General features: G+C 49.1%; 86 protein-coding genes and 1 tRNA gene (1 of these 87 cut by a window edge). 35 read left to right on the forward strand and 52 right to left on the reverse strand.

Going from position 1 to position 88704, the window contains the following annotated elements:
• The 4 genes in view from bioB to bioA are tightly spaced (at most 1 nt apart) and all read left to right on the forward strand, a layout consistent with a single transcriptional unit that may run on beyond the window.
• A protein-coding gene (gene bioB, locus H8730_RS06320) for a biotin synthase BioB (protein ID WP_177720363.1) crosses the window boundary here: on the forward strand, nucleotides 1-739 show its 3' portion. 227 nt of this gene lie to the left of the window's left edge; the window shows 739 of its 966 coding nt (coding positions 228-966); its start codon lies beyond the left edge, outside the window; its stop codon occupies nucleotides 737-739.
• A complete protein-coding gene (bioD, locus tag H8730_RS06325) occupies nucleotides 732-1412 on the forward strand; it encodes a dethiobiotin synthase (protein ID WP_177720365.1) in 681 nt (226 codons plus the stop codon). Before bioB ends, bioD begins: the two co-directional genes overlap by 8 nt.
• Nucleotides 1405-1935: a hypothetical protein gene (locus H8730_RS06330; protein ID WP_177720367.1), complete on the forward strand. Its 531-nt coding sequence runs from the start codon at nucleotides 1405-1407 to the stop codon at nucleotides 1933-1935. Before bioD ends, H8730_RS06330 begins: the two co-directional genes overlap by 8 nt.
• 1 nt (nucleotide 1936) lies before the next feature.
• Complete coding sequence (gene bioA / locus H8730_RS06335) at nucleotides 1937-3295, forward strand: adenosylmethionine--8-amino-7-oxononanoate transaminase (RefSeq protein ID WP_249289578.1); 1359 nt, start codon at nucleotides 1937-1939, stop codon at nucleotides 3293-3295.
• Here the strand turns inward: bioA and H8730_RS06340 are convergent.
• Complete coding sequence (locus H8730_RS06340; RefSeq protein ID WP_177720371.1) at nucleotides 3290-4093, reverse strand: histidinol-phosphatase HisJ family protein; 804 nt, start codon at nucleotides 4091-4093, stop codon at nucleotides 3290-3292. The two genes, bioA and H8730_RS06340, sit on opposite strands and share 6 nt — an antisense overlap.
• A gap of 212 nt (nucleotides 4094-4305) precedes the next feature.
• On the opposite strand from H8730_RS06340, the gene H8730_RS06345 reads away from it, so the two are divergent.
• From H8730_RS06345 to H8730_RS06425, 17 genes are all read left to right on the forward strand, one after another.
• Complete coding sequence (locus tag H8730_RS06345; RefSeq protein WP_177720373.1) at nucleotides 4306-5967, forward strand: Na/Pi cotransporter family protein; 1662 nt, start codon at nucleotides 4306-4308, stop codon at nucleotides 5965-5967.
• A 93-nt stretch (nucleotides 5968-6060) separates the two neighbouring features.
• Nucleotides 6061-6981, forward strand: coding sequence for a sugar phosphate isomerase family (locus tag H8730_RS06350; RefSeq protein ID WP_177720375.1), 921 nt, complete (start codon nucleotides 6061-6063; stop codon nucleotides 6979-6981).
• Between the two features lie 56 nt (nucleotides 6982-7037).
• Nucleotides 7038-8030, forward strand: coding sequence for a type I glyceraldehyde-3-phosphate dehydrogenase (gap, locus tag H8730_RS06355; protein ID WP_177720377.1), 993 nt, complete (start codon nucleotides 7038-7040; stop codon nucleotides 8028-8030).
• 85 nt (nucleotides 8031-8115) lie between these two features.
• Complete coding sequence (locus tag H8730_RS06360; protein ID WP_346726560.1) at nucleotides 8116-9309, forward strand: phosphoglycerate kinase; 1194 nt, start codon at nucleotides 8116-8118, stop codon at nucleotides 9307-9309.
• A gap of 15 nt (nucleotides 9310-9324) precedes the next feature.
• Complete coding sequence (gene tpiA / locus H8730_RS06365) at nucleotides 9325-10071, forward strand: triose-phosphate isomerase (protein WP_249289579.1); 747 nt, start codon at nucleotides 9325-9327, stop codon at nucleotides 10069-10071.
• 11 nt (nucleotides 10072-10082) lie between these two features.
• Nucleotides 10083-11621, forward strand: coding sequence for a 2,3-bisphosphoglycerate-independent phosphoglycerate mutase (gene gpmI / locus H8730_RS06370; protein ID WP_249289580.1), 1539 nt, complete (start codon nucleotides 10083-10085; stop codon nucleotides 11619-11621).
• Between the two features lie 135 nt (nucleotides 11622-11756).
• The gene (eno, locus tag H8730_RS06375) at nucleotides 11757-13070 is read left to right on the forward strand and encodes a phosphopyruvate hydratase (RefSeq protein ID WP_177720385.1); all 1314 of its coding nucleotides are present in this window, start codon (nucleotides 11757-11759) and stop codon (nucleotides 13068-13070) included.
• A gap of 173 nt (nucleotides 13071-13243) precedes the next feature.
• Nucleotides 13244-14602, forward strand: coding sequence for a sensor histidine kinase (locus H8730_RS06380; protein ID WP_177718869.1), 1359 nt, complete (start codon nucleotides 13244-13246; stop codon nucleotides 14600-14602).
• Complete coding sequence (locus H8730_RS06385) at nucleotides 14603-15313, forward strand: LytR/AlgR family response regulator transcription factor (protein ID WP_177718871.1); 711 nt, start codon at nucleotides 14603-14605, stop codon at nucleotides 15311-15313.
• 20 nt (nucleotides 15314-15333) lie between these two features.
• Nucleotides 15334-16404 carry a pyridoxal phosphate-dependent aminotransferase gene (locus H8730_RS06390; protein WP_177718873.1) on the forward strand — a complete coding sequence of 357 codons (1071 nt, stop codon included), beginning with the start codon at nucleotides 15334-15336 and terminating at the stop codon, nucleotides 16402-16404.
• Between the two features lie 20 nt (nucleotides 16405-16424).
• Nucleotides 16425-18431: an FAD-binding protein gene (locus H8730_RS06395; RefSeq protein WP_177718875.1), complete on the forward strand. Its 2007-nt coding sequence runs from the start codon at nucleotides 16425-16427 to the stop codon at nucleotides 18429-18431.
• A 96-nt stretch (nucleotides 18432-18527) separates the two neighbouring features.
• The gene (locus H8730_RS06400; protein WP_177718877.1) at nucleotides 18528-19091 is read left to right on the forward strand and encodes an RNA polymerase sigma factor; all 564 of its coding nucleotides are present in this window, start codon (nucleotides 18528-18530) and stop codon (nucleotides 19089-19091) included.
• Between the two features lies 1 nt (nucleotide 19092).
• Nucleotides 19093-20064 (forward strand): hypothetical protein, encoded by a 972-nt coding sequence (locus H8730_RS06405; protein WP_249289581.1) that lies wholly within the window; start codon nucleotides 19093-19095, stop codon nucleotides 20062-20064.
• A gap of 142 nt (nucleotides 20065-20206) precedes the next feature.
• Nucleotides 20207-20644 carry a MarR family winged helix-turn-helix transcriptional regulator gene (locus H8730_RS06410; protein ID WP_177720179.1) on the forward strand — a complete coding sequence of 146 codons (438 nt, stop codon included), beginning with the start codon at nucleotides 20207-20209 and terminating at the stop codon, nucleotides 20642-20644.
• 11 nt (nucleotides 20645-20655) lie between these two features.
• Nucleotides 20656-21984, forward strand: a complete 1329-nt coding sequence (locus H8730_RS06415; protein ID WP_177720181.1) for an MATE family efflux transporter — start codon at nucleotides 20656-20658, stop codon at nucleotides 21982-21984.
• Nucleotides 21985-22137: 153 nt separating this feature from the next.
• A complete protein-coding gene (locus tag H8730_RS06420; RefSeq protein WP_177720178.1) occupies nucleotides 22138-23877 on the forward strand; it encodes an ABC transporter ATP-binding protein in 1740 nt (579 codons plus the stop codon).
• Complete coding sequence (locus H8730_RS06425; protein ID WP_177720177.1) at nucleotides 23870-25675, forward strand: ABC transporter ATP-binding protein; 1806 nt, start codon at nucleotides 23870-23872, stop codon at nucleotides 25673-25675. The genes H8730_RS06420 and H8730_RS06425 overlap by 8 nt, the downstream gene beginning before the upstream one ends.
• A 23-nt stretch (nucleotides 25676-25698) precedes the next feature.
• Here H8730_RS06425 and H8730_RS06430 read toward each other — a convergent pair whose 3' ends face one another.
• Nucleotides 25699-26637, reverse strand: coding sequence for a YhfC family glutamic-type intramembrane protease (locus H8730_RS06430; protein ID WP_177720176.1), 939 nt, complete (start codon nucleotides 26635-26637; stop codon nucleotides 25699-25701).
• An 87-nt stretch (nucleotides 26638-26724) separates the two neighbouring features.
• Nucleotides 26725-28167 (reverse strand): spore germination protein, encoded by a 1443-nt coding sequence (locus H8730_RS06435; RefSeq protein WP_177720175.1) that lies wholly within the window; start codon nucleotides 28165-28167, stop codon nucleotides 26725-26727.
• A gap of 225 nt (nucleotides 28168-28392) precedes the next feature.
• Between H8730_RS06435 and H8730_RS06440 the strand changes: the two genes are divergently transcribed.
• Nucleotides 28393-29586 carry a ribose-phosphate pyrophosphokinase gene (locus H8730_RS06440; protein ID WP_177720174.1) on the forward strand — a complete coding sequence of 398 codons (1194 nt, stop codon included), beginning with the start codon at nucleotides 28393-28395 and terminating at the stop codon, nucleotides 29584-29586.
• Nucleotides 29587-29672: 86 nt separating this feature from the next.
• On the opposite strand, the gene lexA is transcribed toward H8730_RS06440, so the two are convergent.
• Nucleotides 29673-30338: a transcriptional repressor LexA gene (gene lexA, locus H8730_RS06445; protein WP_177720173.1), complete on the reverse strand. Its 666-nt coding sequence runs from the start codon at nucleotides 30336-30338 to the stop codon at nucleotides 29673-29675.
• 310 nt (nucleotides 30339-30648) lie between these two features.
• Here lexA and helD point away from each other — a divergent pair, with 310 nt between their 5' ends.
• Nucleotides 30649-32928, forward strand: a complete 2280-nt coding sequence (gene helD / locus H8730_RS06450) for an RNA polymerase recycling motor HelD (protein ID WP_177720172.1) — start codon at nucleotides 30649-30651, stop codon at nucleotides 32926-32928.
• A 97-nt stretch (nucleotides 32929-33025) separates the two neighbouring features.
• On the opposite strand, the gene H8730_RS06455 is transcribed toward helD, so the two are convergent.
• Nucleotides 33026-33388, reverse strand: a complete 363-nt coding sequence (locus H8730_RS06455) for a DUF4234 domain-containing protein (protein WP_177720171.1) — start codon at nucleotides 33386-33388, stop codon at nucleotides 33026-33028.
• Nucleotides 33389-33650: 262 nt separating this feature from the next.
• Here H8730_RS06455 and yneA point away from each other — a divergent pair, with 262 nt between their 5' ends.
• From yneA to fucO, 3 genes are all read left to right on the forward strand, one after another.
• The gene (yneA, locus tag H8730_RS06460) at nucleotides 33651-34010 is read left to right on the forward strand and encodes a cell division suppressor protein YneA (protein ID WP_177720170.1); all 360 of its coding nucleotides are present in this window, start codon (nucleotides 33651-33653) and stop codon (nucleotides 34008-34010) included.
• A gap of 165 nt (nucleotides 34011-34175) precedes the next feature.
• A complete protein-coding gene (putP, locus tag H8730_RS06465) occupies nucleotides 34176-35708 on the forward strand; it encodes a sodium/proline symporter PutP (RefSeq protein WP_177713486.1) in 1533 nt (510 codons plus the stop codon).
• Nucleotides 35709-35793: 85 nt separating this feature from the next.
• Nucleotides 35794-36945, forward strand: coding sequence for a lactaldehyde reductase (gene fucO, locus H8730_RS06470; protein WP_177713487.1), 1152 nt, complete (start codon nucleotides 35794-35796; stop codon nucleotides 36943-36945).
• 108 nt (nucleotides 36946-37053) lie between these two features.
• On the opposite strand, the gene H8730_RS06475 is transcribed toward fucO, so the two are convergent.
• Genes H8730_RS06475 through proS form a run of 3 tightly spaced genes read right to left on the reverse strand, consistent with a single transcriptional unit; the run spans nucleotide 37054 to nucleotide 40272 of the window.
• Nucleotides 37054-38112, reverse strand: a complete 1059-nt coding sequence (locus tag H8730_RS06475) for a tyrosine-type recombinase/integrase (RefSeq protein WP_177713488.1) — start codon at nucleotides 38110-38112, stop codon at nucleotides 37054-37056.
• Nucleotides 38099-38830 (reverse strand): tRNA 2-thiocytidine biosynthesis TtcA family protein, encoded by a 732-nt coding sequence (locus H8730_RS06480; RefSeq protein WP_177713489.1) that lies wholly within the window; start codon nucleotides 38828-38830, stop codon nucleotides 38099-38101. The genes H8730_RS06475 and H8730_RS06480 overlap by 14 nt, the downstream gene beginning before the upstream one ends.
• Nucleotides 38830-40272, reverse strand: coding sequence for a proline--tRNA ligase (proS, locus tag H8730_RS06485; RefSeq protein WP_177713490.1), 1443 nt, complete (start codon nucleotides 40270-40272; stop codon nucleotides 38830-38832). Before proS ends, H8730_RS06480 begins: the two co-directional genes overlap by 1 nt.
• 241 nt (nucleotides 40273-40513) lie before the next feature.
• Here proS and H8730_RS06490 point away from each other — a divergent pair, with 241 nt between their 5' ends.
• On the forward strand, nucleotides 40514-41404 hold the full coding sequence (locus H8730_RS06490; RefSeq protein WP_177713491.1) for a prohibitin family protein: 891 nt from the start codon (nucleotides 40514-40516) through the stop codon (nucleotides 41402-41404).
• A gap of 92 nt (nucleotides 41405-41496) precedes the next feature.
• Entirely contained in the window at nucleotides 41497-42102 is a 606-nt protein-coding gene (gene rbr / locus H8730_RS06495; protein WP_177713492.1) for a rubrerythrin, read from the forward strand.
• A gap of 128 nt (nucleotides 42103-42230) precedes the next feature.
• Here rbr and H8730_RS06500 read toward each other — a convergent pair whose 3' ends face one another.
• The 29 genes from H8730_RS06500 to H8730_RS06640 form a co-directional block, all read right to left on the reverse strand.
• Nucleotides 42231-42896: a hypothetical protein gene (locus H8730_RS06500; protein WP_177713493.1), complete on the reverse strand. Its 666-nt coding sequence runs from the start codon at nucleotides 42894-42896 to the stop codon at nucleotides 42231-42233.
• A gap of 145 nt (nucleotides 42897-43041) precedes the next feature.
• Nucleotides 43042-43431, reverse strand: coding sequence for a ribosome silencing factor (rsfS, locus tag H8730_RS06505; RefSeq protein ID WP_249289582.1), 390 nt, complete (start codon nucleotides 43429-43431; stop codon nucleotides 43042-43044).
• 40 nt (nucleotides 43432-43471) lie between these two features.
• Nucleotides 43472-44089, reverse strand: coding sequence for a bis(5'-nucleosyl)-tetraphosphatase (symmetrical) YqeK (gene yqeK / locus H8730_RS06510; RefSeq protein ID WP_177713494.1), 618 nt, complete (start codon nucleotides 44087-44089; stop codon nucleotides 43472-43474).
• Nucleotides 44090-44100: 11 nt separating this feature from the next.
• Complete coding sequence (nadD, locus tag H8730_RS06515) at nucleotides 44101-44775, reverse strand: nicotinate-nucleotide adenylyltransferase (RefSeq protein ID WP_177713495.1); 675 nt, start codon at nucleotides 44773-44775, stop codon at nucleotides 44101-44103.
• A gap of 47 nt (nucleotides 44776-44822) precedes the next feature.
• Entirely contained in the window at nucleotides 44823-45116 is a 294-nt protein-coding gene (yhbY, locus tag H8730_RS06520) for a ribosome assembly RNA-binding protein YhbY (RefSeq protein ID WP_346726561.1), read from the reverse strand.
• A gap of 30 nt (nucleotides 45117-45146) precedes the next feature.
• The gene (obgE, locus tag H8730_RS06525) at nucleotides 45147-46433 is read right to left on the reverse strand and encodes a GTPase ObgE (RefSeq protein ID WP_177713502.1); all 1287 of its coding nucleotides are present in this window, start codon (nucleotides 46431-46433) and stop codon (nucleotides 45147-45149) included.
• Nucleotides 46434-46599: 166 nt separating this feature from the next.
• The gene (gene rpmA / locus H8730_RS06530) at nucleotides 46600-46890 is read right to left on the reverse strand and encodes a 50S ribosomal protein L27 (protein ID WP_177713496.1); all 291 of its coding nucleotides are present in this window, start codon (nucleotides 46888-46890) and stop codon (nucleotides 46600-46602) included.
• A gap of 14 nt (nucleotides 46891-46904) precedes the next feature.
• Nucleotides 46905-47240: a ribosomal-processing cysteine protease Prp gene (locus H8730_RS06535; RefSeq protein ID WP_177713497.1), complete on the reverse strand. Its 336-nt coding sequence runs from the start codon at nucleotides 47238-47240 to the stop codon at nucleotides 46905-46907.
• Nucleotides 47241-47267: 27 nt separating this feature from the next.
• Nucleotides 47268-47579, reverse strand: coding sequence for a 50S ribosomal protein L21 (gene rplU / locus H8730_RS06540; RefSeq protein WP_177713498.1), 312 nt, complete (start codon nucleotides 47577-47579; stop codon nucleotides 47268-47270).
• Between the two features lie 162 nt (nucleotides 47580-47741).
• Entirely contained in the window at nucleotides 47742-48518 is a 777-nt protein-coding gene (locus tag H8730_RS06545) for an AAA family ATPase (protein WP_249289584.1), read from the reverse strand.
• Nucleotides 48508-49245: a ThuA domain-containing protein gene (locus H8730_RS06550; RefSeq protein ID WP_249289585.1), complete on the reverse strand. Its 738-nt coding sequence runs from the start codon at nucleotides 49243-49245 to the stop codon at nucleotides 48508-48510. Before H8730_RS06550 ends, H8730_RS06545 begins: the two co-directional genes overlap by 11 nt.
• Nucleotides 49246-49320: 75 nt before the next feature.
• The gene (locus H8730_RS06555; RefSeq protein WP_249289586.1) at nucleotides 49321-50547 is read right to left on the reverse strand and encodes a ribonuclease E/G; all 1227 of its coding nucleotides are present in this window, start codon (nucleotides 50545-50547) and stop codon (nucleotides 49321-49323) included.
• Nucleotides 50544-51233, reverse strand: a complete 690-nt coding sequence (locus H8730_RS06560) for a TIGR03936 family radical SAM-associated protein (RefSeq protein WP_249289587.1) — start codon at nucleotides 51231-51233, stop codon at nucleotides 50544-50546. Before H8730_RS06560 ends, H8730_RS06555 begins: the two co-directional genes overlap by 4 nt.
• Before the next feature lies 1 nt (nucleotide 51234).
• Nucleotides 51235-53115, reverse strand: a complete 1881-nt coding sequence (locus H8730_RS06565) for a TIGR03960 family B12-binding radical SAM protein (protein ID WP_177719773.1) — start codon at nucleotides 53113-53115, stop codon at nucleotides 51235-51237.
• A gap of 160 nt (nucleotides 53116-53275) precedes the next feature.
• Nucleotides 53276-53833: a hypothetical protein gene (locus tag H8730_RS06570; protein WP_249289588.1), complete on the reverse strand. Its 558-nt coding sequence runs from the start codon at nucleotides 53831-53833 to the stop codon at nucleotides 53276-53278.
• A gap of 177 nt (nucleotides 53834-54010) precedes the next feature.
• Nucleotides 54011-54406 (reverse strand): methylglyoxal synthase, encoded by a 396-nt coding sequence (gene mgsA, locus H8730_RS06575; RefSeq protein WP_177720030.1) that lies wholly within the window; start codon nucleotides 54404-54406, stop codon nucleotides 54011-54013.
• 5 nt (nucleotides 54407-54411) lie between these two features.
• Nucleotides 54412-55578, reverse strand: a complete 1167-nt coding sequence (locus tag H8730_RS06580) for an FtsW/RodA/SpoVE family cell cycle protein (RefSeq protein WP_177720029.1) — start codon at nucleotides 55576-55578, stop codon at nucleotides 54412-54414.
• Between the two features lie 173 nt (nucleotides 55579-55751).
• Entirely contained in the window at nucleotides 55752-58529 is a 2778-nt protein-coding gene (locus H8730_RS06585) for a penicillin-binding transpeptidase domain-containing protein (RefSeq protein WP_177720028.1), read from the reverse strand.
• A 37-nt stretch (nucleotides 58530-58566) separates the two neighbouring features.
• Complete coding sequence (gene mreD / locus H8730_RS06590) at nucleotides 58567-59088, reverse strand: rod shape-determining protein MreD (RefSeq protein ID WP_177720027.1); 522 nt, start codon at nucleotides 59086-59088, stop codon at nucleotides 58567-58569.
• Nucleotides 59085-60020 carry a rod shape-determining protein MreC gene (gene mreC / locus H8730_RS06595; protein WP_177720026.1) on the reverse strand — a complete coding sequence of 312 codons (936 nt, stop codon included), beginning with the start codon at nucleotides 60018-60020 and terminating at the stop codon, nucleotides 59085-59087. The genes mreD and mreC overlap by 4 nt, the downstream gene beginning before the upstream one ends.
• A 56-nt stretch (nucleotides 60021-60076) precedes the next feature.
• Nucleotides 60077-61108, reverse strand: coding sequence for a rod shape-determining protein (gene mreB / locus H8730_RS06600; RefSeq protein WP_177720025.1), 1032 nt, complete (start codon nucleotides 61106-61108; stop codon nucleotides 60077-60079).
• 24 nt (nucleotides 61109-61132) lie between these two features.
• The gene (gene radC, locus H8730_RS06605) at nucleotides 61133-61849 is read right to left on the reverse strand and encodes a RadC family protein (protein ID WP_177720024.1); all 717 of its coding nucleotides are present in this window, start codon (nucleotides 61847-61849) and stop codon (nucleotides 61133-61135) included.
• 90 nt (nucleotides 61850-61939) lie between these two features.
• The gene (locus H8730_RS06610; protein ID WP_177720023.1) at nucleotides 61940-62533 is read right to left on the reverse strand and encodes a Maf family nucleotide pyrophosphatase; all 594 of its coding nucleotides are present in this window, start codon (nucleotides 62531-62533) and stop codon (nucleotides 61940-61942) included.
• 9 nt (nucleotides 62534-62542) lie between these two features.
• On the reverse strand, nucleotides 62543-62797 hold the full coding sequence (locus H8730_RS06615; RefSeq protein WP_283243881.1) for a DUF4321 domain-containing protein: 255 nt from the start codon (nucleotides 62795-62797) through the stop codon (nucleotides 62543-62545).
• A gap of 171 nt (nucleotides 62798-62968) precedes the next feature.
• On the reverse strand, nucleotides 62969-63913 hold the full coding sequence (locus H8730_RS06620; RefSeq protein ID WP_249289589.1) for a DUF1848 domain-containing protein: 945 nt from the start codon (nucleotides 63911-63913) through the stop codon (nucleotides 62969-62971).
• A 16-nt stretch (nucleotides 63914-63929) separates the two neighbouring features.
• On the reverse strand, nucleotides 63930-64412 hold the full coding sequence (locus H8730_RS06625; RefSeq protein WP_249289590.1) for a deoxycytidylate deaminase: 483 nt from the start codon (nucleotides 64410-64412) through the stop codon (nucleotides 63930-63932).
• A gap of 148 nt (nucleotides 64413-64560) precedes the next feature.
• Complete coding sequence (locus H8730_RS06630; protein WP_177720020.1) at nucleotides 64561-65685, reverse strand: DUF3810 domain-containing protein; 1125 nt, start codon at nucleotides 65683-65685, stop codon at nucleotides 64561-64563.
• A gap of 385 nt (nucleotides 65686-66070) precedes the next feature.
• Nucleotides 66071-66853, reverse strand: coding sequence for a recombinase zinc ribbon domain-containing protein (locus H8730_RS06635; RefSeq protein ID WP_346726562.1), 783 nt, complete (start codon nucleotides 66851-66853; stop codon nucleotides 66071-66073).
• The gene (locus tag H8730_RS06640; RefSeq protein ID WP_177720018.1) at nucleotides 66784-67773 is read right to left on the reverse strand and encodes a recombinase family protein; all 990 of its coding nucleotides are present in this window, start codon (nucleotides 67771-67773) and stop codon (nucleotides 66784-66786) included. Before H8730_RS06640 ends, H8730_RS06635 begins: the two co-directional genes overlap by 70 nt.
• Before the next feature lie 291 nt (nucleotides 67774-68064).
• Between H8730_RS06640 and H8730_RS06645 the strand changes: the two genes are divergently transcribed.
• From H8730_RS06645 to H8730_RS06655, 3 genes are all read left to right on the forward strand, one after another.
• Nucleotides 68065-69279 (forward strand): DNA primase family protein, encoded by a 1215-nt coding sequence (locus H8730_RS06645; protein ID WP_177720017.1) that lies wholly within the window; start codon nucleotides 68065-68067, stop codon nucleotides 69277-69279.
• A gap of 114 nt (nucleotides 69280-69393) precedes the next feature.
• Nucleotides 69394-69657 (forward strand): hypothetical protein, encoded by a 264-nt coding sequence (locus H8730_RS06650; protein ID WP_177720016.1) that lies wholly within the window; start codon nucleotides 69394-69396, stop codon nucleotides 69655-69657.
• A gap of 58 nt (nucleotides 69658-69715) precedes the next feature.
• The gene (locus H8730_RS06655; protein WP_177720015.1) at nucleotides 69716-69892 is read left to right on the forward strand and encodes a hypothetical protein; all 177 of its coding nucleotides are present in this window, start codon (nucleotides 69716-69718) and stop codon (nucleotides 69890-69892) included.
• A gap of 47 nt (nucleotides 69893-69939) precedes the next feature.
• Here H8730_RS06655 and H8730_RS06660 read toward each other — a convergent pair whose 3' ends face one another.
• The 4 genes from H8730_RS06660 to H8730_RS06670 form a co-directional block, all read right to left on the reverse strand.
• Nucleotides 69940-71262: a reverse transcriptase domain-containing protein gene (locus H8730_RS06660; RefSeq protein ID WP_177720014.1), complete on the reverse strand. Its 1323-nt coding sequence runs from the start codon at nucleotides 71260-71262 to the stop codon at nucleotides 69940-69942.
• A 351-nt stretch (nucleotides 71263-71613) separates the two neighbouring features.
• Nucleotides 71614-71757 (reverse strand): helix-turn-helix domain-containing protein, encoded by a 144-nt coding sequence (locus tag H8730_RS18030; protein WP_430385373.1) that lies wholly within the window; start codon nucleotides 71755-71757, stop codon nucleotides 71614-71616.
• 42 nt (nucleotides 71758-71799) lie between these two features.
• The gene (locus H8730_RS06665) at nucleotides 71800-73173 is read right to left on the reverse strand and encodes an MATE family efflux transporter (protein WP_346726563.1); all 1374 of its coding nucleotides are present in this window, start codon (nucleotides 73171-73173) and stop codon (nucleotides 71800-71802) included.
• Nucleotides 73174-73337: 164 nt separating this feature from the next.
• Entirely contained in the window at nucleotides 73338-74414 is a 1077-nt protein-coding gene (locus H8730_RS06670; protein ID WP_249289592.1) for a glycoside hydrolase family 172 protein, read from the reverse strand.
• Between the two features lie 114 nt (nucleotides 74415-74528).
• On the opposite strand from H8730_RS06670, the gene H8730_RS06675 reads away from it, so the two are divergent.
• A complete protein-coding gene (locus H8730_RS06675; RefSeq protein ID WP_177713678.1) occupies nucleotides 74529-75416 on the forward strand; it encodes an AraC family transcriptional regulator in 888 nt (295 codons plus the stop codon).
• Between the two features lie 83 nt (nucleotides 75417-75499).
• Here the strand turns inward: H8730_RS06675 and rnfB are convergent, their stop codons facing one another.
• The 7 genes from rnfB to mnmL all read right to left on the reverse strand — a co-directional run bounded on the left by rnfB (nucleotide 75500) and on the right by mnmL (nucleotide 81492).
• Nucleotides 75500-76294 (reverse strand): RnfABCDGE type electron transport complex subunit B, encoded by a 795-nt coding sequence (gene rnfB, locus H8730_RS06680; protein ID WP_177713677.1) that lies wholly within the window; start codon nucleotides 76292-76294, stop codon nucleotides 75500-75502.
• A gap of 15 nt (nucleotides 76295-76309) precedes the next feature.
• Nucleotides 76310-76885 carry an electron transport complex subunit RsxA gene (gene rsxA / locus H8730_RS06685; protein ID WP_177713676.1) on the reverse strand — a complete coding sequence of 192 codons (576 nt, stop codon included), beginning with the start codon at nucleotides 76883-76885 and terminating at the stop codon, nucleotides 76310-76312.
• A gap of 3 nt (nucleotides 76886-76888) precedes the next feature.
• A complete protein-coding gene (rsxE, locus tag H8730_RS06690) occupies nucleotides 76889-77524 on the reverse strand; it encodes an electron transport complex subunit RsxE (RefSeq protein WP_177713675.1) in 636 nt (211 codons plus the stop codon).
• Nucleotides 77525-78130, reverse strand: a complete 606-nt coding sequence (locus H8730_RS06695) for an RnfABCDGE type electron transport complex subunit G (RefSeq protein ID WP_249289593.1) — start codon at nucleotides 78128-78130, stop codon at nucleotides 77525-77527.
• Entirely contained in the window at nucleotides 78120-79052 is a 933-nt protein-coding gene (locus tag H8730_RS06700; RefSeq protein ID WP_177713674.1) for an RnfABCDGE type electron transport complex subunit D, read from the reverse strand. Before H8730_RS06700 ends, H8730_RS06695 begins: the two co-directional genes overlap by 11 nt.
• Nucleotides 79053-79065: 13 nt before the next feature.
• Complete coding sequence (rsxC, locus tag H8730_RS06705) at nucleotides 79066-80409, reverse strand: electron transport complex subunit RsxC (RefSeq protein ID WP_177713673.1); 1344 nt, start codon at nucleotides 80407-80409, stop codon at nucleotides 79066-79068.
• Nucleotides 80410-80571: 162 nt separating this feature from the next.
• Nucleotides 80572-81492, reverse strand: coding sequence for a tRNA modification radical SAM protein MnmL/YtqA (gene mnmL, locus H8730_RS06710; RefSeq protein ID WP_177714852.1), 921 nt, complete (start codon nucleotides 81490-81492; stop codon nucleotides 80572-80574).
• 109 nt (nucleotides 81493-81601) lie between these two features.
• Between mnmL and H8730_RS06715 the strand changes: the two genes are divergently transcribed.
• From H8730_RS06715 to tyrS, 3 genes are all read left to right on the forward strand, one after another.
• Entirely contained in the window at nucleotides 81602-81817 is a 216-nt protein-coding gene (locus H8730_RS06715) for a DUF378 domain-containing protein (RefSeq protein ID WP_177714854.1), read from the forward strand.
• Nucleotides 81818-82063: 246 nt separating this feature from the next.
• Entirely contained in the window at nucleotides 82064-82477 is a 414-nt protein-coding gene (locus tag H8730_RS06720; RefSeq protein WP_177714856.1) for a twitching motility protein PilT, read from the forward strand.
• 197 nt (nucleotides 82478-82674) lie between these two features.
• Nucleotides 82675-83904: a tyrosine--tRNA ligase gene (gene tyrS / locus H8730_RS06725; protein WP_177714858.1), complete on the forward strand. Its 1230-nt coding sequence runs from the start codon at nucleotides 82675-82677 to the stop codon at nucleotides 83902-83904.
• 63 nt (nucleotides 83905-83967) lie between these two features.
• On the opposite strand, the gene H8730_RS06730 is transcribed toward tyrS, so the two are convergent.
• The 4 genes from H8730_RS06730 to H8730_RS06745 form a co-directional block, all read right to left on the reverse strand.
• Entirely contained in the window at nucleotides 83968-85461 is a 1494-nt protein-coding gene (locus H8730_RS06730; protein ID WP_177714860.1) for an aminoacyl-histidine dipeptidase, read from the reverse strand.
• Nucleotides 85462-85482: 21 nt separating this feature from the next.
• A complete protein-coding gene (locus H8730_RS06735) occupies nucleotides 85483-86487 on the reverse strand; it encodes a pseudouridine synthase (protein ID WP_177714862.1) in 1005 nt (334 codons plus the stop codon).
• Between the two features lie 243 nt (nucleotides 86488-86730).
• On the reverse strand, nucleotides 86731-88128 hold the full coding sequence (gene uxaC / locus H8730_RS06740) for a glucuronate isomerase (protein ID WP_177714863.1): 1398 nt from the start codon (nucleotides 88126-88128) through the stop codon (nucleotides 86731-86733).
• A gap of 306 nt (nucleotides 88129-88434) precedes the next feature.
• Nucleotides 88435-88507: transfer RNA gene (locus H8730_RS06745), tRNA-Thr, on the reverse strand.
• Nucleotides 88508-88704 lie beyond the last annotated feature (197 nt).

Below are 88704 nucleotides of genomic sequence, written 5' to 3' on the forward strand. Positions count from 1 at the left end.
TATTGAAGAGTATCCACTCAAAAGCCAGGAGGAGATTTTGTCCCTTGCAAAGTACAATGAGGCGAGAGGAGTACTCCGATATTCCATAGTAACGTCAGGTCGGTGCTTGAATGACCACGAGATTGATCAGGTGTGCGATGCTATACGAGTCATCAAGAGGGAGACCCGTTTGGAAGTGTGTGTCTCGTTAGGACTCCTCAGCAAAGATCAGTATCGAGAGCTAAAAAATGCCGGTGTTACGAGAGTTCACAATAATCTGGAGACCTCGCGAAAAAATTTCCCTACGATTTGCACCACCCACACCTATGATGATAAAATCGCGGCTATAAAAGCCGCCATGGAGGCGGGACTGGATGTGTGCAGCGGCGGTATTATGGGACTGGGGGAAACCATGGAGGATCGAATTGACATGGTCCTTGCCATACGGGAGCTTGGGATTGCGTCCATTCCAGTCAATCTGCTCAATGCCATTCCGGGAACCCCCTGCGAAAATAGCAGAAGGATCACACAGGATGAAATGAGACGGATTGTTGCGATTTTCAGGTTTGCCGTGCCCCATGCATCCATCCGGCTTGCAGGGGGAAGAGGGCTGCTTGCGGACCGGGGAGAAAAATGCTTCAAGTCAGGTGCCAATGCAGCTATTTCCGGCGATATGCTCACAACTTCTGGCATCTCCATCGAGAACGACATGAAAATCCTCGCAAAACTTGGATATAAGGTGGAAGTAAAGAATGGGTAAGGGATTATTCATAACAGGCACCAATACCGATGTAGGAAAAACCTATGTCACAGCATTGATTGTAAAAAAACTGCGGGAGAACAATCGGAACGCAGGATATTTTAAAGCCGCGGTCAGCGGGAATATACGGACAGAGAAAGGGCTCATCCCCGGTGATGCTGAATATGTGGACCGCGTCGCACAGATTGGTGGAGATGTAGGGGAGATGGTTCCCTATATATATGAAAATGCTTATTCCCCGCACCTGGCCGCACAGATTGAGGGGAATCCGGTGGAAATGTCCGTTATCCGCCAAAGGTATAATGCCATAGCGCAAAAGTATGACTACGTCACCATGGAGGGAAGCGGAGGGATCATCTGCCCTATCCGATATGACGGCAAAAAGATTATGCTAGACCATATGGTAAAAGAGCTTGGGCTGGGAACACTTGTCATTGCAGAGGCAGGGCTGGGAACGATCAATGCGGTATATCTGACCGTGCATTACATGAAAAGTCAGCAGATCAAAGTCCAGGGGATCATCGTAAACCATTTTCATGATGGCGATATCATCGAACAGGACAACAGGAAAATGATTGAGATCCTGACAGGGGTCCCAGTGGTAGCAGTGGTCCATGATGGGGACAAAGACCTGGATATAGACGTGGAAAGGTTGGAAGAATTCTATGGCTGATGGCAAACCCTATACGGTTAAAGCAATTGCAACGGATGGTATCATGTCTGTCCTACTACTTGTCACGGGAATACTGAGGCTCCCATCCCTTATACCAGGCGCCGAATTTCAGCTTTCTGCGCCCTTTGCCGTCTCCATAGCAAAAAATCATGGATTTAAACGATATCTTATCATTGGCATTGTCGCAAGCACATGTGGTTTTTTGCTTGGGTTACAAAATATATTCAACATTACCATCGCCATGATCTATAGAATCGTAGCCGGTTCCATCGTCTCGATCTGGAAGAACAGTAAAATTGCGCTGGTGGTCAGTGGCCCCTGTGGGACCTTTGTATCAAGGATTGTCCTTGCATTTTTGCTCCACACCGATATGTGGCTTTTGATACTATATGCCCTGCCCGGTATGATATTTACCGCCATCGCGGCGCCGCTTGTCACAGAATTTGAAAAGAGGATCCTAGGTTGCATCGGCCTATATCCGCTGCAATCCTCCGCGAAAAAACGCTCCGGAATGGAGGACTGAAATGAATACTCAACAAGACTTAGTACAAAGAGATTTAAAGTATATTTGGCATCCATGTTCCCAGATGAAAGATTATGAGGAGCTACAGCCCATTGTCATTGCGAGCGGCAAAGGTGTGTATCTTTATGATAAGAACGGCAAAGAATACCTGGATATTGTAAGCTCCTGGTGGTGCAATCTGCTTGGACATTGCAATCCGATCATCAGTGAAAGTATTAAACATCAGCTTGATAGGCTGGAACACGTCATCTTTGCAAATTTTACACACGAGCCCGCTATAACCCTCTGTGAACAGCTTATGGGGATAATCCCCAAGGGACTTGCGAAATTTAATTTCTCCGATAACGGTTCAGCCTCCGTGGAATGCGCTCTAAAGATGGCGTTTCAGTACCAATACCAGACGGGACATCCTAAAAAGACCAAATTCATGTGTCTCTCCGATGGATACCACGGCGAAACCATCGGAGCCTTGTCTGTGGGCTGTCTTGACTTGTATGCCAAGATCTATCAGCCAATGTTGATGAGTACCATCCATGTGCAGGCACCGGACTGCTATCGGTGTCCATATGGCAAATGCAGAGAGTGCTGCCAGGCGGAGTGTATTGAATTTGCCAAAACAGCCTTCGAACAGAATGCGGAGGAGACCTGCGCCATGATAGTGGAGCCTTTGCTCCAGGGCAGCGCCGGAATGCGAATCTATCCTCCTATCTATTTAAAAAAGCTGAGAGCTCTGTGTGATCAATATACTGTACTGTTGATTGCCGATGAAATTGCGACGGGCTTTGGCAGGACAGGCAAGATGTTTGCCTTTGAACATGCCGGAGTCAGCCCTGATATTATGTGTATATCAAAAGGGCTGACCGGCGGGTATATGCCAATGGCAATTACCATTACGACAGATGAGGTTTATGATGCGTTTTACGCTGACTACAGCGAAGGCAAAGCATTTATGCACAGCCATACATACAGCGGGAATCCGCTGGGATGCTCCGCTGCACTTGCGGTACAAAAGATTTTCAGAGAAGAGCCAATCCTCGAAAACGCGGCAAAGAGAGCCATCTATCTGAATCAAAAGCTGCAGGAGGCGCTTATCGAACACAAAAATGTCGGGGAGATACGACACATTGGACTTATCAATGCAATCGAACTCACCCCCGACAGAAGGGCAAAGTCTGAATATCCCTCGGAGCTTAGAATTGGATATCAAATTTATAAGAAGGCTCTTGCGAGGGGGCTGCTACTCAGACCATTGGGAAATGTCCTTTATTTTAATCCTCCGCTTATCATAAATGAACTGGAAATCGACAAAGCGATACGGATCTGTAAAGAGAGTATACTGGAGGTTTTAGGGGATTTATAATGGAACCGCCATCGCCTTTCTTTCATGAAAGGTGGAGATGGATGTGAATCCCATGGAGCGCAGGGTTTGATAGCAGGTTTCCATGGAAAGGCCCACATCTTCAGGAGAATGTGCATCTGAGCCGGTGGTCAAAATGGTTCCGCCCAGCTCCCGATACCGCTGCACTATATTCCAGGGAGGAAGAGGCCTCCCTAGACCAACTCGATATCCAGAGGTATTGAGTTCAATGCCTGCGCCATTGGCAATAATCTGTGTCAGAATTTGGTCGAGCAAGGGGGCAAATTCCTCGTAGGAATATTTTTCTTCACCGGGGTCATAGCGCACTAGATAGTCCAGATGCCCATAGACGCTGGCATAGGGAAAGAGCTGCACCATGGATGCTACAGCCTCAAAATATTCCTCATAGCATTGATGGCGTCGGTTCGATTGAAACAGATTGACTTCGTAGGGATCGACCCCTCCAATCGCGTGGCGGGAGGCGATGATGAAATCTAACTCCCGCTTATATTGCTCATAAAACCGCAGACAGCGATCAAGGCAGCTTTCCTGAATGCCGAGCTCAATTCCCCTTCGAATTACAATCTGTCCGCGGTATTTTTGTTGCATTTGTGCCAGCGTTTCCAGATAGTCATCCATATCAACTACCCAAAGATTGCCGCCGGGGTTGGGGAATTCATAATCGATATGATCGGTCACAGCGATTTCCTTGATGCCCTTGTCAATGGCGGCCTGAATCATGCTCTCCACGGCCGCATCACTATCCATGGAATATCGAGTGTGTAAATGGTAATCATACATAATAAGGATTCCTTCTTTCTTTGCGTGCTCCACCGTATTGTATCATAATTTTCGTCAAGAAAAAACATTTTTTATGAAAACAGGCAAAGTCTGACGAAATCCCTAAAATGCACTTGCCCTCATGGGTGAAATACGGTAAAATATAGAAAGTGTGTAAAGTTTTTGCCGGATACACAGCAAAAACGCAAAAATTTGAAGCGAGGACGCATGTGATGAAAGACATGTCAACGTTAGTGCTGACGATTATCGGTTTGTTAGGCGGATTAGGGTTATTTTTGTATGGAATGAATATCATGGCGGACGGTTTGCAGAAATCGGCCGGCAGCAAAATGAAAAAGCTTCTCAGTATTCTGACGACCAATCGTTTCTTAGGCGTCGCCGTGGGCGCTTTAGTGACGGCCATCATTCAAAGCAGTTCCGCCACCACCGTCATGGTGGTAGGCTTTGTCAATGCGGGTTTACTCAATCTACTTCAAGCAACAGGCGTGATTATGGGAGCGAATATTGGAACGACCATCACTTCCTGGATCGTATCCCTTGGCGAGTGGGCAAGCTTCTTAAAACCCAGCACGCTGGCGCCGTTGGCTGCCGGGATTGGCGCCATGATGTTTGTCTTTGGAAATGACCGCAAGAGGCAGGCTGGTGAAATAATAATTGGGTTTGGCCTTCTGTTCATGGGGTTAGAGCTCATGTCCAACACCATGAAGCCATTTCAGGGGTCCCAGGTTTTCCGGGATGCGTTCCAGACCATGGGCGCCAATCCGATTCTCGGAATCCTGGTTGGCTTGATCGTCACCGCCGTTATCCAGAGCAGTTCTGCGTCCGTGGGAATTTTGCAGTCCGTCGCCAGCCTGGGGCTAGTTCCCTGGAATGCAGCGGTGTACATTATTCTTGGGCAGAATATTGGAACATGCGTGACCGCCCTTCTATCAGCCGCTGGGGCCAACCGCACTGCGAAACGGGCGGCCCTGATCCACCTCCTTTTTAACATCACAGGAACGATTCTCTTTGCCGTGGGATCGGTTCTCTTTTTCCGCTTTAATACGGGATTTGGCGCGATTCCTGTCACTCTGACGGGTATTTCCATATTCCACACCATTTTTAATGTTGCGAACACGGTTGTGCTGTTTCCTTTCAGCAAGCAGCTGGTCCATCTGGCAGAGAAGCTTCTTCCAGAGCATAAAACAGCCGCTGGAGATGAGATTGCGGAGGAAAAGTTATTAAAGCGCCTCGATGAGCGCATTTTAAACAATCCTGGCTTTGCCATTGCCACCACAGTTGAAGAGGTGCTGAAAATGGCGGATCTGACCTCAAGTAACCTGCGCCTTTGCCAGCAGGCTTTGATGGAGCGGGATGATGCCCTGGTGCAGCGCGTCTTTGAGCAGGAAGACATTGTCGATCGAAGTGAAAAGGAAATTACGGAATATCTGATCAAAATCAATGAGGAGTCCATCAGCGAGAGGCAGAGCCATACGGTGACGGCGCTGCTACACACGATCAACGATATCGAGCGGATCAGTGATCACTCGGAAAATATGGCGGAATTGATTCAGAATTATATCCGTCAAGATCTTCACTTTAGCGAGGTTGCCTCCGACGAAATCCGAACGATGATGAACATGGTCCGGGATAATTTTGAGGAGGCGGTCAATGTTCGAAGGCAATATGATTTTCGGAAAGCAGAGTCTGTTAAACGCCAGGAGGATGCGGTGGACTCTATGGAAGAGGATCTGCGTTTCGAGCATATCAACCGGCTGGCGCAAAATGCCTGCGATACCAGGGCTGGCGTTATCTTTCTGGATTTGATCAGTAATCTAGAGCGGGTATCCGATCACTGCGTCAATATTGTGGAGGCGGCAGAGTCCGAGCTGTAAAAGGACATGCGCTTCTTTTGTCAAAATTTACTTGCAATTTATTGTGAAATGTTTTACAATGAACACGAATGCCACAGTAGGAGTTGGGAAGATATGGAGACGATTCTGCGGCGCTTGCTTCCAGATGGCATGGACGATCTGATACGGCGGTGGCGCCTTCTAGTGGCAATTCGTACATGCGGAGTCGCCGGACGCCGAGAACTGGCCTCACGCTTGAGCTTATCTGAGCGGGTGCTCCGCCAGGATATTGTTATCTTGCAGACATACGGCCTGATCGCCGTCACGGCAGGTGGGATCTCTGTCACACCGGACGGGATTCAGACAATCCGGTCCTTAGAAGAAGCCTGGCCGCGCACCGCAGAGATGTGGCGCGCAGTGGAAGAACTTAAGCCCGCGCTCAATGGAGTGAGAATCGCGGGGTATCCTGCCGGGCCCTATGCAGCGGCGGAGATGGCTCGACATATGGAGGCACGGCTTCACAGCCATATGTCCGTCTGTGTCGGTGGCGGCCCTCTCATAGCCCGGGCGGTAGCGCGTTCCCGGTCTCTCAGGAGATTGTCCGGCCTCACGGTATACCCTGCACAGCAAGCGTCTGCGGAGATTGCGTCCTCTCTTGCGCGAAAATTAGGAGGATTCCAGCCGGATGGAACCGATATTCCAGCCATTTTAAGGCCGCCCGATCTCCTGCTGCTGGAGATTCAAGAGGGAAGGATGGCGGCCAGGGCATATGGACTGTCAGATGACTACCAGCGGCTTTTGGATCGCAAGGAGGCTCGCGCAGAAATTCTAGGGTATTTCCTGAATGCTGAGGGACAACCCGTTCTGCGGATTAAGGACTCCGCAGCGGATTTGCAGGTGATCCGACAGGCATCGGAGGTTCTTTGGATCGGAGAGGGAGAGCTGGGCGCCAATGCCTTTTGGGCTGTCCGGCGCTATCTATCGCCAAGGGGAATTCTGCTGGCGGACGATATCTTTATCGGCACGCTGTATCAGCTATGTTTTCACAGGTCATAGAATGGTGAATAGGAAAGCGGTTCCTATCTCATATTACGGTGTAAGGAGGAACAGATTTGGCACGGATTGCAATTAACGGATTTGGACGGATTGGTCGGAATTCGTTCAAGATTGGAATGGAGAAGGGGTTGGATATTGTCGCCATCAATGATCTGACGGATGCGGCGACCCTGGCACATCTGCTCAAATATGATAGTGTATTTGGCAAATTCGCGGGGACAGTGGAGTCGAGAGACGGTTTGCTTATCGTCAACGGTCGCCCTATCAAGGTGGTGGCTGAGCGGGACCCGAGCCGCCTGCCCTGGAAAGAACTTGGCGTCGACATCGTGATCGAATCCACGGGACTGTTTGCCAGCATGGAAAAAGCCAGCGCTCATCTCCAAGCGGGAGCGAGAAAGGTTATCATTTCGTGTCCTGCAAAGGGCACAAAATCCATCGTGATGGGTGTGAATCAGGAAGCCTATGATCCGGCAGTGGACCATGTGATTGACAATGCCTCCTGCACGACCAATTGCCTGGCGCCTGTGGTCAAAGTCCTCCATGATCAGTTCGGGATCGTGAAGGGGATGATGACGACCGTTCACTCCTACACAAACGATCAAAAAATTTTGGATCTGCCTCACAAAGATCTGCGGAGGGCCCGCTCGGCGACGCAGTCCATTATCCCTACGACGACGGGAGCTGCCGAGGCGGTGACGAAGGTAATCCCCTCCCTAGAGGGACGGTTGACCGGCATGGCCATGCGGGTGCCCACCCCCACAGTGTCCATCGTCGATTTCGTCGCAGAGCTTAAGACGGAGGTGACCAGGGAGAAGGTCAACGCTGTCCTGAAGGCCAACGCAGACGATATCATTCTAGGGTATACCGATGAGCCGCTGGTATCCATAGATTTTCGCCAGGACTCCCGCTCATCCATCGTGGACGGCCTGTCGACGAAAGTGCTGGACGGCAACATGGTGAAAGTCGTCGCCTGGTATGACAATGAGTGGATGTATTCCAACCGTATCGTTGACCTGACCCGTTTCGTGGCCGAGGGGCTAGCGCCCTGAATTATGCTTTTTTAAGCCTCTGCTTCCAGCGGAAGCCGGCTTTAAAATTATAACTATCACATTACACCCTGAAAGGAGTATGGTTATGTTAAACAAGAAATCTGTCGATGATATGAATGCGAAGGGAAAGCGAGTGCTGATTCGCTGTGATTTCAACGTTCCGCTAAAGGATGGGGTTATTACCGACGAAAACCGCCTTGTGCAGGCACTGCCGACAATCCAGAAAGTGATGAACGATGGGGGAAAAGTCATTTTGTGTTCCCATCTCGGCAAGCCAAAGGGAGAGCCGAAACCGGAATTGTCCCTGGCGCCTGTGGCAAAGCGCCTCTCTGAACTGCTGAACAAGGAGGTTGTTTTCGCCAAGGATGACACCGTTGTCGGAGAAAACGCGAAGGCAGCCGTTGCCGCCATGAAAGACGGGGATGTGGTCCTTCTGGAAAATACCCGGTATCGCAAAGAGGAGACCAAAAATGAGGACGCCTTCAGCAAGGAATTGGCCTCCCTCGCCGACATTTTTGTCGACGATGCCTTTGGAACGGCTCATCGCGCTCACTGCTCCAACGTTGGTGTAACCAAATATGTGGAGACCTCCGTTGTGGGATATCTCATGGAAAAAGAGATCAATTTCCTTGGAAACGCTGTAGACAATCCTGTACGCCCCTTTGTAGCCATCCTGGGCGGTGCGAAAGTATCCGATAAGATCAACGTCATCAATAATCTCCTGGAAAAGGTAGACACTCTGATCATCGGCGGCGGAATGGCCTACACCTTCCTGAAGGCGCAGGGGAAAGAGATTGGAACCTCCCTGCTGGAAGCTGACAAAATCGAGTATGCTCTTGAGATGATTGAAAAGGCGAAGGAGAAGGGCGTATCCCTGCTGTTGCCCGTTGACAATCTGGTGGCAAAGGAATTCAACAACGATGCGGAGTACCGCGTTTCTGAAAATGGAATGAATCCCGATGAGATGGGGTTGGATATCGGGCCGAAAACGAGAGCGCTCTTTGCCGATGCTTTGAAAAATGCCAAGACTGTGGTTTGGAATGGTCCCATGGGCGTCTTTGAGATGCCGAATTTTGCAGGTGGTACCATTGCAGTGGCTAAGGCTCTGGCCGAGATCGATGCCACGACGATTATCGGCGGCGGTGATTCCGCGGCGGCTGTCAATCAGCTGGGCTTCGGCGATAAGATGACGCACATTTCCACCGGCGGTGGAGCGTCCCTCGAATTCCTGGAGGGAAAAGAACTTCCTGGCGTTGCGGCCATCGCGGATAAAGAATAAGGAGGCGCTTCACTCATGCGGAAAGTTATCGTTGCAGGAAACTGGAAAATGAACAAAACGCCCCGCGAGGCCATAGAGCTGATTGAAACGCTGAAGCCCTTAGTTTCTGAGCGGGAGGATGTGGAGGTCGTCTTCTGCCCACCCTTTATTTCCCTTATGGTGGCGGTGGAGGCCGTAAAAGGCACCAACATCAAAATTGGTGCGCAGAATATGTACTTTGAAGAGAACGGCGCTTACACTGGCGAAGTTGCACCTGATATGATCGCAGAGTGCGGCGTTGAGTATGTGATCCTGGGACATTCGGAGAGACGCCAGTATTTTGGAGAGACAGACGAATCCATCAACAAAAAGGTGAAAAAGGCCTTTGAGCATGGATTGAAACCCATCATCTGCGTGGGAGAGACGCTGGAGCAGAGGGAGCAGGGGATTACAGAGGATTTGGTCCGGCTTCAGACTAAGATTGCGCTGAAAGATATTTCGAAGGAAGATGCGAAAAAAGCTGTCTTCGCCTACGAACCTGTATGGGCCATCGGAACCGGAAAGACGGCGACTAGCGTTCAGGCTGAGGAAGTCTGCGCGGCGATTCGAAGGGTTCTGAGCGAAATCTACGATGAAGAGACTGCCGGAGAGATTCGCATTCAGTATGGCGGCAGCGTCAACGCTGGAAATGCGGCGGAACTGTTCGCCATGCCCAATATCGATGGCGGCCTAGTCGGCGGCGCCAGCCTGAAGGCTGATTTCGCCAAAATCGTAAATTATTAAGGAGCGTCTACATGAGCAAAAAACCAACTGTTTTAATGATCCTGGATGGTTTTGGCCTCAATGACCGCGTGGAAGGAAACGCGGTCAAACTCGCCAAAACTCCGAATTTTGATAAGCTGCTCACGGATTGGCCTTGGGTCAAGGGGGGAGCCAGCGGCCTGGATGTGGGGTTACCGGATGGACAGATGGGCAATTCCGAAGTCGGGCATTTAAATATCGGGGCTGGCCGTATCGTCTATCAGGAGCTGACTCGAATTTCCAAAGCCATTGAGGACGGAGATTTCTTCGAGAATCCTGCTCTGGTCAAGGCCATGGACAATTGTAAGCAGCACGACAGTGCCCTGCACCTATTGGGGCTGCTGTCGGATGGAGGCGTTCACAGCCACAACACCCATCTGTATGCCCTCCTCAGGATGGCAAAGGAGCGGGGGCTGACAAAGGTCTATGTTCATTGCTTTTTGGATGGACGCGACACCCCTCCAACCTCTGGGCTTGACTATGTGAAAGAGTTGGAGGCAGAGATTCAGAAGATTGGCATCGGCAAGATCGCCACTATTTCAGGCCGTTATTACGCTATGGACCGCGATAACCGCTGGGAGCGGGTGGAGAAAGCCTACAACGCCCTTGTCTATGGAAGGGGAGAGACTGCCGATTGTCCCGTCTGCGCTGTGGAAGCCTCCTACAAGGCGGAAATCAATGATGAGTTTGTTCTTCCGACAGTGATTATAGAACAAAATAAGCCTACGGCGACGATTCAGGCGCAGGATTCCGTGATCTTCTTCAATTTCCGTCCTGACCGCGCCAGACAGCTTACAAGGGCTCTGTGTGACGAGGCCTTTGCGGGATTCCAACGGGAATGGTTTCCGCTGGAGTATGTTTGCTTTACTGAATACGATGTGACCATCCCGAACAAGGATGTTGCCTTCGAAAAGGAATCCCTTCATTGCATTTTCGGGGAGTATGTCTCGTCGAAGGGGTTGAAGCAATTGCGGCTGGCAGAAACGGAAAAGTACGCTCACGTTACGTTTTTCTTCAATGGCGGCGTCGAAGAGCCGTATCCCGGAGAAGATCGGATTCTGGTCCCCTCACCGAAGGTTGCGACCTACGATCTTCAGCCTTCCATGAGCGCCGTCGGCGTCTGCGACAAGCTGGTTGAGGCGATTCGGTCGGGGAAATATGATGTGATTATCATCAATTTTGCAAACCCGGATATGGTGGGACACACTGGCATTCTGGAGGCGGCGATTGAAGCCGTGGAGACAGTGGATGCATGCTTGGGTAGGGCAATGGAGGCGTTGCTCGCTGTGAATGGCCAGATGTTTCTGTGTGCGGATCACGGCAATTCCGAGCAGCTGGTCGATTATGAGACTGGCGAGCCCTTCACGGCGCATACGACAAATCCCGTCCCCTTTGTACTGGTCAATTATGAGCCAGGCGTGACGCTGCGGGAAGGCGGCAAGCTTGCGGATATCGCGCCCACCCTTCTGGATATGATGGGAATGGAACAGCCAAAAGAGATGACGGGCCAGTCCTTGCTGATTCGTCCTTAAAACTAGAGAAACGGTTTCTCAGCTCACTTGAACTGAGAAACCGTATATTTTTCGCACAATTTTCCATACTAATTTCATGGTGCCGGAGGATACGGCATACAATAGGAGTCAACAGGCGAGAAGGAGTTTGATCGAATGAGACAAAATATCGCAATACAAGAGATCCATGCCAGAGAGATTCTGGATTCTAGAGCAAATCCAACCATTGAAGTCGATGTGATAACGGAGGATGGTACCCTTGGCCGCGCCGCTGTGCCGTCGGGCGCTTCCACAGGGGAGCATGAGGCGGTGGAGCTTCGGGACGAGGAACGGCGTTATGGCGGAAAAGGCGTACAGAAAGCGGTGTCAAACGTTAACACTGAAATCCGCGGTGCGATTCGAGGAATGAATATACTGGATCAGCCGGCAATCGATGCGGCTTTGATCGCGTTGGACGGTACGCCGAACAAAAGCCGTCTGGGCGCCAATGCCATTCTAGGCGTTTCCCTGGCCGCTGCCCGCGCCGCGGCGGAGGTGCTGGGAATGAGCCTGTATCAGTATATTGGTGGCTGCAACGCCAAAGTTTTGCCGGTACCCATGATGAATATTTTAAATGGGGGCGTCCACGCGGACAATACCGTGGACTTGCAAGAGTTTATGATCATGCCCGTCGGCGCGGCCAGCTTTCAAGAAGGGCTTCGGATGTGCGCGGAAGTCTATCAGCAGTTGAAGAAAGTCCTGCATGGGAAAGGGTTATCTTCGGCTATCGGGGACGAGGGAGGATTTGCTCCCAATCTCGCTTCTTCCGAAGAGGCTCTGGAGCTCCTGCTGGAGGCGGTGGAAAAAGCGGCCTACGAGCCGGGACGGGATATTCGCTTCGCCATAGACGCTGCGTCCTCCGAAATGTATCAGCCGGACAGAAAAGCCTATTATTTCGCCGGTGAAAGTCAAATGCGGGGGGAAGAAATCTACCGAACAGCGGATGAGATGGTTCAGTACTATCAGAATCTGTGTGACAAATTTCCAATCATTTCTCTGGAAGATGGGTTGGATGAAAATGACTGGGAGGGATGGAAACTGCTCACCAGCCGCCTTGGAGACCGGATCCAACTTGTTGGCGACGATCTATTTGTGACCAATACACAGCGGTTGGAAAAAGGAATTACAGAGAAGGTCGGCAATTCCATCTTAATCAAAGTCAATCAGATTGGAACCTTGACAGAGACACTCAACGCCATTGAGATGGCAAACCGAGCTGGGTATACAGCTGTAGTATCCCACCGGAGCGGAGAGACGGAAGATACCACCATCGCAGATATTGTGGTGGGCGTCAATGCAGGGCAGATTAAGACCGGCGCGCCGTGCCGGTCTGACCGCACCGCAAAGTATAATCAACTGCTGCGCATAGAGGAAGAACTGGGAAAAAGTGCAGAGTACTGGGGACTGAAGGCGTGGTTCAATTTGCGCTAAGGAGTCACATGGCTAACAGAAGCGCTGCAAGGGGGACCGCTTCCCCCTTGCAGCGCTTCTGTTTTCTTGAGGAAGAAAATCGCAGTCTAACAACTATAAAAAGAAAAAGGACTTGCCTGCCATGACAATTTACGGTATACTAAATCTATCCTACGGTAAACAGGAGAAGAACAATGGGGTGGACCTTTGCGGACTTTTGGATATCATTATTTGAATCCCTATTATATATGGAGTTTGTAACTCGTTACAATGGGCTAAAGTGGAATCGCAGGATCAGCACCACAGCATTTATCATCGTCACAATCCTGATCTATACTTTAGTCGCGGTGGCGGGCTATCAGCAGTTTGCACCGGAGGCTAAACTATTTATCCGGACTGGCATGGTATTTTTATACGCTTTGTACTTTCTAGGAGGTTCCATGGCAGGGAAGATCATGTCCTGTCTCTTTTTTCCGCTATCCCTCGTGACATCCCAAGTTTTGGTTGCCATTTTCGCTGGCAATATTCTGGACGTCAATCTCAGCCTTCTCCTGGAAGGGCAGGGCCTCTATCACTCCATTGTCACTGTTTTAGCGGAAATCTTTTTATATTATGCGACTAGAGTATTTTTGCGATTCAAATACGTCGCCCAGTACCCGTATAATAAGCTGCATGTCGTCATCGTCTCCTTAATTCCCGTCATTACCATCCTTTTTATGGTTGTGATCATGGACGCGGCTATAGACAATCAGATACGGGATTTAAATTCTCTATATCTGATTATCTCCGTTCTCGGTGTCCTCGTAATCAATATGACGATGTTCTATTTATTTAGCAAGCTGGGCAAGGAGGGACAGCTTGCACTGGAAAACCGGCTGCTCCGCCAACAGAACAAATATGAGCGCAAAAACATGGAGGATCTGAAACGATTCTATGATCAGACCCGAAATATGAAACATGAGATGAAAAATCACCTTTTATACATTGCCCATGCGCTGGAGGAGGGACATGTCCCGGAGACCCTTGCATACATTGAGGAATTGAGAGGGAAGATCAATCAAATTCAAAACTATGTCCACACCGAAAATGATTTTCTAAATTTCGTACTCAACACACGGCTGTCTTTAGCGGCTGAGCAGGAGATTCCGGTGAAAATTCAGATCGAGGACACGGATTTCGCTTTTATGGAACCGATGGATTTCCACTCGCTCCTGGGCAATATCCTGGATAATGCCATGGAGGCCAGTGCAAAGCTGCCTGTATCCTGGAGGGATGTCGGGCTGGAGCTGTCAACGAAGAGGGGGTATCACCGTATACTTGTGCGAAATCACATCCAGGACAGTGTGCTAGCTGAAAATCCTCATATGTCCACGTCAAAGGAGGATGTGATGAATCACGGCATTGGGGTGACGGTGATACGGAAGATTGTGGAGCGGTATAAAGGTCATGTTGACTTCTATGAAAAAGATGGCTATTTTTGTGTCCAGGTTTTGCTTCCCAACTGTAGGGAATCCGAGGCACCGAATCAAAATGAAACGGAGGCAGATCGATAGATGAACTTTACCATTGCCATCTGCGATGACGATGCAGCGATGACACACTATCTCGGGGAGAACATACAGATTGAATTTTCCAAGCAGAATCGAATCTGCACTCCCCATCTCTTTACCGACCCGCACAAGCTCATGGAGCAGTTGGCGGTTATGGCGTATCATATGGTCTTCCTGGACATGGATATGCCGGATATTACAGGCTTCGATATCGCCAAAGAAGTGGTGGCACACCATCCGCAATCTCTGATTGTGTTTGTGACGAGCCACGAGGAATTGGTCTATCCATCGCTGCAATACCATCCCTTTCGCTTCATTCGAAAGCGCTTCTTTTCCAGCGAAATCCAGGAGGTGGTATCCTCCGGAATCACGTCGCTGGAGGAATCCGGTCAGCTTCTGGAGATCAGGACCAATGGAGGGCCGATCTATCTATATAAAAACGAAATCATATATTTCGAGAGTGAGCGCAACTATCTTATGACGGTGACGGAAACCGAGACATATCGAAGCCGGGAGAGCATCGGGCATAAAGAGAAGGAATTGAAAGATTCTGGATTCATTCGAATACACAGCGGCTATTTGGTAAATCAGCGCTACATATACGCCTTTGAATCCGATCAGGTCAAATTGCGCAGTCAAACCGTCCCATTTCTGCCCCTGAGCCGGCACAGGCGGGATAGGGCGATTGAAGAATTTCAAAAATATTTGCGGTAAAACGGAGGATGTAGTGCCCTATGAATATTCACGGAGGAAATATATGGGATTTCGAGGGGCCGCCGCTTCTCGACTATAGCTCGAACATTAACCCTTTTGGTGTCCCGGATAGTTTCCAGAGAGCCCTGTTGCAGCATATGGAGGAATTCACGAGATATCCGGATCTCCAGTATCGAGAGGTGAAGCGGAGCGTAAGGCAGTATTTGTACGCTGGGGGGGCGGAGCCGGATGTCTCGGTCATTCTTGGAAATGGGTCTGCGGAAATCTTTTATAAGGCCATGACATGGTCCTCCATAATGGATGTTGTGATTAGCGTTCCCACCTTTAACGAGTATGCTAGGGCCGCTTCCTTTGCCGGAAAGCCCTGTACGGCCGTACCATTGAAGGAGGAGGAGGAGTTTCGCCCCAATCTTTCAGCGCTGCTCCCGTACATAAAGAATGGCACTCTCTGTCTGCTCTGCAATCCCAACAATCCAACTGGACAACTGCTTCTAGGCTCGGAGCTTCGTCCTTTTTTGGACGAGCTTCAGAGGAAAGGCGCCTATCTCATGGTGGATGAATGCTTCATTGAATTCTCCCGCCAGAGCTTAGCCCAATCCATGGTCGAGGCGGTGCCATCCCATCCCAATCTCATGGTTGTCCGCGCGGCGACAAAGTTTTTCGGTATGCCAGGACTGCGATTGGGATATGGCATTACATCCAATACGGCTTGGGCTCAAGAGTTGGAGGCGCAGATGGAGCCGTGGCACATCAACGCGGCAGCAGTTGTGGCATCGCGCTGTATTTTTCAAGACCTGTCATATATGGAGAAAACGAGGCGATGGTTTGAGACGGAACGGCCTACTTTTTTGTCCGGTCTTCTTCAGTGGGACAGCGTCCATGTGTATCCCGGACATGCCTGCTTCTTCTTGCTTCGCGCAGTGGACACGGCTAGGGCAGAGGACATCTACACAGAACTTTTGCAGGAGGGAATTTTGATCCGAAGGGCGGAAGGATTTGAGAATCTGTCGGCAAGACATTTTCGGGTGGCGCTCAAGGATGCCAGATCCAACGCGCATTTTATTCGAACGATACAAAAACGGGGACTATAATAGAATCAGAGGTGAGGACAGTGACAAGTGATACGATTATTTTGCACGGGATTCCGACTAAAGTATATTCCGTTAACACTGTGATTGTGGGGACGGGCGCCGCGGGATACAACGCGGCCAAGCAGCTGTGGGACATGGGACAGAAGGATATCGCAATCCTGACCGAAAAAGCGGATGCCGGAACTTCGCGGAACGTCAGCGCTGATAAACAGGCGTACTACAAGATCTCCATCTGTGGATGGGAGATGGACAGCCCTGGGAAAATGGCCAAAAATCTCAGCGCAGGTGGCTCTATGGACGGAGATGTGGCGCTGGTGGAGGCGGCCATGTCCGGACAGGCCTTTTACAATCTGACGGAGAGTGGAGTTCCTTTCCCGAGAAATCAATATGGGGAGTATATCGGATACCGCAGCGACTATGATTCGGCAAAACGGGGAACCTCCGCCGGCCCGGTTACTTCCAGGCTGATCACGGAGCGCCTGGAAGAGGAAGTGTGGAAGCGAAAGATCCCCATCCTGGATGGCCATCAGGTGATTCAATTGCTGACAGATTCTGACGGCAAAGCCGTCATAGGACTGCTGGCCCTCAATCTAAATCAGGTTCGGGAATATCACCAGCGATTCGTCTTATTTAGCTGTACCAACATCGTCTATGCAACGGGAGGTCCGGGAGGGCTATATCGCAGTGCCGCGTATCCTGCCTCTCAGTTAAGCTCCCTCGGGATTGCACTGGAAGCCGGCGCTCTGGGGGCTGGGCTGACAGAGTTTCAATACGGAATTTGCGCGGCAGACTTCCCCCATATGATTACAGGGGCATATCATCAGGCCATTCCCCGGTACATATCGACCAACGAGGATGGCTATGAGGAGCGGGAATTTCTGAGCGATTATCTCGAGGACCCTCGACTGTTGGTCAACACCATCTTCGCGAAGGGGACCCAATGGCCCTTCGATGCCAAGAAGACCCGAAAGGGTGGCACCTCCATCCTGGATTTGCTCCTATACCATGAGATTGTGGTGAAAGGGCGCAGGGTTTTTCTGGATTATACCCGCAATCCATCCGGGGCGGGGGTTCATCTGGATTTCTCATTGCTGGATAAGGAAGCATACCTGTTTCTCCAACGCTCCGACGCACTGCTGGAATTGCCGTACCAGAGATTGTCCAAGTTAAATCAGCCCGTCATGGAATTGTTGTTGGATCAGGAAATCAATTTGCGGCAAGACCCCATGGAAATCACCTTAGCCGTCGCCCATCATAATGGGGGTTTGGCCGTTAATACTTGGTGGGAAAGCAATCTGCGCCATCTGTTTCCTATCGGAGAGGTGGCTGGAACCCATGGAATCTATGTCCCAGTCGGAGCTTCCTTAAATGCCGGCCAGGTGGGGGGATACCGCGCCGCAGCCTATATCACGGCGAATTACACGGCGCCGCCCATGCGTGCGGATCTGTTTGTTCAGCAGGTGAGTGGTGCTGTCTCAGGGCGCATCCAGATGGCGGAGACCTTTGTGGAAAAACTTCAGAAAAGGCGTTGGACACACGAGAAGGGGAATATTCGCAGCCGTGTCCAAGCGATCGGGGAGCGGATGGATTTCGCCGGCGGTCTGCTGCGGCGCCAGGATAGAATCCAGCAAGCATTGCAGGAAGCGCGGGATGAGCTTCGGAATGTGACCGATACGCTGATCCCGATGAGCATGCGGGAAATGGGGCTTTGCTATAAGGTCTACGATTTGTTGATCTGCCAGATTGCCGTATTGTCCGCGATGGAAGATTATTTAGAGCAGGGCGGCAAGAGCCGCGGAGCCTGCCTGGTCTATGACGCGCAGGGGGGATTGGCGTCGGATAAACTGCCCGATCGATTCCGATTCGGGCTATCGGATGCGACCCTGCAGGGACAGGTTCAGGAGCTACAATATCAGGCTGAGAATAGCCAGTGCCGGTGCACCTGGAGATCCGCCGTTCCCATCCCAAAGGATGAAAATTGGTTTGAGACCGGCTGGCGGGATTTTCGACATGGGAAACAGAAATAGCCTGTCTATAAAGTTATAGAATGCTGTTACATTCGGCACAGACAAAGACATGATAGGATAGAAGGTCCCTTCTATCCACAAATAGGGGGATTTGTTATGCGACAGGAAGAGCAAGCGTTTTTTGAACAGCTGTATTTGCAGCTCTACGACGGGCTTTACCGCTTTATCGCGCGCATAGCCAAGGATGCCGACGCGGCGGAAGATCTGGTTCAAGAGACGTTTACAGAGGCTTTTAGCCGGATCGATACTCTGATGGCACATCCCAATGTGACAGGGTGGTTTTATTTGACAGCAAGAAACAAAACGCTGAATCATCTGCGACGAAAATATCATCAGGAGATGACGGATCTGGATTTCGATCTGGTGGCGTCCACTGCTTCCAGCGATGGAAACTCGCCTGTGGAGACGACGGTCATGGAGGAGTTTTTCCAGTTCGCACAGCTTGCAGGATATGTGACGGAACAGGAGTTGGCTATGTTGAAAGACCGGTTCGAAGTGGGACTCTCCCTTGAAGAAATTGCGCAGCGATACGGTTTAAGTCTTGGCGCGTGCAAGATGCGGTTTTCTAGGATTTATAAGCGTTTGCGAGAAAACCCGGAGCTGCTGAGGGTCTGTGTCCTAGCGCTCATGCTCGTGTTGCAGGCAAAAGGAGGTATATAAAATGGCGGATAAGAAGGCGCAAAGACTTTTTCTCCGGCTCATCTCCGAGACATTCTTTGTCTCCGATGACACACTGGATTCCAAAAAAATTGACCGCCTTGTAAAGAGGCTTGACCGCCTTGATCCGATCCCTTCCTCCGCCTCCTCCGCGGAGGAGGCGCTCCAGCACTGGTACCATACCCAGGGAATCGAGCCGCCGTCGGTTGAGCTCGAAAGGCCTAGATTCTGCTCTGCGAAGAAGCGTGGCAAGCATATATGGAAAACCATTGTCGCACCCGCAGCTATTTTGTTGACGCTCTTTCTTGTGATCTGGGTGCCTACGAATTTTCAGCAATCAAAGACGGACAGCGCAATGCCGAATCGGACGGCGGAGGGAGAACAAAATGCCGCGCCACAGCAGTACAATGAAGTCGGATTTGATAACGCACAGTCGGCGGAATCCAAATTGGCGGCAGGGGAGTCGCAGGATGAGGAGCCGGCAAGTCAATATAGCGGCGCCATGGAGTACTCGCGTCTATTCAATTCCGTGGATATGTCCTTGCCAATGGGGGAATGGCTGAAATTAAAGATGGATGCGGGGGAGCCGCTGGCAGTCACGGGTACCGTGACGCACGTGGCGAGTGACAGCGCAACCATGAGCTTTGTGCTGCACACAGAACAGGGAAATCTCGGTCTTCTTCTATCCAGTGCCCTGTTTGTGCCGGAGACGATTCTCCATAGACAAGTCTGTGTATGGATTCGCGAGGATGCGTATGCGCCGACGGCGAATTTGGGGTTCTCAGAGGAGGAGATGGCATCGCTGAACGTAGAACCCATTGAGGTGGACTCTCAAGCCCCATTCGACAGCGCAAATCTGGCCGTCTTCCTCGTGGACGAAGTAGGAAACCTACAGGCGGTCTACGAGGATGATTCTCTCGAGGGTGAATTTCCACAGACGGTGGAGATGTGGAACTCGCAGGTGGGGGGAGAGTAAAAAAAGAGTGTTAAAGTGGGATACGATCCGTTTGGGTTTTATCCCACTTTTTATTTTAAAGTTCAAAGAAAAAGGGGATTGACAAAAGTATGAAATCATACTATAATATGCCGAGTATGAAATCGTACTATGGAGGTGCGCTATGGAACATGGAATCGAGATACAAACGAAACGATTTAACCTTCTGTCATCGGAAATTGATGCGGCTTATCATGAAGCAGCGCTGAAATTGGGGCTGTCAGACAGCGCGATGCTGATCCTTTATACTATTTGTAGCCGTGATGGGGAGTGCCTGCTCAGCGATATTATGCAGATGTCCGGCGCAAGCAAGCAGACGATAAATTCGGCGCTGCGGAAACTGGAAGCCGAGGACATTGTCTATCTGGAAGCGTTCAGCGGCAAGAAGAAAAAGGTCTACCTCACGGATAAGGGAAATCAGGTGGTGAAGAATACCGTTCTTCGTCTGATGAAAATAGAAAATGATATTTACACTTCCTGGACAAAGGAAGAATGGGAAACCTATGTGGAGTTAACACAGCGGTATTTAAATATGTTTAAGGACAGAATGAAGGATTTATAGAGATGAACATCATGACGATTCAGCTTTCAGACCATTTTAATTACAGAAAACTTCTGCTTTTTACGATTCCATCCATGATTATGATGGTCTTTACTTCCATCTACAGTGTGGTAGACGGCTTTTTCGTATCGAATTTTGTGGGGAAGACTCCCTTTGCTGCCGTGAATTTTATCATGCCGGTGCTGATGATTTTAGGGTCGGTTGGTTTTATGTTTGGCGCGGGAGGTAGCGCCCTGGTTTCCAAAACCATGGGAGAAGGCGATGACGAGAAAGCACAGCGGCTTTTTTCGCTGTTTGTCTACTGCACAGCGATCTGCGGCATTGTGATTGCCGTCATCAGTTTTATTTTTCTTCGCCCTCTCGCATCTCTCATGGGAGCTGAGGGGGCTATGTTGGATAACGGTGTGACATATGGACGGATTCTGCTGGTTGCTCTGCCGTGCTACATGCTGCAGTTTGAATTTCAGAGCTTCTTTATTACAGCCGGAAAGCCGCAGCTCGGCCTTGCCGTGACCGTTATATGCGGGCTGGCCAATATGGTGCTGGACGCTGTATTTGTGGTCGTTTTCTCATGGGGACTTGTGGGAGCCGCATTGGCGACAGCATTCAGCCAGATATTGGGCGGCGTTATCCCTATCTTTTATTTCAGTCGGAAGAACAACAGCCAACTTCGGCTGACAAAAACGGAACTGGATGGAAAGGCGCTTCTGAAAGCCTGCACAAATGGCTCATCAGAGCTAATGAGCAATATCTCGACTTCCGTCGTCAGCATGCTCTATAACTTCCAGCTTATGCGTTACGCCGGAGAAAACGGAATTGCCGCCTACGGTGTTTTGATGTATGTCAACATGATCTTCCTGGCCATTTTTATCGGATACTCCACAGGGATCGCGCCGGTTGTGGCGTATCATTACGGTGCGAAAAACCATCTTGAGTTAAAGGGGCTGCTGAGAAAGAGCTACGTTGTCATTGGGATTTTCGCGGTCAGCATGTTCGTGTTGGCGGAAATTCTGGCGAAGCCGCTGGCAGGAATTTTTGTAGGCTATGACCGGGAATTGATGGGGATGACCAAGAGAGCGTTTACGATTTACTCGTTCTCCTTCCTGTTTTCCGGGATTGCCATCTACGGCTCCTCTTTCTTCACCGCACTGAATGATGGCCTAACCTCGGCGCTGATTTCATTCCTGCGAAGCTTAGTGTTTCAGGTGGCGGCGGTCTTGATACTGCCGGTCTTTTTGGAGATCGACGGAATCTGGTTTTCTGTGGTTGCCGCAGAGATGGTGGCAGCGATGATGACCGTCTTCTTTATTGCGGTAAAGAGGAAAAAGTATCAGTATTAACTTGAGTCATTTCAAGAAACTATAAACTAAATAATCGTTTATCGGAGGGCTTACAGCCGCAGCTGTAAAGTCGGAAAAGATGTCGAGTGCGCTCGGTTATTTAATAATCGGCGCATATTTTATACTCAAAATTCGGAAAGGAATGCTTTTATTATGAAACTTATTTTACGGTTTTTAAAACCACATTGGAAATTGTGCCTGATCACAATACTCTTTGTAATTGTGGATGTAGTCGGAGCATTGATTATTCCGACCTTTGCGGCGGATATGTTAAACCAGGGTACAGCGGCGGGAGCTGATTTTTCAGCGCTCGTCAACACATGTGTCAAAATGCTCGCAGCAGCCCTTATCTCAGGCGTGGCAACGATACTCGGCGCTTATACCTGTTCCGACCTGACTTCAAAAGTCGGAGCAGACATCCGGAGTTCTCTATATAAAAAGACCTTACGCTTATCCGGGGCGGATTTCCGTTCTTTTGGCACGGCATCGGTGACAACAAGAACCGTATCCGATATCACAAATATTCAGTTCGCACTTCTGAGTTGCTTTCAGATGCTGTTCCCTGTTCCAGTGATCTTTGTCGTTTCGCTGGTGCTGACCTTTCAGAAAGATATTTTGATGGGTGTTATCCTGCTTGGAATTTTGCTGATCATCGCTATCGTCGCGGGAATCATCATGAAAAGCACAGCGCCCATGTTTCGAAAGCTACAAAAGAAGCTGGATACGATGAGCAAAGTGCTCTTAGAGAATATTACAGGCGTCCGTGTAATCAGGGCATTTGACAAGGAATCCAGTGAAGAACAGCGTTTGAATACCGAGTTCAGTGACTATGCCGGAACCGCTATTAAGGTCAACAAACGCTTTGCAATCCTTGACAGTATTTCTAATTTTGCAATTAATATGTTTATAATTTTAGTTTATACATTCAGTGGATTCCGCATCACGGCCGGGCATTTCCAAATTGGTGATATTACGGCGATCATCGAGTATGCCATGCTTTCTCTGTTTTTTTTGATGATGGCACAGATGGTGATTCTGACGCTTCCCCGCGCTCTTGAGTGCTGTAACCGTGTCAGTGAAATGATGAATTTCTCTCCGACGATTGCCGACAGGAAGAACAAATGGGCCGAAGAAAAAGAAAATTGTCAGGATGTCCTGACCTTTAAAAAAGTATCCTTCCGTTTTGCGGATGCCGATGAATATACCTTGAAAAACCTTAACTTTACCTGCAGGCGTGGGGAGACGACAGCAATTATCGGCGGTACAGGAAGCGGAAAGTCCACAGTCGCTTCCCTGATGATGCGTTTCAACGAGGTTACAGACGGCGTGGTGCTGCTGAATGGCGTCGATATTCGGGAAATGCCGCAGAGTCAGCTCCGGGAACGCCTTTCCTTTGTACAGCAAAGAGCATGGCTGTTTTCAGGAACCATTGCAGAAAACCTGAGATACGGTAACTCGGAGGCTACAGATGAGCAGTTATGGCACGCCCTTTCCATTGCACAGGCTAAGGACTTCGTTGAGGCGCTGCCGGATAAGCTGGAATCCTTTGTGGCTCAGGGCGGCACCAACTTTTCAGGAGGGCAGAAACAGCGTCTCTCCATCGCCCGTGCCCTGGTAAAGAGACCGGAGCTTTACATTTTTGATGACAGCTTCTCCGCCCTTGATTTCAAAACGGATGCTGCACTGAGAAAGGCGCTGATTCCGGAAACGAAAGATGCTGCGGTTGTGATTATTGCACAGAGAATCAGTACCATTCTCCATGCGGACAGTATCATTGTCCTGCACGAAGGCGAGCCGGTGGGAATTGGAAAGCATGAGGAACTGCTTACAAATTCCCCGATCTATAAAGAAATCTATGACTCACAGACGAAGGAGGCAAGTGAACATGAGTGATAAGAGAACTGTTACATTTGATAAAGAAATACCGGAAAATGCCGGTATAACGGCAAAGCGATTGTTTGGGCAGCTTAAGAACCAACGCAGCCGTTTGATCATCGTCGCAATCTGCATTGTTTTGTATACGGCACTTAATATCTTTACACCATATTATAGTGCAGGGGTGATTGACCATCTGCTCACTGCGATTCGGAATTGTGTGAGTACTGGAGCTAAGTTTTCCATCGAGTGGAATCCGCTCGGTATGAAAATGCTGGCGCTATTTCTTATGTATATCCTTACGAGTGTGTTTTATCATTTCCAAGCATACCTGATGGCGAGTGTTGCAGAGCGGCTGATTTTGACCTTGCGGAAACAGATTAGTCATAAGCTGAATAAGCTACCTCTCCGATTTTTTGATGGGAACAAACCCGGTGAGATCTTAAGCCGTGTGACGAGCGACCTGGATAAAGTATCAGAAACTCTGCAGACAGGACTTTTGAAGCTGCTGACTGCAATTGGTACGCTGGTTGGCGCGATGGCCTTTATGTTTTATTACAGTGTTTTGCTGATGCTTGTATTTCTTGCTTTTACGGTCGTGAGTCTTAGTGTGACCAAAGCTGTGGCAAAGAAAAATCTCGAATGTGCTGCTGACCGGCAGCGGGCGCTTGCCTACCTCACAGGTATTGCAGAAGAATATTACACAGGGAGAGATGTCATCCGGGCCTATAACCATGAACAGGAGAGCATTGAAACAGTCAACACTGCAGTGGATGAGCTCCGTGCCGCAACAAAAAAGACCGACTTTTTGACAAACTGTGTAAACCCATTGATACGTATGCTTTCCCGGTTGTCACAGGCGGCCATTATGCTCCTCGCCTGCCATTGGATGCTGCAAGGTAGAATGTCTCTCGGTGTTGTCCAGGCATTCTTCCAGTACATGAACATGGCGGCAGAACCGCTTACCGAAACCTCGTATATGATTAACTCTCTGCAGGCAGCCCTTGCCTCTGCAGAGCGTACATTCCATTTCCTGGATGCGGCAGAAGAAATACCGGATACCTCCACTCCCATCCCTCTGGAAAAAGCAAAAGGAAAAGTCTCATTTGAGAATGTCAGCTTCGGATATACGCCGGATAAGATTCTTATGAAAAATATCAGCTTTACAGCAAAGCCTGGGCAGAAGATTGCTGTCGTTGGTTCCACCGGAGCTGGTAAAACAACGCTGATCAACTTGCTCATGCGGTTCTATGAAGTAAATGGCGGACAAATCACGATCGACGGTATCCGCACCACCGATCTGACGAGACAGGATTTGCGTCACAATTTCGGCATGGTGCTTCAGGATACATGGCTATTTGGCGGAACAATTGCAGAAAATATCGCCTATGGAAGGCCAGACGCGACAATGGAGGAGATTAAAGCCGCCGCCAAGGCAGCCAAGGTCGATTACTTTATCCGCACCATGCCGCAGGGCTACAACACAGTATTGGATAACGATGCGGCAAATCTCTCAGTAGGCCAAAGGCAGCTTATTACCATTGCCCGTGTGTTCCTTTGCAATCCACCTGTGATCATATTGGATGAGGCAACCTCCAGCGTGGATACACGAACCGAGGCAGAAATTGGCAAGGCTATGAAGCAACTGATGAGTGGCAGAACAAGCTTTGTAATCGCGCACCGGCTTTCCACGATTCGTGATGCGGATAACATTCTGTTTATGGAAAACGGCAATATTATCGAACAGGGCAATCATAAAGAGCTGCTTGCTGCGAAGGGTGCATATGCTGCGCTGTATTACAGCCAGTTTGCATAAAAAGTACTAGGAGTACTTGTACCTCAGTCTTCGGGAGTGGAGGAGGGGGCTTGTGGCGTCTCGCTCTGCGCCGCTGCGCATTTTTGTTCTTCTGCGAGCCTTTTGGCTTCCTCCTTAGCCTTCATGTTGGCGGCAGCTTTCGCGCGCTGCCGCTCTTTGTATTCCTTTTTCTTTTGCAGCAGCTGAGCCTGTTGAATCTTATACCATTTCATGTACCGGGCGATAAAGTAGACAGCGCCAGCGGCTATGATAAGGAAAACCGCGTTGGATGGCCAGTATCCGAGCCATTTTTCAACATAATTGACACTGATCAGATACGCGATGTTGATTCCGATTCCGACATAGAGCACCCAGATCTTCTTTCGTTTGACGCTGTGATAGACCAATAAGACCAGCGCCACGTTGATGACGACCATGAATAGCTGTGTGATCATCTGAACTTGGACAGTAAAGAAATTAAGCGACCGTATCTGCTGGACAAGTCCTTCCACCTGATCGATTGTAATCGTCTCCGTAACCAATTCCTCAATCTTTCCACTGTTGACTGTGCGGGAAAGGCTCCCCTGGCTGATCATGGTAGCGCTGTTGCTGAATATGGCTGGTAGCCAGTACGCGAGCCCCATGGCCAGGGTGTCATAGATCGTCCATTTCCCCTTGCGGGTGAAGCGGACGGCAAGGTATTGGATAGGAAGCTGAAAGAGCGCCGTAATAACGGATAAAATCAAGACTAACAGATAAAACTGACTCTCCAGATACTCTAATGCCCCTGGAAACGCGCCGATAAGAGATGTAATTCCGGGAATCAAAACTTTTGTTGAGGCGAAGTAGATAAGGATTCCAAAGAAAAGGGAAGAAATGGAGTAGCGGTGGCGGCGGTATAGAAAATATAGAGCAAACAGTGGAATGGTGATCTCCAACACTCCGGCAACATACAACCCTACGATGGTACTGGTTTCAATCATTCAGCAAGCCCTCCTGCGTATTCAATACATTTACAGATATTGTATTATTATACAACAAGCGGTTCCGTTTGTGAAGCTTTTTTCACATTATTTCACCGGTTTTCTACGATTTTCTTTCTCATGCCGTTTGACTTCAATGATGGGTTTTCGAATTAGGACATTGGACAGAGCTCGCCCGTCGAAGGGGAGTAGAGGCCATGTGTATCGAAGGCCGCTGAAAGAACGGGTTGTAACTAAAACCAGAAGGAACAGGATAAACCCTATGGCAAATCCCCACACGTCAAATAGGCCAGTCAGCAGCAGGATGAAGATCCGATAGATGCGTATGGCCATGCCGAACTCAACGCTTGGCACCGCGTATGTGGCAAGCCCCGCAATGGCCATATAGAGAACGGTATCTGGAATCAACAGGTTTACCTCAATGGCATATTGGCCGAGGATCAATCCGCCGATGATCCCCATAGCCGTTGTAAGGCTTGAGGGGGTATGAATCGACGCCATCCGCAGAATCTCCAACCCGAGTTCTACCAGAAGGAGTTGGACAAAGAGCGGAATCGCCGCAGATTCTGTTGGAATCATAAACTGTAGGATCGATGGCACGAAATCCGGATTTTGCGCTAACAGAAGCCAAAGAGGGGTAAACAAGAGACTGATGAGAATGGCGAAAAAACGGATCCAGCGGATATAGGTTCCCACCAGGGGATTTTGATAATAGTCTTCCGAGTGCTGTGTAAAATGAAACAGCGTGGCCGGGAACAGCATGGCGGACGGCGAGTTGTCCACCATCAAGACAACGTGTCCCTCCAAAAGATGGGCGGCCACCACATCTGGCCGCTCCGTAAATTTCGCCTGTGGAAATGGATTATACCATCGCTTTTTAATCAACAATTCTTCCAGAGTTTTTTCGCCCATCAGAAGCGCATCCACATGAATATTGTCCAATGCCTCGCGAAGATGCGCCACAAGATGCGGATCCGCTAAACCATCGATATACCCGATGACCACATCCGTGCAGGACTTTGAACCAACCTCTTTCATTTCGTATACAAGATTGGGGTCCCGCACGCGTCGCCGAACAAGAGCCGTGTTGAAAACGATTGTTTCCACTAAGCCATCCCGAGAGCCCCGGGTCACCTTTTCTAAGTCAGGTTCTTGAGGACTTCGAACGGGGTAGGTCCGCATATCCAGCAGAATGGCTTGATCGAAACCGTCGATCAGGAGTAGGGTCTGACCAGACAGGATGGCCTTCATCATAAGGTCCACGTCGCGCTCCAACGTCGTCTCAATATACCCGATCTGATTCTGTAAAAACGACTCCAGTGTTTCCATATCCTCAATCCCTTGCTGACCTTGGATATGCTGAAACAGCCGAAGAAGCACGTCATCTTTGCTAAGCCCGTCTACCAATAGATAATAGGCGGGTTTACCAGCGATGATAAGCCTTCGCCCCACTAAATCAAAGCTCTTTTGAATCGGAAGTTTCTTCTCAAACAGACCAATATTTTGTTCCAAATCTTTAAAAATCTGCATAATTTCACCTCAGGGAGAAAACAATTTTCTGATAGTTTTCCCAGGGATCGGGAATTTATTCCCATGGAGATCGAAAGATACGGAATCCCTATCGGCTAAGACTACCAAATACACAAAAAACCTCGAAATATGTCTGGCAATACTCGTTGGAGTATGATATAATGGCAGTGACGAAACGGGGATGTTACATAGCCTCCGTAAAATTAAGAAAGTAGGGATAGTACAATGCCTTTTGATGCGTCAACAGAAAGTATAACCCATTTGCAGGTGGCGAATCTGGGACTCGTGGCAATGGACAGCGCCTCTGAATTTGGAAAAAAAGTTGATGGACATTTAAAGAAGCTTTACTCTAGGCTGGAGGGGCCGCAGAAAGATGCGGATTCATTTTTAGTCGGCGTCTCTTGTCCTCGTTTTCAGACGGGAGATGCGAAGGCGGTCATCGGTCAATCGGTGCGGGGAATGGACGTGTATTTGCTGACGGATGTGGGGAACTATAATTGCACGTACTCCATGTTCGGACAACCGGTTCCCATGTCGCCGGATGATCACTATCAGGATCTGAAGCGAGCCATTGAAGCCGTCGGCGGAAAGGCACACCGCATTACGGTCATCATGCCCATTTTGTATGGCGGACGGCAGCATCGCCGCACATCCCGCGAATCATTGGACTGTGCAGTTGCGCTGCAAGAGCTACGCAATATGGGCGTTCATTCCATCATCACCTTTGACGCCCATGACCCGCGTGTACAGAATGCCGTCCCCTTGATGGGATTCGACAATGTCATGCCCTCGTATCAGACATTAAAGGCTTTGCTGCACCACGTCCCGGATATTGTGATCAATAAAGATTCTTTCATGGTGGTCAGTCCTGATGAAGGGGCCATCGATCGAAATGTATATTATGCCTCTGTTTTGGGTGTGGATATGGGTATGTATTATAAGCGCCGGGATTATTCCCGTATCGTCAATGGGCGCAACCCCATTGTTGCCCATGAATTTCTTGGCAACGATATCCATGGAAAAGATGTCTTTATCTACGATGATATCATCTCCTCCGGAGATTCGATGTTGGATATCGCCTACGATCTGCGCAAGAGAGGGGCTGGTCGCATCTTCGCGGGTTGTACCTACGCGCTCTTTACGGAAGGGGTCGACAAATTCACGGAGGCTGTTGAGAATGGATATCTGTCCGGCGTGCTGTCCACCAATTTGACCTACCGCCGTCCGGAATTGTTGGAGGCTCCCTGGTACTATGAGGTGGATGTCTCCAAATATGTCGCGTATTTTATCGCTTCTATGAACCATGACATGTCCATCAGTCTTCTGCTGGATCCCCTGGCAAAGATCAACGACTTGGTCGCCCGCCATGCGGAAAAGCAGGCTATGCAGTTGGAGTTATTCGAAGAAGATGATGAATGATCGGTTCCTCGAATAATAATAAAAGGGGCACAGCACAATACCGGGCTGTGTCCCTGTTTAGTTGGCAGAAATACGCGTTCTGATAGTCAATACTCCCGGTACAGTCCGATCACCTTTCCCAAAATCTCGCAGTCCCGCACCAAAATCGGGTCCATAAAATCGTTCTGAGGCTGCAAGCGTATGTACCCATCCTCCCGAAAGAATGACTTCACGGTTACGCTGTCGCCGAGCAGTGCGACGACGATATCGTTGTTCTCAGCGCTGCTCTGACGGCGGACCAGAATTAGGTCGTCCTCCAGAATACCAGCGTTGATCATGCTCTCACCGCGAACGCGGAGCATGAAGACCTCGCTGTTATGAGTATACTGAACTGGGATTGGAAAGTAATCTTCGATATTCTCAACGGCCAGGATCGGCTCTCCCGCCGTAACCTTTCCGATAATGGGCACGTTGACAAGTTCTGGCTGGGGGCCGGGGAAAGGGATGACCTCCGCCTCCGGCTGCGGCGGCCGGGCGGCAGGCGACGCTTGCTCAAAGCTCTTCTCCAATATCTCGATTGCGCGAGGTTTGGTCGGATCTCTGCGAATAAAGCCCTTTCTCTCCAAGCGCTCTAGATGACCGTGGACGGTTGACGTCGAGCGGAGGTTCACAGCAGCGCAGATCTCCCGCACCGACGGGGGATATCCCTTAACAGCCTGTTGAGCGACGACATAATCTAAAATCTCTTGTTGTTTTTTTGATAAATCGGACACGCGTATCACCTCAAATGGAATTTGCTATCATTATAGCATATATGTTCGCAAATTTCAAACAAATGTTCGAAAAAAATGAAATCTTTTTAGTCCCGCTGGTTTGAATGTTTCACGATACTCTGAAAGGATGTCAGAAACGCGCAAAATTTTTTGACAACTCCCCACGGATGTGGTATACTATATGCTTTGACAACTGCGAAAGCAATCCACAAGTGTGGATTCCAAAGCCTGGCAGAAAAAAGAATCAGGAGGACATAGTGTTGGTGGCAGAATTCGCCGCTGTCGCTAACGCTCCAGAATGGAGATTTTTATGAGCATATCGCAACATCCGGATTATGCTGAGGAAACACAATATCTGTCCCACACGCTGCAGGAACTGGAAAAGACCTTGAAAATCATGCAGAAAAGAGCATCGGATCTGTCTGTCGAAGTCCATGAAAAGAATCGTCAGGTAACCAATGACAGCAGTCAGGACTACATTGATTTGATGGTGGGCTCGGCGTTATTATCCTATGCTTCCAACAAGACGGAAGCGCTGGAGGCAGTGCGCCAGGCTCCTTACTTTGCAAGGATCGATTTCCGGGAGGATAAGAAGCAGGAGACAGAGCGGTTTTACCTTGGAAAGACATCCATCATTGAGGAAGAGGATCAGAAGTTGTTGGTCGTCGATTGGAGGGCACCTGTCGCGAATTTATACTACGAGGGACGCATTGGAGAGAATCACTATAAGGCACCTCAGGGGGAAATCACGGGGGAATTGTCGCGAAAGCGGCAGTATGTTATATCCAGCGGCGCGCTGGCCGGGATTTCAGATGTGGACATCGTGACCGACGACGAACTGTTAAACGCTTGTCTGGAAGCCAATGCCACCAACCGTCTGAAAGAGATTGTGGGAACTATACAGGGAGAGCAGAATCAGATTATACGCTCAGATCTGTGGAAGACCTTGATTGTTCAGGGGTCTGCCGGAGCGGGGAAGACCACCGTTGCCCTACACCGGATCGCGTACTTACTGTACGCCTATGCGGGCACCATCGCTGGCGATAACTTTATGATTCTGGGGCCGAATCAATTCTTTCTAAACTATATTTCCGCCGTGCTTCCGGATTTAGGCGTCGGGGAGGTCAAGCAGAGTACATTTGAAGACTTTGCCAGGGCCATATTAGGTAAAAAATTCAAAATTCAGGATATCCACCATAAACTGCGGATATTTCTGCGCTCAAAATCCAAACCGGAAGAGATTCGATGGTTAAAACAAGAGTCCTATTTTAAATCTTCCCAGGCATTTATCCATGTCTGTGACGCGTATCTGAAGCATCTGGAATCTAACTACCTGCCAAAAGAAGGTCTGTTGCTTGCGGGCCAGCCTTTCATGTCATATAAACAACTGCAAGATTTGTTTCTCCATTCTTACCGGCATCTCTGCTTTGAAAAGCGCATACCGGAGATGAAAAAGAATATTCAGTCGAAACTCCGCACACAGAAGGCGGCCATGCAGAAAGGGCTGGAAGAGAAGTGCGAGCGCCTGCGAGAGAAAATCATCATGCAGTATCCCAATGACTGCCCTCAGCGCAGGGAGGCCATGAAGGCGCTATACGATAAGCGCGATGCCTTGTTGCGCAACCTAGAAGCGGAGAGCAAGACCCTCATTGCGAAATACTTAGCAAAAATACCTAAAACAACCGGCTTAGAGTATTATAAACAGCTCTACACAGATGATCAGCTGTTCGATCAGTTTGTGCGGCCTGCCGCAGGGGATTTTGCTGATTATCTGCGGCAGTATACACTGGAGCATATTCGGAGACAGACACTGGAACTGGAAGATTTAGCGCCAGCGATGCTTATTGCCGTGTCCGTCAAAGGGCTTTCCAAAAGTGAGGGGATTCGTCACGTAGTCATTGACGAAGCACAGGATCTCAGCCTTTTTCAGTTTTATATGCTCAAACGGATTCTGAGTAACTGTACCTTCACCATATTAGGAGACTTATATCAGGGAATTCACGGGTATCGGTCCATCCAAAACTGGGACGAGGTTCAGAGGATCTATTTGCCCGGGGAGAGCGCCAGCGACGTCAAAATTCTGCAGAAGAGCTATCGGACTACAATCGAAGTGGTGGATAAGGCGGGACTCATTATGGAACGGCTGCACATGAATCCAAGCTATAAAGCGATTCCCTTTCTCCGCCACGGCGATGAAGTTGTCTATCAGAAATTGGATTACAGGTCTACAATCGCAGCGATCGGGCAGTCCATCCTTCAAGGAAGGGCCGAGAGAGGATATGTGACCTTTGCCGTAATCTGCAAAAATCAGGAGGACGCAGCGACCGCATATCAATCCCTAAAAGAACAGCTTCCGAACGTCCAATTGATCTCGGAGGACAACGCCGTCTATGACGGGGGGATCAGTGTCCTGCCGTCCTACCTGGCAAAGGGGATGGAATTTGACGCGGTCTATCTTCCCTGGGCGGATGCCAGCCATTACGGAATGGACGCTCTGGATGGCAAACTGCTATATGTCTCCATGACCCGCGCGCTCCACAGTCTTTATCTCTACTATGAAGATGAGATTACGCCGCTACTTGCATGCTGAGGTTTTAAAGTGTTATAGGATAAGAATAGGGGGTGTATCCAAAGATACACCCCCACATATCGATTCCCTCTGGGACTGTCAACCGGCAACTTTACTGTTACTGCTGCGGCTGGCCATTGTCTGTTGCAATCAAGCGATTGATCTCATTCTGCATCAGGGCCCAGCCGACAATGGGCATGAGCAGTTCTAAGACAAGGTAGAGAACATTGCTGTTGCTGCTGGGGATACCGCGCTGCGTCTTGGCTTGATCGAGCTTTTCACCCATCTTGTAGGCCCAGTAGATGCCATAGATATTGCAAGTGACAAGTGTCAGAAGAAATGCGATTCCACCGGAGGGCGCATTGGTCTGATTGGACAGCTGATTGGAGTCATTGGTCATGCAAATGAACCAATAGATTCCATAGATGCCACAGGTGACGATGGACAAGACGATACATAGGGGAAGACTTTTTTGTTGCATAGTATGTAGAACCTCCTTTGATTTATAAATCCTCTCTTTTACCATTTTACAAAATTGCGCCCCATATGTCAATTACCTATATATAATTTTTAGACTCGCAGAAATTTGGCAGTGCGATATATTGTATCCTTTGCGAACATATGATCTAAAAAATTCCCGAATTTTTCTAAAAACCCTCTTGACAAGAATATGCGTTCGCACTATAATAAGAACATACTATCGGCAAACAATTGTTCCTATTTCAATGAAAAGAGGGATTCTGATGACTACATATCAAGCTACACATGTGACGGCCAGAACAGCGCCTAAAAAGAAACTTCTCGCCCGGTATCGCAGGCTGCTTGTCATTCTTTCAGCGCTCGTCATCATCTTGTTATCGCTGCTGATCGCGCAAGGGATTCACTATTCTGCTCGGGCGGAAGAGCTGAATGTCAAGACGTATCAGTCTGTTACCATAAGCGAAGGGGAATGCCTGTGGACCATTGCGCAGCAATACAAGGCGGAGGGAATGGATGTTCGCCGGTATGTCGGTGAGATTAAACGGATCAATCAACTGTCCTCTGATACCATTGTGTCAGGACAGTCGTTGATTCTGCCAATTTACTCGGTCTCCAACGAATAGAAACCTCATCTTTTACTATTGACACGGCGCTAAGGCGCCGTGTTTTCGACAGATTCTTTATCTTTTATCCAGAAAAAGTCTAAAACTATTGCCAAATCCTAGTTTATTCGCTATAATAGAACGTATGCTTTGTACCTGTACATCAAAAAACTAGGAGGGGATGAAATGGACGATAGGATATGGATTATCATCGCGTTCATCATGTATTTGGGGATTATGCTTACCATAGGATTTCGCTACTATGGGAGAACGAAAAATTCGGAGGAATACTTTTTAGGAGGCCGCAAACTTAGCGGCTGGGTGGCGGCTCTCAGCGCACAGGCATCCGACATGAGCGGTTGGCTGCTCATGGGATTGCCCGGCGCCATCTATGCACTCGGCACAGGACAGATATGGATTGCCGTTGGCCTGGCTCTTGGTACGGCCATCAACTGGATCTTTATCGCAGCCAGATTGCGAAGGTACACCATCGTGGCGGGGAACGCCTTGACGCTCCCGGAGTATTTTCAGAACCGCTTCCACGATACAAAGGGAATTTTGAAGATCGCCTCCTCTCTCTTTATCATGATCTTCTTTCTCGTCTATACCGCCTCAGCTTTTTCAGCGGGCGCCCAGCTTTTCCAAACCATTTTTGGAATCGAGTATACATATGCACTTATCATCGGCGCGGTTGTGATCTTGTCTTACACCTTTCTTGGCGGTTTCATGGCCGTCTGCTGGACAGATTTCATACAGGGATTGTTGATGCTTTTCGCTATTTTGATCGTTCCAGCCGTGGCGCTGAACCTTATGGGTGGTCTGGGGCAGCTGAATAGCGCGGGAACAGCTCCCCATTTTTTGAATCCATTGTACAATGGAGGGGAGAGGATCACGGCGGTATCCCTGATTTCACAGTTTGCCTGGGCACTGGGATACCTGGGGATGCCTCATATTCTGGTACGTTTTATGGCGATTAAAAATAATCGGGAAGTCAAAAAATCTAGAGTCATTGCCATCACGTGGGTGATTCTATCTCTGGGGGCGGCCTGTGCCATTGGCGTTATTGGCCGCGCGTTTCTCCCGAACCTCGGCGCCGATGACAAGGAAAAAGTCTTTATCTCCATGATCTTAGAGATATTTAAGGGGAATCCTCTTTTGCTTTTGATCGGCGGAATTCTGCTGTGCGGCGTTCTCGCCGCCATTATGTCGACGGCAGACTCACAGCTTCTCGTCACAGCCTCCTCCATATCACAGGATCTCTATAAGGGCGTTGTCAATAAAAATGCATCGGACAAAAGTCTTCTGCGGTTGAGTCGAATTGTCACTGTCGCCGTCGCCGCCATCGCGTTCTGTATCGCGCTGGACCCTAAGAGCAGTGTCATGGATCTGGTTTCTAACGCCTGGGCGGGCTTTGGCGCGACCTTCGGACCTGTCGTTCTGCTGAGCTTGTTTTGGAAGCGAGGCAATAAAATCGGTGCGGCTTTTGGCATGGTCGGCGGAGGTCTGACTGTGATCATCTGGGATTATATTAAGTTCGGCGGCGCTACCTTAGCGGCGTCAACAGGACTTTACTCCCTGCTTCCCGGTTTTCTTGTAGGCTTGGTCGCCTTTTTCGTCGTCAGCCTTTTGACGAAGGAACCGGAGGACGTCATTCAAAAGGAATTTGCTTTGGTTGCCTCGGGCAATGACGTGGAGATCGACAAAACCTTGGAGTCCTGATATTGTCAAGTATTTGACAAAAGATACCGACAGGAGTATACTATACTTGCGTTTTGAGACGTAAATTTACTTGGAGGTCGATGAAATGGCGAATCGTATTGTTCTAAACACAGTTTCGTATCACGGCAAGGGCGCGATCGCAGAAATTGCCACGGAGATACGGGCAAGAGGGTATAAGAAGGCATTTGTCTGTTCTGACCCAGATCTAATCAAATTCCAGGTAACAAAAAAGGTCACGGACGTGTTGGAGCAGGCGTCCATCGCGTATGAGATTTACTCGGATATCAAACCCAATCCCACCATTGAGAATGTGCAGCACGGTGTAGCTGCCTTTCATGCCTCTGGGGCAGACTGCATCGTTGCCATTGGCGGCGGTTCATCCATGGATACGGCCAAGGCGATTGGAATCATTGCAGAAAACCCTGAATTTGCGGATGTCCGGAGCCTGGAGGGGGTGGCGCCCACAAAGAATCACGCGGTCTTTACCATCGCAGTCCCAACGACAGCGGGAACTGCGGCGGAGGTGACCATCAACTACGTTATCACGGATGTGGAGAAGAAACGGAAGTTTGTCTGTGTTGACACCCACGATATACCAGAGATCGCGGTAATTGATCCCGATATGATGGCCAGCATGCCAAAGGGATTGACCGCGGCCACCGGCATGGATGCGCTGACCCATGCCATTGAAGGCTACATCACAAAAGGCGCGTGGGAAATGACGGATATGTTCCATCTGAAGGCGATTGAGCTTATTGCAGAGCATCTGCGCGGCGCTGTGAACAACACGCCGGAGGGCCGGGAGGGCATGGCGCTGGCTCAGTATGTGGCGGGCATGGGCTTCTCCAATGTGGGACTGGGGATCGTACACAGCATGGCCCACGGCTTAGGCGCTCTGTATGACACGCCACACGGTGTGGCCAATGCGATTCTCCTTCCCACCATCATGGAGTACAACGCACCGGCGACAGGCGACAAATATAAGAAGATTGCCGCGGCTATGGGAGTCAAGGGCGTGGAAACCATGACACAGGAGGAATATCGAAAGGCTGCTGTAGACGCAGTTCGGCAGCTATCAGCCGATGTGGGAATCCCCGCGGATTTGAAGGATATCGTGAAGCGGGAGGATGTAGATTTCCTGGCAGAATCCGCTTATGCGGACGCCTGCCGTCCGGGAAACCCTCGGGATACAAGTGTCGAAGAGATCAAGGCGCTCTATCTTAAACTGATGGAATAACCCCGCTTGACCGAACATTTATGTATAAAATCGGCAGAGAGTGAACGTTTATGTCACTTTCTGCCGATTTTTTGCACACAGAAAAACGTTTGCGTTCCGCAAACGTTTCTATTCTTCCTTTCGAAGCTTTACCACGTTGGCAGCACTGCGCCGCCGGGAATCTTCAATCTGCGCATAGTGCTTTCGCGTCGTATTGACGTCCTTGTGGCCTAGGACATCCGCTACGAGATAGATATCGCCTGTCTCATTGTACAGCTCCGTTCCATAGGAGCTGCGCAGCTTATGGGGCGATATATTTTTTAGCTGGGTTACCGTCTGCGCGTACTTTTTCACCAGGTTTTCAACCGCACGGACGGTGAGCCTGCTTTTTTTCAGCGACAAAAAGAGGGCATCCTCATGGCCTTCCAGCGGGAGAATCTGTTTTCTCTGTTCTAGATAGTCGCGGAGGGCCTGTTCGACCTCATCCCCAAAATAGAGTATGGACTCATTGCCACCTTTTCGCACAATCCGCAGTCCATTATTCTCAAAATCAATATCTGTCAGATTCAGGCCGACACATTCGGAGACCCGCATCCCCGTCCCCAAAAGCACAGAGATCAGCGCAAGGTCCCGGACGCGGGTGTGTTCGTGATAGACCCGCTGATGCTTCGTCAGCTTATCGCCGGATTCCACTTCGTCCAACAGTCGGGCAATCTCGTTCACGTCCAGCCGAATAATATTTTTATCGTGGATTTTGGGAGTGCTGACCAGCATGGCCGGGTTGCCCTTAATTTTTTCTTTTTTATAAAAATACTTGTAGAGGCTGCGGACAGCGGAGATCTTTCGCGCCTTCCCCCGTTCTCCATTCTGAAACTCCTCCACGGCGCCGTCCTCATCCGGTTTTTCATAGTAGGAGAGATAATCGAGAAACATCTCGATCTGCTGGGCACTGACCCCATCCAGATCCTCCAGGGTGATATCGTGGATGGTCTTGCCGGAGAGGGAGGGGATGTACTCCAGGAGGAAGGAAAAAAAGATGCGCAGATCATGGGCATATCCCAACCGAGTCTTTTCCGCCGTTGTCGGTTCAATTCCGCGAAAGTACTCAAAACAAAATTCCGGCAGCTGAAACAGAAGCTCCCGCAGCTTTTTAATGTCGTTTTTCTTTTGTTCCTCATGATAGTCCATGGTCGGTGTTCCACCCCTTTATGTCAGAATTCCGTATTGCCCGGAATATCCGCTCCGTTGTTCCGGAATTCTCTTTATTCCACTGGCGAAGCATATCCTTGGCATACTCTCGTTTGGTAAATCCGTTGGCCGGGCAGGGATTGTGCAGGATGGGCAGTTTCATGGATCGGGCAAAGGAGATAAGATCAGACTCCGGAGTGAAGAGCAGGGGGCGGATGGAGTAGAGTTCCATTCGATCCCAATGGGTCACAGGGGAAAAGGTATGGATCCGCCCCTCGTAGAGAAGACTCATGATAAATGTCTCCACCACATCCTCCATATGATGGCCAAGCGCCACTTTATTGCAACCTAGCTGTTTGGCCGCTTCGTTGAAGGATCCCTTGCGAAGCTTAGCGCAGAGAGCGCAGGGATTCTTTTCCTTACGAATCTCAAACACGATTTCTCCAATGTCTGTCGGAATCACCGTGTAGGGGATCTGATAGTCTGCCATCAGCGCCGCCACATCGGAAGCGTCGAAACCATCAAATCCCAGGGATACCGTAAAGGCGTGGAGTTCAAATTTCTTCGGATAGAAGCGCTGAAGCCCCTTCAATGCCAGCGCCAGGCTTAGGCTGTCCTTCCCGCCAGAAACGCCGATGGCGATGAAATCGCCATCCTCGATCATGTGAAATTCATCCACAGCCTTCCGGGTATAGCTCAACAATTTCTGATAGGTCATTAATACTGTTTCCCCCAGTAAACCTGGTGTTTGGCCGGTTTGCCGCAGCATACGCATACATCGGAGAGATGCTCTTCCACAAAGGGAATACAGCGGGATTTCACTCCGCCAGTCTCATCTTTGATCTTGTCTTCACAGGCGGAATCTCCACACCACATGGCTTTGATAAAGCCCGGGCGATTTGCGGCGATATCCAAAAACTCATCATAGGTCCTCGCAACATAGGTTTTCGCCTGCAAATTGGCAAGCGCCCTCTCATAGAGACCGTCGTGAACCAACGCCAATGCCCGGGCAATTTCCGCCTCCAACTCATGGAGGGAGACGAAGAGCTTCTCCCGATTGTCCCGGCGGACAAGGACGCACTGATTCTTTTCTATATCTTTAGGGCCGATCTCCAGTCGAAGGGGGACACCTTTCATCTCGTACTCGCTGAATTTCCATCCAGCCGACTGGTCGCTGGCGTCAAGCTTGACACGGAAAGTCTCCGACAGCCGGTCCGCAATCTCTCTCGCCTTTTCCAACACGCCCTCTTTATGCTGTGCAATGGGGATGATTGCGACCTGGATGGGAGCGACCTTCGGCGGCAGGACCAATCCGTTGTCGTCGCCGTGAACCATAATCAGCGCACCGATCATGCGGGTGGAAACGCCCCAGGAAGTCTGATGGGGATACTGGAGGGTGTTATCCCTTCCCGTGAAGGTTATGTCGAAGCTTCTGGCAAAGCCATCTCCAAAGTAGTGGGATGTGCCGCCCTGAAGCGCGACGCCGTTGTGCATCATCGGTTCAATGGTATAGGTCTCCATGGCGCCGGCAAACTTTTCCTTTTCTGTTTTACGCCCGGTTACAGCCGGTATTGCCAAAGTCTCCCTGTAGAAATCTTCGTAGACTTTCAGCATACGGAGGGTTTCCTCCCTGGCCTCCTCGGCTGTCTCATGCATAGTATGGCCTTCTTGCCATAAAAACTCGGAGGATCGGAGGAATGGGCGGGTTGTTTTTTCCCAGCGGACGACAGAACACCATTGATTGTACAGTTTCGGCAGATCGCGATATGAATTGATGATCTTAGCATAGTGCTCACAGAACAACGTTTCCGATGTAGGACGGACGCAGAGCCGTTCTGTCAACGTCTCGGATCCTCCCTGGGTAACCCAGGCAACCTCCGGGGCAAAGCCCGCCACATGATCCTTTTCCTTCTGCAATAAACTTTCCGGTATGAACATGGGCATGTATACATTTTCATGTCCGGTTTTTTTAAAACGGCGGTCCAGGTCCTGCTGTATATTCTCCCAGATTGCATATCCATATGGTCGAATGACCATGCATCCTTTAACGCTTGAATAGTCCGTTAATTCCGCCTTTTTGATCACATCTGTGTACCATTTTGCGAAGTCTTCGTCCATTGCGGTGATGGCTTCCACCATCTTTTTCTGTTGTTCCGCCATTGTATATTGTCACCATTCCTTTTTTGTGAGGATTTTCATAAGTCCAGCATTTCCTCAGATATGGACTTATGTACTTTATCATACCATCATTAAGGCAAAAAATCAACGATTAATGCCGTCAGACGAGAGAAACTTTATCATTTCCGGCGCAAACGGCAAATTCTTCTTTTCATTCCGGAGAAGGTGTGGTATGCTTAGAGAGGAATCTTGGTTCCGAAAATTAGTAAAAGGAGTCGTTACCATGAATGTAACCAGTGATCAGACGAAAAAGATCACCAAAGGCGTCATTATTTTAGTGATTGTGGCGCTAGTCGTGTTTATAGTCTTAAATTCCTTTACAACCGTCCCGGCGGGGCACACAGGCGTCGTGACAAAATTCGGCGCGGTCAGCGACACGGTTTTGGAGGAGGGGCTTCATTTCAAAATTCCGTTTATTACCCAAGTTATCTACATCGATAATCGAGTTTTGAAAACGGAGGTCTCATCCAGCAGCGCTTCGAAAGATCTCCAGACGGTGGAAAGCACCATCGCCCTTAACTACCGAGTCAACAAGACTAATTCCACATCCCTGTATAAAAACGTGGGCACGGATTTTGAAAATGTTATCATCAATCCGGCGATCCAGGAGTGTGTCAAGGCCGTGACGGCTCAGTATACCGCTGAGGAGCTTGTGACAAGCCGGCAGGAAGTCGGAGACCGTATGCGAGAGTTGCTGAGTGAAAAGATAACACCCTATGGATTGAATATTGAGATCTTTAACATCATAAGCTTTGATTTCAGCGAGGAATTTAATGCCGCCATTGAGGCGAAGCATACGGCTCAGCAGAATGCGCTGAAAGCGGAACAGGATCTCGCCCGCGTCAAAGTCGAGGCGGAGCAGCAGATTGAGCAGGCAAAGGCGGAGGCGGAAAGCTACCGATTGAAAAATCAGGAGATCACCAAGGAAACTCTGTTGATGGAATGGATCAATAAGTGGGACGGAAAGCTGCCCGCGGTTTCTGGCAGTGGGGATACCATTCTGGATATCACAGATATTCTGAATGACTCCACGCTGAGCAGCTATTCCAGCGGAACGGAGACCCCATCTCCGGAAACTCCCGTACAGGATGAGGACATATCGACGGCGGAATAGAGTGGACCATATATTTTTGTGCATTTAAATGCATAAACTCCCCTTTTTAGGAGAATCTAACCATAGATTCCAAAGAAAGGGGTTATATGACCATGAACGCAACATCAAGCACTCCGTCACTCGAAGGGACCCAAACGGCTACAAACCTAATGAAAGCCTTCGCAGGTGAGTCCCAGGCGCGCAACCGCTATACATTTTATGAAAAAATCGCGCGCCAAGAAGGGTATATCCAAATCGCAAATATCTTCCATGAGACAGCGGCCAACGAGGAATCTCATGCAAAGCGCTTTTTTATCTTTTTGAATGACGGGGGTCTGAATCAAAAGACCGTCGACATCGGCGCGGATTTTCCCGTGGCTCTCAACGACACCCTGACGAACCTAGTCTCCGCCTCCCAAGGAGAACATGAAGAATGGCATGACCTGTACCCGGAATTTGCTAAAGTTGCAGACGAAGAGGGCTTTCCCATCATCGCCGCTACATTCCGCAATATCGCAAAGGTGGAACAACACCATGAGGAACGGTTTCTTACGCTGGCCGACAATATGAAAAACGATCAGGTATTTCGCAAAGACGCGAAAGTGGCCTGGATCTGCCAGGTGTGTGGCTATATCCATGAGGGGGAGGAAGCCCCCAAGATCTGTCCCGCATGCCAGCACCCGCAGGGCTTTTACAAACTCTGGGTTCGGGATTATTAATCGCATCTTTTCCCCCACCTCTTCTGCTCTTTTACGCGGGGAGAGCGGTAGGGGAGTGGAAAAAAGGCTGACAGCGCCCCTTTCCGGCGCTTGCCAGCCTTTTTCCTATTATTTACATATAGCCGCCGCTATCCGGCCAGATCCACCAAATCTGGAGAGCAAAAGGCACCGTTGTCATATAACGTCTGATCGATTTCCAACACCATCTCTTTCTGGAATTCAGGGGCAGTCAAATTTTGGAGTGACTTTCGATTATTGTTGTAAAACTCCCTGGCGACAGAGGCAATCTGTTCTGTTCGTACATAATAATATTTATCATATTTTTGGCTGATCATAGAGCGGGTAAAGTCGCCTGTCACAAAAAAGGGTTGCCCATATCGCCAGCCTTTTTGATAATCCGGCCAGCACTGTAAGCCGTACCCGATTGTCGGGAAATTCGCTGCGTCCCGGGGAAGCACATATACGTCGCTTCCTTTTGGCAGCGTCAAAACAGGGGTGGCGTCACCGGGAGACTGATAGTACTCCACATCACAGGGCAGTGTAACCCTTTTATTATAGTCGGGGTCCACCAGCGGGCTTATGATGTCTGAGTAGTACTGTGACGTGTAAATGCTAAAATCCATATCAGTAAGGGGCGTCTCTGCGGCATAGGGTTCATTCTTTCCATTGTCTATGTAATTCTCCTTCAACTGGCTGCCAGAACCAGCCTTACAACCTGCGAATAGAAAAGAAAGAGCCATACTGATCAGGAGGAACCCGCAGATGGACACAACATTTTCAATTTTTGAGTTCATTCCTTGGACATCCTTTCTATGTACAAAGTACAGATTCAGACCACTTTCGAGAGTGGCTTTGATATAAGACTTCGTAAAACTTGCCTTTTACGAAGTCTTGTGGGTAGACCTCTTCCATCCCTGAGACCAGCTTTACGGAGCCACTTCAATTGGTCTGATTCAATTGATCTACCGAAATCATTTTTCCATCAGACCAGATACGCTCTAAATCATAAAACAATCGGGCTTCTTTATGGAATACATGGACAATGATTCGCCCAAAATCCATCAAAACCCAGGTTCCTTCCTGATATCCTTCGATATTGCTCACATAATATCCACTCAAGGCAAGTTTATCTTGTACCTCATCAATCAGGGCCTTAACGTGGTTCTGATTCTTTCCATGGGCAATCAAGAAATAATCAGCCAACACAGAAATTTCATGGATGTCTAAGATTTTAATGTCCTCACCCTGTTTATCATCCAAGGCTTCATAGGCAATTCGGGCCATGGCAGCCGATATGGCTAAATCCTTGTTGATGTCATCCTGCTTCATCACTGTTTTGTTCCCTCCTTCAAACTTCATAATCAAACTTTTATACGGTCTGCGAATGCCTTCCTCGCAGCAGATCCTCCAGTGTTTCCTGGGTTAAAGGGTGTATCGCTTGTTTTTTCTCTTTCAAATAGGAGATGGTCTGTTCCAGAATGAGGATACAGCCCTTATCCAAGTCCGCAAAAGTCCGCTCGCGGGCTGTTTCCAGCCCTTGAAAGGGCTTTCGGTTGGGCTCGATATAATCAGCGGAAAAGATGATCTTCTCCAGAGTGGACATGTGAGGCCGTCCCGTGGAATGGTATCGTATGGCGGTATAGATCTCCTCCGGAAGCCCTGGATACGCCTCTCTTGCCAAAACTGAACCGGCAAAAGCATGTAATAGAGAAATGTAGCGCTCATTCGGATGAAGGTCAATGGCGTTTTTCCGGCAGATGTCCAGCAAATCCTCATCGGTCCGATTCTTCGCCATATCGTGGAGCAAGGCCGCGATGGAAGCCTTCTCCGGGGATTCATCATGGAGGCGGGCTAGGGCAACGGCGGTGGATTCCACGCCGAGAGTGTGAGTAAACCGTTTGGGTTTCAATGTCTTCGCAAGCATCTCCATAATCTGCCCGCGCAGTTCCTCGTATCCCCACTGTCCAATTCGATCGAATGCTTGCAAGACGATTCCTCCTATGTGGCACTGGTACGCCCATACAGCGCATGTTTGTAAATATAGTTCTCCACGCTCTCTGGCAATAGATATTTGATTGGCCGGTCCTCCCGCACCCGCTGCCGGATATCGGAGGACGATATGGAGAGCGCAGGGACCTCCAAAAAATGTAGGTGATCCCCGAAATCCTTGCCCAGCTTCTCCACCCTTTCCGACAACTCTTTTCGGTGATAGCCGGGGCGTGTAGCCGCCACGAAAGTACAGCTGCTTAAAAGGTGTTCCGCATTTTTCCATGTCAGAATTTCATGAAATGCGTCCGCCCCCGTAATGAAAAAAATCTCGGTGTTGGCGGGATAAATTCCCTTTAGCTCTTCAATGGTATCCACGGTGTAGGTAAATCCAGTCCGTTCAATTTCAATCCGCGATACATAAAAAGCTGGATTCGTCTCCGTCGCCAACATCGTCATCAGATACCGGTCTTCCGGGTGTGTAACCTCCGACTGCTTTTTATGGGGCGGATGTCCTGTCGGGACGAATAGAACTTGCCCGATATCATACTGATGGCGGACCGCCTCCGCCGTAACCAGATGTCCATAATGAATCGGATCGAAGGTACCGCCCATAACCGCAATCTTCAGAGGTTTGCTAAAATAAAAGCTCGTATAGGCGGCGCCTGATTCTCGATAGGTATGCATAGCAGCAGTGAGACTGAAGTATCCGTTCTCCAGTCTGTCCCTCCTCTTTATTTGGGCAGCTCAATCTTGGGATTCTTCTTCTTTTGGCGATAGAGAAGAATCTTGTGACCAATAACCTGAACCGGCTCAGAGTGAGTCCGGGAAGAAATGATCTCTGTCAGTGCGTGTATGTCGTCAAAACAATTCTTCAGCACCGTGATCTTGATCAGTTCCCGCGCTTCCAGCGCATCGTCCAGCGCCTTGACAACCTCCGGCGATGCCCCCTGCTTTCCAATTTGAAATATAGCATCCATGTCGGAGCCCAGCGATTTGAGGTATGCCCTCTGTTTTGATGTCAGCATGTTTTTCTGCTCCTTTTATCCGTCATGTATTTATGGGTAATACTCAAATGCAATATCCGCAACTTCAACCGTATCGCCCTCCGAAATTCCCATCTCCTCCAAGCGCTTGATCACGTGTCGGTCTCGCAGGAATTTCTGAAAGAAGTCGAATCCCTTTTCTGATTCCAGATTCGTATACCCGAGCATCTTATCGATGGGGGCACCGGAAATCCGATACAAGGCTTCTGAGAGCTTTTCTACCAGAATCCCATCCCCCTCCTCTTCCTCGAGGCGAGGCTCATCAATGAAATATTCCCGCTCAAAAACAATGGGTTCCGGGTCCATCTGATCCCGCAGTTTGACGACATGATGTAATAGCGCCTCGATTCCCTTTCCCGTAGCCGCAGAAATGGGGAACAGGGCGTACCCTTTCTCCTGGCAGTATGCGGTCACCTCGTCCATAAAGATCTCGGAATCCGGCAGGTCCGTCTTATTGGCGGCAATGACCTGCGGCAGCGCCGCCAACTCCTGACTGTACAGAGCCAGCTCGCGATTAATGTTCTCGATATCGCTTACGGGGTCACGTCCATCTGTACCTGCCGTATCCACAATGTGGATCAGCACTCTTGTCCGCTCCAGATGCTTCAAAAATTCATGTCCCAGGCCGACGCCCTCCGCCGCGCCGTCAATAAGTCCAGGGATGTCCGCAATGACGAGAGATTTGCCATAGGAGAGGTCCACGACGCCTAGATTGGGCGACAGCGTTGTAAAGGGATAATTGGCGATCTTGGGCTTAGCGTTGGATACCCTCGCCAGAAATGTGGATTTTCCTGCATTAGGGTACCCCAACAGGCCCACATCCGCAATGACTTTCAGCTCTAAAATGACCCACAGACCTTTCCCCTCTTGACCCTGCTGCGCGTATTTGGGAATCTGCATCGTGGATGTGGCATAGTGCTGATTTCCCTTTCCTCCTTTGCCACCTCGCAGAAGAACCTCTTCCTCCCCCTCCTTCGCCATATCGGAAATCACAAGACGGCTTTCGGCCTCGCGGATGATTGTCCCCACCGGCACGTGAATCACCAGATCGTCTCCCTTGCGGCCGGAACAATTTTTTCCGCTTCCATCCCGGCCGGACTCCGCTCTGTACATCTTGCGATTGCGAAAATCGGAAAGGGTGTTGAGGCTGGAATCCGTCGCAAATATAACGTCGCCCCCCTTGCCGCCATCGCCTCCGTCAGGGCCGCCATTCGGCAGATATTTCTCTCTGCGAAAGGAGGCGCACCCATTCCCGCCTTTGCCGGACTCAATATAGATCTTGACTTCATCTACAAACATGGTATCTTCGCCCATCCTTTCCAAGATTCCTTTTCTTTCGTTTTATACAATACAATCGCTCACTGCGCGGCCGGCGCGCATAATCGCTCACGCGATTATTATACCACACTTTCCAGAAAAAAAACAGGTTCCAAATAAAAGCTTATTTGAAACCTGTCTCATCGGTTTACATCGCCTGCTCAACAGGATAGACGGAAACCTGTTTCTTGTCCCGTCCTTTTCTTTCAAACTTCACTCTTCCATCGATCAGGGCAAACAGTGTATCGTCCTTGCCAATGCCGACGTTGGTTCCAGGGTGGATCCTGGTCCCTCTCTGGCGATATAGGATATTCCCCGCCTTGACAACCTGTCCATCGGCTCTCTTAGCTCCCAGGCGTTTGGACTCGGAATCACGGCCATTTTTGGTGGATCCGACTCCCTTTTTATGAGCGAAAAGCTGAAGATTCATCTGCAACATGGTGCGCACCTCCTTTATGGTTTCTGGCTGACTGCCACCTGCACATAGTCTTGTCCGTAGGTATCGCGGATGGATACCAGTCCCTGCAACAGCGCCCTCATGAGCAGCTCCGCGTCATGGCTGGCCTTAGAGACCCGCACTCCCGGAAGCTCCACCGCAAGAACGCCATCCTCCTCCCGACACACGATCTCCTCCCCTGCCAGCGTCTCCAGCGCATTGGCTGTATTGATCGACAGGGCCGAAACTGCCGCACAGACGATATCGTCCCCATCGGCATATCCGGCATGCCCCTCAATGGAGAAGCCCCAGAGTTGACCGCCGCAGTTCTCATAGAAACTGGCCATGATCATCAGGATATCCCACCTTCACGACAGACATTACGCATTGATGGCTTTGATTTTGACCTTCGTGTAGTATTGTCTGTGTCCCTGCTTCTTGTGATAGCCCTTTTTGGACTTGTACTTGTAGACGATGACCTTCTTAGCGCGGCCTTCCTCTACCGCCGTAGCAGATACCGTGGCACCCTCCACATAGGGACTTCCAACTTTCAATCCGGCATCGGTGGATACCATCATGATCTTGTCGAAGGTGTAGCCTTCCCCCTCAATGAGGCCCAGTTTTTCAACTGAAATTACGTCTCCTTCTTGTACCCGGTACTGCTTCCCGCCAGTTTCAATGACAGCGTACATTTTCCAGGCACCTCCTTTTCTTAAGACTCGCCGAATGTGGTATGTGCAGAATTGCATTGTACTATGCCTCTTACACAATTTGAACCTCTTCGTGCGGCAACATTCAAATGATACCATAGTTTGAGGGGGATGTCAATTTATTTCCGTGGTTTTTTACGAAATTCACCGATGATTCCTGGGAACTTGTCTAGGCTCAATCCCAAGTTCCCGCAGCATACCGTCTGGATGATTGAGAAATTGCCGCATCACCATATAATGCTCTGTCTCCTCATAGGAAACAAGGCGAATCTCATGCTGTTCAAGGGCATATAGCTCCGCTCCGGGCAGCGCCATTAAAATAGGCGAATGCGTTGCGATGATAAACTGGGCTCCCTGCGCGCTTAAATCATAGATCAGCTTTAAAAGTGACATTTGACGGGAGGGGGAAAGGGCGGCTTCCGGCTCATCTAGAATATAGAGTCCTTTTCCATTGAAACGGTTCATGACAAGGGCTAAAAAACTCTCCCCATGGCTTTTCTCATGGAGATGTCCTCCGTAACCTTCTAAAAACCCCTCCCCTCCGGGAGCGGCCTCTGCCAGACGATCCACCTCAGACGCAACGTTGTAAAAGCTCTCCGCCCGCAGAAAAAAACCATTTTGCGGGCGTCGAATTCCTTTTGACAGAACTAGACATTGATGCAGGGGCGAATGGGTTTCCTTTGTGGAAAAAGAAAAATTGGGAGAGCCTCCCTCTGGATTGAAGCCATATTTTACGGCAATCGCTTCTAAGAGGGTCGATTTCCCCGTTCCATTTTCCCCTACGAAAAAGGTGGTCCGGCTGTGAAAGTCCAGCGCATCCAGATTCTGAATGGCGGGAATCGATAAAAAATAGCGGTCCCCCGCTTCGCCCAATCGCTGCCGGTCGAGGCGGAGGCCGCTTATATACAGATCACTCAGCATCCTGGCATTTTGATTCCGGGGAGTGCTCAGCAAACGGGCACTCGACAATCTCCGGCCGAATCTTGTTGGGAGCCGCCCACCGAACAGCATTGTAGAGAATCTTCCGGATGTTTTCATTGTAATAGGAGTTGTTGGTTTCATGGCCCGGCTGTAAATAGAATATCTTGCCAGCTCCCCGTGTCCATGTACAACCCGACCGGAAGACTTCTCCGCTGCGGTACCAGCTGATAAAAATGACGTCATCTGGCTTCGGTATATCGAAGTACTCTCCGTACATCTCCTCAATGCCGAGATTAAAGTCAGACGGAATTCCTTCCGCAATAGGATGCCCTGGATTTACGTTCCACATGCGGCAGAACTCGTCAGCCCGCCACTGCAACGCGCCGGACGTTCCCCAGAGAAGGCGAAGGGGTTTCGACATATGAGCGGAGTGAAGGCCGATGAATCCCATTCCCATCAATACCCGCCGCTGCACCTTGGCGGCTATCTCGTCCGGCACCTTATCATGCGCCATGTGGCCCCACCATATAAGGACATCTGTAGTATCCAACACTTCGTCGGTCAACCCGCATTCCGGCATGTCCAGTGTCGCCGTCGTCACTTGGATTTCCGGATATTGCCCTAAAAACGAGGCAAGAGTTCCATGGATTCCCTGTGGATGGATTTTGCGGACCGTCTCCTCCTGAACTTCATGGACATACTCATTCCAAATCGTAACTCGAATCATAATGATACCCTCCTTGACCTTTCTATGTTACTATTCACATTGCATTATACGAGAGTTGCCGTCAGAAAGCAAGCTTTAATCGTAATTTTCCTCGTGATCTTCTAAAAATTCTTCATAGGATTGGCCTCCCGCCTCCAACTGGATGGAAACCTGCAGGGGAAGGCTTTTCTTCTGACGGCTGATTTCAACTAGCCCTAGGTTCGTCATTCCATGGATCGTCGTCCTGCGCGGATCGGAGTGGGTTGCCTTTCGCAGCAAATCCAGCAGCGCTGTTTTGTGCTCCTCGCGCCTCATATCGATAAAATCGACGACAATAATCCCTGAGAGATTGCGAAGCCGCATTTGACGGGCGATCTCCTCCGCCGCTGCACAGTTGGTGGAATATGCTAGCTCCTCAAAATCCATCCGGCCGGCGGGACTGCCACTGTTCACGTCAATAACCGCCATCGCCTCCGTCTGCTCAATGACGAGAAAGCCGCCCTTCCGCAGGGGGACTCGCTTGGCGAGCGCTCGCTGCAGTTGGGAGGTCAATTTATAAAATTCCTGGATTCCAAATCGCCCCTGATCATGATGGCAGACAATCCCGGTCAGTGCGGGATAGGTAGACTGTAACGCATCCTTCAACTGCCGGTAATACGCTGTGTCATCCACCACGATCTTCTGTATTGACCCCGTGGGAAGATTCTTGATATACGTCAACACAGGCGGCATGGGCTGATACAAAATACTTCCGCTGGTGGCGTACGGCGCTCTCCTTCGAATAGTCTCCCATTGCTTCACCAGCTCCTCGGCTTCCCGTTGGATATCCGCATCCGATTGCCCCTGGGCGTCCGTTCGAAGAATATAGCCCGTCTGCTTCAAATTGGGAAGGCAGGAGGCCAGCCGGTGTAGGCGGGCGCGCTCTTCCGGATTCTGAATTTTAGAAGACAGACTCACTCGCCTGTCGAAGGGCGTGAGCACAAGATATTTGCCGGACAGGGATATTTTTTCTGTCAACAGATATCCCTTATCCTGTGTCCCTTCCTTTACGATTTGAACCAACAATTCTTCACCGCAGGCCAGCTTGCGCCCCCCTCGCAAGGGCAAAAACCCAGATTTCCCGGCGCCGCAGTCTAAAAATGCTGCATGGAGAGTCAGGGACACTTCCTTTACCTTGCCGATACAGACTCGATCAATCACCGGAAGGCTATGGCGTGGAAAGACCTCATATTCAATCAGGCGCCCCTGCTCTAGAAGACCGACGGATAGGGTTTCGGCTCGGGCCTGGACGGTGATGATATACGTCGCTTCATTATGCTTCATCGCGCAAACGGTAGAAGCGGTAGAAGCCTCCCCTCCTCCTTCCGGTAGAGCTCCTCCCTCTCGATGGTCTCCGTATATGCCAGCTCAGGACGACCCGCTTCTTTCATAAGCCGATGGACCAACAGGTCCGGCTTCAAATTCTGTTCACTGCCACAGACGCACAAAAGCTCCATCGTTCCATCCTGGGAGATAGCGCAAGATTCAATGAGGGGCTTAATGTCCAGAGAAACCATCTGCTTGCGCCCATGTTTTTTCCCTAGCTTTTCCACGAGTATCGCATCCTGAGATAGCAGCTCTGCCAATCGAGATGCCCAATCAATACCTACCTGCGGTAACCCAATGGTATATCTCGCTGCGCAGACCTGCGCCATGGCGGCAGGTGTCCCCTCCGGTATCCTCTCGCACAGCGAGGCGTGGAGATGTTCCGGAAAATTTGCGTTCAATCGCGCCAGAATCTCCTTCTCCTCCATTTCCTTCTCAAGCTGCATCTCCATATACTCCCGAAGCCCGGTTGATCCAAGGGCTAGCGGATGGGCAAAGGACAGAAGGGGATGGGGGTTAAACCCCTGAGAATAGGCCAGCGGAATCTGTGCGCGCTTGAGAACGCGCTGAAAGGTCCGCAGCAGATCCAGATGCCCGATAAACTTTAGACGGCCGCTCTTGGAGAATTGAATCCGATATTTCATCCTACATGGCCCCCTTCTCTTCATAGCAGACGCCGGTCTCCGCCAGGCGCATCACTCCACATCCCGAGCATGACTGCCTACAGTGTGGTGTCACGCGCTCCTCCTGCGCTTCCTCATACTGCCGGTAAAGAAACTCCTTGGTTACGCCGATGTCGATGTGGTCCCACGGCAAAATCTCATCCTTCGCCCGCTCCCTCTGGTTATAATACTCCAGTTCAATTCCGCACTCTTCGATGGCTTCCCGCCATGAGTCTTCTAAGAACATATCCGACCAGCTATCGAAGCGACACCCCTTCTCAAAAGCACGGCGGATTAAGGCGGATGTCCTCCTGTCGCCACGGGCCATTAATCCCTCTAAGGTGCTTAAGAATGCATCGTGGCAGTTATATTGAATCTTGCGGTTCTTAATCTTTCCCTGCAAAAATTGCTGCTTGTCCATGTACTCTTCATAGCTGGACTGCCGGCACCACTGAAAGGGCGTAAAAGCCTTCGGCACAAAAAATGAGGTGCTGACTGTAATGCGGACATCCCTGGAGCGGACATCCTTTGGCGTCCCAAAATAAGCATTTAATACGCGGCTGGCAAGGCTGGAGATTCCCTCCACATCCGCCTCCGTCTCCGTCGGCAAGCCTAGCATAAAATATAATTTGACCTTATCCCAGCCCCCAGAAAAGGCAAGTGCCACCCCGTTCAAAATCTCCTCCTCCTCTAACCCTTTGTTGATCACATTTCGAAGGCGCTGCGTTCCCGCCTCCGGTGCAAAGGTGAGGCCGCTCTTTTTTCCCTGGGCCAACTCTTCCATCAGGGAGAGGGAAAACGCGTCCACTCGAAGGGATGGAAGGGACACATTGACATGGGGATGTCTGCGGTGGAGCTCTTCAACCAACGCATACAGGTCAGGATAGTCATTGGAACTCAACGAGGTTAAGGAGAGTTCATCGTAGCCGGTATTGGCTAAAATCGCATCCGCCAGCTCCAAAATTTTCTCTTTGCTGCGCATTCGAACCGGCCGGTAGACCATCCCCGCCTGACAGAAACGGCAACCGCGGATGCAGCCGCGAAAGATTTCGACGACACCTCGGTCATGAACTGTCTGAAGATATGGGACTAAAGGTTTTGTGGGGTATTCCGCCTCATCCATGGAGGAGACCAGTACTTTCTGGATTTTGGCGGGCGCCTTCGCATTCACCGCCGTGATGGAAGCAATCGTGCCCGTATGCTGGCATCCAGCCGCCGGCTCGTCGTGATACTGCACATCGTAAAAGCTGGGGATGTAAATCCCGGGAATCCCAGCAATGCTCTCCAAAAACTCTTGTTTCGACTTTCCTCCTCGCTTGTGGAGACCATAGGCATCGAATATCTGGTGGAAGACCGCCTCCCCCTCGCCAAAGTAAAAAAAGTCGATAAACGGAGCCAACGGTTCTGGATTGTAGGCCGTTGGGCCGCCGGCGCATATGATGGGAAAGTGTTCATCCCGCTCCTTGGACTCTAGGGGGATTCCGCCTAAATTCAGCATATTGAGAATATTGGTAAAGGACATTTCATACTGCAAAGTGAATCCGACAAAATCAAAATCGGAAAGAGGAGCGTAGGACTCCAGGGAGAATAGCGGAATATGATTCTGGCGCATCTGCTCCTCCATATCCGTCCACGGGGCAAATACCCTTTCACAGTAGACATCCTCACGCCTATTAAATTCATGGTATAAGACCTGCATTCCTAGATGGGACATCCCCACCTCATAGACATCGGGAAACGAAAATGCAAAGTGAATATCCACTTGATCCGGATCCTTCATGACAATATTGACTTCCCCGCCCACATAGCGGGCAGGCTTCTCCACTTTTCGCAGTATTTCATCGCTCAAGGCTACTTTACGCATAATACGTGTCTTATTTCTCCTCTCTTGGAAGTTCTCCAATACTTCCGCCTATAACGAGTATCATAACACAATCTAATTTTGCCGTCAACAAAACAGTACTGTGTTCCCATGGCAACACGGACCGCGGGTTCCCCTTCTCCCCTACTGCCTAATGTTCAGATCACGGCCATAGACTCTTCCAAACCTCGACAAAGTCTGTCTCTCTCCACAGGGACGCAATATCCTCCCATGTCCAGTTGACGGTTACATTTCGCTGGATCTGCGCCAACAAATCTTGGCTATTGGAGGGACCTAGCTCTTTGCAACAATAGATTCCAAATAGAATCACGGCTACGCCGATAATCTGATTGACACTGCACAGGCTCGGCCCGCGTTTGTGCTCGGCTGCCGCCACATCCCTGCCATACCGGCGGCTTCGCATCCCTCTGGATGCGTATACCCTCTGGCGCGCCATCCGATGCGCCTCGGGATCATACCGGCGTGAGCGGACTTGTGCCGTGCCCTTCTCCCCGTCCGCCTGGGGCGGCAACACCTGTTCTTGAGAAAACCAGTTATCCAGAGGTTTTTCCGATACAACGGGAAAGCTCTGGGACTGAAGTGGCGCTTGCACTGGCTCCAGCACATTCGGCGTCTGCTCTGCGGGAAGCGCCGCCTTCTTCTCATCTCGAATCACAAAAAAATTCATGCCGTTGACTTGCGGATTTCGCTCCTTCTGCATCGTGATCCTCCTCGCCTATTGGATGTCCATGGGCTTCTCCAAATTTAAACTTTAAGGGAAGCTCATACTAATCCATATGCGAGTTCACACGCTTGTATGCCCCTAGAAAAGACAAAGAATTCGCTCCCTGTGACATTTTCCTATGGGATGAAAAAAAGACCCTCACAGGTCCTTTTCTCACTTGTATAGATTTCTCCACTCCAAGTCCCCTCGATCCAGAGCCATGATCAGCAGCTCAGCCGTGGCCAGGTTTGTCGCGATCGGTATATTATGCGTATCGCACAGGCGGATGATGGAAGCGGGGTCCGGCTCATGGGGCTTTCCCGTCAACGGGTCGCGCAAAAAGATCACCATGTCGATATCATTGTGTGCGATCTGCGCTCCCAGCTGTTGTTCACCGCCCAAATGCCCTGCCAAATACTTATGAATATGGAGATTGGTCACTTCTTCGATTAATCGACCGGTCGTCCCAGTGGCATACAGCGTATGCTTATTTAAGATATGCCGGTAGGCAATGCAGAAGTTCTGCATGAGTTTCTTCTTATTGTCGTGGGCAATCAAACCTATATTCATAACCTTCACCTCCTGGATTTATTTTTTTTCGTCTCGCTATGCACCTTTAAAACCAATCCGATTCCCATCATACTGCCAGTCAGTGAACTCAAACCATAGCTGATAAAGGGAAGCGGCAATCCGGTATTGGGAAGCAACGCGGTTGTAACGCCTATATGGATCGCCGACTGCACAGCGATCATGGTGGCAACTCCTGTGCAGAGAAGCTTGCCGAAAAGATCCTGAGCGCGTCTCGCAACCCACAATATCTTGAGTACAATCAGAACAATCATGAGGATGACAAAACATGCACCGACAAATCCCAATTCTTCACCGATGACTCCAAAGATAAAGTCCGTCGTCGCCACCGGAATATCCTGCCCCTCAAACAACCCGACCCCGCGGAGACCGCCAGATCCGATGGCATACTTTGAAGTCAAGGTTTGAAATGCCAAGTCAAGACGGTACGACTCAGGATCCAGCCAAGCTCGAATACGGTTGACTTGATATTTCCCCAAAAACGTAAGGGCAAATTTGGGTGTCTCGCTCGTGGCATCCTGGATGATAAAAAACGCCGCCACGCCGATGATCAGCACACCTGGAATAATATATCGCCATCCAAGCCTTGCAACGAAAAGTGCCGATAAGGCTATGGTGATCGTCACAATGGAGACGGAGAGACTGGGTTCCTTCATGATCAGGATAACCGGTATCCCCACCAGCACCAGTGCGCCGGCCACAACGGCCACGTTATTGATTCGTTCCTGGAACTTATCCAAATACCACGCGAAGAGCAAAATCAACCCGATCTTTGCATATTCGGAGGGCTGGAGCGTGAATCCGCCTGGGAGTTGAATCCACCGGCGGACATCCTCACCATCCGAATCGACGCCGACGCCAATCTTTAAAACTAACACCAACAGCCCTAAAATGACGACATACGCGGGAATGGCAAGCACCTTCAGAACATCGTAATTCAGCAGAACAATCAAAACAATGGCGACCAAGCCGATTCCGTAACCGAGGAGCTGCTTGATCATCAGCTTCATCCCTTCATCCTTTAGATTGAAGGTCTCCCGGCTGAAAACCCATCCATCCGCGCTCCCGATCATTATCGTGCCAAATCCGACCAAAAGGGTTACAAGTATCAGCAATGTGAAGTCAAGATTTTTGAGATTGTCTCTCTCAAACATAAGTATAACCCCTTCTTATATCTTTTTCAAGTGAATTTTTTCAAAAAAGTAATATATTTTCCGCAAATCCTTGAAACGGGAGACGGATTTTGTCTAAATCTTCTTGCAGTCCACAGGTCAAATCGGATCTATCGCATCAATCTGTGGAAAAAACTCTGAGACAAATACTCCAATCATTCACCGGATAAATCCAAGTCATAATAAGCAGCGATAACATCGCGGAATGCCGGTGTTGCATTGGTGGAACCGCCGCCATAAGGAATGACGATCGTGGCCACGATTTCTGGATTCTCATAGCTGGCAAATCCTGTGAAAAGAGAATGGTCCGGCCGGTTATCAGACTCCTGCGCTGTTCCAGTCTTGCCAGCCGTAGTGATCCCCTGCTCTTCCAACACACTGAGAACTCGTTTGGAACTGTCGGTGCTGACCAGACGCATTCCCTCCCTGACTAGGGCTAAGTTCTCTTGCGATACGTCAGCCACATTATCGACCACCGGCTCTGTTTTCGAGAGAACCTCACCGGATGCCGTTTGGACTCGATCCACCAAATACAGATTATACACTGTACCGCCGTTGGCGAGTGTACAGGTGTACCGATTGATGTTCGCCGTGGTGTACGAATGTGTGCCCTGCCCAATGGCGGAACGGACAGCATCCAGAGTGGAGACCGTCGGCGTGGCCTCCGCCAGCTCAATATTCGTCTTCGTCGCCAACCCCAGCATGGTTGCGTAGGTATCCAGCTTCTCATACCCCACAGCATCTTTAAAGGCGCCAGTGAGAGGATCCGGATCCGATAGGCGATATCCCAGATCATAGAAAAAATAGTTGCAGGACACGTCGAGACCTCGGACAACGTTGACGAGCCCGTGACTGTTCCGACTCCAACACACAGGTTTTTGGACACTATTGACATTGGGATATTGGTATCGGTCGTACACAGTATAATCTTCATCGATATAGCCAAGCTCAAGCCCTGCTAAGGCGGTGACCATTTTGAAAGTTGAGCCGGGGGCCCTCGTCTCTGTCAGCGCCCGAAAGGTCAGAGGGCTGGATTTATCCTCCGCGATCTTCGAGTAATACGACCAGCTGTTCATAACCAGATTGTTGTCGTAGCTCGGATAGCTGACCATGGCCAGCACCTCCCCTGAATTGCAATCCGTTATCACGATCGAGCCGCTGCACGGATCGAGATTCAGCTGTGCTGGGGTGATCTCATCATTGCTGATCTTTTGTTTGACGTTGGCTAACATTGACGATTGGGACATACGGGCATTCTGCATTTGGTCTAGGCTTCCATCCTCATTGCTGAGATATCCTAAATCGTACAGCAGCATCATAAAATCAGCATCCGAGAACTGATTGTTCTTTAGAATATAGGTATACACCGTCTTTTTAAATTCCGGATTGGTCCTCGCATACTCGATTTCCTCGTTCACGATCGTCTCCAGAATCAGATCCATATTCTCTTCTTTTCCAAGATTGTAATACTCACGGTCAATATAATCGTTCTGCACACAGTACTCTAAAAATTCACGGGCCGTTTTGTTTCCCTCATATGAATAGCTGACATAAAACTTACTGTTGGCATCCCGGTATGCGGAAGACAGCGTCTTCTTGCGGTCACGCATCCCTTCGATGATGACATTATAATAGGACGTAATTTCATCGGAATAATCCCCTGTCACCGTGTCCGAATTCAGCAGCAGATCGCGCATGGTCTCGAGAATTCCTTCTGCCTTGCTGTCATACAGCGCTTTCAAATTCGCGGCGTATGAGCTCTCGCTGGTTTCCACGTCGGCAATGGCGACAAAGCTGTTATCGATCATGGCACAGTAGATGTCCTCCAGAGAATAGGTTTTATTCTCCACGTACACTCCCGTGATTTTGTCCAGAAGCAAGCTTTTAATCTGGTTATACAGGATATCGTAGCATTTCTCCTGCAAATCCCGGTCAATGGTGATAAAAAGATCATTGCCGCGGGTCGCCTCCTTTACCACCGTCTCGCTGATGCGCTGGTTGGTCTTCCCATCCAGCTCGATATTCACGATTCCGTTTTCGCCGCGCAACTCGGATTCATATACGCTCTCGAGTCCCGTCTTACCGATCAGATCCTTTTCATCGTAGCCCTGCTGCTGGAGCTCTTCCAGCTGCTCCTTATCGGAGATACGGCCGACATAACCGAGAATATGGGCAAACAATTCCTTCTCGGGATAGACCCTGGAATAGACGGTCTCCACTGTGAATCCGGGAAAATCACCGCGCATCTCTTGGATTGAGACTTCGGTCCCCTGACTTATGTTCGATGCGATGAGAAGAGACGTCTTTCCATCCCATTTTTCGACGAAAATCGCGTGGCGGAACGCCAAAATCTGAAGGGCCGCCTCCGTTGTATAGGAAGGATCTACGGTATAGGTTGTATCCCGCATATACCAGTAGACCTCCTCCGCGCTGGCATTCCACTGCTCCTCTGTCAAGTCTTTCCGGCTTGTGTTATAGACTTCGGCCAAAAAATTGCCGAGGGCCGTCTTGCGGTTTGGATCGAGGTAGGAATCCGTAAAGCGAAAGCCATTGTCATTGTCATAGAGAATGGGAAACTCCACATCCAGGGACAGCGAATCTCCATTGTTCTCCAGAATCTCCATAAGGTGCCAATAGGCCTCATTCAAGCCATCAGAGGATGTGTCCAGCTGAAAGTAAAGGGATTGGGCTTTCTCATTGACCGCAAGGGGTCTGCCGTATCGGTCATAGATATTACCTCTGACCCCCTGAATCGTAGCCGTATCCTCTGTATTTTTATAAATCTTTTCTTTATACAGGTCCGCATCCAATATCTGAATCTGATATAGCGCCCGCCCTAAATATAGGAACAGCGCCATAAATAACACGGTCAACAAAAAAATGCGATTCAGTACAAATTTTCCAATGGATCGTATGATATTTTTCAAGCGCATATCCATTCCTTTCTAAAATGCCCGCCGACAAATTTTGTCAGCGGGATGAACTGCGTGCCTGCATCCTTTGTTCTAGCAACCTGATTCTGCCATCGATCCAAAATAGAATCCGATAGCAGGGCAGCGCAAAAATCGCAGTATAGACCAGTTCCGGTATGATGATTCTCTGGAGATACAGCAAAAAGCGCGTATCCCCTGGGAGCAGATACAAAAAGAAATAACATACCAAGCTATAGAGCAAGTCCCCTGCTGCCAGCAAAAATAGCGGCAAAATATAGTTTTCCTTGTAAAAGTCTTTGTTGAAATACCCGCTCAGGTGTCCGATGTAATAGTACAGAAGGCCGGTAAAACCCGCGGTATGAAAAAAGAGGAAATCTTGAGTCAGGCCGATAAATAGTCCTAACCCCCGCCCTCTCTTTTTCCCCTCCAGAATGCCATAGCTCACAATCAAAATCAGAGATAGATTGGGGATCACACCGCGAATCTCAATGGCGTGACAGACGGTGGACTGCGCGAAGACGCACAACAGGGAGAGCAAACCCATCATGAGAATTCTCATTCCCCCGATCCCTCCAACTCTTCCTTCATCTGGTCCTTCCAGAGTTCCGTGATAACAAGAACATAGTTCAGATTTTTCATGTCCACAGCGGGTTCCAGATAGGCTTCACTGTTCAGTCCATCCCCGATCTCCTGAATTTTGATCACCGTACCGATCCGCAGCCCAGGCGGATAGATCTCCCCCAACGCCGAGGTCACGATCTCATCTCCGATGGCGATGTCCACATCCTCCGTCGTAAACTGAATCCGGCAAAGCCCACTGCTGGACACATCGTCAATACCCTGAACTCCCACCTTGTCCCTCGGGCTTCGGTTGACTTCGCCATAGACAAAACTGTCGGGATTCACGATGGCCGTCACCCGGGAATAGTTCTCAAACACTTCGCTGATATGCCCAACCAGCCCGTTTCCCGCCAGAACAGGCATATATTTTTGAAGTCCATCCTTTGAACCCTTATCGATGATGAACACATCGTACCAATTGCTGGGTGACAGACTGACGATCTGGGCCCCAGTTTTAGGGTAATTCTCGTAGTAATTGTCCAACTTATACAGTTCCTGCAATTCCTCCAGCTTCGCGGCGTCATTTTTGAGGATGGTGTTCTCGTACATGTACCGGTCGATTTCCGCTTGCAGCTTTTCATTATCTTCTTCCAACGATTTGAGACGCTTGGCCGTTGTCATCAGTCCGGAGAACCAATCTTCAACTGCCAGGTACGCTTTCTGAAAGGGCGCCGCCACATACCCGAACACCGCATTGATCGGTTTGATATTTTGTCCCAGCACAAAGGTTACAGTGATGAGTGCGAGACAGAGAAGTGTAACGCCAATCATACGGTATTTGGTGGATACCTGCATCTTCTTGCGATCCCGCATTGGTTTAATGGGGCGCAGCGGATCGAGAGGATTTCTCTTCGACCTCTTTTTTGCCATCAACAACCCTCCTGTTTATCACCGCCAGCGGCTGTGTTTACCTTTCTGAAATCCATTTACCGGTTGCGCTTCGGCGGCAGCAACACATTTTTCAGGTGATCCACGTCGTCCAGAACGATGCCTGTTCCGTTGGCGACGCAGTCCAAAGGATTTTCTGCGATTTTTACGCTCATGCCCGTTTCCTGGTGAATGATGGCGTCCAATCCCTTTAGCAGGGCGCCGCCTCCGGTCAATGTAATTCCTGTCTCCATAATATCCGCCGAAAGCTCAGGTGGCGTTTTTTCAAGGGTATATTTGATCGCGTCGATCATCGCCATGACCGGTTCCTTGATCGCCTGCGCCACCTGGATGTTGGTAATCTCCACAACCTTGGGCAGTCCCGTCACAAGATCGCGCCCTTTGATATTCATGACTTCCTCGGGGGTGAACTCGTCGACGTAGGCAGTGCCAATATTCATTTTAATCTGTTCCGCAGTGCGCTCTCCGATCATGAGGTTGAATTCCTTTTTGACAAAGTTGACAATATATTCATCCAGACTGTCACCAGCTGTCCGCAGGGAGCGGCTGGTCACAATACCGCCCAGGGAGATGACAGCCACCTCTGTGGTGCCGCCACCGATATCCACCACCATGCTTCCCATGGCCTCCTCCACAGGAAGTCCGGCTCCGATGGCTGCCGCCATAGGCTCCTCAATGAGAAATGTCCCTTTCTCGCTGGACCCCGCTTGAATGGAGACATCCACAATCGCCCGCCGTTCCACCTCCGTAACACCGTAGGGGATACAGATGACGATTCGAGGCTTGCCGCCGATTCCTTTTTTGATGACCCGCCGGATGAAATACTGCAACATCGCTTTTGTCGTAGTGAAATCTGCGATCACTCCATCCTTCATCGGGCGCACGGCCACGATATTCCCGGGTGTGCGGCCAATCATCCGCTTCGCTTCCTCCCCCACCGCCATAACTTCTTTTGTCGTTGTATTGAAGGCCACTACCGATGGCTCGTTGATAATGATTCCCTCGCCGCGCAGGTATACCAGTGTATTGGCGGTTCCCAGATCGATCCCCAAATCTTTTGAAAATATCATTGAATAAGCTCCCTCCTGGATGTATTACGTAATATACCCTTCTTCTCTCATAGAAAAGTATTTTCCATTGCCGATGATGATGTGATCCCACAATTGGATTTCCAGCAAAGTGCCACATTCTCTAAGCCGTTTCGTCGCGATAATATCGGACCGGCTGGGTCTCGGGTCTCCGCTGGGATGATTGTGAAGCATGATCAGGCTGACAGCCTCCTGCTTTAGAGCGGCTAAAAAGATATCTCGAGCGCTAATGATGGAAAAATTAACGGTACCAAGTGAAATATCCTGCGCGGTTATGATTTCATTGCGCCCATTCAAAAAGACAGCTTTCACCACCTCTTTGCTCAGAAAGCGCATCTGCTGCATGTACAGGGCAGCTACGCTCTCCGGGTTGGCCGCGCAGAAGCGTTCCCGCGCCTGCGACGCCGCGATTCTAGCCGAAATCTCCAAAAGGGCCTTTAGTTGAATGACTTTGACTCTGCCCAATCCCCGAAAGCGATACAGCCGGTCTGAACTCATGCGAAGCAAGTCGGAGAGAGGCTGACCCGATTCCTGCTCCTGCTCTGCATACGCCAACAGTCGTTTTGCCAGGTCTGTCACCTTTTCACCGCAAGCACCGCTCTTCAAAATGATGGCCAAAAGTTCAGCGTCAGTCAACTGCGAGGCGCCCAGCGTCTCCAATTTCTCATACGGCCGTTCCGACAAAGGCAATTCTTTCATTGTCAGTGGTTTATTCGAGTTCATACTAAGACTCATCCTTTCCCCATTGATCTGAAAGCATGACCTCAGCTGTGCCCCTTCGCTTCCCCTGGATGGACAAATGTGCAAAGGCCCTCAGGCCCCCATGTACCAGCGTAGACTGCGTCCTGTGCTCTGAAGGGTCTGTTCCAGCTTATATAAGGGAAGCCCCACCACATTCCAATAGTCCCCCTGGATTCTATCGACCAAAAGCGCACCCTTTCCTTGAATTCCATATGCCCCTGCCTTGTCCATCGGCTCGCCAGTCGCCACGTACCATTCCAGAAGCTCGTCCGGCACCATGGCCATGGAAACCTCCGTCCGTTCATAGGCCTGGATATATGTAGTATTCACAGGAAAACAAAGGGTTATACCTGTATAGACATGATGAATCCTGCCTCGAAGCGCTTTTAACATCGAAAGCGCCTCTTCTCCGTTTGACGGTTTACCCAAAATCTTGTTTTCAACGGCGACGACGGTATCCGCGCCCAGGACAACCGCCCTGTCCCCTATGTTTTTAGCGACGGCATCCGCCTTTCGCCAGGACAGCTCCATGACCACTCTGTCCGGTGCCGCTCCCTCCACAAAGCTCTCCACGATGCCGGCTTCCTGGACGCGGAACTTCACTTGCAGCCGCTCCAAAAGCTCCCGGCGCCTCGGAGAACCGGAGGCCAAAACAAACGTCTCCACAGACTCGCCTCACATCTTGCGGTGGACCAGAACCGCGATGAAGATTCCTAAAATGGACGCGATGTTGATCTTGATTTGCAGGCCAAATGTCAGCTGAAGGATGCCAAGATTCAATGTCATCGTATCCACGCCGAAGGACTTTCCGTACGCCAGCCAGCGCCCGAAATCATATGAGCCCAGCCATTCGCCCAGAAAACCGCCTAGCACAATTCCTGCCAAGATAAACAAAAAAAGTGTCCAATTGTTTTTACCACGTATCGCCAAAAGTATCCTCCGTTCACAGCAGATAGGATGGATTCGACACTCTGGTTTTCCAGATTGTGCTGTCTGCCAGAGCCTCATCACTACTCATCCGCCTTATTTTATCACAGTTTTTTCCTTTTGTATACACCCTCATCAGGATTTCATATTTATTTAAAATTTGTAAGATTCTCTTCAATCGATGGGTAGCTGTTCAAATTCTTTCCGCAAAGATCGGACCGGCGGTGTCGAGAGGTGATCCGCCGCCGACATTTCTCCTACCATCAGGTAGGAGGATGGCCTGTGGAGGGAACTGTTCTTTTGAACAGTCCTCTCGTTGTAATTCGCATAGCAATACACGCAGCCATTCCGGCAGGTATTATAAGCGCCTATATCAATGCTGCGGCAACATCCGCAATATTCGCGCTGTCCAGCATCCGGTTCTGTTTTTAGAGGATAGCCGCACACAGCCTCCAAGATGCCCGGATCAATACAGGAAGCCGGCCTAATGCCGTAGGAAGAAAAATCATGCTTTTCTGCGCAGGCCTTCAAAGGCAAGTCAAAGGATGAGGCGATCTCGGCAAATCCCTTAGCCAGCCGCTCCTGTTCCTGAAATGTAGGCTCTCGAAGGATTCCTCGCTGAAAAGGGCCCGTCAGCTTATCGTAGGAATCGACGAAGCTTATGGTACATTGGCACGTATGTGCCGCCAATTGACGGCATAGGCGTTCAAACTGGTTCAAATGATAGGAAATATCAAGCCCCTTATTCAGAACGATGGGATCATAGCGCCATAGAACTCGTTTAGGGCCCAATCTGTCGCTTAAGCGAAGAAACGTATGGAGTATCTCAGGTTTGGGCCGCAAATTTCGCTCGAGCTCTCTGCCGTAAGGCGTCAGTGTGAACTGAAAAAGATACCGGTACCCCATGGAGTCAATCTCGTCCAGTTTATCCATCAGATTCGCCGGGTCCTTTGTCCAAAACACAATACAGTCCACCACTTCCGGTGAGAGCGCAATTCCCGTTACCTGGGATGGGTTGACAGGATTGCGGGTCAACACCAGTCCCTCCCGAAGGCGGCGAAGAAACCATTCAGAATAAAAGGACGGTAGATCCGTCCTTCTGCTTGCACTGATGATCATACCGAAATGCCTCGCTTCAAAGCTCTAACGTCACGGTTCGACCGCTGTGGGGAAGCTGCCGGTATGCAACGCCCGCCATATCCAACATCCGTTTTGAAGCTATGTACGGAGGCATATCCGCGTATTTGTCACACTGGTAGATCACCTCTTTGATTCCGCTCTGGATAATCGCTTTCGCGCAGTCATTGCAGGGGAATAGGGATACATAGAGCTTCGCGCCTTGCAGGGATGCCCCAGCGTTGTTCAAAATCGCGTTCAGCTCCGCGTGGCAGACATACATGTATTTCGTCTGCAAAGGGTTTTCATTCTCTCGATCCCAAGGCATCTCATCGTCACTGCAACCTGTGGGCATTCCATTGTAACCGATGGAAAGGATTTTATTCTTCTGACTCACAATACACGCGCCGACCTGGGTGCCTGGGTCCTTACTCCGAAGGCCCGCCAATAAGGCGATTCCCATGAAATACTCGTCCCAGGATAAGTAATCCGTTCGTTTCATACCTACCTCCATTCCGCCGCCCCAACGGCATTGAATTCCACAATTGTTGTTTCAGCCTCTTTTCTTTGCTACCCAATATTGTAGCATAGCCTTTCCATTTTTGCAACGTTTAGTTTCGGAATACCAGGCCTCTACTGCGGTGCTCCGCCTACCTCTCGCCGCTCTGGCGGTACTCCCCAACCAATAGCTCCGTAACAAGGCCGTAGCTTATAACACCAGGGCTGCCAGAGGCTTGCAGATAGGTGTTGTTGATCTGTGTCGATACCTCATTGACCTTGCCCTCAAACTTAGCCCACCATTGATTCGAATACCGGAATTCCCCCTGAATCCTGGCATCCAATTGGGACATCAGCGTGTTATACAGATCCTGATCCGCCCGATACAGGGAATTGGATACATATCGGAGGGCACAGATATAACCGGAATACTGGACGTAGGGATCCGTATCCTGCATACAGACACAGAGGGCGATATAATTCGCTTCATCCTCCTTGGAAAAGCCCTTTTGGTGGGCCATCTCATGGGCTGCCGTAACGGGGATGTCAAAGGTGGGGATTGAAATATTGACGTTGGATTCACCGGTAAAGGGTATGTAAATGCCTGTAATCCCCGCGTAGGACATGCCAATCGAAGCCAAAACAGCCTTCGGCCGCGCGTTGATCCCTCCTAAAGGAAGTCCCATGGAATCCTGAACGGCTGAAAAACCAGAATAGGAATGTCGCAGCAGCGCGCGATTTCCCGCTTCCCTCGACATTCCCTCCTGATATCGCGAGTCCCCCTCCTCTGTATAGTAGATACAGTCGCACAGCTTGTTCGCCTGGGCCAGTAGCGGCATGGCTGTCTGATACAGTTCCTGCGCGGTAATATCCTCTGTATCGTAATCCAACATCGCCTCTAGGCTTCTGCGCCCGAACTGAATGACAAAGAGGGTTTGAAATAGAAAAAAGCCCCAGAAAACCAAACATAGCAGCAAAGCACCGTATCGTTTCCATTTTTTCAGACGGGGACGGATGCAGCATACAAGAAGGCCTATGGGGATCATGAGAATAAGGCAGTACAGAAGGATCTCGGCAACCGAAAAGGGAACAAGATTGGTGATAAAAGTAAGAGGCACCGTCAAAATGCGCGTGAGCCCCCTGGCAAAAAGATACTCAGCGGCCCATTCCGACTGTTTTGCCCAAAGAACGAGCAAAAAGCCAATGGACGGCAAAAAAACTCCTAAAATCCAGAATCGCATCCGCCTGTTTCCCTGACCGCTGCCCGTCTTTTTCATTGCGAATCCACTCCTCGTTCAAATCCATATATGTATAGTAAAATTATACCTCCGATCCCTTCCTTCTGTCAAATGCTAGTTGCTCCCGGCAACCTGGCAATCATTTCAAACAATGAGAGATGACTTTGCCAATGGCAATGTGAGACCTCTCCCACAGGTAAAAAAAGAGAACGGATGCAAAGAATGCATTCGCCCTCCTGACGCTCAACAGCCAAGACGGATGTATGGCATTAACAGATAGGCAGATACATGGCCATATACTGTATACCCTGATCAAAATAAACTTCCTCCAAGCAGGGAGATTCCTCACATGAAAAAAAGGAATAGCAATCGTCGGGTGTTTTGCAGCCCAAACGGTTTTCTATCTTATTTTCAAATGTCCATTTTAATAGAATTCGCTATCCGCTCTTAGCGGCTCTCCGTTTTGCTCTGTAAAACTGCTTATGTCAATGTTCTCCTCAACGTCTCCGAAAAGCATCACGTGGGCGTTTTCACCGTCCCATACGATTTTACGTATGAAGGTGCGAAGCGCTGCTCTTTTCTGTTCCACCGACATGGTATCAAACGATTTACTAAAGGAAACAAGCAAGTCTTTTAAAATTTCAAACTCGCTGTCCGAATAGCTGTATTGATTCGATACGCTTTCAATATCCGCAATCTGTTTTTGGATGCCGTCGTTTTTACGGTGCAGTTCATTGATTTGATTGGTGATGTAATCGAATGCCGCCATACCATCCGATTTAGCAAGAGCAGTCACCAGTGCATTGATTTGTTTTTCATTGTCCTGCCGTTCTTTTTGCAAATGAAGCAGACGTTCGTTAAAATCTTCTCTGTTGGCTTCAAATTCCCGTTTTACCGTGGATAAGCCTTTGATGAATGCGGAATGATTTTCGGACAGCAGTTTGATTTGCTCACAAACCATTCTGTCAAGCTCGTTTCCGTTTGGATTCTTGCCGTCGCAGTTTTGTCTGCGGCTTTTTTCTTTGGTCTGGCAAAGGTAGGAGTAGATTTGCTCTCCGTCCTTGTTCAATCGCTGAGACAATTTAGGACGCATAAAATCGCCGCATTTTCCGCAGAACAACAGTCCCGACAGCAACGCTACATTGCTTCTCGGCTTGTGATAGGATTTGGGCGATTTTGTTTTAGAGAAGCTTGCGCTTTTACCCAATCCCTGCCCGAAATCAGACCTTCATGTTTTCCTACCGCAATAATCCATTCGTTCATATCTTTAATCTGATTCGCCTTACCAGGTTTTTGAATGGTTTTGCTGTAAGCGATTACCCCATGTTTGCCGTCAAAATCCGATTTATCCGCATAGATTTCCACGCCCATGGATTCAAAATAATTCCATGCTTGCATATCGGCAATCATGTAAACGGGATTGGCTAAAATGGAACGGATGGAAAATCGGGTAAAATCCTTGCCGTTTTTGGTTTTGATATGGTTTTGAAGCAAATAGGTTTCCGTTTTGGTGAGTGAATTGGTTTCAAGAAATTTTTCAAAAATATCCTGCACAAGCTCGGCTTCGACTTTTACAATATCCAGCTTATACGCCTTGCGCTCTTTCCCGTCAACCGTTACGCCTCCTACAATCTGCGTACTTTTGTAACCTGTCGGCGTTGTACCGCCCAGCCATCTGCCAGATTTGGCAAGTTCGTGCATATTGTCTTTGATACGTTCAGCAATCGTTTCCCGCTCCATCTGAGCAAAGACGGTACACATACTTAGCATTGCTCTGCCGGACGGGGTTGAATCTGAAACAGACGAAATTTTGAAAATATCGCCGTAGCAGTAATACAATATGGTTTTTAGTAATCGTTCTCTAAGGTGGTTTTTATCATTGTTGTTTAAAATGATATTTAATAATTCAATGCAGTCTGGTGATTCATAGTTTAGTTTGTTTATAAAAGATATTGATGATTTGTCTAACGGAGTATTATCATAAACGGCAGTTATCTCTGGTGGTTTTCCCGTTATTACTTCGTCACAGGAAACCCCAAAGAAATCCGCAATTTTAACAAGTTCCTCAGCATAAAAAGGATATTCTCCGCTAAGCCGTTTGCAGTATGCGCTTGGCAAAATATTCAATTTTTTAGCAATATCTTTGTCTAATATAGCCTTATGCCTGCACGTTTCTCTAATGGATTTTTTTTCAAGTTGTTGATATTCTTTTTTATTTTTTCAGCAGAATATTTGTTTTCCATAATATGTTCCTCCCACTGATTTTAATTTCTCTACAATCAACTATAGTATAGCAAAACTCATATTGAAACGCAAGTCTAAATTGTTTCGAAATAAATTTTACGTGATATAATAAAGTCAGAAAAATGAAATGCGCATACGATTTTCTAAAACTAATAAAAATTTGGAGGAATAAAAATGGATATAAAAAATTATTCATGGATTTATAGGGATTTTAACGGTCAAATAAGGATTGACAGACAAAAGCTCTATTGTCACATGAAAGAACATCTAAAATTAAAGATTACTGACGCTGGCAATATCTATCTACTGAATGGTAACATTTATAAACGACTTTCAGAAAGAGAATTTAAAGCTCTTATAAAAGAATATCTGCCAGTAGAGTATCGACATGATAAGGACTGGGAAAGTATATGGAAAGAGTTTGCAACTGATTTTCCTGATGTAGAAGAAACGGATTTCAATTCAAATGAAAATATTGTTCCGTTTCAGAACGGCATTCTTCTGCTTGAATATATTGGGGCTATCCTCTCTAATGTAAAGGGGTGGAGATTTAAGAAACTTCTGATATTAGTAGGAGCTGGCAACACAGGCAAGACACAGTTACGAGAACTTACAATGAATTTGCTCGGCAGAGAAAATTGCATATCCATTGATATGAAGAAAATCAATGAAAGGTTTGGAGCAGCACAGTTATATCTAAAGCGACTTGCGGGAAGTGGTGATATGTCAACTGTGGAAATATCCGAAATGGCGGTTATCAAAAACCTTACGGGCGGAGATAGTCTTTTTGCCGAGTATAAAGGCAAAGACGGATTTTCTTTTCGATATGATGGACTGCTGTGGTTCAATGCGAACGCACTGCCACATTTCAGAGGTGATCGGGGAGAGCATGTATACTCTCGTTTTGTTATCATCTACTGTAACAATATAATACCAGACGAGGAGAGAGACCCAAGACTGTTAGATAAGCTGATGTCCGAAAAAGATGTCATAGCCAGTATAGCAATAGATTGCCTTAAAAATGCAATACAGCGAGGATATAAGTTCTCTGAAAGTTCTGAAATGATTGTTGCAAGAAAAGAGTACTCCATAGAGAACAATTCTCTTCTGACTTTCGTTAACGACTGTTGCGAATGCTACACAGTAGGGCATAAAACAAAACGGTCAGAGTTCAATCGGGTGTATAAGCTATGGTGTAATGCCAATCGCGTACTGCCTGAACGGGACCGAGAAATCGGAAAGCAGTTAAAAGAGTTCTTTGAAATTGAAGTACAAAAGAACAACGGACACTACTACTATCCGATAAAAATCAAAGACGAGGTGTTCAAGGAGTACGATAGTACAAACTATGCTTTGTCACAAATGGGAGCAAAATATAACAGTAATTGAATTGGGGCAAAAAGGGGCAAATATAATACATTCTAAAGTACGAAAACCAAACACAGTATAAAAAGTATAACATTTGCCCCTAACCGCCCCAAAATGAAAGAGAGGTTAAACTACATGAAATCAAACGATACATACTTTACTGACATTTACAAAAATGTTGATTCTACAACAGCAGAATTAAATTATACACGCAGAGTGCTACTGCAATTTGGTTATCTGAACGATGACGAAAACGAATTGCTACAATATGCCCTGCACCTACTATATGAAAAGATTGTTGCAGTAGGTGACGATATTCAAAGGTACAAGGAAGCAGAAACACTTGATTCTGAACTGCCTGAACCTTTGGAAGAGATTTTAACTTCGTTGGATATATAACATACCGTACAAGCAGTACGTCATATACTTTATAAGGAGAGGGGGCAGGTATTGCAGTGTGAATGTGATTATCCACTATCCCAAGATAAAGCAAGGGATTGAAGAACTTGAACGTAAAGTCGCTTCTGTTCATGTTGAGGCAGTAAGAAGTTACATAAAGCAATTACCTTGTCCCAAAGAGCAAAAGCTGGTGTTGCTGAAATCCGTTCAGGACGATTTGAAGAACGGCAAGTAGATACATAAAATTAGACGGTCAGGCTAATTAGGCTTGACCGTCTTTTTCTATATGGAGCTATCATCATTTAGACATTTTTTGATTTTGGCCATGTGATTTTTCGTTCCACGGGAGATTTTATCATGTTTTCCAAAAATTTTTTCAGAACGTTGGACATATGTTAGAAAGTTTCCATTACCTTGATGTGCCCCCTTTTGAGAATAAAGCATGTACAAATTTTTATTGCTTATACGTTTTTTGTTTTTGGTGTAGTGTTTTGATTTAACAATAAACCTTGCCTTTTTATACATTCTATAATAATATTTAGACAAAGTTTTATCCCTGATAGTAACAGTTTGACCATCAAAAGAGAATCCCAAGTAATTTAAAATGTTTTTTCCTTTTTCTACACCCTCTAAATATTCCGAACTTATATTGGTTAATCGACAGTTACTAAAATAATATAACTGTGTTTTTTCATCTTGCAATTCTAATCCGCTTGTATTTTTAATTAAGTTTTGTATCCACCGAAGTTGCTCGGCAAATTGACCGTTAGGAGTGTGAGAAAACACAGCAATGAAATCGTCACTATACCGCATATATAGTCCCGAGAATGTATCCACATATTCTCTAAACTCTTTATCAAAATCAAGCATATAAATATTTGATAAGACCGCACTTATCGGTGAACCTTGTGGGATTCCGTAAGACTGATTATGCGGAAGAACATTATCTATTTTATACTGTTTAAATTGTTGAGGTGTCAACACCTGCTCATAACTATTCAGTTTTTTAATGCCCGATCTGGAATCAGGAAGATTATTTAAAGACAAAAGACTTTCCAAGTTCCAAGTCGAATATTTAGTAATGTTTTTAAATATTGCGTAGTAATCACTTGGAAGCGAATTGCACTCTAATAAGTTGCATAATTGTCTTTTTAGATATTTGTGGTCGAGCCTATCAAAAAAATGTGTGAAGTCACCTACAACTATATAACATGGGGTATGACTGCGGATATAATCAAAAGCGATTTTAGAAAAGTGAACGTTGCTTTTATGTAAATCAGTGCGGTAAGCAACTGCGGAATCTGATATTTTATCAGCTATTACTCGCTGGTTATATTGTTCGTTTAGCAAATAAGCATAGTAAGCATAGATATAACGGTCTATGTGTGCCGCATAGCACAAATCTCTTGTTTTGGGCTTTACACCGTTTTTCTTGCTGTATTTATTAAATTTTTGCTGGTAATGAATGAAAGGATAAAAACCATGATGTTGAACCATGCTAGGAGTAGATATGTAATCCCAAACATATTTTAATGGTACTCTTTTATCAAAATGGGAATAATACTTTGGCGAGGCATTTTTGCTTTTCCATTCGCTTAGCTCCATAAATATTTCTCCTAAATAGCGCAATACCCACTAGTACGGAGGGTAGTGTTCCTCAGCTAGCAGGTATACTTTCAAACATGGTATTCACTTTTTTACCGAAGTAAACTTGTGTTGGAATGCCAACTACCCAAAATCGCCCAATCATAGATTATGTTATAATAATCTGGGAGGGAAGTCGAATCAACATTTACTTGTGTATATGGATTACAGTAAGCATCTTGCTGACCGACCGTCAAGCTTTCAAAGACATATCGAAAGAAATCTTTGCAAAGTTCTTGACAACAATCTCCAACACCTATACCCTTTTGTATAGGTCATCTCTATTATAGCGTGTCAGTTGCTTGTTGTCAATCATTTCTTGGTAAACTTTTCCCACGTCCCTTTCGTCACCCTCACTTTTCCGCTCTCCCACCTTTTCACGGCGCTGGCAGTAACGCCATGTATTTTTCCAAACTGATATTGCGTCATTCCCATGCTTTTACGAATCTTCCGTATCTATGCCTGTACTCATTTACTGCGCAGTTATGCGCGCTGTCCCTACTCTACCGCCGGCGCCGCCGGCTCTTCCTTATGTATAAATTTTCTTCGGACTACCAGATAACAGATTCCATGGACCGCCGCGGTGACAAACCATGAAACGGGATAGGAGATGTACAGCATCGGAAGCGTGGGGTCCATGGCAAACAGGGTATAGAGCCAAAGGATTCGAAGTCCACAGGCGCCAGCCAGGGAAACGATCATCGGCATAATCGAGTATCCCAATCCCCGCAGACTTCCAACCATAACCTCCATCACGCCGCACAGGAAATAGGGAACGCAGACATAGGCCATCCGCAACATCCCATAGTGAATGATCTCCGCATCCGTGGAATAGATCCTCAACAGCGTATTGCCCAGCAGATATGCGCCACCCCCCAGGGCAACGCCGATAACGGTCACCAGCGCCAGACTGAGCAGAAGAACCTTCTCAATCCGCTTATATTGTTTTGCGCCCAAATTCTGACTTGTAAAGCTGAGGGTCGTCTGATGCACCGCATTCATGGAGACATAGACAAATCCCTCAATATTGGAGGCCGCCGTATTTCCAGCCATGACAGTGGAGCCAAAAGAATTGATTGAGGATTGGATTAGAACATTGGATATCGAAAAAATTGCGCCCTGCATACCGGCTGGCAGACCGATTCTCACCATCTTCCCTAACTTGTCCATATGGATCCGCAGCTTTTTGAGATGCAGTTGATAGAGCCCTTGACTCCGAATCAGACAGTATACGATCAGCAGAGCGGATATGGCCTGGGAGATGATGGTCGCCGTTGCAACCCCTGCCACCCCCATAGAAAAGACGATAACAAAAATCAAATTCAAGACAACATTGATGACACCTGCGACAAGCAGAAAATATAGGGGGCGCTTCGTATCGCCCACAGCCCGAAGTATGGCGCTTCCAAAATTATACAACATATTGACCGGCATACCGATAAAGTATATCCGCATGTAGAGGGATGACTGCTCGATTACGTCGTCCGGTGTTCCCATCAGATGTAAAAGCGGCTCCGCCACAACGAGACCGATCACAACCAAAATCGCTCCGCCGATAACGCTAGCTAAGATCGACGTGTGGATTGTCTCGCTCAGATCCTCCCCCTGATGCGCCCCATAGTATCGGGCAACCAAAACGTTGGTTCCAACAGATAATCCGATGAATAGATTGACAATCAAATTGATTAGAGCTCCAGTGGAGCCGACGGCTGCCAGAGCCTGATTTCCGGCAAACTTCCCGACAACTATAATATCCGCCGCATTGAATAGAAGTTGCAAAATACTCGATACCATCAACGGCAGTGCGAAAAGAATCATTTTACCTAAAAGAGGCCCGCTGCACATATCCATTTCATACGATTTTTGTCCCACTTGTCATTCGATTCCTTTCTAAGATCAAATCGATTTTATATCGCATGCCTGTTATTCGCAGACGCTGATTTCTATATTATACGACTCCTTTCGACTTTTGGCAACCGCCAAACTATCCAATAACCTCCTCAAAATATCTGATAATTTGGAATCTTTACGAAGCTCTAAATTATCTCCAGGTAATCCCGGTCCGGCAGAGATGGGAATGTTGCATTGACCCGATCCTGATACCAGAATGCCACTGAGGATATATCATCCTGCAAGGGCAAATACCGGCCGCCGCTGCGCCAGCCCAGCGCCTGGATCGTGACACGGATATCCTCGTCAAAATAGACAGGATCACAGATATGCCAGCGATATAGGGAAAAACGCTGCTGCGATTGATAGGTTCCATCGGGCCGCTGAACCTTATGTAGGCCACTGTATGGCGTAGTGAACTCTGTGTACTGCCCTCCAATATCAAAGTTGTAGGCGCCACAAAAATAATCTTCCGTCCCTGTTCCGCAGATGGTTGGGTAGTCCGTATCGCCATCAAGATAGAACTTGATTTCCCCTTCCCCCCACCAACCATTATTGTTAACGCCCCAATAAAGATATGTCCCAACATACTGTCCTTTTCCGTGGACATCATCCAAAATCGTATACACCTCTTTATAGGGAAGCGGATTGACTCTTCGAAATTGAGCGTGGAAATAGGCGCAGTCCTCGGGCAGATCTGTGAGAATATAATCAATCTGATAAAAGACAGTAATGCGCTCTGTATAGATGTTCTCCAGCGTCATCCGGCAATGTTTGTGAAAAGGCATTTCCCAGTAGCAGTTGAAGGCTCCCTTTGGATTGACGCAGACCGCCAGCGAGGAATAGGGAACGCAGTGGCTGGAATCTGAGCTTCCGAAAAAATCACCCAGCGGCGTCTCGATGGACGGTTTATCATTTCCATCCCAATAGGTGCGGAGGATAAGGGTTCGATCCCTCTGCAGGGATTCTACAATCCAGATATGTTTGATAACCCCAGGACCTTCAATATCCGCCAACTCCGCCGTTTCTCCCGGTTCAATATGGATACAGGGCGATACTTTCCAGCCAACCCCCAGATCGCGGGCACTGCCAGTGCCCTCTTCGGGCACGGCCCTACCGCCGCCGCCCTTCTCCCCCTTAAAATTTTCCGCGCTGATCGACCTGGACTTCGCCGTGGAGAGCCGGGCAATATTGTGCAGTGAACTTCCCAAGCCATTTACCATTTCGTATTCCTCCTTCACAGTTTTCCTTTATTTTATACGGAACCCGTGGTATAATAAATACCATATTTTGTGCTGCTATTTATCAATTCTTGCAAAGAAGGAAGAAAGCTTCTGATGAATCTAAATGTGATCGCTCCCTATATCCGAGTGGCCATGCGCTCGAATCTTAAAGTCCCCTTTACCCTGCGGCAGCGAATTATTTTTGACTATGAGCTGATTCTGCTGGAGCAAGGCAGCTGGGATCTTACCGTAGATGGATGCCAGTATCGGTGTAACCCCTCCGACATTATTTTGCTGCGTCCGAATCAGCAGCATGAGATCCACAGCGTCGGAGACATTCCCATATCACAGCCCCATATTCACTTTGATATGTGGTATGACGAGTACAGCGAACAAGTGTATGTCTCCTACAAAAATCGGGATGGATTTACACCGGAGGAATTGCGGATGATCCGCCCAGATCTATTTCAGGGGGAAGCCCTGTCCACACCTCTGCTCCACATCCCAGACCTAGACTATTTTAAGTGGCTTTTTTTTGATATCCTTGACATTTTTGCGTCAAAAAAGAGTTTGTATCCCCTGGCCTACCGCGCGAAATTCATTCAACTTTTGCAGTATATCTTAAAAGAAAATCTGCCGGACATGGAACTTGATGAGGCCTCCTCGGATGTGTCAGATATCCGTTTTATCAAAGAGTACATCGACAACAACTGCGCCAATGCCATCTCCCTAGAATCTTTAGCGCTCCAATTTCATTACGATAAATATTATCTATCCAAAAAATTTCGAGCGACCTACGGCATACCGGTGATTCAATACTATCATCACGTTCGGGTGAACGCAGCTAAGGAGCTTCTCCTACAGACTCACTCTGTCACAAAAACAGCATTCCTCCTGTCGTTCCCGTCCATCTACGCCTTCAGCCGATTCTTCAAAACAATGACTGGCCTGTCTCCCGCCAGCTATATGAAAGCCCACGATGAATTTCGCCCTAACCCATAACAAAAGTCAAGGCACTATGCAGAAAACCGGAAGATACGGGATCTTCCGGTTACCACACTCAGCACAAGTTTCGTTCACAATCCTCAACACCGGGCAATGACGTTAGACGGACATTTCTCCATGCAAAGTCCACATTGAGTACACAGAGAGGCATCAATGCGGGCTACGTTTCCTTCCATGGCAATGGCTCCGGAGGGACAGGTTTTGACACACAAGGTGCAGCCAAGACATCCTGCCTGGCACAGCGCCTTCACGTCCCGGCCGCGGTCCTGTCCAGAACAGGCAACCCGCACTCTCTGGGATTGTGGGATCAGCCGTATAACATTTTTGGGACAGGCCGACACGCAAGCGCCGCATCCAACACATTTGGATTCGTCAACTTTCGCGATGCCATTCGTCACATGGACGGCATCGAATTGGCAGACATCAACGCAGCATCCAAAGCCCAAACAGCCATATTCACAGGATTTAGGGCCTTTGCCTGGAATCACGGAAGCCTCTATGCAACTTTTGATGCCGCTGTAGGCCAGCTTTTGATAGGCGACATCGAAGGTTCCACTGCACTGAACGAAGGCAACCATCTTCTCTTTTTGCGTCACCTCCACTCCCATAACCTGTGCCAACTGCGCTGATACAGACGCACCGCCAACAGGACATGCATCCAAGGAGGCGCTATCTTCCACAATCGCCCTGGCGTAGGCATCACAGCCGGCATACCCACAGCCGCCGCAGTTAGCACCTGGCAGACAGCCGCGAAGCTGCGGGATCCGTTCATCCTGCTTGACTGCAAATTTCTTTGCGGCGAAACCCAGGACGACTCCAAAAATCAATCCCAGCACTCCCAATATAAGAATCGGGATTAATACATTGACAAACATGACGCGACTCCCCTCCTATATCAGTCCCTGAAATCCCAGAAATGCAATCGCCATCAGCCCCGCTGTGATCAGCGCGATGGGAAAGCCCTCAAACGCCTTCAGAATCTTATTATGCTGCGTCCTCTCCCGGATACCGGCAAAGAGAACGATTCCCATGGTAAAGCCAATGGCGGCAGAAAATCCGCTGACAACACTCTCTAATAAGGTGTACTTTGACTGCATGTTGATCACGGCCACACCCAGCACCGCACAGTTCGTCGTGATCAGGGGCAGATACACTCCCAATGCCGAATACAGCGAAGGACTCACCTTTTGAATGACCATCTCCACAAACTGTACCAGGGATGCGATGACGAGAATGAAGGCGATGGTGTATAGATATTCTTTCTGCGTTGGCACTAAAATCCAGTTATACACCATATACGAAAACGCCGACGCCAGCGTCATGACAAAGGTGACAGCCATTCCCATTCCCAGCGCCGTCTCAATCTTTTTCGAAACGCCGAGAAAAGGGCAAATCCCTAAAAATCGGGATAACACAAAATTGTTGACAAAGACAGAGCTGACTATGATGACCAGTAATGTAGGCATTCCTTACTCCTCCTTTTCCGCAGCGCGCTCACCTGCTTTTGTCTCTCGGCGGGATCTCAGGTGATTAAAGATGGCGAGTAGGATTCCAAGGACAAGGAATCCCCCTGGGGCCATGATCATAATGACGGCAGGTTGAAAGGAAGCCGGCGTGATTTTCATCCCGAAAAAGGAGCCCGCGCCTAACAGTTCGCGGATGACCCCCAACACGGTTAAGGCAATGGTGAATCCTAATCCCATGCCCAGGCCATCAAAAACCGACGCCAGAGGCGGATTTTTGGAGGCATAGGCCTCTGCCCGGCCAAGAATAATACAGTTGACAACAATCAAGGGGATATAGAGGCCGAGAGATTGATACAAGGTATCATAGAAGAAGGCTTGTAGGAGAAGATCGATGACCGTGACAAAGGTGGCGATGATGACGACAAAAGCCGGGATTCGAATTTTATCAGGGATCACTTTGCGAAGCAGAGAGATAACAAGATTCGAACCCATCAGGACCGCGGTCACAGACAGCCCCATGCCGAGACCGTTGATTGCCGATGTGGTCACGGCTAGGGTGGGACACATGCCTAACACTTGAACAAAGGTAGGATTCTCATCGAGAATTCCCTTTTTTAAGTTCGACAGCAGCGTGGACATCTAGTTTCCCTCCTTCAGATACACTGTATAATACTGTAATGCTTCATTTACGCCCTCGGTGACGCCTCTCGATGTGATCGTCGCGCCCGATATGGCAGAGATCTCATTCTCCGCCGCGTCCCCCTTAACAACGGTCAGCGTCTCCTTCGCATTTTTCCCGGAATACTGGTCGATAAAATCGGCCTCCGTCGCCTTTGCCCCCAGCCCTGGCGTCTCCCCGTGGCTGATGATCGATACCCCTGTCACATTGCCATCGGCATCGATACCGACTGCCATCTCCATATCGCCACCGTACCCGGTTCCCATTACTTTCATGGCAACACCGCCGTTCTCTGCCCTGTAGACCTCCAGGACGGCTTTCTGGTCCGGCTGGACCTCCAGCTTCGTCAGCACACCTGCGTCTGGCAAAACCTTTGCGTAAGCCCTTTGGTTGACTTCTTCCTTCTTATCCGCGATGACGTCCTTTGTGGATTCATAGACAAAACCAAGGCAACAGCCAGCGATGGCCGTGATCAAAAATAGGATTGCCCCCAGGCGGACCAGATCATTCTTTAAAAGCCCTGTCACCTTGGACATGGCGGACATCTTGTGTCCATCATTTTGCATGCTTCTTCACCTCCCCGTAGATCTTAGGAACTGTAAAGCGGTCGATCAGGGGAACGCAAAGGTTCATGAGCAAGATCGAAAACGAGACGCCCTCCGGATACCCGCCAAACCGGCGAATAATCGCCGTCAACAGTCCGCAGCCGATCCCCATAATCCATTTGCCCTTCTTCGTCATGGGAGATGTGGTATAATCTGTGGCCATGTAGAAGGCGCCCAACATCAGACCTCCTGTAAACATTTGATAAAAACCGTCTCCGCCGAATAGATACGTCAGCAGTACGGTGGTCGCAATAAAAGATACGGGAATAATATAATCGATGACCTTGCGGGCAAGGAGATAGCCCCCACCCAGCAGAATCAACAGGGCGGACGTCTCCCCGATGCAGCCGGGGATCGTACCAAGGAAGCAACTCATAATCGAGGGCAAGCCGGCAGGGTCTGTGATCCCCAGCGGCGTGGCGCTGGTAATGCCATCGACGGTAAAATTCGTCATGGGCGCAGCCCAGGCCACCAGCAGAAAGCATCGAGCTGCCAGCGCCGGATTGACAAAATTCTGACCGATTCCGCCAAACATCTGTTTGACAATCAGGATTGCGAAAGCGGAACCGATGACCGGAATCCAGAGCGGCACGCCGACCGGAAGGTTGAAAGCTAAGAGAAGCCCCGTCACGGCCGCGCTGTAATCTCCAATGGTGACAGGCGTTTTCGTCAATTTCTGCCAGAGAAACTCCGACAGAACGGCTGACGCCACGCTTAAGACTGTAACCAGGAGCGCTCTCGGCCCGAAGTACAGTGTCGCAAATATCAAAATCGGGATCAGAGAAAAGATGACGTCCCGCATGATCGAGCCCGTGGAATACGGCGCGCGAATATGGGGGGAGATGGATATATGATATAAGTGTTTTTCTTTATCGTCCGCCATGATATTCGTCCTCCTACCCTTTCTTTTTGCGGTTTGCCGCGACAATTTGCTTTCCTGCTTTGAACGTCTGGGTCAGATGCCTCTTGGCCGGACAGACATAACAGCAGGATCCACACTCAATACAATCCATCCCATGCATTCTCTCAAACCCCTCCCAATCCCTGCGCAAGGCCAAATGATTCAACTCATAGGGGAGAAGATGGATGGGACAGGCCTCGATGCATTTTCCACACCGTATGCATTGCGATTCCTCTGGGATGAACGCTTCTTCTTCATTAAAAAATAATAGGGCGGAGGTGCCCTTCAGCACCGGCACGTCAGTGGAATATAGCGGCATCCCCATCATCGGACCGCCGTTGAGAATCTTGTAAGGCTCTGTCACAAATCCACCGGCAGCCTGGATCAATTCCTGAATATTGGTTCCGATTCGGACACGAAAGTTCTTCGCTTCCCTGATGGCGCCACCGGCTACCGTCACAATCCGGCGCATCAGCGGTAAGCTCTCCACCAGGGCATAGTAGATCGCCACGACCGTATCGATATTATGTACAATACAACCCGCATCCGCCGGCAGCCCGCCAGAGGGAACCTGCCTACCCGTGACGGCGTTGATGAGCTGTTTCTCCCCTCCCTGGGGATATTTTGTCAGAAGCGGGACGACGGACACATTTGGAATCTCCTTCGTCAGATCCATCAACAGCTCAATGGACTTCGGCTTATTATTCTCGATTCCGATGTATCCTTTGGCCTCGGGGAACAGAGTCAACAAAATCTTGAGCCCTTCGACCACCTTTTCAGGGGCTTCGATCATAACCCGGTAGTCGGAGGAGAGAAATGGTTCGCACTCCGCGCCGTTGACAATGATCGTATCGATTTTCTTGTCAGGTCCCGGCGACAGCTTCACATGGGCCGGGAATCCGGCGCCCCCCATTCCCACAATACCAGCCTGGCGAATTCGCTCCACAATCTCTTCCCGCTTCATGGCTGTATACTCATATCGAACAGCCAGCTCCGGGGCCTCCTCATATTGATGGTCGTTCTCAACCACAACGGACATGACTTTCGATCCGTTAATATGTAGCATGGGTTTCACATCTTTCACCACTCCGGAGACGCTGGAATGGATGGGGGAAGAAACAAAGCCCGCCGCTTCGCCGATGCACTGGCCCCTGAGAATCCGGTCTCCTTTTTTTACCAACGGCTTACAAGGGGCGCCGATGTGCTGCTGCATAGGAAATACTAAATCCATCTGTGGGTCCAAATAATCCTCAATGGGTTTCCCCTCCGTAATTTTCTTGCTGTCCGGAGGATGGATTCCACCCTTAAACGTTCGCAATGCTCCAGAAAACTGGCTCATTCTCCTACCTCCAATATTGTAGTCTACATACGGGCACCAATCAATACGCGAAAGTGGCAAACCTGCCATATGGTTTGCCAACTCAGTCTAACCTGTACTATTGTAAACTATTTTACCCAAAAGTTCAAGGATCGTTATGGTTTTAACAGCTTTTTTCGCTGGCTAAAGGATTTTCCCGACACAGCGCCCTTGGTATCGCCCTTGCTCCAACATTTTCCTCTCAATCTCGTCCTGGATACTCCACCAGCTCCGCCCCCAATTTGCAAAAATCGTATCCGTCGCTGGCGCTCTCCCCAGCAGCCGTTGAACTGCCACGTCCTCAGGGAGATGCTCCAAAAAGACCATAACTCGCTCCATATAGTCTTCACAGGAAATCATTTCCAAACAGCCGTTTTCAAAATCCTTCGCCATCTTCGTCCCTTTCACTAGATATAGGGAATGGAGCTTTACCTGCTGTGAGCCTGTTTCCCGCAAAAGCTTAGCCCCAGCCACCACATCCTCCATTTGATCGTAGGGAAGATTTAGAATCATATGGGTACACACAGAAAACCCGTAGTCAGCGATTGTCTCCATGGCACGCCGGTAACATGCGGTGTCATGCCCTCGATTGATGCGCCGCAGCGTCTCATCGTTGGCGCTCTGCAATCCCAGTTCAATGGTGATGGCAACATTTTTTTCACGCTGTATCCGGCGAAAGATCTCCAAATGCTGCACCTCAAGACAATCCGGCCTTGTCGCCACCGCGATCTCCACAATGTCAGGCTGACATGCTTGGATCAGCATCTCATAGAGTTCCACTGAGGGCCGATACGTCCCTGTATAATTTTGAAAATATGCGATAAATTTCTTGGCCTTGTATCGCTCAGTGATTATGGATTTTTCCAATTGTAGCTGCTCTTCGATAGGAATGGACGAACTCAGCGCCTCATGGCCAGCGCCCTGTTCGCCACAGAAAGTGCAGCCGCCTGTGCTGATGGTTCCATCTCGATTTGGGCACGTTCCGGGGACATTGACAGGAAGTTTATATACTTTTTCTCCATATTTTTTTTTGAGAAAATCGGAATAGCGGTAGTAGATCTGCATAGAAATTTCCCCTTTCTTCAAATGAATACGTTTTTCAAAGGTATAAAATCGAATCTATGTGTAATCCTATTTATGAAAGGCAAGTACTTTCAGAAGGAGGAACCATTTCATGAACACGAAGCCATTTGATGTAATCTGTCTGATACTGGTTATCATCGGCGCTGTCAATTGGGGGTTGATTGGATTTTTCAATTTTAACCTCGTCGAAGCTATCTTTGGTTTCAATTGGGTTGCGCGCGTCATCTATGCTTTGGTTGGTTTGGCCGGCTTGTACTGTATCAGCCTCTTTGGGCGTATTCGCATTCCTGCAGACCGCAACAATTAACGAACCAATGGAAAGTCCTTGGGTTACTTTAACCAAGGACTTTTCTTACTGTGAAAGAATTTTCGCTTTCATGTCCGCCTCACGGCGGATTTTTCTTTAGGATAAAAAACGTCAAATATTTTTAGAAATAAAAAAGGAAATTTAGAAACCTTGACGAATGTATATTAGTAAGTACGGATACGTTCGGTGTTTGAACCAGCCGTAAGTTCACATCATAACCCTACAAATCGATAGGAGGAGATTGACATGATTCAAATCATTGCAGGCAGGGAAGGCGCCGGTAAGACCAAGAATCTTATCGACATGGCAAACGACCTAACCAAGGTGACGGATGGACATATCGTATATGTGGATGCGGATAACAGCCACATCTATCATTTAAGCCATCAGATCCGGCTTATCAAGCCAGATGAGTATCCCTTGGAGTCGACATCGGAATTCTTTGGATTTGTTTGCGGGATCTTATCCCAGGACTATGACATTGCGACAGTCTTTATCGACGGTCTCCTAAAAAATGCAAAGGTGAATCCCGACAAGGTGGACGCGCTTTTACATAAAGTGGATATGGTCGCCACCAGATACAACGTCAATTTTGTCATCAGCATGTGCTGTGCACCGGAAGAACTGCCTGATTCCGTACAGCAATATCTCGTCTCGTAGTTAGGGTTGTCATCCATCATGTCCCCGAAGTGGTTCCCGCTTCGGGGATTTTAGCCTGTAAAAATGCGTTTTCCTCGGTTTCGCCCTGATAACGCTTGCGAAATGCCGCAAACTATGCTACTATAAAGCATAAGCGGTGCCGACCAGACTGTGCGCGGGAAAACCGCGATTTTGTTGAAAAACGGGAGGAAACAAAAGTGAAAAACGTATACGATATCTTAGAGGAGCGCGGCTTTATCCAGCAGGCGACTCACCCGGAGGAGATTCGTGAGGTGCTGGGGCAAGGGCCCACCACATTCTACATCGGGTTTGACGCTACAGCTGACAGTCTTACAGCGGGACATTTTCTGACGGTCATGGCCATGATGCATATGCAGCAGGCGGGGCATCGCCCCATCGCACTGCTGGGAGGTGGAACCACGCTGATCGGAGATCCCACGGGCAAAAGCGACATGCGCAAAATGCTGACTCGTGAGCAGGTAGACGACAATGCCATGCATTTCAAACAGCAATTGTCTAAGTATATTGATTTTTCAGATGGAAAGGCGATCCTGGAGAACAATGCGGATTGGCTGTTGGATTTAAACTATGTCACCTTCTTGCGGGAGGTCGGCGTTCACTTCTCCGTAAACCGGATGCTCACGGCGGAATGCTACAAAGCGCGGATGGAGAAGGGATTGACATTTCTTGAGTTTAACTATATGTTGATGCAGTCCTACGATTTCTACGTGTTGCAGGAAAAATATGGATGCTGCCTCCAACTCGGCGGAAATGACCAGTGGTCCAACATTATAGGCGGTGTTGAGCTGATCCGCCGCAAGCTCAATAAACCGGCATACGGCCTGACCTTCACCCTGCTGACCACCAGCGAAGGCAAAAAAATGGGAAAAACCGAAAAAGGCGCGCTCTGGCTCGATCCTGACAAGACGTCCCCCTACGATTTCTATCAGTATTGGCGCAACGTCGAGGATGCCAACGTAGGAAAATGTCTGGGGCTCTTGACTTTTCTTCCCATGGAGGAAGTTCACAGGCTCAGCAATCTACAAGATTCTCAGATTAACACGGCAAAGGAAGTTTTGGCATACGAAATCACCAAAATCGTCCATGGAAAGGAGGAAGCGGATAAGGCTCAGGCGGCGGCGAAGAGCCTGTTTATGGGAGCCGGCGCTGACGACAGTGCAATGCCGGCAACTGCGCTGACAGAGGCAGAGCTGAATGATCTCGATATCATCGGACTGCTGGTTAAAACCGGATTGGCCGCCACCCGATCCGAGGGACGGCGCCTCATCTCCCAGGGCGGCGTCAAGGCCGCTGGGCAGAAAATTGAGTCCATCGACATGCCGGTCTCACTGTCCTTATTTGACCAGGATCGCACCCTCCTTCTCCAAAAAGGGAAAAAAGTGTATCACAAAGTTACGCTCCAGTAAACCTCTTCCGATGGAAAAGGTCCGTTCTCCCATGCCTTCGCCATGGGATGACGGACCTTTCTTTTACGTGCGCTCGACGACGGTTGCACTCTCCTCCTGTTCCAGCATTGCCAACAAAAGCTCCCATGTCCGCTGAACCGACGAGACGCTCATGCGCTCGCTGGGGGAATGGATATCGACGATATCCGGCCCGATGGAGATGATATCCAGATCGGGAATCGCCTTCGCAAAGATTCCACATTCCAGGCCGGCATGGATCGCCTCCATCCCCGCTTCTTTTCCAAATAAGCGCTGATAGACCGCACAGTAGCGCTGACGAAGCGCCGACTCCTCCCGATATTCCCATCCGGGATATTCGCTGAAGACCTGCATTTCAATCTGATTCATGCCCGAGAGAATATAGAATTTTTCTTTCATGGCCAGCAGCTGATCCCGCTGAGATCCCCGGAGTGACACCACTCCCGTCCAGATGTCCTCGTCAGTTCGAAGGATACCCAAATTGCAGGAGGTTTCCACCAACCCCTCAATGACATGGCTCATATTCTGAACTCCGTCAGGCGCCAAATTCAAAAAGCTCAAGATCCGCCCCGTATCCTCATTGCTGCACGGCTCCAGCGACCAGCCTTCCGGATCTCTGGCAATGTCCGCCCATTCCAGCGCGATCTTGGCCTGGGAATCGGTGCCGCCAAATTCCTTTGCCAAGTCCTCTCCAAACCACCAACAGCCGCGCTCCACTTCCTCCGACAGATCCCCCGGCACCCACAGCTTCGCAGTACATTCCCTGGGAATCGCATTGTCCTTTACGCCGCCATCGATGGAGACGAGCCTGGTATTGGGACAGTGGTTGTACCACCCAAACAGATACCGGCTCATCAATTTATTGGCATTCCCGCGCTTCTTATTGATATCCTCGCCGGAATGTCCGCCCTTCAGCCCATAGATTCTCACCGTGACGGGAATGTAGCCGTCCGGCTGCACAGAACGGGTCAGACGGGTGTGAAACTGAAGCTTTGCTCCCCCTGCGCTGCTGATCAACACCGTTCCTTCTTTTTCTGAATCCAGGTTGATCATGCGTTTTGAACGGATTTGCGATGTATCAAAGTAGTTTGCTCCGAGAAGGCCCGTCTCCTCCCCTGTGGTGAGAAGGATCTCCAGCGGCGGCAAAGAATGGGTTGTATCGCTCATCAAGGCCATGGCGTAAGCCACCGCGATGCCATCGTCCCCTCCCAGCGTCGTTCTATCGGCAAAAAGCCAATCGCCGTCCAGCTTCAAGGCGATGGGATCTGTCTCAAAATTATGTGGACTCCCATGATCCTTCTCACAAACCATGTCCAAATGGCCCTGTATCAAGAGCGAGGGCTCAGCCTCCCTTCCGGCAGAGCCAGGTTTTCGAATCAATAGGTTGTAGGCGGCATCCTGATATACCTCCAGTGACAGTCCTTCAGCAAAAGCCTTTACGTAGTTGCTCAGTTCTTCCTCATTGCCGGAGCCGTGTGGGATTTGAGAAATCTCCTGAAAAAATTGAAAAATCTCTTTATATTGGATATCTTCAAACATTTTCTCCACCTCTTTTCTGAATCAATGAAATGCGGCTAGCACTGTATCCATGACCTGTGGCGGTGGCGCCGTCACCACGGCATCCTCCATGGCGGATAACAGTGGTGGACACTCCGTAAAGTGTAGCTGATGCGCGTGAAGCATCTGGGCTGACCGCGAGGAATCGGAAAGGAATCTGGCCGATATGGAGGAACCCCCAATGGAAGCCCCATATTTGGGATCGCCAAGAATCGGATATCCCATGTGCGCCAATTGCGCCCGAATCTGATGACCTTTTCCGGTGATCAGCTCGATACGCAAAAGTGATAGGGTATGGTCTTCCGAGCACCGCTCCACATGGCATCGGCATTGTACCACCGCCTCATCCGGCAGTCCCGTTGGCAAGTCGGACACCGTAACCGTATTGCGCTTTGAGTCCTTACGCCAATAGTGCGTCAACAGTTTGGAATCTTTCCAGCCGCACTCCCCGACCACGATGGCTAGATAAAATTTATGGATCTTTCCCTCCTGGATCATCTCATTGACCGCCTGTGCGGCGCGCACCGTCTTTGCCATAATGACAGCGCCGCTTGTATTTCTGTCCAGACGATTGCACACCCCTGGACAGAAACCGCCAAGATCTTCCTGGTTTTGCCGTATGATGGCGGCGCCGATCTCCGTCAGAGAGATAGCGTCTGCCCTATCCTTTTGCGAAAGCATGCCTGCTGGCTTGTTAAAAATCGTAAGATTCTCGTCGTCATATAAAACTTGTACTTTGGACATCCCCTTCAGGATTTGTTCTGAATTGTACAAGGTCCTGTCCGATGCCTGAAGCTCCGCGATTCGAGCATCTGCCAGGTAGATCTCTACCTGATCGCCGGAGGAAAGGGAGTATTTCGGATCCTGAACTCGTTTTCCGTTTACCTTGACCGCCTTTGTCCTTAACAGCTTATACAGAAGGCTCTTAGGAGCTCGGGGCAACTGTTTCTCCAAGTATCGCCCGAGACTGCGCCCCTCCTCCTGGGAAGAGACAATTCTCTTCTGCATGCGGTACCTCCTATGATCAAAATTACCCTTTTTCTATTGTACTCCATTTTATGAAATCCTTCAAGAGATTTCCGTCAATCTGCATAGGAAAATTTTTTGCTTTTTTTCGTCGATTTTTTCAATTTTTATCATCAAAATTGCATAATAAAGGACGAATATGAGGCTTATTTCACGGTTAGCAGCGCTAAACCGGAAAATTCCTCCTACTCGTCCCTATCATAGTCTGTTCAACTTGCCAATACTCTACAGCGCAATCCCAAAATATTCGACTGCATTCCGATAGCAGATGCCCTCGACGATTTCTTTTAGCATCTCCTCATCGTCCGGATACTCGCCATTCTCAACCCAATCGCCTACTAAATCGCAGACTAGCCGGCGGAAATATTCGTGTCGGAAATAGGAGAGGAAGCTGCGGGAGTCTGTCAGCATACCGATAAACTTTCCCAAAACCCCCACATTGGCGACCGTCCGCATCTGCTCGCGCATACCGTCGATATGATCATTGAACCACCAGGCAGAGCCCAACTGTATCTTTCCCGGAATCTCCCCTGCAAAACAGCCGCCGATGGTCAACAGCGAATAGTTGTGGTTTGGATTCAAGCTATATAGGATCGTCTTTGGCAGCGCGCCGTCCTTCGCCATGGCATCCATAAGCCCCGCAAGGCCGGCGGCCAGATGGACATCCAGAATGGCATCATTTCCCACGTCCGGTCCCTTATCCTGGAATAGCTTGCTGTTGTTATTGCGAATCGCGGCCATATGCAGCTGCATGACCCAACCGCGCGTGGCGTATTCCTCCCCAAAGAACACCAGGAGATGCGTCCGGTATTGATCCCGTTCCGCATTCGTCAGAACTTCCCCCCGCAGAGCTCTTTGGAAAATCCCATCCACCGTCTCCGCCGAAGCTTCGGCATAAGGTGCATAGTCCAACCCGTGGTCCGCGATCCGGCCTCCATTTTCATGGAAATACGCGATTCGCGCAAGCAATGCCTGTTTTAGCTCCGCCAAGTTCGAGACCGGCATCTGACACACATCCGACAGCGATGCAATATACTCCGCAAATCCAGCATTCGTCAGTTCTACAATCTTGTCAGGACGGAAAGCTGGGACGACTTTCGCGTGGAGCGCTCCCTCCTGCCGGATCTTCTGATGATATTCCAGATTGCTGATGGGTTCATCCGTGGTCGCGATCAGATCCACATTGGACATGGCAATCAAATCCCGGCAGCTTAAGTTTTGAAGCGCTGCGTTGGCTTTCTCCCAGATCACGGGAGCGGTTTTCTCCGACAGCGTCTCTTCGATGCCAAAGTACCGTTTGAGCTCCAGATGGGACCAGTGATACAGCGGATTGCCGATGGCATAGGACAGCGCCTTGGCGTAGGCCACAAACTTGTCATAGTCGGACGCATCCCCTGTAATATACTTTTCATCGATCCCCATTGCTCTCATGATTCGCCATTTATAGTGATCGCCATACAGCCACACCTGGGTTATATTCTCATAGCGTTTATTTTCCCAGATCTCTTGAGGGTTGATATGACAATGGTAATCATAGATCGGCAGCTTCTCCGCATATTCATGGTACAGTCTTCTTGCTGTTGGGGTTTTGAGCAAAAAATCAGGACCCATAAATGTTTCCATCGTTGTACACCTCTCCATTCTACTTCAATATATTTATGGTTATAGTCCCTGGCAGCCAGCCAGGTCTTTATCCATCTTGTTGTTTAGGTGTTATGCTATTGTTTTAGTATACCATGAAACTTAGCAATTGCAAGGTATTGTGCGGACGATGGCAAGCTATGCAAGAAACGCAGCAACTTATGCAAGTTGCACTCGCGAGGGGGCTGCAGCGAGTGCTGCCTTTCCGCCTCGCAGCGGACTTTCCTAATAATTATAATAAAGAAGGCGAATCTCCCGCCAAAGTAGATTCGCCTTCTCATCGCCAGAAGCTCCCGACCGGATTCGAACCGGTGACCTATTGATTACGAATCAATCGCTCTACCGACTGAGCCACGGAAGCACAAGCAAGATATATGATATTACATTTTTTTTAGAATGTCAAGAGTTTTTTTATTTTCCTTGAATGGAAAATCGATTCTGTAAATTCCCAAAGTAAGTGCCACAGTGGGATTTAAAATGGGATTTACTTTGATACGTCATTTGTGGTTGAATTGAATCTGGGAAATTATTTCTCAGAAAGGAGGCCACACATATGGC

Source organism: Bianquea renquensis, from assembly GCF_014384895.1.
GTDB classification, from domain to species: Bacteria; Bacillota; Clostridia; order Lachnospirales; family Bianqueaceae; genus Bianquea; species Bianquea renquensis.

Coding starts and splice junctions, on each gene's coding strand:
- H8730_RS06580 (WP_177720029.1), bottom strand. CDS start 55,578: ATGTTTGAGAGAGACAATCTCAAAAATCTTGACTTCACATTGCTGATA.
- gpmI (WP_249289580.1), top strand. CDS start 10,083: ATGAGCAAAAAACCAACTGTTTTAATGATCCTGGATGGTTTTGGCCTC.
- mnmL (WP_177714852.1), bottom strand. CDS start 81,492: ATGCAGATCTACTACCGCTATTCCGATTTTCTCAAAAAAAAATATGGA.
- H8730_RS06405 (WP_249289581.1), top strand. CDS start 19,093: ATGGCGGATAAGAAGGCGCAAAGACTTTTTCTCCGGCTCATCTCCGAG.
- fucO (WP_177713487.1), top strand. CDS start 35,794: ATGGCGAATCGTATTGTTCTAAACACAGTTTCGTATCACGGCAAGGGC.
- H8730_RS06715 (WP_177714854.1), top strand. CDS start 81,602: ATGAACACGAAGCCATTTGATGTAATCTGTCTGATACTGGTTATCATC.
- H8730_RS06340 (WP_177720371.1), bottom strand. CDS start 4,093: ATGTATGATTACCATTTACACACTCGATATTCCATGGATAGTGATGCG.
- H8730_RS06435 (WP_177720175.1), bottom strand. CDS start 28,167: ATGCAGATTTTTAAAGATTTGGAACAAAATATTGGTCTGTTTGAGAAG.
- H8730_RS06490 (WP_177713491.1), top strand. CDS start 40,514: ATGAATGTAACCAGTGATCAGACGAAAAAGATCACCAAAGGCGTCATT.
- H8730_RS06380 (WP_177718869.1), top strand. CDS start 13,244: ATGGGGTGGACCTTTGCGGACTTTTGGATATCATTATTTGAATCCCTA.
- nadD (WP_177713495.1), bottom strand. CDS start 44,775: ATGCATACCTATCGAGAATCAGGCGCCGCCTATACGAGCTTTTATTTT.
- rsfS (WP_249289582.1), bottom strand. CDS start 43,431: ATGAAGCAGGATGACATCAACAAGGATTTAGCCATATCGGCTGCCATG.
- H8730_RS06425 (WP_177720177.1), top strand. CDS start 23,870: ATGAGTGATAAGAGAACTGTTACATTTGATAAAGAAATACCGGAAAAT.
- H8730_RS06700 (WP_177713674.1), bottom strand. CDS start 79,052: ATGGCGGACGATAAAGAAAAACACTTATATCATATATCCATCTCCCCC.
- yneA (WP_177720170.1), top strand. CDS start 33,651: ATGACTACATATCAAGCTACACATGTGACGGCCAGAACAGCGCCTAAA.
- H8730_RS06420 (WP_177720178.1), top strand. CDS start 22,138: ATGAAACTTATTTTACGGTTTTTAAAACCACATTGGAAATTGTGCCTG.
- H8730_RS06720 (WP_177714856.1), top strand. CDS start 82,064: ATGATTCAAATCATTGCAGGCAGGGAAGGCGCCGGTAAGACCAAGAAT.
- rnfB (WP_177713677.1), bottom strand. CDS start 76,294: ATGTTTGTCAATGTATTAATCCCGATTCTTATATTGGGAGTGCTGGGA.
- H8730_RS06620 (WP_249289589.1), bottom strand. CDS start 63,913: ATGATCATCAGTGCAAGCAGAAGGACGGATCTACCGTCCTTTTATTCT.
- eno (WP_177720385.1), top strand. CDS start 11,757: ATGAGACAAAATATCGCAATACAAGAGATCCATGCCAGAGAGATTCTG.
- H8730_RS06625 (WP_249289590.1), bottom strand. CDS start 64,412: ATGAAACGAACGGATTACTTATCCTGGGACGAGTATTTCATGGGAATC.
- H8730_RS06730 (WP_177714860.1), bottom strand. CDS start 85,461: ATGTTTGAAGATATCCAATATAAAGAGATTTTTCAATTTTTTCAGGAG.
- H8730_RS06670 (WP_249289592.1), bottom strand. CDS start 74,414: ATGGTAAATGGCTTGGGAAGTTCACTGCACAATATTGCCCGGCTCTCC.
- putP (WP_177713486.1), top strand. CDS start 34,176: ATGGACGATAGGATATGGATTATCATCGCGTTCATCATGTATTTGGGG.
- H8730_RS06550 (WP_249289585.1), bottom strand. CDS start 49,245: ATGATTCGAGTTACGATTTGGAATGAGTATGTCCATGAAGTTCAGGAG.
- H8730_RS06415 (WP_177720181.1), top strand. CDS start 20,656: ATGACGATTCAGCTTTCAGACCATTTTAATTACAGAAAACTTCTGCTT.
- uxaC (WP_177714863.1), bottom strand. CDS start 88,128: ATGGAAACATTTATGGGTCCTGATTTTTTGCTCAAAACCCCAACAGCA.
- rplU (WP_177713498.1), bottom strand. CDS start 47,579: ATGTACGCTGTCATTGAAACTGGCGGGAAGCAGTACCGGGTACAAGAA.
- H8730_RS06385 (WP_177718871.1), top strand. CDS start 14,603: ATGAACTTTACCATTGCCATCTGCGATGACGATGCAGCGATGACACAC.
- yhbY (WP_346726561.1), bottom strand. CDS start 45,116: ATGCTGACATCAAAACAGAGGGCATACCTCAAATCGCTGGGCTCCGAC.
- H8730_RS06475 (WP_177713488.1), bottom strand. CDS start 38,112: ATGGACTATCATGAGGAACAAAAGAAAAACGACATTAAAAAGCTGCGG.
- H8730_RS06650 (WP_177720016.1), top strand. CDS start 69,394: ATGAAATCAAACGATACATACTTTACTGACATTTACAAAAATGTTGAT.
- H8730_RS06535 (WP_177713497.1), bottom strand. CDS start 47,240: ATGATCATGGCCAGTTTCTATGAGAACTGCGGCGGTCAACTCTGGGGC.
- H8730_RS06455 (WP_177720171.1), bottom strand. CDS start 33,388: ATGCAACAAAAAAGTCTTCCCCTATGTATCGTCTTGTCCATCGTCACC.
- H8730_RS06555 (WP_249289586.1), bottom strand. CDS start 50,547: ATGAAGCATAATGAAGCGACGTATATCATCACCGTCCAGGCCCGAGCC.
- H8730_RS06500 (WP_177713493.1), bottom strand. CDS start 42,896: ATGAACTCAAAAATTGAAAATGTTGTGTCCATCTGCGGGTTCCTCCTG.
- H8730_RS06675 (WP_177713678.1), top strand. CDS start 74,529: ATGAATCTAAATGTGATCGCTCCCTATATCCGAGTGGCCATGCGCTCG.
- H8730_RS06350 (WP_177720375.1), top strand. CDS start 6,061: ATGGAGACGATTCTGCGGCGCTTGCTTCCAGATGGCATGGACGATCTG.
- rsxE (WP_177713675.1), bottom strand. CDS start 77,524: ATGTCCACGCTGCTGTCGAACTTAAAAAAGGGAATTCTCGATGAGAAT.
- H8730_RS06400 (WP_177718877.1), top strand. CDS start 18,528: ATGCGACAGGAAGAGCAAGCGTTTTTTGAACAGCTGTATTTGCAGCTC.
- H8730_RS06545 (WP_249289584.1), bottom strand. CDS start 48,518: ATGCTGAGTGATCTGTATATAAGCGGCCTCCGCCTCGACCGGCAGCGA.
- rpmA (WP_177713496.1), bottom strand. CDS start 46,890: ATGTTGCAGATGAATCTTCAGCTTTTCGCTCATAAAAAGGGAGTCGGA.
- H8730_RS06735 (WP_177714862.1), bottom strand. CDS start 86,487: ATGCAGAAGAGAATTGTCTCTTCCCAGGAGGAGGGGCGCAGTCTCGGG.
- mreD (WP_177720027.1), bottom strand. CDS start 59,088: ATGAGAATTCTCATGATGGGTTTGCTCTCCCTGTTGTGCGTCTTCGCG.
- H8730_RS06695 (WP_249289593.1), bottom strand. CDS start 78,130: ATGCAAAATGATGGACACAAGATGTCCGCCATGTCCAAGGTGACAGGG.
- rbr (WP_177713492.1), top strand. CDS start 41,497: ATGAACGCAACATCAAGCACTCCGTCACTCGAAGGGACCCAAACGGCT.
- H8730_RS06565 (WP_177719773.1), bottom strand. CDS start 53,115: ATGCGTAAAGTAGCCTTGAGCGATGAAATACTGCGAAAAGTGGAGAAG.
- bioD (WP_177720365.1), top strand. CDS start 732: ATGGGTAAGGGATTATTCATAACAGGCACCAATACCGATGTAGGAAAA.
- bioA (WP_249289578.1), top strand. CDS start 1,937: ATGAATACTCAACAAGACTTAGTACAAAGAGATTTAAAGTATATTTGG.
- H8730_RS06480 (WP_177713489.1), bottom strand. CDS start 38,830: ATGACCTATCAGAAATTGTTGAGCTATACCCGGAAGGCTGTGGATGAA.
- helD (WP_177720172.1), top strand. CDS start 30,649: ATGAGCATATCGCAACATCCGGATTATGCTGAGGAAACACAATATCTG.
- H8730_RS06440 (WP_177720174.1), top strand. CDS start 28,393: ATGCCTTTTGATGCGTCAACAGAAAGTATAACCCATTTGCAGGTGGCG.
- H8730_RS06560 (WP_249289587.1), bottom strand. CDS start 51,233: ATGAAATATCGGATTCAATTCTCCAAGAGCGGCCGTCTAAAGTTTATC.
- H8730_RS06645 (WP_177720017.1), top strand. CDS start 68,065: ATGGATATAAAAAATTATTCATGGATTTATAGGGATTTTAACGGTCAA.
- mreC (WP_177720026.1), bottom strand. CDS start 60,020: ATGGCAAAAAAGAGGTCGAAGAGAAATCCTCTCGATCCGCTGCGCCCC.
- radC (WP_177720024.1), bottom strand. CDS start 61,849: ATGAACTCGAATAAACCACTGACAATGAAAGAATTGCCTTTGTCGGAA.
- mgsA (WP_177720030.1), bottom strand. CDS start 54,406: ATGAATATAGGTTTGATTGCCCACGACAATAAGAAGAAACTCATGCAG.
- H8730_RS06410 (WP_177720179.1), top strand. CDS start 20,207: ATGGAACATGGAATCGAGATACAAACGAAACGATTTAACCTTCTGTCA.
- H8730_RS06430 (WP_177720176.1), bottom strand. CDS start 26,637: ATGATTGAAACCAGTACCATCGTAGGGTTGTATGTTGCCGGAGTGTTG.
- H8730_RS06570 (WP_249289588.1), bottom strand. CDS start 53,833: ATGCAGAAGGAGCGAAATCCGCAAGTCAACGGCATGAATTTTTTTGTG.
- H8730_RS06360 (WP_346726560.1), top strand. CDS start 8,116: ATGTTAAACAAGAAATCTGTCGATGATATGAATGCGAAGGGAAAGCGA.
- obgE (WP_177713502.1), bottom strand. CDS start 46,433: ATGTTTGTAGATGAAGTCAAGATCTATATTGAGTCCGGCAAAGGCGGG.
- H8730_RS06390 (WP_177718873.1), top strand. CDS start 15,334: ATGAATATTCACGGAGGAAATATATGGGATTTCGAGGGGCCGCCGCTT.
- proS (WP_177713490.1), bottom strand. CDS start 40,272: ATGGCGGAACAACAGAAAAAGATGGTGGAAGCCATCACCGCAATGGAC.
- rsxA (WP_177713676.1), bottom strand. CDS start 76,885: ATGCCTACATTACTGGTCATCATAGTCAGCTCTGTCTTTGTCAACAAT.
- H8730_RS06345 (WP_177720373.1), top strand. CDS start 4,306: ATGAAAGACATGTCAACGTTAGTGCTGACGATTATCGGTTTGTTAGGC.
- tpiA (WP_249289579.1), top strand. CDS start 9,325: ATGCGGAAAGTTATCGTTGCAGGAAACTGGAAAATGAACAAAACGCCC.
- H8730_RS06585 (WP_177720028.1), bottom strand. CDS start 58,529: ATGCGCTTGAAAAATATCATACGATCCATTGGAAAATTTGTACTGAAT.
- H8730_RS06630 (WP_177720020.1), bottom strand. CDS start 65,685: ATGAAAAAGACGGGCAGCGGTCAGGGAAACAGGCGGATGCGATTCTGG.
- H8730_RS06660 (WP_177720014.1), bottom strand. CDS start 71,262: ATGGAGCTAAGCGAATGGAAAAGCAAAAATGCCTCGCCAAAGTATTAT.
- H8730_RS06330 (WP_177720367.1), top strand. CDS start 1,405: ATGGCTGATGGCAAACCCTATACGGTTAAAGCAATTGCAACGGATGGT.
- rsxC (WP_177713673.1), bottom strand. CDS start 80,409: ATGAGCCAGTTTTCTGGAGCATTGCGAACGTTTAAGGGTGGAATCCAT.
- mreB (WP_177720025.1), bottom strand. CDS start 61,108: ATGATATTTTCAAAAGATTTGGGGATCGATCTGGGAACCGCCAATACA.